This is a genomic window from Phytohabitans rumicis, from assembly GCF_011764445.1.
In the GTDB taxonomy this organism is placed as follows: Bacteria; Actinomycetota; Actinomycetes; order Mycobacteriales; family Micromonosporaceae; genus Phytohabitans; species Phytohabitans rumicis.
Genome location: NZ_BLPG01000001.1, coordinates 914,832 through 1,030,174, shown reverse-complemented (window position 1 = coordinate 1,030,174; position 115,343 = coordinate 914,832). Strand labels below are relative to the sequence as shown.

The 115,343-nt window shown below is 70.4% G+C and carries 100 protein-coding genes and 5 pseudogenes (2 of these 105 cut by a window edge); 60 read left to right on the top strand and 45 right to left on the bottom strand.

Going from position 1 to position 115,343, the window contains the following annotated elements; translation table 11 throughout:
* Both Prum_RS04350 and Prum_RS04345 read left to right on the top strand, forming a co-directional pair.
* Window positions 1-740, top strand: partial view of a helix-turn-helix transcriptional regulator gene (locus Prum_RS04350; RefSeq protein ID WP_173074174.1) — the 3' end only. Its footprint begins 2,092 nt before the window's first position; only the last 740 of its 2,832 coding nucleotides appear in the window; the start codon falls outside the window, past its left edge; its stop codon occupies window positions 738-740.
* A 96-nt stretch (window positions 741-836) separates the two neighbouring features.
* Complete coding sequence (locus Prum_RS04345) at window positions 837-2,441, top strand: discoidin domain-containing protein (protein ID WP_218577034.1); 1,605 nt, start codon at window positions 837-839, stop codon at window positions 2,439-2,441.
* A gap of 469 nt (window positions 2,442-2,910) precedes the next feature.
* On the opposite strand, the gene Prum_RS04340 is transcribed toward Prum_RS04345, so the two are convergent.
* Window positions 2,911-3,804: an alpha/beta hydrolase gene (locus tag Prum_RS04340; protein ID WP_173074170.1), complete on the bottom strand. Its 894-nt coding sequence runs from the start codon at window positions 3,802-3,804 to the stop codon at window positions 2,911-2,913.
* 467 nt (window positions 3,805-4,271) lie between these two features.
* Here Prum_RS04340 and Prum_RS04335 point away from each other — a divergent pair, with 467 nt between their 5' ends.
* From Prum_RS04335 to Prum_RS04310, 9 genes and pseudogenes are all read left to right on the top strand, one after another.
* A complete protein-coding gene (locus Prum_RS04335) occupies window positions 4,272-5,189 on the top strand; it encodes a HesA/MoeB/ThiF family protein (protein WP_218577031.1) in 918 nt (305 codons plus the stop codon).
* Window positions 5,190-5,369: 180 nt separating this feature from the next.
* Window positions 5,370-6,011, top strand: a complete 642-nt coding sequence (locus tag Prum_RS49235) for a hypothetical protein (protein ID WP_218577029.1) — start codon at window positions 5,370-5,372, stop codon at window positions 6,009-6,011.
* On the top strand, window positions 6,008-6,598 hold the full coding sequence (locus tag Prum_RS49230) for a hypothetical protein (RefSeq protein WP_218577027.1): 591 nt from the start codon (window positions 6,008-6,010) through the stop codon (window positions 6,596-6,598). The genes Prum_RS49235 and Prum_RS49230 overlap by 4 nt, the downstream gene beginning before the upstream one ends.
* A gap of 315 nt (window positions 6,599-6,913) precedes the next feature.
* A pseudogene (locus Prum_RS54885) lies at window positions 6,914-7,078 on the top strand (transcriptional regulator MoaR1); the annotation flags it as partial.
* A gap of 26 nt (window positions 7,079-7,104) precedes the next feature.
* Window positions 7,105-8,421, top strand: a complete 1,317-nt coding sequence (locus Prum_RS04325) for an AfsR/SARP family transcriptional regulator (RefSeq protein WP_246277632.1) — start codon at window positions 7,105-7,107, stop codon at window positions 8,419-8,421.
* Window positions 8,391-10,166: a tetratricopeptide repeat protein gene (locus Prum_RS04320; protein WP_173074167.1), complete on the top strand. Its 1,776-nt coding sequence runs from the start codon at window positions 8,391-8,393 to the stop codon at window positions 10,164-10,166. The genes Prum_RS04325 and Prum_RS04320 overlap by 31 nt, the downstream gene beginning before the upstream one ends.
* 50 nt (window positions 10,167-10,216) lie before the next feature.
* Window positions 10,217-10,807: a hypothetical protein gene (locus Prum_RS49225; protein WP_218577026.1), complete on the top strand. Its 591-nt coding sequence runs from the start codon at window positions 10,217-10,219 to the stop codon at window positions 10,805-10,807.
* 125 nt (window positions 10,808-10,932) lie between these two features.
* Entirely contained in the window at window positions 10,933-11,334 is a 402-nt protein-coding gene (locus tag Prum_RS04315) for a hypothetical protein (RefSeq protein ID WP_218577025.1), read from the top strand.
* 77 nt (window positions 11,335-11,411) lie between these two features.
* A complete protein-coding gene (locus tag Prum_RS04310; protein WP_173074165.1) occupies window positions 11,412-11,603 on the top strand; it encodes a hypothetical protein in 192 nt (63 codons plus the stop codon).
* 30 nt (window positions 11,604-11,633) lie between these two features.
* Here Prum_RS04310 and Prum_RS04305 read toward each other — a convergent pair whose 3' ends face one another.
* On the bottom strand, window positions 11,634-12,824 hold the full coding sequence (locus Prum_RS04305) for an NAD-dependent formate dehydrogenase (RefSeq protein ID WP_173074163.1): 1,191 nt from the start codon (window positions 12,822-12,824) through the stop codon (window positions 11,634-11,636).
* Window positions 12,825-13,149: 325 nt separating this feature from the next.
* Here Prum_RS04305 and Prum_RS54880 point away from each other — a divergent pair, with 325 nt between their 5' ends.
* From Prum_RS54880 to Prum_RS04280, 5 genes are all read left to right on the top strand, one after another.
* Window positions 13,150-13,437 carry an FmdB family zinc ribbon protein gene (locus Prum_RS54880; protein ID WP_173074161.1) on the top strand — a complete coding sequence of 96 codons (288 nt, stop codon included), beginning with the start codon at window positions 13,150-13,152 and terminating at the stop codon, window positions 13,435-13,437.
* 235 nt (window positions 13,438-13,672) lie between these two features.
* On the top strand, window positions 13,673-14,308 hold the full coding sequence (locus tag Prum_RS04295; protein ID WP_173074159.1) for an AmiS/UreI family transporter: 636 nt from the start codon (window positions 13,673-13,675) through the stop codon (window positions 14,306-14,308).
* An 89-nt stretch (window positions 14,309-14,397) separates the two neighbouring features.
* Window positions 14,398-15,660, top strand: coding sequence for a formamidase (gene fmdA / locus Prum_RS04290; RefSeq protein WP_173074157.1), 1,263 nt, complete (start codon window positions 14,398-14,400; stop codon window positions 15,658-15,660).
* A gap of 263 nt (window positions 15,661-15,923) precedes the next feature.
* Window positions 15,924-16,097, top strand: a complete 174-nt coding sequence (locus tag Prum_RS04285; protein WP_173074155.1) for a hypothetical protein — start codon at window positions 15,924-15,926, stop codon at window positions 16,095-16,097.
* A 109-nt stretch (window positions 16,098-16,206) separates the two neighbouring features.
* The gene (locus Prum_RS04280; RefSeq protein WP_173083383.1) at window positions 16,207-16,944 is read left to right on the top strand and encodes a VOC family protein; all 738 of its coding nucleotides are present in this window, start codon (window positions 16,207-16,209) and stop codon (window positions 16,942-16,944) included.
* A gap of 173 nt (window positions 16,945-17,117) precedes the next feature.
* On the opposite strand, the gene Prum_RS04275 is transcribed toward Prum_RS04280, so the two are convergent.
* From Prum_RS04275 to Prum_RS04240, 9 genes are read right to left on the bottom strand one after another with little or no spacing between them, the layout of a single operon-like run.
* Window positions 17,118-17,744: an alkaline phosphatase family protein gene (locus tag Prum_RS04275; protein WP_173074153.1), complete on the bottom strand. Its 627-nt coding sequence runs from the start codon at window positions 17,742-17,744 to the stop codon at window positions 17,118-17,120.
* Window positions 17,745-17,754: 10 nt separating this feature from the next.
* Window positions 17,755-17,982, bottom strand: a complete 228-nt coding sequence (locus tag Prum_RS49220) for a hypothetical protein (protein ID WP_218577024.1) — start codon at window positions 17,980-17,982, stop codon at window positions 17,755-17,757.
* A complete protein-coding gene (locus Prum_RS04270; RefSeq protein ID WP_218577022.1) occupies window positions 17,982-19,322 on the bottom strand; it encodes a sulfatase in 1,341 nt (446 codons plus the stop codon). The genes Prum_RS49220 and Prum_RS04270 overlap by 1 nt, the downstream gene beginning before the upstream one ends.
* Before the next feature lie 2 nt (window positions 19,323-19,324).
* Window positions 19,325-21,322: a dipeptide ABC transporter ATP-binding protein gene (locus Prum_RS50845; protein ID WP_173074151.1), complete on the bottom strand. Its 1,998-nt coding sequence runs from the start codon at window positions 21,320-21,322 to the stop codon at window positions 19,325-19,327.
* Window positions 21,319-22,170, bottom strand: coding sequence for an ABC transporter permease (locus tag Prum_RS04260; protein WP_173074148.1), 852 nt, complete (start codon window positions 22,168-22,170; stop codon window positions 21,319-21,321). The genes Prum_RS50845 and Prum_RS04260 overlap by 4 nt, the downstream gene beginning before the upstream one ends.
* The gene (locus tag Prum_RS04255) at window positions 22,167-23,111 is read right to left on the bottom strand and encodes an ABC transporter permease (protein ID WP_173074146.1); all 945 of its coding nucleotides are present in this window, start codon (window positions 23,109-23,111) and stop codon (window positions 22,167-22,169) included. Before Prum_RS04255 ends, Prum_RS04260 begins: the two co-directional genes overlap by 4 nt.
* Window positions 23,108-24,655, bottom strand: coding sequence for an ABC transporter substrate-binding protein (locus tag Prum_RS04250; protein ID WP_173074144.1), 1,548 nt, complete (start codon window positions 24,653-24,655; stop codon window positions 23,108-23,110). Before Prum_RS04250 ends, Prum_RS04255 begins: the two co-directional genes overlap by 4 nt.
* An 11-nt stretch (window positions 24,656-24,666) precedes the next feature.
* A complete protein-coding gene (locus tag Prum_RS04245) occupies window positions 24,667-27,090 on the bottom strand; it encodes a beta-glucosidase family protein (protein WP_218577021.1) in 2,424 nt (807 codons plus the stop codon).
* Window position 27,091: 1 nt separating this feature from the next.
* A complete protein-coding gene (locus tag Prum_RS04240; RefSeq protein ID WP_173074140.1) occupies window positions 27,092-27,691 on the bottom strand; it encodes a TetR/AcrR family transcriptional regulator in 600 nt (199 codons plus the stop codon).
* Between the two features lie 179 nt (window positions 27,692-27,870).
* Here Prum_RS04240 and Prum_RS04235 point away from each other — a divergent pair, with 179 nt between their 5' ends.
* Both Prum_RS04235 and Prum_RS04230 read left to right on the top strand, forming a co-directional pair.
* Complete coding sequence (locus Prum_RS04235) at window positions 27,871-28,188, top strand: hypothetical protein (protein ID WP_173074138.1); 318 nt, start codon at window positions 27,871-27,873, stop codon at window positions 28,186-28,188.
* Entirely contained in the window at window positions 28,185-29,132 is a 948-nt protein-coding gene (locus Prum_RS04230) for a nucleoside hydrolase (RefSeq protein ID WP_218577020.1), read from the top strand. The genes Prum_RS04235 and Prum_RS04230 overlap by 4 nt, the downstream gene beginning before the upstream one ends.
* A gap of 324 nt (window positions 29,133-29,456) precedes the next feature.
* Here the strand turns inward: Prum_RS04230 and Prum_RS04225 are convergent, their stop codons facing one another.
* The 6 genes from Prum_RS04225 to Prum_RS04200 form a co-directional block, all read right to left on the bottom strand.
* The gene (locus Prum_RS04225) at window positions 29,457-30,479 is read right to left on the bottom strand and encodes a calcium-binding protein (RefSeq protein WP_173074136.1); all 1,023 of its coding nucleotides are present in this window, start codon (window positions 30,477-30,479) and stop codon (window positions 29,457-29,459) included.
* Window positions 30,480-31,586: 1,107 nt separating this feature from the next.
* Complete coding sequence (locus Prum_RS04220; protein ID WP_173074134.1) at window positions 31,587-32,726, bottom strand: NAD(P)/FAD-dependent oxidoreductase; 1,140 nt, start codon at window positions 32,724-32,726, stop codon at window positions 31,587-31,589.
* Window positions 32,726-33,028, bottom strand: coding sequence for an NIPSNAP family protein (locus Prum_RS04215; protein ID WP_173074132.1), 303 nt, complete (start codon window positions 33,026-33,028; stop codon window positions 32,726-32,728). The genes Prum_RS04220 and Prum_RS04215 overlap by 1 nt, the downstream gene beginning before the upstream one ends.
* A gap of 136 nt (window positions 33,029-33,164) precedes the next feature.
* Window positions 33,165-34,688 carry a putative bifunctional diguanylate cyclase/phosphodiesterase gene (locus Prum_RS04210; RefSeq protein WP_173074130.1) on the bottom strand — a complete coding sequence of 508 codons (1,524 nt, stop codon included), beginning with the start codon at window positions 34,686-34,688 and terminating at the stop codon, window positions 33,165-33,167.
* 4 nt (window positions 34,689-34,692) lie between these two features.
* On the bottom strand, window positions 34,693-35,832 hold the full coding sequence (locus Prum_RS04205; RefSeq protein WP_173083379.1) for an FIST signal transduction protein: 1,140 nt from the start codon (window positions 35,830-35,832) through the stop codon (window positions 34,693-34,695).
* Window positions 35,833-36,076: 244 nt separating this feature from the next.
* Window positions 36,077-38,314: an Hsp70 family protein gene (locus Prum_RS04200; protein WP_173074128.1), complete on the bottom strand. Its 2,238-nt coding sequence runs from the start codon at window positions 38,312-38,314 to the stop codon at window positions 36,077-36,079.
* A gap of 276 nt (window positions 38,315-38,590) precedes the next feature.
* On the opposite strand from Prum_RS04200, the gene Prum_RS04195 reads away from it, so the two are divergent.
* Window positions 38,591-39,535: a DUF6777 domain-containing protein gene (locus tag Prum_RS04195; protein ID WP_173074126.1), complete on the top strand. Its 945-nt coding sequence runs from the start codon at window positions 38,591-38,593 to the stop codon at window positions 39,533-39,535.
* A 61-nt stretch (window positions 39,536-39,596) separates the two neighbouring features.
* On the opposite strand, the gene Prum_RS04190 is transcribed toward Prum_RS04195, so the two are convergent.
* Window positions 39,597-39,860, bottom strand: coding sequence for a hypothetical protein (locus tag Prum_RS04190; protein WP_173074125.1), 264 nt, complete (start codon window positions 39,858-39,860; stop codon window positions 39,597-39,599).
* 387 nt (window positions 39,861-40,247) lie between these two features.
* On the opposite strand from Prum_RS04190, the gene Prum_RS04185 reads away from it, so the two are divergent.
* From Prum_RS04185 to Prum_RS04125, 13 genes are all read left to right on the top strand, one after another.
* On the top strand, window positions 40,248-41,189 hold the full coding sequence (locus Prum_RS04185) for a hypothetical protein (protein ID WP_173074123.1): 942 nt from the start codon (window positions 40,248-40,250) through the stop codon (window positions 41,187-41,189).
* 303 nt (window positions 41,190-41,492) lie between these two features.
* Entirely contained in the window at window positions 41,493-42,860 is a 1,368-nt protein-coding gene (locus tag Prum_RS04180) for a sugar transferase (protein WP_173074121.1), read from the top strand.
* Window positions 42,857-44,188: an O-antigen ligase family protein gene (locus Prum_RS04175; protein ID WP_173074119.1), complete on the top strand. Its 1,332-nt coding sequence runs from the start codon at window positions 42,857-42,859 to the stop codon at window positions 44,186-44,188. The genes Prum_RS04180 and Prum_RS04175 overlap by 4 nt, the downstream gene beginning before the upstream one ends.
* Window positions 44,185-45,732 (top strand): lipid II flippase MurJ, encoded by a 1,548-nt coding sequence (locus Prum_RS04170; protein ID WP_173074117.1) that lies wholly within the window; start codon window positions 44,185-44,187, stop codon window positions 45,730-45,732. Before Prum_RS04175 ends, Prum_RS04170 begins: the two co-directional genes overlap by 4 nt.
* Entirely contained in the window at window positions 45,722-46,429 is a 708-nt protein-coding gene (locus Prum_RS04165) for a polysaccharide deacetylase family protein (protein WP_218577017.1), read from the top strand. Before Prum_RS04170 ends, Prum_RS04165 begins: the two co-directional genes overlap by 11 nt.
* Window positions 46,426-47,664: a glycosyltransferase gene (locus Prum_RS04160; protein WP_173074115.1), complete on the top strand. Its 1,239-nt coding sequence runs from the start codon at window positions 46,426-46,428 to the stop codon at window positions 47,662-47,664. The genes Prum_RS04165 and Prum_RS04160 overlap by 4 nt, the downstream gene beginning before the upstream one ends.
* Window positions 47,561-48,202, top strand: coding sequence for a YveK family protein (locus Prum_RS04155; protein WP_173074113.1), 642 nt, complete (start codon window positions 47,561-47,563; stop codon window positions 48,200-48,202). The genes Prum_RS04160 and Prum_RS04155 overlap by 104 nt, the downstream gene beginning before the upstream one ends.
* A complete protein-coding gene (locus Prum_RS04150) occupies window positions 48,199-49,389 on the top strand; it encodes a GNAT family N-acetyltransferase (protein WP_173074111.1) in 1,191 nt (396 codons plus the stop codon). Before Prum_RS04155 ends, Prum_RS04150 begins: the two co-directional genes overlap by 4 nt.
* Complete coding sequence (locus tag Prum_RS04145) at window positions 49,382-50,548, top strand: glycosyltransferase (protein WP_173074109.1); 1,167 nt, start codon at window positions 49,382-49,384, stop codon at window positions 50,546-50,548. Before Prum_RS04150 ends, Prum_RS04145 begins: the two co-directional genes overlap by 8 nt.
* Window positions 50,545-51,795, top strand: coding sequence for a cytochrome P450 (locus Prum_RS04140; RefSeq protein WP_173074107.1), 1,251 nt, complete (start codon window positions 50,545-50,547; stop codon window positions 51,793-51,795). The genes Prum_RS04145 and Prum_RS04140 overlap by 4 nt, the downstream gene beginning before the upstream one ends.
* Window positions 51,796-51,797: 2 nt before the next feature.
* Window positions 51,798-52,601 carry a glycoside hydrolase family 16 protein gene (locus Prum_RS04135; RefSeq protein ID WP_173074106.1) on the top strand — a complete coding sequence of 268 codons (804 nt, stop codon included), beginning with the start codon at window positions 51,798-51,800 and terminating at the stop codon, window positions 52,599-52,601.
* A 1,045-nt stretch (window positions 52,602-53,646) separates the two neighbouring features.
* Window positions 53,647-53,913 (top strand): hypothetical protein, encoded by a 267-nt coding sequence (locus tag Prum_RS04130; protein WP_173074104.1) that lies wholly within the window; start codon window positions 53,647-53,649, stop codon window positions 53,911-53,913.
* Between the two features lie 90 nt (window positions 53,914-54,003).
* On the top strand, window positions 54,004-55,005 hold the full coding sequence (locus Prum_RS04125; protein WP_173074102.1) for an NAD(P)H-dependent glycerol-3-phosphate dehydrogenase: 1,002 nt from the start codon (window positions 54,004-54,006) through the stop codon (window positions 55,003-55,005).
* A gap of 108 nt (window positions 55,006-55,113) precedes the next feature.
* Here the strand turns inward: Prum_RS04125 and Prum_RS04120 are convergent, their stop codons facing one another.
* Entirely contained in the window at window positions 55,114-55,917 is an 804-nt protein-coding gene (locus Prum_RS04120; RefSeq protein WP_173074100.1) for a helix-turn-helix domain-containing protein, read from the bottom strand.
* A gap of 85 nt (window positions 55,918-56,002) precedes the next feature.
* Between Prum_RS04120 and Prum_RS04115 the strand changes: the two genes are divergently transcribed.
* Entirely contained in the window at window positions 56,003-57,049 is a 1,047-nt protein-coding gene (locus tag Prum_RS04115) for a zinc-dependent alcohol dehydrogenase family protein (RefSeq protein ID WP_218577015.1), read from the top strand.
* A gap of 108 nt (window positions 57,050-57,157) precedes the next feature.
* On the top strand, window positions 57,158-59,917 hold the full coding sequence (locus Prum_RS04110) for a DUF7948 domain-containing protein (protein WP_173074099.1): 2,760 nt from the start codon (window positions 57,158-57,160) through the stop codon (window positions 59,915-59,917).
* Between the two features lie 473 nt (window positions 59,918-60,390).
* On the opposite strand, the pseudogene Prum_RS04105 reads toward Prum_RS04110, so the two are convergent.
* Window positions 60,391-60,741, bottom strand: a pseudogene (locus Prum_RS04105) (transposase); the annotation flags it as partial.
* 456 nt (window positions 60,742-61,197) lie between these two features.
* Between Prum_RS04105 and Prum_RS49210 the strand changes: the two are divergent.
* From Prum_RS49210 to Prum_RS04095, 3 genes are read left to right on the top strand one after another with little or no spacing between them, the layout of a single operon-like run.
* The gene (locus Prum_RS49210) at window positions 61,198-62,145 is read left to right on the top strand and encodes an HAD-IC family P-type ATPase (RefSeq protein WP_218577013.1); all 948 of its coding nucleotides are present in this window, start codon (window positions 61,198-61,200) and stop codon (window positions 62,143-62,145) included.
* Window positions 62,040-63,911, top strand: a complete 1,872-nt coding sequence (locus Prum_RS04100) for a cation-translocating P-type ATPase (protein WP_218577011.1) — start codon at window positions 62,040-62,042, stop codon at window positions 63,909-63,911. The genes Prum_RS49210 and Prum_RS04100 overlap by 106 nt, the downstream gene beginning before the upstream one ends.
* Window positions 63,911-64,906: a PPK2 family polyphosphate kinase gene (locus tag Prum_RS04095; RefSeq protein ID WP_173074097.1), complete on the top strand. Its 996-nt coding sequence runs from the start codon at window positions 63,911-63,913 to the stop codon at window positions 64,904-64,906. The genes Prum_RS04100 and Prum_RS04095 overlap by 1 nt, the downstream gene beginning before the upstream one ends.
* Before the next feature lie 13 nt (window positions 64,907-64,919).
* On the opposite strand, the gene Prum_RS04090 is transcribed toward Prum_RS04095, so the two are convergent.
* The 5 genes from Prum_RS04090 to Prum_RS04070 all read right to left on the bottom strand — a co-directional run bounded on the left by Prum_RS04090 (window position 64,920) and on the right by Prum_RS04070 (window position 67,358).
* Window positions 64,920-65,300: a PTS glucitol/sorbitol transporter subunit IIA gene (locus tag Prum_RS04090; RefSeq protein WP_246278523.1), complete on the bottom strand. Its 381-nt coding sequence runs from the start codon at window positions 65,298-65,300 to the stop codon at window positions 64,920-64,922.
* Window positions 65,301-65,302: 2 nt separating this feature from the next.
* Window positions 65,303-65,674, bottom strand: a complete 372-nt coding sequence (locus Prum_RS04085) for a PTS glucitol/sorbitol transporter subunit IIB (RefSeq protein ID WP_173074093.1) — start codon at window positions 65,672-65,674, stop codon at window positions 65,303-65,305.
* A 24-nt stretch (window positions 65,675-65,698) separates the two neighbouring features.
* Window positions 65,699-66,196 carry a PTS glucitol/sorbitol transporter subunit IIB gene (locus Prum_RS04080; protein ID WP_218577010.1) on the bottom strand — a complete coding sequence of 166 codons (498 nt, stop codon included), beginning with the start codon at window positions 66,194-66,196 and terminating at the stop codon, window positions 65,699-65,701.
* A 91-nt stretch (window positions 66,197-66,287) separates the two neighbouring features.
* Entirely contained in the window at window positions 66,288-66,917 is a 630-nt protein-coding gene (gene srlA, locus Prum_RS04075) for a PTS glucitol/sorbitol transporter subunit IIC (protein WP_218577008.1), read from the bottom strand.
* A 30-nt stretch (window positions 66,918-66,947) separates the two neighbouring features.
* On the bottom strand, window positions 66,948-67,358 hold the full coding sequence (locus Prum_RS04070) for a transcriptional regulator GutM (RefSeq protein WP_218577007.1): 411 nt from the start codon (window positions 67,356-67,358) through the stop codon (window positions 66,948-66,950).
* A gap of 151 nt (window positions 67,359-67,509) precedes the next feature.
* Between Prum_RS04070 and Prum_RS04065 the strand changes: the two genes are divergently transcribed.
* On the top strand, window positions 67,510-68,499 hold the full coding sequence (locus Prum_RS04065) for a sugar-binding transcriptional regulator (protein WP_218577006.1): 990 nt from the start codon (window positions 67,510-67,512) through the stop codon (window positions 68,497-68,499).
* 2 nt (window positions 68,500-68,501) lie between these two features.
* Here the strand turns inward: Prum_RS04065 and Prum_RS04060 are convergent, their stop codons facing one another.
* A complete protein-coding gene (locus Prum_RS04060) occupies window positions 68,502-68,780 on the bottom strand; it encodes an HPr family phosphocarrier protein (RefSeq protein WP_173074089.1) in 279 nt (92 codons plus the stop codon).
* A gap of 92 nt (window positions 68,781-68,872) precedes the next feature.
* On the opposite strand from Prum_RS04060, the gene ptsP reads away from it, so the two are divergent.
* The 8 genes from ptsP (at window position 68,873) to Prum_RS04020 (ending at window position 77,767) form a co-directional block, all read left to right on the top strand.
* On the top strand, window positions 68,873-70,537 hold the full coding sequence (gene ptsP, locus Prum_RS04055; protein WP_173074087.1) for a phosphoenolpyruvate--protein phosphotransferase: 1,665 nt from the start codon (window positions 68,873-68,875) through the stop codon (window positions 70,535-70,537).
* A 100-nt stretch (window positions 70,538-70,637) separates the two neighbouring features.
* Window positions 70,638-71,972 carry an NAD(P)H-dependent oxidoreductase gene (locus Prum_RS04050; protein WP_173074085.1) on the top strand — a complete coding sequence of 445 codons (1,335 nt, stop codon included), beginning with the start codon at window positions 70,638-70,640 and terminating at the stop codon, window positions 71,970-71,972.
* Window positions 71,969-72,937: a thiamine pyrophosphate-dependent dehydrogenase E1 component subunit alpha gene (locus Prum_RS04045; protein ID WP_173074083.1), complete on the top strand. Its 969-nt coding sequence runs from the start codon at window positions 71,969-71,971 to the stop codon at window positions 72,935-72,937. Before Prum_RS04050 ends, Prum_RS04045 begins: the two co-directional genes overlap by 4 nt.
* Window positions 72,927-73,913, top strand: coding sequence for an alpha-ketoacid dehydrogenase subunit beta (locus Prum_RS04040; protein WP_173074081.1), 987 nt, complete (start codon window positions 72,927-72,929; stop codon window positions 73,911-73,913). Before Prum_RS04045 ends, Prum_RS04040 begins: the two co-directional genes overlap by 11 nt.
* Window positions 73,913-75,037, top strand: a complete 1,125-nt coding sequence (locus tag Prum_RS04035; RefSeq protein WP_173074079.1) for a 2-oxo acid dehydrogenase subunit E2 — start codon at window positions 73,913-73,915, stop codon at window positions 75,035-75,037. Before Prum_RS04040 ends, Prum_RS04035 begins: the two co-directional genes overlap by 1 nt.
* A 1-nt stretch (window position 75,038) precedes the next feature.
* Complete coding sequence (locus Prum_RS04030) at window positions 75,039-75,770, top strand: IspD/TarI family cytidylyltransferase (RefSeq protein ID WP_173074077.1); 732 nt, start codon at window positions 75,039-75,041, stop codon at window positions 75,768-75,770.
* Window positions 75,771-75,780: 10 nt separating this feature from the next.
* Window positions 75,781-76,122 carry a hypothetical protein gene (locus tag Prum_RS04025; protein WP_173074075.1) on the top strand — a complete coding sequence of 114 codons (342 nt, stop codon included), beginning with the start codon at window positions 75,781-75,783 and terminating at the stop codon, window positions 76,120-76,122.
* A gap of 19 nt (window positions 76,123-76,141) precedes the next feature.
* Window positions 76,142-77,767 (top strand): DUF885 domain-containing protein, encoded by a 1,626-nt coding sequence (locus tag Prum_RS04020; protein WP_173074073.1) that lies wholly within the window; start codon window positions 76,142-76,144, stop codon window positions 77,765-77,767.
* Here the strand turns inward: Prum_RS04020 and Prum_RS04015 are convergent.
* Window positions 77,764-80,133 (bottom strand): ATP-binding protein, encoded by a 2,370-nt coding sequence (locus Prum_RS04015; protein ID WP_173074071.1) that lies wholly within the window; start codon window positions 80,131-80,133, stop codon window positions 77,764-77,766. The genes Prum_RS04020 and Prum_RS04015 overlap by 4 nt on opposite strands.
* Before the next feature lie 304 nt (window positions 80,134-80,437).
* Between Prum_RS04015 and Prum_RS04010 the strand changes: the two genes are divergently transcribed.
* On the top strand, window positions 80,438-81,091 hold the full coding sequence (locus Prum_RS04010) for a hypothetical protein (protein ID WP_173074069.1): 654 nt from the start codon (window positions 80,438-80,440) through the stop codon (window positions 81,089-81,091).
* Between the two features lie 310 nt (window positions 81,092-81,401).
* Here the strand turns inward: Prum_RS04010 and Prum_RS04005 are convergent, their stop codons facing one another.
* From Prum_RS04005 to Prum_RS03990, 4 genes and pseudogenes are all read right to left on the bottom strand, one after another.
* On the bottom strand, window positions 81,402-83,156 hold the full coding sequence (locus tag Prum_RS04005) for a glycosyltransferase family 2 protein (RefSeq protein WP_173074067.1): 1,755 nt from the start codon (window positions 83,154-83,156) through the stop codon (window positions 81,402-81,404).
* Window positions 83,153-83,806, bottom strand: coding sequence for a PIG-L deacetylase family protein (locus Prum_RS04000; RefSeq protein WP_173074065.1), 654 nt, complete (start codon window positions 83,804-83,806; stop codon window positions 83,153-83,155). The genes Prum_RS04005 and Prum_RS04000 overlap by 4 nt, the downstream gene beginning before the upstream one ends.
* Window positions 83,803-84,552 (bottom strand): NTP transferase domain-containing protein, encoded by a 750-nt coding sequence (locus Prum_RS03995; RefSeq protein ID WP_246277630.1) that lies wholly within the window; start codon window positions 84,550-84,552, stop codon window positions 83,803-83,805. Before Prum_RS03995 ends, Prum_RS04000 begins: the two co-directional genes overlap by 4 nt.
* Window positions 84,549-85,976, bottom strand: a pseudogene (locus Prum_RS03990) (FAD/NAD(P)-binding protein); the annotation flags it as partial. The pseudogene Prum_RS03990 and the gene Prum_RS03995, both read right to left, overlap by 4 nt.
* 320 nt (window positions 85,977-86,296) lie before the next feature.
* On the opposite strand from Prum_RS03990, the gene Prum_RS03985 reads away from it, so the two are divergent.
* Genes Prum_RS03985 through Prum_RS03960 form a run of 7 tightly spaced genes read left to right on the top strand, consistent with a single transcriptional unit; the run spans window position 86,297 to window position 92,012 of the window.
* On the top strand, window positions 86,297-87,055 hold the full coding sequence (locus Prum_RS03985; protein WP_218577005.1) for a cysteine hydrolase family protein: 759 nt from the start codon (window positions 86,297-86,299) through the stop codon (window positions 87,053-87,055).
* A complete protein-coding gene (locus tag Prum_RS03980; RefSeq protein WP_173074061.1) occupies window positions 87,055-87,507 on the top strand; it encodes a cupin domain-containing protein in 453 nt (150 codons plus the stop codon). The genes Prum_RS03985 and Prum_RS03980 overlap by 1 nt, the downstream gene beginning before the upstream one ends.
* Complete coding sequence (locus Prum_RS03975) at window positions 87,504-88,370, top strand: MBL fold metallo-hydrolase (protein ID WP_173074060.1); 867 nt, start codon at window positions 87,504-87,506, stop codon at window positions 88,368-88,370. Before Prum_RS03980 ends, Prum_RS03975 begins: the two co-directional genes overlap by 4 nt.
* A gap of 10 nt (window positions 88,371-88,380) precedes the next feature.
* Window positions 88,381-89,487, top strand: coding sequence for an amidase family protein (locus tag Prum_RS53550; RefSeq protein ID WP_218577684.1), 1,107 nt, complete (start codon window positions 88,381-88,383; stop codon window positions 89,485-89,487).
* A complete protein-coding gene (locus tag Prum_RS49200; protein WP_218577004.1) occupies window positions 89,484-90,053 on the top strand; it encodes a helix-turn-helix domain-containing protein in 570 nt (189 codons plus the stop codon). The genes Prum_RS53550 and Prum_RS49200 overlap by 4 nt, the downstream gene beginning before the upstream one ends.
* Window positions 90,054-90,084: 31 nt before the next feature.
* Window positions 90,085-91,239 (top strand): LLM class flavin-dependent oxidoreductase, encoded by a 1,155-nt coding sequence (locus Prum_RS03965; RefSeq protein ID WP_173074058.1) that lies wholly within the window; start codon window positions 90,085-90,087, stop codon window positions 91,237-91,239.
* Complete coding sequence (locus tag Prum_RS03960) at window positions 91,236-92,012, top strand: creatininase family protein (protein WP_173074056.1); 777 nt, start codon at window positions 91,236-91,238, stop codon at window positions 92,010-92,012. Before Prum_RS03965 ends, Prum_RS03960 begins: the two co-directional genes overlap by 4 nt.
* On the opposite strand, the gene Prum_RS03955 is transcribed toward Prum_RS03960, so the two are convergent.
* The 7 genes from Prum_RS03955 to Prum_RS03925 all read right to left on the bottom strand — a co-directional run bounded on the left by Prum_RS03955 (window position 92,009) and on the right by Prum_RS03925 (window position 98,025).
* A complete protein-coding gene (locus Prum_RS03955) occupies window positions 92,009-93,358 on the bottom strand; it encodes an FAD-binding oxidoreductase (RefSeq protein ID WP_173074054.1) in 1,350 nt (449 codons plus the stop codon). The two genes, Prum_RS03960 and Prum_RS03955, sit on opposite strands and share 4 nt — an antisense overlap.
* The gene (locus tag Prum_RS03950; protein ID WP_173074052.1) at window positions 93,358-94,530 is read right to left on the bottom strand and encodes a substrate-binding domain-containing protein; all 1,173 of its coding nucleotides are present in this window, start codon (window positions 94,528-94,530) and stop codon (window positions 93,358-93,360) included. Before Prum_RS03950 ends, Prum_RS03955 begins: the two co-directional genes overlap by 1 nt.
* A gap of 17 nt (window positions 94,531-94,547) precedes the next feature.
* Window positions 94,548-95,333, bottom strand: coding sequence for an ABC transporter permease (locus tag Prum_RS03945; protein ID WP_218577003.1), 786 nt, complete (start codon window positions 95,331-95,333; stop codon window positions 94,548-94,550).
* Complete coding sequence (locus tag Prum_RS03940; protein ID WP_173074048.1) at window positions 95,330-96,058, bottom strand: ABC transporter ATP-binding protein; 729 nt, start codon at window positions 96,056-96,058, stop codon at window positions 95,330-95,332. Before Prum_RS03940 ends, Prum_RS03945 begins: the two co-directional genes overlap by 4 nt.
* On the bottom strand, window positions 96,055-96,636 hold the full coding sequence (locus tag Prum_RS03935) for an amidohydrolase family protein (RefSeq protein WP_173074046.1): 582 nt from the start codon (window positions 96,634-96,636) through the stop codon (window positions 96,055-96,057). The genes Prum_RS03940 and Prum_RS03935 overlap by 4 nt, the downstream gene beginning before the upstream one ends.
* A complete protein-coding gene (locus Prum_RS03930; protein WP_173074044.1) occupies window positions 96,630-97,268 on the bottom strand; it encodes an amidohydrolase family protein in 639 nt (212 codons plus the stop codon). Before Prum_RS03930 ends, Prum_RS03935 begins: the two co-directional genes overlap by 7 nt.
* A 124-nt stretch (window positions 97,269-97,392) precedes the next feature.
* On the bottom strand, window positions 97,393-98,025 hold the full coding sequence (locus tag Prum_RS03925) for a helix-turn-helix domain-containing protein (protein WP_173074042.1): 633 nt from the start codon (window positions 98,023-98,025) through the stop codon (window positions 97,393-97,395).
* A gap of 131 nt (window positions 98,026-98,156) precedes the next feature.
* On the opposite strand from Prum_RS03925, the gene Prum_RS03920 reads away from it, so the two are divergent.
* From Prum_RS03920 to Prum_RS03905, 4 genes are read left to right on the top strand one after another with little or no spacing between them, the layout of a single operon-like run.
* A complete protein-coding gene (locus Prum_RS03920; protein ID WP_173074040.1) occupies window positions 98,157-99,179 on the top strand; it encodes a BMP family protein in 1,023 nt (340 codons plus the stop codon).
* A complete protein-coding gene (locus Prum_RS03915) occupies window positions 99,176-100,681 on the top strand; it encodes an ABC transporter ATP-binding protein (protein WP_173074038.1) in 1,506 nt (501 codons plus the stop codon). The genes Prum_RS03920 and Prum_RS03915 overlap by 4 nt, the downstream gene beginning before the upstream one ends.
* On the top strand, window positions 100,678-101,751 hold the full coding sequence (locus tag Prum_RS03910) for an ABC transporter permease (protein ID WP_173074036.1): 1,074 nt from the start codon (window positions 100,678-100,680) through the stop codon (window positions 101,749-101,751). Before Prum_RS03915 ends, Prum_RS03910 begins: the two co-directional genes overlap by 4 nt.
* A gap of 13 nt (window positions 101,752-101,764) precedes the next feature.
* On the top strand, window positions 101,765-102,637 hold the full coding sequence (locus tag Prum_RS03905) for an ABC transporter permease (protein WP_218577002.1): 873 nt from the start codon (window positions 101,765-101,767) through the stop codon (window positions 102,635-102,637).
* On the opposite strand, the pseudogene Prum_RS50830 reads toward Prum_RS03905, so the two are convergent.
* Together Prum_RS50830 and Prum_RS53545 are read right to left on the bottom strand one after the other, a co-directional pair.
* Window positions 102,634-103,356 (bottom strand): annotated as a pseudogene (locus Prum_RS50830) (amidohydrolase family protein); the annotation flags it as partial. The gene Prum_RS03905 and the pseudogene Prum_RS50830 overlap by 4 nt on opposite strands.
* Window positions 103,278-103,946: pseudogene (locus Prum_RS53545) on the bottom strand (amidohydrolase family protein); the annotation flags it as partial. The pseudogenes Prum_RS50830 and Prum_RS53545, both read right to left, overlap by 79 nt.
* Window positions 103,947-104,024: 78 nt before the next feature.
* Here Prum_RS53545 and Prum_RS03895 point away from each other — a divergent pair.
* The gene (locus tag Prum_RS03895; protein ID WP_173074034.1) at window positions 104,025-105,020 is read left to right on the top strand and encodes an isopenicillin N synthase family dioxygenase; all 996 of its coding nucleotides are present in this window, start codon (window positions 104,025-104,027) and stop codon (window positions 105,018-105,020) included.
* Here the strand turns inward: Prum_RS03895 and Prum_RS03890 are convergent.
* Both Prum_RS03890 and Prum_RS03885 read right to left on the bottom strand, forming a co-directional pair.
* The gene (locus tag Prum_RS03890) at window positions 105,010-106,017 is read right to left on the bottom strand and encodes an alpha/beta hydrolase (RefSeq protein ID WP_173074032.1); all 1,008 of its coding nucleotides are present in this window, start codon (window positions 106,015-106,017) and stop codon (window positions 105,010-105,012) included. The genes Prum_RS03895 and Prum_RS03890 overlap by 11 nt on opposite strands.
* 486 nt (window positions 106,018-106,503) lie before the next feature.
* Window positions 106,504-108,648 (bottom strand): sigma-70 family RNA polymerase sigma factor, encoded by a 2,145-nt coding sequence (locus tag Prum_RS03885; RefSeq protein ID WP_173074030.1) that lies wholly within the window; start codon window positions 108,646-108,648, stop codon window positions 106,504-106,506.
* A gap of 126 nt (window positions 108,649-108,774) precedes the next feature.
* Between Prum_RS03885 and Prum_RS50825 the strand changes: the two genes are divergently transcribed.
* Window positions 108,775-111,159: a pectinesterase family protein gene (locus Prum_RS50825; protein WP_246277629.1), complete on the top strand. Its 2,385-nt coding sequence runs from the start codon at window positions 108,775-108,777 to the stop codon at window positions 111,157-111,159.
* Between the two features lie 27 nt (window positions 111,160-111,186).
* On the opposite strand, the gene Prum_RS03875 is transcribed toward Prum_RS50825, so the two are convergent.
* From Prum_RS03875 to Prum_RS03865, 3 genes are all read right to left on the bottom strand, one after another.
* Window positions 111,187-112,227, bottom strand: a complete 1,041-nt coding sequence (locus Prum_RS03875; RefSeq protein ID WP_173074028.1) for a hypothetical protein — start codon at window positions 112,225-112,227, stop codon at window positions 111,187-111,189.
* A gap of 266 nt (window positions 112,228-112,493) precedes the next feature.
* Window positions 112,494-114,836: an FtsX-like permease family protein gene (locus Prum_RS03870; RefSeq protein ID WP_218577001.1), complete on the bottom strand. Its 2,343-nt coding sequence runs from the start codon at window positions 114,834-114,836 to the stop codon at window positions 112,494-112,496.
* Window positions 114,833-115,343, bottom strand: the 3' portion of a protein-coding gene (locus Prum_RS03865) for an ABC transporter ATP-binding protein (protein ID WP_173074027.1). It continues 215 nt past the right edge of the window; the window shows 511 of its 726 coding nt (coding positions 216-726); its start codon lies beyond the right edge, outside the window; it ends in the stop codon at window positions 114,833-114,835. Before Prum_RS03865 ends, Prum_RS03870 begins: the two co-directional genes overlap by 4 nt.

The window sequence follows — 115,343 nt, the reverse complement described above, 5'->3', positions numbered from 1 at the left end:
ACCTGGCCGCCGAGGACCCCACGCGCTGCCTGGCCGAGCTGTCTGAGCCGGACCCGGACCACGGTCCCTGGCGTGCCGAGGCCGCGGCCTACCGGTCGGCGTTGTGCGCGGTGGCCAATGCCGAGCTGGAACGCCCCGGGCCGGCGCGGGAGCTGGCGGACCGGGCGCTGGACCAGGCCCGCACCATCGGCCTGTCCCACCAGGTCGCCGCCGCCCGCGACGCCCGCGCACGGGTGCTGGCCCGCGCCGGACTGGTGGACGAGGCGGCCGGCGAGGCCGTGGCCGCCGCGGCCGGTTACGCGGACGCCGGCGCGCCGGCCGAGGAGGGCAGAGCCCGCCACCTGGCGGCCGAACTGCACGCCCAGGCCGGCCAGTCGGACCGCGCGCGCAGCGAGCTCGGCCAGGCCAAGAACCTGTTCGCGGCGTGCGACGCCGACTGGCTCAACGCGGCCCTCGCCCGCACCGAACGGCAGCTCGCCGCGATGGGGCCGCGACGCCCCGGCCCGGCCCGGCGGCAGCCCTCGACCGTCAGCGGCATCGACCTGCTCACCGGCCGGGAGCGCGAGGTGGTCCAGCTCGCCGCGGCCGGCATGACCAACCGGGAGATCGCCGCGCGGCTCTACCTGAGCCAGAAGACGGTCGAGGCGCACATCTCCCGGTCCTTCGCGAAGCTCGGCGTGCAGTCCAGGGTCGCGCTGGCACGCCGGGTGTTCGGCGCCGAGGCGGACGAGGCCGTTTAGCGGGTGGGCCTTGCGGGTGTCTCCCGATGCTGCCGCGCGGCCGGTCGGACATTCTGCTGGCGGCCCAAGCGCCTCATGATCCTGAAAGGACCGTCAGTGAGCCTTCTCCCCGGTTCCACACCCCCACCCCGTCGCGGTCGCCGACCGCGACCCATCTGGCGGATCGCCATGGCCCTGGTCGTCGGCGGGCCGCTGCTGGCCGTCGCGGTCAGCGGCCCGGCCGCGGCAGCCCCGGCCCCCGCGGCGGTACCGTCGCTGGAGTACGCGATCGAAAGCCGGCTCTACGAAATGCTGAACACCACGCTGCACGCCGGCGCGGACGCCAACCTGCGCTGGCTGGTCCGCAACGTGGCCGCACGCCAGGTCGACGGCGACACCGAGGCCCTGCTGTCGAGCGTCATCGCGGAGGCCGAGGCGAGCGGCATGGTCGACACGGGCGTGTGGTGGTGGCGGGACCTCAAGGACCAGGTGGCCAACTTCGTGGTCGACGGCTTCCAGTACGAGCCGCAGATCTACATCCCGAACCAGGACGACGGGGTGTACACCACGGACCGGGTCGAGATGGCTGTCCGGCCGGCCGACGAGTCGGCCGAGACCGCGCAGAGCTACTGGTTCGACACCGACCTCAGCGTCGCGCCGCTGAACATCATCGACGAGGCGTACGTGGAGACCTACGAGGTGTGGGTGCTGTCCGTCCATGAGCGGGCCGACTACGGGGGCGCCACCATGGTCGGGTCCGCCGATACCGCCGCCGGGCCGGCCGTGCAGGCCGGCCCGGTCTTCAATGCCCTCGCCTGCAATCCCACCGGCATCCGCAACAACCGGGGCGACGAGTACATGCACGTCTGGAAGACGGACTCCAGGAGCACCTTCGGCACCTTCCTGGGCGGCAAGAGGGAGATGAGGCTGGTCGTCATCAGCAGGTCGGGCCAGGTCGCCAACGTCTACTTCCCGAAGGTGAAGCGCAAGCACATCACCACGTGGCAGATCGTCGACCGGTTCCTGACCACCTGGGACAAGGCCGTGTGGGGCGACGCGCTGGGATTCCAGTGGTACGAGGTGAACGGTGGCAAGTCGACGTCCCACTCGGTCAGCTACACGGTGCCGAACGGCGGCCCCACGCTCACGACCACCGTCACGACCCAGGAGCGCGACTCCGACGGCGGGATGATGCACGTCCTGCACACCGATTCGACCTACAAGGAGTACAACACCGGGAAGGTGCAGTTCCAGATGTGCAGCGTGGGCGGCGACGGTGGTACCGGGATCGACAACCTGGCCTGCGGGGCGCTCGCGGCCGCGTCCAGCACCTACGCGTGGGAAGGCTACTCACCCGCGCGGGCGACCGACTGCGACGCGAACACGGCCCTCGGCGGCTCGCACAGTTGGGCGAACTCCTCCGGCGTGTTCCCGCCGACCAATCCGCAGTGGCTACAGGTCGACATGGGTGTCAACAAGACCTTCAGCCGCATGGTCCTGTACACGAGCCAGGGCTATCCGATCCGGGACTTCGACGTACAGGTGTGGAACGGCACCACGTTCCTGACGGTCGGTGGCACGCGGGGCAATACCAACACCTCGGTCGAGATTCGCTTCGGCAGCGCGCAGACGACCCGGCTCGTACGCGTCATCGGCATCCACGGACCCAACCACCAGCCCGGCTTCGTCCGGGTCAACGAGGTGGAGCTGTACGCGGCGTAACGCCCGTCTTCAGGTAGCTGGAGCGCGGCGGGTGGTCGACGGCCGGTCACCCGCCACGCACACCGTCCACATAGGCCCACAAACCAGGTTCATGGTTTCGAGCTTGATCCACAGTCTCGAAAGCGTTCGATCGTACGACTGGTCTTGCGACCGTCCCCTATGGAGCAGCTGGAACTGCCGGTGCAAGAACCGGCTTCCGGCCGCGTTCGACCAGGCGTTGCTGGGTTCGCTGAGCGTAAGGGTTCTCAGCACCCAGCGATCTCCGGGTTCCGCTGCGCTCGCTCAACCTCGGCAGGAAGCGCATGCCGTTCGAGGAAGCGGTCAGGCGCATCTACTGGCTCAGCGCGGACGACAAAGAGAAGATCTACACCGGGAACGCACGCCGCCTCTACGCCCGAGCCAAGCTATAGCCGAAAGGACCTACCCGGCCCGGAGGGCCCGCATCAGGAGCGGGAACGCCTTCTCGAGCTCACGTGCCCAATACGGCCACGAGTGCGAGCCGGGGTAGATCTCGAAGGTGAGGTCGAGTCCAAGGCGTGTGGCGCGCGCGAAGAACTCCCGGTTCTGCCGGGCCTGTGCGGCCTCGTACTGGACGCCGATGCTGGCGGGGATCGGTGCCAGGTGGATCCAACGGGCCGACCTGCCCATCGCCGCAGGACACGAACAGCTTCGTGCCACGCAGGTTTTGCAGGAGGTCTGCTGGGTTGTGCGCCTGCAGCAGCCACGTCGCGTACGGACCGGGGGAGATCGGTTCGACGGTCGGGTGCAGGGTGTCGAGCGTACCGCTGAAGGAGGCGACCGCGCGGAAGAAGCCCGGCCGGCGACCTGCATACGAGACCGCGCCGAAGCCACCCATCGAAAGACCGGCAATCGCGCGCCGGTCGGCGGCGTGGAGGCCGCGCTCCAGGATCTGCACCAGCTCCACCAGGTGGAACGTTTCCCAGCCCGGCTTGCGGCCGCCGCGCGCCCACCAGTCCGTGTAGAAGCCGAGGCTCCAGCCGTCCGGCATGACGACCAGCACGTCACGCTCACGGACGAGGCCCGCGATGTCGCTGTTCTTCGTCCAGTCCACGTAGCTGCCGTAACCGCCGTGCAGCAGATACAGAACCGGCCATGAGGCGCCGGCCTGCCGTCCAAATCGGTTCGGCAGGATGATGCGCGCCGATGCGGTGTGGCCCAGCGCCACCGAGTCGATCGTGATGTCCACTGTGCGTGTGTCGAGGAAGTTCTGTGCGACTACGCTCGCGCCGTTGTCGGACCACACCAGATTACGCTGGTCTGATGATCGGCACGGTTTTGAGCGTTGCACCGACGGCAATGTGCCCGAGCTGCGGCAACGCGTCCGGTCGGGCAGGTCGTGCACCGTGAGCTCGACGCGGCCCCAACAGCCACAGCGTAGACGCCGAGGAGTGGCTGGCCGGGGTTCAATACCGGGTTCGCCGCGATCGCGAGCCGGCTCGGTGGGTGGAGCCGCGCCGGCGGGCATGGTTGTTCCTGTTCGGGTTGCTGTCCGATGACCAGCCGCTGCTGATCATCACTCAACGCCAACTCAACGGATTCTCAACCCACCCTGGTTGCCTTCTCCCCGTGCCGGACGCGCGAAGGAGGTGACTCACATGGCCGAGAAGAAGATCGAGGTTCCGAAGGCGGCGAAGAAGATCGTCATCCGCAAGCTGGACCGGATCGAGACCACGAAGCTCTGTCACCAGGAACAGAGCTAGCGGTCCTGCTGCGCCTTGGGTACGGCGTGCCGTACCCAAGGCACGCGTCAAGGGTTCTGTGCGCTGGCAACCGCCCGCAAGGGGCCCGACCCTGGCGAGGAGGCAACTCATGTTCAAGCCGCGTTTCAAGCTCGAGCATCGGCCGTACCGCACCCGGGCGGGAACGGTCCGGATCGGCGGCGGCGTCTACGGCCTCGCCGCCGAGATCGAGGACCCGGACGGGTGGCTGTGGACCCTCATTCGGGCCACCGACGGAACGCGCGTCGAGCAGGACATCGTTGCCGAGGTCTGCCGCGCTCACCCAGCCGTTTCGGACGACGATGTCCGCGCTGGCCTGGAACAGCTGACCACCGCCGGCCACGTCGAGGACGCGGGTGCCGACCCGCCCGCGGACCTGACGTCGCGGGAGCAGGAACGCTACCGGCGGGGCAGCCGGTACTACAGCTGGGTCGATCTCACCCCCCGCAGCAGTCCCTGGGAGGTCCAGCAACGTCTCAAAAGAGCCAAGGTGGTCGTGCTCGGGGTCGGTGGGACCGGCGGCTCGGCCGCGCTCGCGCTCGCCGCGTCCGGCATCGGACACCTTCACTGCGTCGACGCTGACGTGGTCGAGCTGTCCAACCTCAATCGGCAGATCCTGTACACCGAGGACGATCTCGGCAAGGCCAAGGTCGAGGCCACCGTAGCCCGCCTGCGCCGCCTGAACTCCGACATCGAGGTCACCGGCGAGCAGCGGCGGATCGGTTCCCAGCAGGACATCGCGGACGTGATCGAGGGCTGCGATGTGCTCGCCCAGTGCGCGGACCAGCCAGCGGACATTCGCCGATGGGCCAACCTGGCCTGTTTGACCGCGGGCATCCCCTGGGCCGACGGCGGATACCGGGGCCCGATGCTCACCGCGGGCGGATACCAGCCCGGCGTCGGCGCCTGCTGGGAGTGCCTACGGGAGGCCGAGAGTACCTCGCCGCCGGACACAGAAGATCATGAGAGATCCTCCCCCGAGCTGCGGAAAACCCCGTCACGGCGGTAACGGCCGTCATATCAGGCCAGCTCGTCGCCCACTGGGTCATCGCCCTGCTGACCCGAATGTCGCTGGCAACCCGGGAATGGTGTTCGGCCTCAACCTTGCGGTGCCCGGGGAGCCCGTCGCGGTACGGCATCCGCGGCGGGCGGACTGCGTGGCCTGCCGGCCGGCGGCATGACGCCGACGATGGCTACCGTGCGCGGCACGTCCACTGTCCTCCTGCGCAGGCTGGCCGTCAGAACGGACGGCGCCGACACCATCGTCGGGCGGGTCGACTCCGGAGAGTTCATTGCCGTGCCGCCCGTTGGGGCGCGTGCCCTGGCTTTGCTCGCCGAAGGCGTCACCGTACAAGACGCCGAGCGCACAATCGCCGAAAACACTGGGGAACAGGTCGATCTGGCTGAGTTCGTCGAAGACCTGCTCGCGCTCGGCTTCATCGCCGAACTGGACGGTCATCCTCAACCTGGGCAGCCTGCCATGCGTGTCAGCCTGCCCTGGCTACGCCCGCGGCACGTCGGTTGGCTCCTGTCACGCACCTTCCTCGCCGCGTTCGCGAGCATCACCGTCGCCGGACTTGTCGTCGCTTTCCTGAGCCGTGCCCCGCTGCCCAGCTACCACGCTCTCCTGTGGAGCGGGCACGGATCCGTGGTGCTCGTCACTCATGCCGCCATCGGGTGGGTCCTGCTGTACCTGCACGAGCTGGCCCACCTGGCCGCGGCCCGCGCCGCGGGCGTCCCGGGTCGGATCCGGCTCGGCACTCGGCTGCAGTTCCTTGTCGCGGAGACAGACGTCAGCGGCGTATGGGCATCCCCCGGTGGCACCGCATGATCGTGTATGCGGCCGGCATCGCCTTGGACGCGCTTGTCTGCGCGACAGCGCTTGCGGTGTCGGCGGTCGCCGAGCCGGGCGTCATTCGCACCGCCGCCAGCGTGATCGCCACGTTGACCGCGGCCGCGCTCGCCGGCGAACTTCTGATCTTCATGCGCACGGACGCGTACTTCCTGCTCCAGGAGATGACCAGATGCCGGAACCTCTATGCGGACGGAACGGCCTACGCACGCTATCTGGGCAAAAGGCTCGTTCAACGGCTACGACGCCAGGCATCGCCTGCCACACCTGACCCGAGCCTCGGCCTACCCCTCAGAGAACGCCGCGTCGTCCGCGGGTACACGGCCATCGTCGTAGCCGGAACCATCACCTGCCTCGGTGCCGCGGTGACCATTACCATGCCGTTCACCGTGCACCTGCTCGGCCGGGCGGTGCATGGCCTCGGTACCGGCGACGTCGCGGACGCCTTGGACGGTGCCGCGGTCCTGTCCGTCACCGGACTCGTACAGGTCCTGTGGTGCAAGGCATGGTGGCGCAACCACGGGAACCAACTACGCCGAGTGATGGGTCGGAGCTTCAGCGCATGACGGCTCCTGAGAGGGTAGGCCCGTCGCCGGGGCCGTACCATCGTGCGGAGGACGCAGCGGACACCCGTGGAACCGGTATCAGTTGTGCCGAACCTGCGATCGCCGCGACGGCGGGACTGCCTTTTCAATGCCAGGTGCCGTCGGCCGCCTCGCCGGACAGGTCGATGGGGTCCCTGATTTCGACGTCGTGTCCTCGGTCGATTCGCTGTATCCCTTGATTCGTTGATCGGGCATCGGTGGCCGTGAGATCATGGGCGCCGACCTGCATACACCCGCCTGAATCGGGGAGTACGTCTGAACGAGACCGGTCACGGTGTGGAGTTTCGCCTGCTGGGCGCGGTGGAAATCTGGAAGGCGGGTCATCGACTGGGCCCATTGACGCCGCAGCAGCGGACCGTATTGGCCTTGTTGTTGCTGGATGCCGGCTTGGTGGTGTCTCTGGAGCGGTTCGTGACGGCCTTGTGGGACACGTCGCCGCCGCCGCGGGCTCGCAACGCCGTACAGGTATGCGCGTCCAGGATCCGTCGCGTGCTGGCTCTGGCCGGACTGTCCCCACCGACGCCGAACTGCTCACGTCGCAGGGTGGCTATCGCCTGGACGTCGATCTGTCTACAGTGGATCTCCATCGGTTCCGGCGCGCGGCGCGTGCGGCAGGCCAGAGCCAGCCGGCACAGGCCCATGCCCTGCTTCGGATCGGACTGGCGCTGTGGCGCGGCGTACCACTGGCCGACGTCTATGGATCGTGGCTGGCCGACAACGTGATCCCAGGGCTGGAGGGAGAACGGCTGGCAGCCCTGGAGCACCGCGTGGCGCTGGACCTTCTGCTCGGACGCCATCACGAGGTCGTCGCCGAGCTGTCGACGATGTCGACAGAGTTCCCCCTGCGGGAACGCTTGGCAGGCTTGCAACTGATCGCGCTGCATCGATGTGGACGTCGGGTGGACGCGTTGGCGACCTTTCGCCAGTTGAGGAGGCGATTCGTCGACGAGCTCGGCATCGAGCCCAGCGGCGAACTCGACCGGCTGCATCAGGCGATACTCGATGACCGGGAACCCTCATTCGACCTGGCCGTTGCCGGCGGTCCCCTCACGGTGGCAGCACCGCACCCGCGGTCGACCGCCCCGGAGACAGCACAGACGTCGCTCCCGCTGGTCGGACGCGAACGCGAACTGAGCCAGCTCGACGCGCTCCACAAGGCACGGGAGCGGCTGGTCCTCATCACCGGAAACGGCGGCGTAGGCAAGACCAGCCTGGCCGTGCAGTGGGCGCGCGGCAACAACTCCCGTTTCCCAGACGGTCAGCACCTTGTGGACATGCGTGGCTTCCATCCCGGGTCGCGCGTGACGCCCGACGAGGCGCTGCCACTGTTGCTGATCTCGCTGGGCGTAGCCGCCGAGAAGATCCCGATCGGCATCGACGCGCAGATCGCGCTCTACCAGTCACGCCTGGCCGGCCGCAAAGCCCTGATCATCCTGGACAACGTGGCCCAGGCGGACCAGGTACGGCCGCTGTTGTCGACCGATCCAGGCTGCATGACCCTGGTGACCAGCCGGGACCGGCTCAGCGGTCTGGTCGCCCTCGATGGCGCCCGCCGGCTCGCCGTCGACACTCTGCCCCCGCCGCCGCCGTGGAGGTGCTTGCCCAGATTGCCGGAGTGGAACGGATCGACGCCGACAGGGCGGCCGCGGCGCGGCTGGCTCAGCTGTGCGGACACCTTCCGTTGGCGCTACGGATCGCTGGCGCCAGGTTGGCGGACCGACCCGACCTCAGTGTGGACCGCTATGTCGACCAGTTGGCCGCGCACGACCCGGTCGCCCAATTGAGGGTGGATGGCGACGAGACAGCAAGCGTACGAAGCACGTTCGACCTGTCATACCAGGCGCTCGCCTCCGAGACGCAGCGGCTGTTCCGGCTGCTCGGACTTGTGCCCGCGCCCGGCGGCCTGGCGAGCGCCGCCGCTGCGGCATTGGCCGGGCTGCCCGTCGAAGCAGTAGAACCGTTGATCGACCAGCTGGCCCGGTACCACCTGGTCAAGGTTGCCGAAAACACCCGCCTGGCCTGCCACGACCTTTTGCTGCAACACGCTGCCAATCTCACCGCCGAGCAGGACCCACCGGCCGAACAGGATGCCGCCACCGACCGCCTGCTGCATTTCTACCTGCACAACACCGACAGGGCCGCGGCCCTGCTCCACGGACGCTCCAGCCTCAAGCTCTCCCGCGATCCACAACCGGACGGCGTGCCCATCGTGGAGTTCGCCGCAGAGGCGCACGCGCAACAGTGGCTGCACGACGAATGGGCGAACATCGTCGCGGGTCTGGACTTCGCCGCCGCGACCGGCCGGCACCGGATGGCCTGGCACCTCGCTGACGCCGTGCGCGACTTCATGCAGCTTCAAGCTCCGCCGCAGTACCGGTCTGTCGTCCTGACCGGGTTGCACGCGGCGCGGCAGGCCGGCGACCTGCAGGGGGAGGCTGCGATGCGACATAGCCTGGGCGTCCTGTGCTGGCGTGTCGCCGAGTTCCACGCGATGATCGACGAATGTCAGGCCGCGGCGGACCTCGCCGCCCGCGCCCGGTGGCCGCAGGGACAGTCCGCCGCCCTGTGTAACTCCGGCATCGCCCTGGCCCAACTCGGGCAGACGCGGCAGGCTATCCACCGGTTCACACAGTCTCTGGCCATCGACCGAAGAATTGGCGACCGGGCCGGCGAGGCCGCCCTCCTCATCAACCTGGCCGCCGCGCACGAACAGCTCGGCAACCTGCCCGCGGCGGCCCGATTCGGCGAGGCCGCCCTGCGGCCACTGCGGGAAACCGGCCAGCGCCAAGGCGAAGCCATCGCCCTGAGCTACCTCGCCACCGTACGCCGGGAGCAGGGCCACCTCGTTGAGGCACTCGACACCATCACCGCTTCCCTGGCCATCTGCCGCAGCGTCGGTGCCCGCCACGACGAGGCGGCCGGCCTGACCACCCTGGGACTCGTACACCGCGATGCCGAACGACACGACGCCGCGCTGGAAGCACTTACCGCCGCCTTCGAGATCGCCCAACGCCTACCCGACCGACGGCTGACCACCTTCGCCCTCGTCGGCTTGGCCAACGTACAGATCAGACGAGGCCACCTCGCCGACGCCGAAGACCGACTCGACGCTGCGACGAACCTCGCCCACCGCATCGAGCACGACCGTGCCATCGTCGAGGCGCTGCTCGCCACCTGCGAACTGCACCTGGCGAAGCAACAGCCACGCCGAGCACACGACCGCGCCACGCGCGCACTAGAGATCGCCCAGCGGTCGGGATACACCCTTCTGGCGGCCCAAGCCCACAGCCACCTGGCCACAGCAAGCCTCGAGATGCGCGACCCGGCCGGATGCCTGGAACACTGCGAGCAGGCGCTGACCCTGCAGCGACCCGCTGGCCAGCGCCTGGCACAGGCGCGCACTCTCCTCCTACGCGCTCGCGCCCACCAGAGCCAAGGCGACGTCACCCTGGCCAGATCCCACCGGGAACAAGCTCGGCGAGTTCTTGACCAGATCCTGCCCCCACCGTCGGCGATCACCAACGCATGACGCGGCCACCAGGTGCAACGGACCGATGCGTCGGGCTGGGCCCGCGTGAGGTGCTGGCCGAGTGCTTCGGGGTCGCGTTTCCGGAAGAGTTCTTCGTGATCGTCGAAGCAGACCCAGGCGACGCGCTCCCCGGATACGCGACCAACCTGCCGTGGGAGTTGGCGGTCCCGCTCGAGCGGGGTGGTCCCGTGGTACAGCCCTGGCGGATGCTGCGGCGGGCCGAGCGGCGGATCTTCGCCTGGGACGCCGATCTCGTCCCGCTCCTCGAACTGTACGGCGACTACCGGGCCAATCACGGTGCGAAAAAGCGGCAGCCCCGGGTACCACACGGCGACCTGATCCACTGTTACCGCCTCGGCGAGCTCGCCGCCGGCCGCAGCACCGTAGTCGGCGTCTCACGTCACGCGGCGGACGAAGGCGGCGAGCTGTCCGTCAGGCCCTGCGGCCCGTCCCTGCTCACGGTTCTGCACGAGTACGTCGACGCCCGGCACCGCTTGGACGAATGGGAGATCATGCAACCGTGGAACTGGGGCGCGGGCTCCATCGACGATGAGGAAGTGGAGCAGTCCCGCGAGCGCGTGGCGGAGATCGAAGCGCTCCAGCGCGAGCTCGCCAATCGTACGGGGGCGACCGAGAAATGACTACGGTCGACCACCCCGAGACTAACTCTCACCGGCTACTCTCGCGCGAATGACAAGACCTTCTTCCACATCCCCGAACTGCGGTGCAGCCTGGACGCGGTGCCGCATGTGGAGCCCTACCTACGTTGAGCGCCGAACTGAACCACGGTGCGGCGTACGATCCGGCCCTGGCGGGCCACCGGCTGCACAGTGTGCGGCAGGATGACGAATTCGCCTTCGGACGCCGGGGACACCATGCGCGGGTCGTGGAGTGCGAGCACAAGGTCCCGTGCGTCGGATACGCCTTCTCGCAGCGGGAGCGTGCGAACCGGTTCGGGCATACAGTCTGGAGCCAACTGCGACCCGTGATCCAGGCCCACCCGCAGACCCTGTTCGTCCTGACCCACTTCAGCCTGCGCCACTCGGACCGGGAGATCCTCGCATTCTTCCGACAGCAATGGGAGCAGGCAGGGACCTCGCGCCTCGACAACGTCCTGCTGTGGGTCCACCCCGCCAGCCGCCTGCCTGAGCAGCACCAGCAACGCTGACCCCGACACGTCTCAGCCCGCCCACGCGGGAGGCCCTCCGTGCGTCGTTCGTTGCCCGTCGTGGGTACAATGTGATGATGGCACCGGATTTCGATCCCCCTGAAAAGCATAAGGCGGCAGATAAGGCCGGCAAGACTCTGGGAAATATGGCCGGGTCAATCAATGCGGCAATAGGTGCGGGCGACACTCCTGTCGTACTGGACAGAAAAGGCCGACATGTGTCAATCAAGGACCTTGAGGATTTGATTGACAGCGCGTTGGAAGAATAGCCGGTCAGTTCCACCATTTCGTTGTCTGCACTACCTCCCAGCGGCCTCAGATCCGCGGGTTGCATCACCGGCGCTGTAGGAATGCGCGCCGCTGCCGGCCAAGCGACCGGCCTCGACGATCAGGTATTCATCCCGGATCGGGCGGTTCTCGAACCAGCATTCAAGGATTTCGCGCGTGCCCGCGGCGTACCGTGCCTGCGCTGCCAGCGACGATCCGGAAATGTGCGGCGTCATTCCGTGGTGCGGCATGCTCCGCCACGGATGTTCTTCCGGCGGAGGCTGCGGAAACCAGACGTCGCCGGCGTAGCCGGCGAGTTGTCCGCTCTGCAGGGCTCGCGCGATCGTGTCCTTGTCGCAGATCTTTCCGCGTGCCGTGTTCACTATGTAGGAGCCGCGCTTCATGGTCGAGATGAGCTGCTCGTCGAAGAGGTGCTCGGTCTGCGGGTAGAGCGGCACGTTGATCGTTACGACGTCACAGTGTGGCACCATCGCCGCGGCGCTCTCATGGAAGGTGAGCCCGAGTTCGCGCTCGACCTCGTCGGGCAGGCGGTGGCGTTCGGTGTAGCGGAGCGGTACGTCGAAGGCCCTCAAACGCCGGAGTACGGCGAGCCCGATGCGTCCGGCGCCGACCGTCCCTACGGTCATGCCTTCAAGGTCGTACGAGCGGGAGACACAGTCGGCGATATTCCAGCCGCCTTTGACGACCCACTGGTACGAGGGGATGTAGTTGCGGACGAGCGCGAGGATCATCATCACAACGTGCTCAGAGACGCTGATGCTGTTCGAGTAGCTGATCTCGGCAACCGTTAGACCGCGTTCGATCGCGGCCTGGAGGTTGACGTGGTCGGACCCGATGCCGGCAGTGATCACGAGCTGAAGGTTCTCCGCCTTGGCGATCCGCTCCGCGGTGAGGTACGCGGGCCAGAACGGTTGGCTGATGACGACCTCCGCCTCGGTGAGCTCGCGCTCGAATGTCGAGTCGGGTCCATCCTTGTCGCTGGTGACGACGAACGTGTGGCCCATGCCTTCGAGAAAGGGGCGTAGGCCCAGTTCGCCCGATACGCAGCCGAGCAACTGCCCGGGCACGAAGTCGATGGCGTGGGGGCCTGGAGTCGTCTGGCCTCCTGGGTAGGAACTGATCCGCGGGATCTCGTCCCGCGCGTACTCGGGTGGGTAGCCGTCGACGGGGTCGTCGTACAGCACGCACAAGACCGTGCTCATTGGGTGCTCCTCGCGTCGTAGACCTGCGCCCATCGGTTGAGTCGTGGGGTGGTCGCCCGCGCTCCGAGCCAGGCCGCCGCCTGGCGGCGGGCACCTCGTACGCCCTCTACAGGATCTAGCATCTTAGCCCATCCTGTAGTGATATGTGGGGATTGGACGGCGGGCTTGGCGGCCGCGTTTGCCTGCGCCGCAGCAGCCCAGACGATCTGGGGCTGAGGATTGGCATGGGGGATGTTCACGTTCGGTGCCCGGCCGGCCGCGTCTGTGTTACGGTTATGGGTTTGGGGGAACGCACACCGGCGATCTGGGTCGTTGGAGGGTGCGTATGGCGCTATACGAGTACGCGTGTATCCAATGTGGCCGATTCGACATTCGACTCGCGATGGGTGCCGCGCCAGAACGTTGCCGCTGCCCTCGTTGCGAGCAACCCGCTCGGCGGGTGTTCTCCCCGCCGATGCTGCGACAGGTGGCCAGCCGGCCACTCGGTGCCCTCCTGGAATTGGATGAAAAGAGTCGGGAGGTGCCGGGCGTCGTTTCGAAGGTGCCGCCGCGTAGCGTCCAGCGGCTCCGTCCGCCACAGAACCCGATGCTTGCCAAACTACCTCGGCCGTAATGCCGCCCGGCCTTGCTGGCCGTGACGGCATGAAGCGATGGGGCCGTATGGCCGTGAGGCTGTAAGACCCTCCGTGAACAGCCGCGCACCTTGGACGTGCGCTGCGCCGGCTGGTTTGCCCGCGCCCGATCCCAGCGGCGCGACGGCGGCGGGCACCCCGCGGGCGGTCGTCGCCAGGCCATCCTCGCGAATGGCCTGCCCGGTTCTCTGCCGCTGGATAGGAAGGTGTATAGCAGTGGGAGCCACGGGACTGCTCTACGTCGGCGCCGTTCTCTTCCTCAACGGTGTGATGATCCTCGGGAGGGTTGACCCGAAGGCGGCCGCGGTCTTCAACCTCTTCGTCGGTGCCCTACAGGTCGTCACCCCGACGTACCTGATCTTTACGGCGGGTGGCGACGCAGACGTGATCCTCAACGCCTCGGGCATCTATCTTTTCGGGTTCACGTACCTGTATGTCGGAATTACGCTCCTGGCCGGGCTGGACAGCACCGGTGTGGGCTGGTTCTCGCTCTTCGTCGCCGCGGCCGCGGTCGGCTACTCGTTCGCTAACTTCCGACTTCTGGACGACACTCCGTTCGGGGTCATCTGGCTCTACTGGGCGTTTCTTTGGTTCCTCTTCTTCCTGTTGCTCGGGCTGAAGCTGGACGGCCTGAACGCCTATGTGGGTTGGGTGACCGCCATCGAAGGCATCGTGACGGCCGCGATTCCGGCATTCCTAATCCTCAGCGGCTACTGGGCGGACTGGAACCAGACCGCGCTCGCATTGACTCTCGGGATCTTCGGCGTCGCGATGGCCGTGGTGCTGCTGCCGCTCACCCACCCGCACGCGCATGCCCCGGTTCCGGCCGCCGAACGGGGCAGGCCGGCATGATCTTGGATTTCAAGATGGAAAGGAAGGTGGTGCGGTGATCGATTGAAAACAACTCGGCATCGGAATGCGGTCTACTAAGGAGGAGTTCCATGCCAAACCTTGTGTTTAGCGTTGATCAGAGCAAGTCAATGCGCGATCAGGCGGTGCCCGGCCACAACAGGTGGCACCCGGACATTCCGGTAGCCACCATGGTGCGCCCGGGCGACGAGTTTCGGGTGGAGTGCCGGGAATGGACCGACGCTCAGCTCGGCAACAACGACTCCGCCAACGACGTACGTGACGTCGACCTGACGCACGCCCATATGCTCAGCGGTCCGATCGGGGTTGAGGGCGCCGAGCCCGGCGACCTGCTCGTCGTGGACATCCTCGACCTCGGACCGGTCCCGCAGACGACGCCCGAGGCGCGACCGGGCGAAGCACCCGGCGAGGGCTGGGGGTACACCGGCATCTTCGCCAAGGCGAACGGCGGTGGCTTCCTGACCGACTACTTCCCGGACGCCTACAAGGCGATCTGGGACTTCCACGGTCAGGTCGCCACATCTCGCCATCTGCCTGGCATCCGGTATACCGGCATCACCCACCCCGGGCTCTTCGGTACGGCACCGTCCGCCGAGCTGCTCGCCCGGTGGAACCGGCGGGAGCGGGCGCTGATCGCCAGCGACCCGCAGCGGGTGCCGCCGCTGGGCCTGCCGCCGCTGTCCGAGAACACCCTCGCCGGCCAGGCGAACGGCGGGGTCGCGCAACGCATCGCCGACGAAGGCGCCCGGACTGTGCCGGCACGGGAGAACGGCGGCAACCACGACATCAAGAACTTCACCCGTGGTTCCCGGGTCTTCTACCCCGTACACGTCGACGGCGCGAAGCTCTCGGGAGGGGACCTGCACTTCAGTCAGGGTGACGGTGAGATCACCTTCTGCGGCGCGATCGAGATGGGTGGCTTCATCGACTTCCATGTCGACCTGATCAAGGGCGGCATGGAAAAGTTCGGGATCACCACCAACCCGGTCTTCATGCCGGGCAACGTCGAGCCGCGGTACTCGGAGTTCCTGACCTTCATCGGGATCTCCGTCGATCACGACACCGACACCAACTACTACCTCGACGCGACGGTGGCATACCGCAGGGCCTGCCTCAACGCCGTCGAGTACCTCAAGAAGTGGGGCTACACCGGCGAGCAGGCGTACCTGCTCCTCGGCTCGGCCCCCATCGAAGGGCGCATCAGCGGCGTCGTGGACATCCCCAACGCCTGCTGCTCGCTCTACCTACCAACCGCCATCTTCGATTTCGACATCCGACCGACCGCAGAGGGGCCGAAGCGCGCTGACCGCGGCCAGTGCGCGATGACCTCCTAGGACTCCTCCGACAGGACCCGGTCGGGTCATCGACCGGGTCCGACGTCGGGCAGGCTAATGTGATGTTAGTCACATCATAGATGGTCATTTCAGATAGACGTTGATAATCGCCCCTATTAGGGGACATTTCTCCCTGTGGTCGATGCCTATCATTCTGCTCGAAAGGTCTCGCGCGTGAGCGGACGAGGGTAAGCTGCCCTCCCCCCCCGGAGTTAGGGTTCACGACCGAGAACCCGATCCGCATGCGTCACAAGGAGATCGAGATGAGCCTCGTCCAGGAACCGGCTCCTGGACCGTACGTTGTCGCGACCGCATGGCACTGCAGCGCATGCGACGTGCAGGGACGGACCCTGGAGGCCGGCGAGGCCACCTGCTGGAACTGCGACGGCCAGGTCACCGTCACCGCGCGACCCTCGCTAAAGATAGACGACCTTTAGCCTCGCCCACGGGTTGCTTGGGAAACGAACGATCGGTCGATCTTCAGCGTTCGCCGTCACGGTGGCGTCGTGCGGTTCCTCATCCACCCCCACGCATACGATCGGCCGCATGGCGCTGCGACTTGTTCAGGTGAATTTCAAGGCTCGGGATGACTCGGCGCTCGGCCGGTTCTGGGCGCAGGCGCTCGGCTGGGGCGTTTCCAGCGAAGGACCCGGTGTGACCAACGTTGAACCCATGGGCTTCGTCTACCCGGACCCCGTCGCCGTCTGCGTCGACGTCGTCGCCGTCCCGGACCCCGAAACGGTGAAGTACCGCGTGCACCTCGATCTCGCCACCACCTCCGCGGCCCATCAGACGGAGTTGATCGCGCGCCTGAAGGAGCTCGGTGCGACGCCCGCCGATATAGGCCAGGGCGACATCCCGTGGACGGTCCTGGCCGACCCGGAGGGCAACGTGTTCTGCGTGCTGGAGCCTCGGGAGATCTACCGGGACACCGGGCCGATCGCCGCGGTGGTCGTCGACTGCGCGGATCCACGGGCCATGGCCCGGTTCTGGGACGAGGCGATGGACTGGACACTGCACGAGGTGACCGATGATTATGCGCGACTGCGTTCGGCCGAGGGCGTCGGCCCGTATCTGGAATTCCTCCGCACGCCCGGCGTGAGGACCTGGTGGAACCGTGTCCATCTCGACGTGGCGCCGTACCTCGGTGACGATCAAGAGGCGGAGGTGGCCCGGCTACGGGCTCTGGGCGCCACCGCCACCGACGTCGGCCAGAGCGATGTTCCGTGGAAGGTCCTGGCTGACGCGGAGGGCAACGAGTTCTGCGTCCTCTCCTCGCGCTGACTCAGATTCCCGGGCTTGTCCGCGGCCAGGGGCGGCCGCTGGGGTACACAGGACAGCTTCCCGAGGTGGTCGGAGATCAGGCACAGGGCCCACTGCGGCACCACACCGATCGCGAACGCGGCGATCTCGACCCGGTGTCAGGTGGCCGGCGATCGAGCGCATCGGCTCGCGGGTCAGTCCGGGGGCGTGTTCGGCCAGTACAGCTTCGGCCTCCTCGGCGGCGAGCAGGTCGCGCAGCGGCGTGTGAGCGCTGATCGGGCCGCGGGGTAGTCGCCGGGCACGATCCTGGCCTGGCACTGCTCCACCTGCGCCCACTGCCGGCGGATCTGGAGGTGTTCGGCGGCGACCGGGCCGGTGTACGGCAGCCCGAGCCGCTCGTACTGGCTGGGCGGCGCGTCGTTGGCGCGCATCAGCTCCACGAGCAGCCCGATCATCCGTAGCTCCACCTCGTCGTCGGCGAGCGGCCGCTCCTGGCCCGGATCGTCGAGCAGGTCGTACAGGAGCGACGAGTTCGGCGCCGCGCAGCTCCTCGGGCAGGAATGGCGGTGCATGTGTGTCGGCATCAGCGTGTGTTCGAGCAGCGGTGTGTTGCCGGGTGCGGCCGGTGCTCGCATGTAGACGTACCGGCCGTCGGTGAGGCTGACGTGCCCGCCGAAGGAGCCGAACAATCCCGCGTCGCGGGCCGTGTCGCGCAAGGGCGTGCCCCGCATGTCGTCCGGGATGGGTAGGCCGAAGAAGTCGAGCAGGGTCGGTGCGAAGTCGATGGTCTGCACCAAGCTGTCGCGCCGCTCACCACGCACACGATGGCTTTCACGGTGCCTCCCCGGGTTTCACATTGAACCGGCGGGCCAGTGCCTCGTGGCGGCCCGGCGGCCACGGCTCGTCGGGAGCGTGCCAGGACACCCGTACCGCGCCCGGCACCGACGCCAGGCGCTGCTCGAGGTCGTCGGCCAGGTGCTCGCGGCCGGTGGCACGCAGATGCTCGACGTACCGGGCCGGGTCGTTGTAGTAGGTCGGTCCGATGTGGAGGGTGGTCATCATCGGGTCGGGCAGCGCCCCGGGTCCGCCGGTGTAGGTCCACGTCCATTCTGCCAGCAGCGAGCGCATCCGGGCACCGAGCTCGGGGAGTCGGGCAGCAGGTCGCGGGTCAGATGCGGGTCGTTGGTGACATCGAAGCACTGCTCCCACTCGGCGCGGAAGGCACCCGGGTGGAATGTGCGGATGTAGAGGTGGTCGCGGGTGCGCACCGCCCGCTGGTACGAGTGGGCGCCGTGGCCGAGCACCAGGTACTCGCGGGAGGCGATCTCCTCACCGCGGATGGCATCGGCGAACGACGTGCCCTGCCAACCCTCCGGTACCGGGATGTCGAGCAGGTCGCAGATCGTCGGGGCGAGGTCGATGTTGTAGAGCAGGCTGTTGTCGCGGCGAGCCGTCTGCGGCAACCGGTCGGTCAGACCGGGCCAGTGGATGACGAGCGGCACCCGCTGGATCGGCTCGCTGGCCAGCCCGTGCTCGGCGTACTGGCCGTTCTCGCCGAACGCCTCGCCGTGGTCGGCGCTGACGATGATGGCGGTCTGCTCCGCGATGCCCAGCTCGTCCAGGGTGCGCACCAGCTGACCGAAGTGCTCGTCCCAGTACAGGATGGCAGCGTCGAAGCCGTTGATGAGCTTCTCGAAGTCGGCGCGGTCGCGGATGGCGTCGGGCATGGTGTCCGGTGTGGACGAGTCACGCGGGCCGACGAAGTAGTGCAGGTCGAGCGCGCTGCGCGGGCCGTAGATCTCGGCGTGCGCCTCGATGGTCGCCTGGTCGGGCCAGGCCGGTGGCGGCCCCAGCGCGGCGGCCCGCTCGATGTACTCCGTGGGTACGAGGTAGGGGGTGTGCGGGTCCCAGTACGTCAGGTGCAGGTACCAGTCGTCCTCGCTGGCGTGGCGGCGGATCCAGTCGAGGGCGACGGCGTTGACCTCGTCGGCCCGCTCGTCGTTGAGCTGGTCGGTGGCGCGGATCGACTCCCGGAAGTTGCCCAGGAAGTGGTAGGCCCGGTGCCGCTCGGCGAACATCGACACCGCCGCCGTGTAGTAGCCGCCCTGCTGCAGCCGCTGGCCGAGCAGCGGTCGCTGCGGGTGCGGCCCGTGCCCGCTGTCGAGCCGAAACCGGGCGGCCTCCCCGAAGTGCCCGATGACCCCGTTGGTGATGCCGAACTGGCCGCTGGTCAGCGCCGTCCGCGAGGGCAGGCAGGGCGAGTCCGAGCAGTAGTAGCGATCGAACACGACCGACTTCTCCGCCAGGGCCGCCAGGTTTGGTGTGGTGTCGCGGTGATAGCCGTACGGGGTGGTGTGGTCGGCCCGGAGCGTGTCGACGTCGACATAGATGACCCGCACCGTCAAACCTCCCCTGGGAAGTGACAGGCGACGTGGGCGCCGTTCGGAGCGGGCTGGAGCGCCGGCCGCCGCTCGACGCAGATCGTCCGGTCACTGTGGACGATCGGGCCGATCGGGCAGCGGGTGCGGAACCGGCAGCCGCTCGGCGGGTTCTTCGGGCTGGGCAGGTCGCCGGTCAAGACGATGCGCTCGCGGTGTTTGGCCGCCGGGTCCGGCTGCGGCGACGAGGCGAGCAGGGCGGCCGTGTACGGGTGCTGCGGGTTGCCGTACACGGTGGCGACCTCGCCGGTCTCGACGATGCCGCCCAGGTACATCACGGCGATGCGGTCGCTGAGGTGCCGCACCACCGACAGGTCGTGCGCGATGAACAGGTACCCGAGGTCCAGCTCGTCGCGCAGCGACTCCAGCAGGTTGATGATCTGCGCCTGGATCGAGACGTCGAGCGCGGAGACCGGCTCGTCGAGCACGAGCAGCTCGGGCCTGGCCGCGAGAGCCCTGGCGATGCCGACCCGCTGGCGCTGGCCGCCGGAGAACGCGTACGGCAGCCGTTCGAGGTGCCGGGCGTTGAGGCCGACCCGTTCCAGCAGCCGCACCGACTCGTCGTACCGCTGCGCCGCCGGCACACCGATGGCTTCGAGGCCCTCGTCGATCGACTCGCGGATCGTCCGTCGCGGGTTGAGCGAGGCGCTCGGATCCTGGAAGACGTACTGCACGGCACCGCCGGTGCGCACGGCGATGGCGCCGGACGCGGGCTCGTTGATGCCGACGATCGCCCGCGCGAGCGTCGACTTGCCGCACCCTGACTCGCCGACCAGGCCCAGCGTTTCTCCAGGATGGACCTCCAGCGACACGCCGTCGACGGCGTAGACCGGATCCTGCCTGCCCCACAACCCTCGGCGGCCGTTCGCGACGTTGATCCGCAGGTCAGTGACCTCCAGGATCGGGCGGCGGTCGCCGTCCGTCTGGCGGCGCTCGTGCGCGGGCTGGGGGACCAGAGCGGGTATTGGCGCGCCGCCCGCCGTGACATGGCACGCGGCCACGTGGTCCACGGTGAACACTGTCGGGGAAGGCATCTTCTCGCTGCACGCGTCGACGGTGAGCCGGCACCGGGGCTCGAAGGGGCAGCCGGGCGGCAGGCGGGCCGGATCCGGGGGAGCGCCGGGGATCGACGGCAGTCGCCGCGTGGCACCGGTGCCGTCCGTGTCGTCGTCGAGGCGCGGCATGGCGGCGAGCAGGTCGTGCGTGTACGGCGACTTCGGCGCCTGGAAGACATCCTCCACCGTGCCGCGTTCGAGCACCCGGCCGCCGTACATGACGACGAGGCGGTCGCAGGTCTCGGCCACCACACCCATGTCGTGCGTGATCATGAGTACGGCGACGCCGAGCTCGCGGCGCAGGCGCCCGAGCAGGCGCAGAACCTGTGCCTGGATCGTCACGTCGAGCGCCGTCGTCGGCTCGTCGGCGATCAGCAGCGAAGGGTTGTTGGCCAGGGCGATCGCGATGACGACCCGCTGGCGCATGCCGCCGGAGAACTGGTGCGGGTAGTCGTCGGCCCGCCGCCGAGCGTCGGGAATGCCGACCTGTTCCAGCAGTTCGAGGGCGCGGTCGCGCGCCGCCGCACGGCCCATCCCGTGTACGGTCAGCGCCTCGCTGATCTGGTCGCGCACCGTCATGACGGGGTTGAGTGCCGACTGTGGATCCTGGAAGACCAGCCCGATCTCGCGGCCCCGGATCGCGCGCATCGCCTTGGGAGACAGGCTCCGCAGGTCGCGTCCCCGGTAGCTGATCTGCCCCGCGGCGACGCGACCGGGCTCGTGGACCATGCCAAGGATGGAGCGGGCCGTCACCGACTTGCCCGATCCGGACTCGCCGACGATCCCGAGGATCTCGCCGGGCGCGATGTCGAACGAGACGTCGTCGACGGCGCGGACGACGCCTTCGGCGGTGTGGAACTCGGTGCGCAGCCCGGCGACGCGCAGCAGGGGTGCCTCGGACGTCATCGCTTGATCGCCGCCTCGTTGAGAGCGTCCGACAGGAGCGTGAAGGACAGCGCCAGGAGCAGCAGCACTATGCCCGGCCCGAGCACGTAGCTGGGGTGCGTGGTGGCGTACCGGGCGCCGACGTTGAGCATCGCGCCCAGCGACGGCGCGGGTGGCTCGATGCCGAGCCCGACGATGCTCAGGCCCGCCTCGATGAAGATGGCGACCACCATGAAGATCGCCGTCTGTACGAGCAGCGGGTCGACGATGTTCGGCAGGATGTGCCGCCGGATCCGCCGGCCGGTGGAGACACCGAGCACACGGGCGGCGAGGACGTAGTCCCTGTCCTGTTCGGACAGCAGACCTGCCCGGGCCATCCGGCCGAAGCCGGGCAGCCCGGCGAGGACGAGCGCGAAGAACAGCGCCCACCAGCCCTGGCCGATGATCATCACGATGATCACGCCGAGGACCAGGCCGGGGAAGCCGAGGATGATGTCGAGGAGCCGCTGCGTGGCGGCGCCGAGCGCCTTCGAGACCGCACCGGACAGGCCCATGAGGGTACCGATGACGAGGCTGACCGGTACGGCGGTGAGGATGAGGCTCAGGTCGGTCCGCAGCCCGTACACGGTCCGGACGAGGATGTCGCGCCCCAGCTCGTCGGTGCCGAACAGGTGCTGGCCGCCCGCCCCGGCCAGGGTCTGCGACGTCTGCTGGTCGTACCCGCCGGGGCCGATCAGCGGCGCGGCCAGCGCGACCACGACGAGGGCGAGCAGCGTGCCGGCGCCGATGATGCCGCGTGGGCTGCGAAAGGCGCGGGCGTACCGGAGGAGGGTTTGGTTACGCCGCTTGGTGGTAGGAGTGGAAGTCATTCCAACCTCACTCGAGGGTCGAGACGCGCCAGCCCGATCTCGGTGAGCAGTTGGGCGGCGACGGCGATCAGCACGGCGCCGACGATCAGCACCTGCACGACCGGGTAGTCGGCGGTCTGCGCCGACGCGACGGCGAGTTGGCCCAGGCCGTTGCGCGCGAAGATCGCTTCGATCACCACGGCCCCGGCGAGCAGGTCGCCGAACCGGATGCCGATGGCGACCAGCGCGGGCCCGAGGCTGTTGCGCAGGACGTGGCGGGTGGCGATCCGCCGCGACGGCACGCCCTTGGCGATGGCCAGGTCCACGAAGTCCTGCTGGCGTACCGCCCGCATCGAGGTCTGCACGAGGCGGGCGATACCGGAGGCGGGGGCGAGCGCAAGCGCCAGGGCGGGCAGGATCAGGTACTGCACGCCGATCTCGGGGTTCTCGGACAGCGCCACCTCGCCGCTGGTCGGCAGGATCCGGAAGAAGATGCCGAACAGCAGGACCATCAGCAGGCCGACCAGGAAGCCGGGCATCGCCAGCAGCAGGGTGTTGACGCTGTCGATGGCCGAGCGGAGCCAGGCCGCGCGGGTGCTGCCGGCGATCAGCCCGATCCCCACCCCGATGATCACCATGAAGATCAGGGCCGCGATCGCCAGCTCGACGGTGCTTTCGAGCCGGGTACCGATGAGCTCGGCGACTGGCCTGCGGTACTGCAGGGACTGGCCCAGGTCGCCGGTGAACAGTCCCTTGATCCACAACACGTACTGCTCGACGACCGGCCGGTCCAGCCCCAGGTCGTGGCGGACCTGGGCGATCTGCTCCGGTGTCGCCTCCGGTCCTGCCACGGCCGCGGCCGGGTCGCCCGGCATCAGCCGTGGCAGGAGGAAGGCGATCATGCTCGCGGCGACGAGCACGAGCGCGATGACCGGCAGGCGCCGGACCAGGAAGCGAATCATGGCGTGGTGAGACAGGCGTTCCGGAAGAGGCTGCCGGTCAGGGTGCGCTCCACGCCGGTGACGTTCTTGGCCTGTACGGCGGTCGTGGGAGCGGCCACGATCAGCTGGACGTTCGCCTCGTCGAGCATGTACTCGGTGAGCTTGCGCAGCGCGTCGGCGCTGGTCGCGCTCGTCGCCGTGGTGACCGCGTCGGACAGCGCGGCGAACTGCGGGTCGTCGTACCCCAACGAGTTGTTCTTCAGGCGGATCTGCGGCAGCGTGGCGAGCAGGACCGGCGCCGACTGGCCGCCGCTCGCCGCGTTGTTCAGGTACGACATCGTGAAGCTGGCGGTGGCGACCCGCTGCTGGTAGTCGCCGATGGACAGCGCCTCGCCCTTGGGCTTGAGTCCGATCGCCTCGAGGTTGTTGGCGATGATGCTGTACATCGAGGCGAGGATCGGCTGTTGCGCGTAGGTGAGGTCCACCGTGGCCCCGGTGGCGCCGGCGCTGGCGATGAGCTGCTTGGCCTTCTCCGGGTCGTACGTGTACTTGTTCGCGAGGTTCGTCGGGTAGCCGGGGCTGGACTCCGGCCACATCAGGTTGCTGGTGGTGCCGAGGCTCACGAAGACCTGCTCGTTGATCCGCTCACGGTCGATGGCGTACGCGATGGCCTGCCGCACCTGCTTGTTGTTCAGCGGCGCCTTGGTGACGTCCATGCCGAGCAGGTAGAAGATGCCACCGCTCTTCTCCAGCGTGAACTTCGTGCCGTCGGCGGTGGTCGTCGCGTCCCGCACGGTGAGGCCGGATGCGAGCTGCACGCGCCCGGACTGCAACGCGGCGATCTGCGCGGTCGAGTCGGCGATGACCGGGATGTCGATCTTGTCGAGCTTGGGGAGTCCGGCCTGCCAGTAGTTCGGGTTCTTCTTCAGCGTCATCGCCGCGCCCGGCGTGTACGTGTCCAGAGTGAACGGTCCGGTACCGACGATCTGCTTGCCGGAGGCGATGTCGGCGTAGGTGTCCTTGTCGACGATCGGCGTGACGTCGAGGATGCTCGGCGCCGACTGGTCCAGCGCTGTCGGCGCGGTGATGGTGACCGTGTTCGGGGCGGTGGCCGCGATCTGCCAGGTGGAGACGATCGGGCCGAAGTTCGAGGGACTGCCCGCCTTGGTGACCTGGCTGAAGGTGTAGACCACGTCGTCGGCGGTGAACGCCCGACCACTGTGGAACTTCACGCCGTCCTGGAGGGTCAGCACGAGCGTCTTGTTGTCGTTCTCGTACTTCCAGGACTTGGCGAGCAGCGGCTTGGGCTCCGGCGAGTCCTTGGTGACATACCAGAGCGGCTCGACGATGTTGCGTACCCAGAAGATGTTGCCCGGGCGGCCGCTGAGGACCGCGCTGGGGTCGGCGGGGCTGGCCAGGGCGCCGGTGAGCGTGCCGCCGGGCTGGCAGGAGGCCGCGTTGGTGGCCGTCGACGCCTGGTTGGCCTGGTCGACCGCCGACGTGCAGGCGGTGGGGGCGAGCAGGGCGACGGAGAGGGCGACGGCGCCGGTGAGCTTTCTTCTCATGGGGGAGACTCCTAGTCGGGCTGGAGTGTGTTGGTTTTCTCGTGGACGGCGACGATCCGCCGGTGGTGGATGGCAGTCGCGGAGGTACCGACCTGGACCTCGAACTGGCCGGGCTCCAACTGCCAGCTCCGTGTCGTCTCCGACCAGTGCTGGAACGCGCGAGTTGGTAGCCGGATGTGGTGGGTGGCGGTCGCGCCGGCGTCCTGGTCGACCGCGGCGAATCCGGCCAGCCACCGCACGGGTCGGTCGTGTGCGGAGTCGGGACGGGCCAGGTAGACCTGGATGACGGTGCGACCGGGGCGGTCCCCGGTGTTGCGGGCCGTGACGAAGACGTTGGCGCCGGCATCGCCGGCGTGGCCGTTGGCGTCGACCTCGACGTCGCTCAGCTCCCACGTGGTGTAGCCGAGCCCGTGACCGAAGGCCCAGGCCGGTTCCCGGCCCTCCTTCAGCCATGCCCGGTAGCCGACGTGCAGTCCTTCGGCGTAGTCGAGGCGGCCATCGGTGGGGGCGACCTGGTGCACGGGGACGCCGTCGTCGGCGGGCCACGACATCGGCAGCCGGCCCCGGGGCTCGCGGTGGCCGACGATGACGTCGGCGAGAGCCGGGCCGACCGCCTGACCGCCGAACCAGGCGACCAGGATCGCGGAGACCTCGTCCCGCCAGGGCAGCGCCACCGGCGCGCCCGAGCAGACGACGGCCACAGTGGACGGCGCGTGACCGGCCACAAGGGACACCACGTCGTCCTGGTCGCCGGGGAGCGCGAGGGTGCCGCGGTCGACGCCCTCGGACTCGCTGGCCCGGTCGGTCGACACGACGACGATGGCCACGTCGCACGCCGCCGCTTCGCGCCGCAGCAGGTCGCGCTCCTCGCCGGCGTCCATCCGGGGCCGGCGTGCGCCGAGGGTCACCGACACGCCCAACTGTCCGAACGTGTGGTCCAGGCGCATGCGTACCGGCTCGCCGTCCCGGACCTCGCGCGTGACGGCCCGGCTCGGGCCGTTGAACAGCTCCGCGCCAGGCCCTTCGTGCGCGGCGGACGCCTGCTCCGCCAGCACCTGCGCGCCGTCGACGGACAGCTCGAAATAGCCGCAGCCGATGAAGCCGAGCTGCCACGCCCCCGGCTCGTCGGCGGTGAAGTCCCACTCGATGCGGCACGACGTGGCACCGGCCGGCACGTCCGGGCCGAGGTACACCAGCTTCGTCGACGAGCGGCGCTCGCGGTGCACCTCCGCGCCCGCCTGGTCGAGCCAGGTGAGCTCGATGCCGTCGGCCCCGCCGGCCAGGTCCAGCGGCAGCGGTTCGAGGTCGGTGTCCCCGTGCGTGCCGGGAACGTAGACCACCTCGCACACCTCCGGAAGAGCGGCGCGGATCGCGTCCACAGGCGACACGACGCCGGCCGGCATGACCTCGGCGCTGCCACCGCCCTGGAAGCGCGGCGCCGCGGCCGCCTCGCCCACGATGAGGACGCGGCGCAGCGCGGGAGCGGCCAGCGGCAGAGCGCCGTCGTTGGCGAGCAGGACGGTGCCGCTCACGGCGGCGTAGGCCGCGACGTCCGCGGCGTAGCCGGCCGGCGCCAGGTCCGCGAGTGGCTTGTCGGCAGCGGTACCGAGGGCGCCGACCCGCTCGGCCAGCTCCAGCAAGTGGGCGACCTTCCGGTCGATGGTGGCCTCGTCCACCTCGCCCCGCTCGACGGCCGCGACGAGCGCCGCACCCCACGGGCTGATCGGTCCCGGCATGGCCAGGTCGAGCCCGGCGCGGGCGGACTCGACTGTGGACCGGGTGGCGCGCCAGTCGCTCATGATGAGCCCGTCGAAGCCCCATTCGGTACGCAGCGGGGCGTCCAGCAGGGGGTGCTCGGTCAGCGTGATGCCGTCGACGGCGTTGTAGGCGGCCATCACCGCCCATGGACGGGCCTCGCGGACGACCGTCTCGAAGGGAGCGAGGTAAACCTCGCGCAGCGTGCGCTCGTCCATCCGGACGTCCACTGTGTACCGGTCGGTCTCGGAGTCGTTGGCCACGTAGTGCTTGACGGTGGCCGCCACTCCCAGCTCCTGCATGCCGGCGACCACGGCGGCGCCGATCGCGCCGATCAGCGTCGGATCCTCGGAGTAGCACTCGAACGCCCGGCCGCCGAACGGCGTACGGATGACGTTGAGGGTCGGTGCCAGCACCACGTGCACGCCTTTGCGCCGCGCCTCGGCGCCCAGTGCCCGGCCGTACGCGCGGGCCATCTCGACGTCCCAGCTCGCGCCCAGCGCGGTGGGCGAGGGGAAGCACACGGAGGGGTCCGCGGCGTCCCACCGGACCCCGCGCACGCCGGCGGGACCGTCGGCGAGCGCCATCGACCGCAGCCCGATCGGGACGCAGGCCGGTGTGGTCCAGAACGTCGCGCCGGTGAGCAGCCCTACCTTCTGGGCGAGGCTCAGGGTGTGCACGTTACTTGGCCTTTCCATAGAGTCGTGCGAAGTACGCCTTGACGGGCCTGGTCATGTCGACCGAGGGGTCGAGCAGCCACTGGAACTGGAGCCCGTCGAGGAGGGCGAGGATCTCGGCGGCGACCTCGTCGACGTCGAGGCTTTCGGGCAGCCTGCCGCGATCGCAGTCCTTGGTGAGACGCCCCGCCAGCCGTGCTCGTATGGTCCGGTACCGCTGGAGGTAGAAGTCGTGCGCCGGGTGACCGGCGTCGATGCTCTCCGCCGCGGTGACGGTGTAGAGCCGGAGCCGTTCGGGGTCGCGCTGGTTCATCTCCACGAGGGCCGTCATCGCCTGGCCCACGGTGCCCTCGGCGTCGGCGAACACCTCGTCGACGAGCTTGGTGTCCTCCGCGCTCTTCTGCTCCAGCACCGCCAGCAGCAGAGCGGCCTTGCTCGGGTAGTGATGCAGCAGGCCCGGCTGGGAGACGCCGACGCTCTCCGCGATCTCGGCCAGCGAGGCGCCGCGGAAGCCGGATGCGGCGATCTCGCGGGTGGCGACATCGAGGATCTGGCGGCGGCGTGCGCTGGGCTTGAGACGGCGACGGCCAGGGGTTTCGGTCATTGGCGGCCCTCCTTGGTTGCGGTAACTTACCGAGCACTCGGTAGGTTGTCGAGACCTCTCGGCAAGATTCCTGAAACGTGATCGACACAAAGGGCGGCTGTTCTTCAGAGCAGAACTCTGTGTTCGCGGCGGCGTGTCAGGAGCATGCTGTTCGCCTGCCGCGCGGAAGGACCGCACCGATGAAACTGGCCACCATCCGCACCGCCGATGGCGCCACCCGAGCGGTACGGGTCGAGGACGACCGGCTGGTCGATCTCGGCGCCGCCGACGTCGGGGAGCTGCCGCCCGAGACCGCCGCGTTCGACTGGGAGTGCGAGCTCGCCGCCATCGTCGGCACGCAGGTGCGTCGGGCCGGGGGAGCCGCGGCCGGGACCGTGCAGCGTGACAACACCGGGCACGCACGTAAGCCGCCGCGGTACCTGCGCGCGGGCCAGAGCCTCGTCACGGCCGTGGACGGGCTCGGGAGCTGCGTCAACCGGATCGTCGCCGGCGCGTGACTGCGGTGCGATTCAAGCCCTACGCCGGCCCACGCTGCCGCGTCATCACCGACAACGACTACTGCGGCGACCCGGACGGGCTCGCCCAACTGGTTCACCAACTGCTGTCGCCCGCCGCCGAACTGCGCGGTGTCATCGGCTCACACCTGCCCGCCGACCCGTCGAATGCGGCGCGGCGGTCGGCGGACGAGTCATACGAGCGGGCCGTCGAGGTGCTGTCCATCATGGAACGGGAGGTGCCGGCGTACGCGGGGTCCAATGTGGCCCACGCCGACACCGGCACGCCCCGGCCGTCCGCGGGCGCGGAGGCGATCGTCGCCGAGGCGATGCGCACCGACACCGACCTGCCGCTGTACGCGACGTTCGGCGCCGGGCTCACCGAGCTGGCCAGCGCCTACCTGATGGAGCCGCGCATCGCCGAGCGGCTGACCGCGATCTGGATCGGTGGCCCCGAGTACCCCGATCTCGCCTCGCCGCCACCGGGCCCGCCCGCCACCGAGTACAACCTGAGCATCGACCTCGCCGCCGCCCAGGTCGTCTTCGACTCGCCGATACCGCTGTGGCAGGTGCCGCGCGACGCGTACCGGCAGACCATCGCGGGCATGGCGGAGATAGAGGCGTACGTACGGCCGGCGGGCCGGATCGGTGAGCACCTGTACGACAGGCTGTGCGCGGTCGGCGAGTACATGGCCAGGACGGGGCGCAACCTCGGCGAGACGTACATCATGGGCGACAGCCCGCTCGTGCTCCTCTCGACCCTTCAGTCCAACTTCGACCCCGACACCTCGTCGAGCCGGCACGTGCTGCGTCCCGCGCCGCGGATCACCGACGACGGCGGCTACGAAGAGCGCCCGGACGGGCGCCTGATCCGCGTCTACACCCACCTCGACGTACGCCTCATGCTCCAAGACTTCTACGCGAAGCTGGCACTGCTCCGGAAGTAGGCGATCCAGCGACAATCGGCACGCCACCGAGCCCGCCGCATAGCATCTGCCCAGGCCAGCGCCGTCACCCTGACGTGGCGCCCCGACGCCTACCGTGGCGGCATGGGTTGGACGAGCGCCATCGACGGGTTCCGCCTGCGCTACGACCGCAGAGGGACTGGGGTAGCGGCGGTGTTGCTGCACGGATGGCCGGGCGATCGCAGTGAGTACCGCGCAGTCGTCGACCGTTCGCCGGGGATGGACAGCGCCGATGCGCAGGCCCGCAGTGTGGGGAAGGGTGGCGTAGGCCGGCTGGCGCCGCCAGGGCTGCCCCGACCGAGCCCGTCACCGTCTTTCGCAGCCGGTGGCCGTGTCGTTGGCGCCGACGTCGCAGTAGTCGCCGTTGGCGGTGGCGTGGGGCCCGCCGTCGAATCGGTCAGCACCGCCCTCGCCGATCAACGCGTCGTCACCGGCGCCGCCGGTGAGCGTGTCGTTGCCGGCGCCGCCGGTCAGTACGTCGTTGCCGGCGCCGCCGGAGATCCGGTCGTTGCCGTCTCCGCCGGTCAGGATCTCGACGTCGGCGGCGATCGAGTCGCGCTCGCCTGACGCCCCGTCGTCGCCGGTCGCGCCGTCCGCGTCGAGGTAGACCGCCTTACCACGGACGTAATACAGCGCGTCGGTGCCGGCGCCGCCGGAGATGTAGTCAGCGTCCGCGCCCATCCCCTCGATGCTCTGCCAGATGGTGTCGGCGCCACCGCCGGCCCAGATCCGGTCGTTGCCGACACCGTTGATGATTTGGTCCTCGCCGTCCCGGCCGAGGACCGTGTCGCTGCCCGTCCCGTCGTCGAGCAGGTCGTTGCCGAGGCCGCCGTCAAGCCCGTCATTGCCGTCGTTGCCGTCGATGTCATCGTTACCGCCGTGAGCGGTGATCGTGTCGTTGCCGGAGCCGCCAACGATGGAGTCGTTGCGAGGCCCGCCGATCAGCCGGTCGTTGCCCGCCTCACCGTAGATGGACATGGCGACGTCGGTCTTGTTGGTCAAATAGTCGTTGTACGCGCGCAGCCAGGCGCGTATCCGAGTCGGGTTGGCGGAAGTCGTGCAGCGCACCTTGGTGATGTCGGTGCCGACGCGCTTGCAACCCTTGCCGGGGTTGACCCGCACCTTGTCGTCAATGGTGATGACCCGCCCGGAACGGGTCACCGTCACCGAATTTGTCTTGGACGCCCCCGCCTTGAACTCCACGACCGTGGAGCTCACCACCGTCGCGACCCCCGTGGTCGCCGCCTGCGCCGGTGCCCCGATCGCCCCGGCGCTGACGGCCGCCGTGGCGACAACCGCGACGCGCACTGTCCACTGTCGAATATCCATGGTTCCCCCGTTGGTACCAGCCCGCGCGAGTGCGTGGTTGCCCGATCGTAGAAAGAACACCGCCGCGCCGCTACGGCTAATCGGTCGGTGCCGGGCCTGAAACGTCGTACCTGGGCATAGCAGCCACGGAGGACCGCCGTAGACGGGATCGAATACCTGGTCGGCCGGCGAACCGGGGCCGCGAGCATCCACGGATGGTGGGCTACGTCCGGCCGGCGTGGACGCGGCCGCCGCTACGTCGCCGCCAACGCCCGGCCGCCCGGCGCCACATCCGGCGCGCGACGTGGTCTGTTGACGGTGGCCGCCATGATAGGAGCAGGGCCTTCGGGAGGACATTGTGGACGACGGTGATGGACTTGGCTGTCTCGGCTTCATCGCGGGCCTGTCGGCGCTCGTTTTCCTTGCGGTGTCGTTTCCCACCTGGCGGCGCGGGCTGGTCAGCCTAGGTTTGAGTCAGACCGCGTCGTGGTGGCTGGGGATCATCGGCGCTCTGGTTTTCGCCGCGTTGACCATCGGCTTCATGCAGTTGGTGCACCTCCAGATCGCCGGCGATATCGGTGGCCCACGCATGCTGGCGGTGTGGCTGGGATACGGCTTGATCGCCCTCGGATACGGGCTCGTGTTCAGGGCCGGGCATCCCCCGGCTTGGCTGCTCGACCCGCCCTCGCTGCTGGAGTTGATCCTCGACCACCCGCCGCGCTGGGCGCTGATCACGGAGCGGGTGATCGAAGGCATCATCGCCTCGCTCCTCTGCCTCGGGCAGTTGGCCGCCGGCTACGGTAGCGGACCCGCTCTACGGCCCCCGAGCCGCAACGGGACAACATCTGTCGCCCGGCCAGCCCTCGGACGTGCCTCGGCTGTGTGTGGTGGCGGATGGTGTCAGAAGCCGGGGTCCGCGGCGGTGAGCTGCTGGTCCGGCAGCTCGGTGATCAGGAGGACGGGTTCGATCCGTAGTAGCCGGTGGGCCGGCAGATTGGCCAAGCGTGGTGTGACGCGAAGGTCCGCTTCCCGCACGGCGGTCGCGCGGACACGCTATCGCTTCGGACGCTCGACGCCTGTCGGAGACGTGTCTGTGCGTGCCAAAAGCGGGTGTAATGGTTCTGTGGGCTATTGGGTGCCGAACCAGCGCCGGCGGCGGATGCGGGTGAACTGTTCCTTCTCGGCGGCCAGTTCCCGTGACGGTCCGAGGAACGGCGCTGTGGGTGCAGGGCCGGAGAGGAAGTCGGCGTCGACTTTGCCGACGATGCCTTGGCCGAATTCGATGTAGCAGGATCCTTTGCCGTCGTAGGGAGCTATCGGTCCTGTGCCGCGGATTTTCGCGGTGATGTCGTCGGCGACGGCGCGGGCTGCGGTCTCGGCGAACACGCCCGCCCGGGGTACGGGGGCGTCGGCACAGTCTCCGAGTGCGTACACATCAGGAAAGCGGGTGGTGAGGTTGTGCGGGTCGACGGCCACCCAGCCGTCGGTTCCGCCTTCGGTCAGTCCTGACTGCTCGACGACGGCGGGTGCGCGGTGGATAGGGATGCCGATGAACAGGTCGTAGGGGAGGTCCCCGGTCTTGAGCCGGGCCACGTGTGCGGTCGGGTCCAGTTCGGTGACCCGGTGGCTGGGCGTGTAGTCGATGCCTCGCTCGTCGAGCGCTTGGACGATCGCTTCGGAGGTTTCCTTGGATACCGGGATGGGTGAGGGCATCGGGCTGATCACGTGGATGGTCGTGGCGTCTCTGACGCCGCGGGTGAGCAGGTAGTCGTGGAGCAGCAGGGCGCCCTCGTAGGGCGCTGGCGGGCACTTGAATGGGACGCCGAGGATGGCGATGAGGACCCTGCCGCCGTGGAACGAGGCCAGGACCTCGCTCAGGCGTTCGGCGGCGGCGACGGAGTAGTACTCGTGGCCGTCGGCTACGAAGCCGGGTGTGGCGGCAGGGTCGTAGTCGGCGCCGAGAGCGACGATGAGGATGTCGGGCTCGTAGGTGCCGGCGTTTGTGACGACGTGACGCGTTTGGGGGTCGATCGACGTGACGCGTTCCTGCCGGAATTCGATCCCGGGCCGGGTGATGTCGCGGTACGGGCAACGCACCTGTTCGCGGGTTTGACGGCCGAACGCGATCGCCAACTTGGAGAAGCCGAAGACGAACGAGTCGTTCTGATCGACGATGGTGACTCTTACCTCGTCGCGCAGTGACTCGGACAGCCGTGTGGCCAGCTCCAGCCCGCCGAAGCCGGCGCCCAGGATCAGTACCTGCCGCATCACCCCGAGCCCAACGGGATGCCGAGTTCGCGGCCGCGGTATAGAGATTCCCGCTCCTCGATGACGTACGGCGCCATCGCCTCACGCCGCCGCGCTTCTGCCTCGCTCGCGCGCCAGGCGTCACACGAGTCTCGGGAGTCCCAGAACGACACGCCAATGATCTCCAACCCGTCCTCCGACCAGAACGCGTAGGCACGGAGCATGCCGGACGGCGTGCTCGGTGGCCGCCAAGCCCGCTCGAAGTCCGCCAGCGTGCCCGGCCTGATCCTGCGGGTGGTCATCCAGACGAAGTGCTCATCCACGGCGACCTCCTCTAGCGCGGACGCACCTGTCAGCCCGCCCACGCGGGAGACCCTCCGTGCGTCGTTGGAATGAGCATAAGCCCGATAAAACGGACATGCTGCCGTAGGCAGACGAGCAGCGGTCGGACGTGTTTGGCTACCGTCGGGAGGCGCGCGGGCGACGGGCAGCCGGACGAATGGTCGTGGCGGGAAGGTAGCGCTCAAGCGCCGCGGCGGGTTGTGGGTGCGCGAAGAGATGCCCCTGCGCGGCGTCGCACCCGAGTGCGTGCAGCAGTTGTGCCTGGACGGCCCGTTCGACACCTTCGGCGACGATTCCCAGACCCAGCGCGTGTCCCATGTTGATGATCGCGCCCACGATCGCGGTGGTGGCGTCGTCGTCACCCAGTCGGGAGATGAACGATCGGTCGATCTTCAGTGTTTGAGCTGGAAGCTGGCGCAGGGAAGCGAAGGATGAATAGCCGGTGCCGAAGTCGTCGATGGCCAGTTGTATGCCCAGGGCGTGCAGCCGCGCGAGATTCGCTGCCACGGTGGCGTCGTCTGACACGAGTGTCGATTCGGTGATCTCCATGATGAGACGGCGTGCCGCCAGTCCGGTGTCTCGTAGTACATCGCTGATCTTGTCAGCTGTGTCGGGCTGTTGCAGGTCGCGGGCCGAGAGGTTCACCGCCATCGTGGCCTCCAGGTGGTCCCAGGCGACGGCTTGCCGGCAGGCGGTCTCGATGACCCATGCGTCGATGGTCTGAATCAGGCGGGTCTCCTCCGCTATCGGGATAAACGCGTCTGGTATCAAAAGGCCGTGACCCGGGCGCTCCCACCGCAACAGCGCCTCGGTGCCGAGCAGTCGCCGGTCAGTCAGCGCCACGATGGGCTGGTAGTGCAGCACCAGTTCCTCGTTGCTGACCGCGTTTCGCAGCGCGTGCTCGGTCGCCAGACGGCCGGCGACGCGCTGCTGCATGTCATCGTCGAAGATCACAAACTGGCTGCGGGCGCCCGTCTTCGCCTCGTACATGGCCATGTCGGCCCGCCGTAGCAGGTCGTCGGTGGTGTCGCCGGCTCCGGCGAAGGCGATGCCGATGCTGGCGCTGACCATGATCTCTTGTGTGTTCCCGCGAAAAGGTTGTTCGAGGTCGGCGGCGATCCGCCGGGCGATTCCCATGACCGTATCGATGTCATTGACGTCAACACAGATCACGACGAACTCGTCGCCCCCCAGGCGGGACACGATGTGGTGCTCGCCCACCGCGCCGCAGATCCGTTGAGCCGCATCCATGAGCAGCTCGTCGCCGGCTGAGTGCCCGAGGGTGTCGTTGACCAGCTTGAAGTTGTCCAGATCGACGAAGAGCACCGCGAGCTTCCCGTCGCGGCGGTGTGCCAGCGCCCCGGTGAGCAGGTCGCTGAGTGCCGAGCGGTTCAACAGCCCGGTCAACGCGTCCCGGCACGCCTGCCGCTTGAGCACCTCGTGCATGGCGCGCATCTCCTCGGAGGAGATCTCGATCGAGCGCTCCAGCATGTACCGGTCGGTGTCGGACTCCCGATAGGACGTACTCACCACGTCCAGGAGCTTCGACCATTGCGACGTGTCCGGTGATTTGTCTGGGGACAGCCCGAGGCGGCGCAGTTGGCGTTCGAGGATCCGGTGGTAGTCCGCAGCGGAAGCCATCGAACTATGCCGATTCCCAGATGGTGGTGATCGTCATGGTCTGGTTGTGCAGGTCGCAGATGCCCGGAGTGGTCGAGGAGATCTCTCCGTACGAGTAGAAGCCCACCAGGTCGGTCCCTGGCGGCAGGGCCGACCGCGCGGCGTCGATCTCGTCCTCGGTCCGCCTGCCAAGCAGTAGACGCCGACCGACACAGCTCACGGCGACCGCGAGCACGGGCTGGCCCGCCTCGGTAGCGGTCTCCACCGCGGCCTCATGTGCCCCGTCGACGAGCCGGTCCATGTTGGCGCACATGAGCTGAGTCAGTGAGCCCTCCGGGACGTCTCCGGCGAAGGTCATGCTCTGCTCCTGCTCATCCACCGCGAGGATGGTGCGCACGAGTGAGCGCTCGTCAGTGCCCGGCGCCCGCACCGCCAGCGGGAAGAGCAATCCGGTCGCCGGCAGCCCGCCAGCAAGATCACCAAGGTACCTCTTGTACAGCTCCAGGGCCGGTTGGCCGTCCAGCTCATAGAGCACGTTGCCCTTCGATCGGGTGACGCGACGTTCCGGCCCGAAGATCCCCCAGCCGCCGCGCGAGCCGTGCCCGACCCTCACATGCGGACCGGCGAAACCCAGCGCGCTGACATAACCGCTGCGCGGCTCCCCATCGACAAGGACCCAGGTGCGCTCGAAGCGTTCGCCGTCGCCGGCAAGACCACCCATGATGATCACTTTGTCGGCGGTGCCGTCGACCAGCCCGGACACGAGCCCGCTGCCGTTCACGCTAAGGCCGTCGGACAGGACGAAGATGGTGCTCAGGTCTGGCTCCCGGTTGAGCAGCTGCTTGCCGAGCGACCTGCCCACGTCGTACGACTGCTCCGCGTGCTCGACGCGCTCATTGACAACGCTGATGCGCGTGCTGCTGAATCTCGCCACCGCGACAGCCACGCTGTCTCGTACGACGGCGTCCGACATGATCTCGCCCGCGGTCGAGCACCCCATCACACACGATGTCGGGTACGCGGCGGCAAGGTCGCGGACAGCGGTCCGCCCCTCGGGCATCGGTGACGCGCAAAACGCCAACACCAGCGTCCCGGGGCCATCCCAGTCCGGCAGCGGGCGAGACCAGCCGGCGGACTGTTCCCATATGACGGTGAATGTCTCCATGATTTGCCTCGCGCGGACTCCCAACGCAGGCCGTGCGGGTCGGTGTCCACCCCGGCCGCGTCGATCCGGTCTGGCTCGGGAAACTCGGCGCCGACCTGCACAAACCCCTGCAGGCATCCGCGAGTCCAGCATACGGCGACATACCGTGCGGGTGATACGGCGTAGACCGTACACACGCAGCATGATCGAGGGTTGGAAGTTCCGCCAGAGGTTGTTGAGGCGCTCGGTGCAGGCGCGAAGAGGCTCAGCTGCCGCCGGTGGTGTCCCACAGCCGCACTTCGTTATCGCCGCCGCCGCTGGCAAGGGTGTTCCCATCCTTGCTGAACGCGACAGTGACGATGGGCTTCGTGCCGGTGAGTGACTCACCGACCTGTCGCCCGTCGGTGGTGTCCCACAGCCGTACGGTGTGGTCGTCACTGGCGCTCGCGAGGGTCCGGCCGTCGGGGCGGAACGCCACGCCCTTGACCGCGTCGGTGTGACCGGTGATGGGTTCGCCGATCGCACGCTGGCCGGCGACATCCCACAGCCGTACGGTGTGGTCGGCACTCGCGCTCGCGAGCACCGCCCCGTCGGCGCGGTACGCGACGCTTTCGACCGCGTCGCTGTGGCCGGTCATCGCTTCGCCGACCTGACGCCCGTTGACCATGTCCCACAGCCGTACGGTGTGGTCGGCGCCCGCGCTGGCCATGTACCCGCCCTCCGGCGCGAAGGCGACCGAGTTGACCGCGCCGCGATGGCCGGTCATCGGCTTGCCGACCTGCTCCTGGGTCGTCACGTTCCACAGCCGTACGGTCTGGTCGGCGCCCGCGCTGGCCAGGAACCTCCCGTCGGGGTCGAAGGCGACCGAGGTCACCGCGCCCCGGTGGCCGGTGAGAGCTTCGCCGATCTGCTTCTTGTCGGGCACGTTCCACAGCCGCACGGTCCCGTCCGCCCCGGCACTGGCGAGGATCTTTCCGTCCGGGCGGAACGCCACGCCCATGACCGCCTCGGTGTGGCCGGTCATGGACTCGCCGGCCTCGCCGCCGTCGGCGCCGCGCAGACTGTCCACATCCCACAGTTGAACGGTGCCGTCCTCCCCGCCGGCCGCGAGGGTCGTACCGTCCGGGCCGAACGCGACGGCGTTGATGCCCCCGGCATCCGGCCGGAAGATCGCGATGGCGGCCGGGATCGCGATGAGGAGCGGGATCAAGGCCAGGCCGGCGAGCACCGGAACCAACCATCGACGACGGTGCGGCCGCTTCGCCGGCGGTCCGCCCCGGCCGGCGCGGCCGGGTGGGGGTTCGGCCGCGGGCCGTGGAGCCACCGTCGCGCCGTCCGGCGCGGGCGGGGGCGGGACCAGGCTCCCGAGGGGTGCGGACGGCCACGGGTCGGCCGCGGGAGCCGCCGGCGCAGGCATCGGTGCCGTCGGCGGTACGGGGGCCGGCGCGGTCGGCGGCCCGGCGGCCATTGCCGGTGATGGCGGGACCGGCCGCGGCTGGACGCAGAGGCTGCCTTCGGCGACGACGAGCTCGGGTTGGTCGATCACGGTCGGCACGATGCCCAGGCTCCGGTGCAACAGGGTGGCGGCCAGCGGGATACGGCTGGCGCCGCCGACCAGGAACACCCCCGCGGTCGCCTCGCGGCTGACCCGCGCTCTGCGCATCGTGGACAGCGTGAGCTGCAACGTGCGCTCGAGGAGCGGCCGGGCCAGCTTCTCCAGCTCATCGCGGGTCAGGATCCGATCGACGTCTACCAAGGGCACGTGCAGCGTCGTCGAGGCGTGTCGCGACAGCTGTTCCTTGCACGCGCGGGCGTCCTCCCACAGCTCCAAGCGGGCCCGTACGTCCGCCGGGGTCTGTGGCCAATCCAGCCGGCCCCACGCGTCGGTCGCGTTGGCGGTCATGGACCGGACGTGGTCGATCACCGCGCAGTCGAGATCGAGCCCACCGACGTCGGCCAGCCCGTCGGCGGCGGCCACCTCGAGTCCACCGGCCGCCCGCCGTACGACGCTCACGTCGAACGTTCCGGCGCCGAGGTCGTACACCACCAGGGACCATCCGGGACGTATCTCCCTGTTCAGCACCTCTGCGAAGTATGCGGCGGCCGCGACCGGCTCCGAGACGAAGCTGACGGTGGGCCAGCCGACGCGCCGGGCGGCTTCGCCGAGGACCCCCATCCGCACCGCGCCCCACGCCGCGGGATGGGTCAGCGTCACCGCCGCGACCGGATGACCGGCCACCCGGCGGGCCTCCGCATCCACCCGGCCGAGCACGGCCGCGACGAGATCCACCATGGGGATCTCCTGCTCGCCCAGCCAGATGGTCGCCTCGTCGATATGCCGCTTAGGATGCGGCTCGTAGCCCTCCGGATGCCCGGCGGCCGCGCGTACGGCGTCCGCCCCGGTCAGCAGGTCCGGGCCGGGAGCGGCGAAGGTGCCGGAGGCCAGCAACGGCGTGGCGTCGAACAGCAGCGGGGCGGGCGAAGCGTCGCCACGTCGCAGCACCCCCACCGTGTTCGACGTCCCGAAATCGACGCCTAACCGCGCCGGCGACATATGTACTGCCTATCGCACGAGCCGGGCGCGTACCAGAAAAGGCCGGGAATCTCGCTCAATAGTGCCCGGCGCCATCCACCTTTCGGCCATCCGCGTTCCGCGACCCCGAAAGATCGGATACGGTTTGTCTAATCGGTGACGCGAGAGTTCTCGGCCCGAAAGTGGCTTGTGATGCGCACGAGCGTAGAAGTACGAAAGTTCAAAGCCACCCCTACTTCACTGGTCGTGGTTTCTGTCGTGCTGGGCGCTCTATTGGTGGGCTGCGGTCAGGACGAGCCGGCCACGGCCGAGTTCCAGCTCGAGCCGGTGGCGACCGCCAGCGTCAGCGAGTTCACCCCACCGGTGGGCACCGACGAGACGGACGTGACGGCGCCGCGCAACGCGGGCGGAGAGTTGTCCGGCGGTACGGCGGGCCTCTACGGCGGGACGCAGAAGAAGGAAAGTTGTGACGCCGAGGCGTTGGTCGGCTACCTGCAGCAGCACGGCGACAAGGCCGCCGCCTGGGCCGGGGTACTGGGGATCGACCAGGCCGACATCCCGCGGTACGTCGATGGGCTCACGTCGGTGGTCCTGCGCACGGATACGTACGTGACAAACCACGGCTACGAGGCCGGGCAGGCGACGGCCGCGCCCGCGGTGCTCCAAGCGGGCACCGCGGTGCTGGTCGACCAGTACGGCACTCCGGTGACGAAGTGCTACTGCGGCAACCCGTTGACCAAGCCGGCGGGGTACGAACGCCCGACGTACAAGGGCGATCCCTGGCCCGACTTCCAGCAGACGAGGGTCACGGTCGTCCAGTCGACCGTGATCGAGATCAACATCTACGTGCTGGCGAACCCCGAGACCGGGGTCCCGTTCGACCGCCCCACGGGCACGACCGGAAACCGGGACACGCCGTCCCAGGTCCAGTCCGAGATGCTGCCGCCCGGCGTGAGCACCGCATCCCCCGCCGCCACACCCTCGGAAACGCCGGCACCCACGCTGACCGAAACGCCGACGACGCCACCGCAGGAGGCGACGCCTACGCCGGGCGAGACGGACGCCGAGACACCGCCCGAAGTCGAGCCGACCGATGGCGGAGCGACACCCACGGCCGAAGGACCCGTGACCGATATTCCTCCGCCGCCCACCGAGCCGGTCGAGCCAGCCGTACCGGAGCCGACGAGCTGAACACGACGGATGCGTGGCCCTAGGGCCACGCATCCTTTGCCAGCGGTCAGTTGTTCAGTTGTCAGACGTCGTTCCTGATCGCTCCCGTCGCGTCGGCGAAGCGCTGCTCGGCCGCGTTGAGGAACTCTTCCACCCACTCGTCCACGTTCGTGCCACCGTCCTCCTTGCTGGTCGGCTCGTCCTTGCTGGTCGGCTCGTCCTTGCCGGTCGGGTCCTCCTTGCCGGCCGGGTCCTCGACCGGGTGTCCCGGCTCGCCCCAACCCTCGTGCTTCGGGATCTCAAAGCCGCCCCCGGGTCCTTGGGATCGGGGTCGTGCGGGTACCACGGCTTGTCGTGGCCGTACGGGTCCGACGGGAACTCGGGCTTCTGGTGCGGGAACTCCGGCTTCTCGTGGCTGTCCGGGACGCACGGCTCGGGCTCGGGCTCGCAGTGCGGCTCCGGGACGTAGTGCTGCTCCTGGTGGCAGTGGGATTCGACCACGTCGACGTCGACGATCACCACCACGTCCTCGCGGCGGTCGTAGTAGTGGTCTTCGCTGTCAAAGATCGGATCGCTCATCGCTTCTCTGTCTCCGGTTCTGTCCGGGCCACCTCGTGCAGCCCTTGTGCCATCAACAGTAGAAATCGGGACTTGTCGGGTAATCCCGATATCGTGCCACCCGGCGCCCCACGGCGCGAGACTGGCGAGAGAGCCGAGGACGAAGGGGGCTGACATGACCGAGATCCCGAGCCCCGACCCGGACGAGGCCGTTGCGGACATCGATCAGCCCGAGGTGGTCGAGCCGATGCCCGACCTCTCGTTGGACGCGGAGTGGTCGACCGGCGTTCTCGACGCCGACGCGGCGTCCGTACTGGACGACCTCGGTCTTGTTGATCTTTACGACAGCCTCCGCGACCTGCTCCAGGACGCGAGGGCCGCGATCGACCGGATCGACGCGGCGCAGGTGGTGGCCGAGGGATCGGACGTGCTCGACCCCGTCCATTGGCAGGTCGGTGAGGCTCTCCGGTCCGCCGTGATCTCCCTGGAGGAGGCCTCCGCGGCAGTGGTGGACGCCGGCGCTCCCGACTACGCCGCGGATGCGCCGCGCGATCCCACCGCGCCGGAGCCCGGCCAGCCGGCGCGGCCGGCTGAGCCGGCCGGCTCAGCCGGGGATGCCGCGAACGGTCCGGCGGATCTGACCAGAAGCATCGAGACGGTCGGCGGTCACGTCGTCAGGGAGATCCACCTGGCGGCGGAGACGTTCGACAGCGCGGTGCTGGCGGCCGGGCCCGGTGGCGCCGTCCCCGCACTGGACCAGATGGCGCACACCTTCGCGGACGCGGTGGAACGGTTCGGCGGCGAGCTGGGGCACGAGTTCGATTCGGTGATCGCGCAGGAACTCCGGAACGGCCGGCTCGGCGCCCCGGAGGCGGCCGCGGTCGTCGATCTGGTCTCCTCTAGCGTCGCGCAAGCCGTCGACACCGTCACCCGGGGGATCGCCTCCCTCCCGGCCGCGACCGCCGGGCTCACCGGCGATACGGCCGCGATCGGCGCCGCGGCGGTCAAGGATGTCGCGGACGCGCTTGTCGCCTCTTCGATAAAGATCATCAGCGCGTCGGTCAAGACCGCCGTGGAGATCGTCGAAACCGGCGCGGTGGCCCGGTCGTCCAACTAACCAGGCGCTATTCGACTTCGGCTCACGCTATTGCCCGGCCGGCCTTTCTGTGCCTCAATTCGATGTCGACGCACCGATGTCCTTATTTATCAATTCACCACTCTCAATGACGCGCACCTCTTTCTCGTAATTTCGTGCCACGTCCCGACCGGGTGTCGGCCACGCGGCGAAATCACGGCTTCTCCTGGTCTGGCGCATTCATCGGCGAAGCGCTCGACAAATCTACGCAGAGGGAGAACCGTGCTTGCTTCGGTGATGAGCCACGAACGATCGCGCGTTCGGGCAGACAGACATCGGCGGGACGTGGAGCCGCAGGCGGCCCGCCGTACCCGTGGCCCCCGAGCCGGCGAACCATGGCGACTGCTGGGCACGGACCTGGTGGTCGTCGCGGTGATCTGGACCGTCGCCGGTTCCGCGTGGTGGGCGACGCTCCTCGGCACCGGGCTGACCGTGCTCGCGGTGGCTGCCGCCGGCCTGTACCGCCAACGGCTGCACCTGTCCGCGCTGGACGACGTACCCCGGTTGCTGCTGTCCGCCGGCGCGGTGACCGCGTTGGCCGCGTGGCTGGCGCTTCCGGCGCTGATGGTGCCGCCCGCGCTCGCCGCCCTGCCCGCCCTGTTGCCGGCGCTCGTGGTGGCCGCGACCATGGCTGCCCGTGCCACTACGTACCGGCGGCTCTACCGCCGGCGACGGCGGGTCGCCGGCGAGCGGGCCATCATTCTCGGCTCCGGCGACCTCGCCATCGGGCTCGCCGAGGTCCTCGGCGCCGATCGCGCCTACGGCATCACGCCGATCGGGCTGGTCGGGCCGCCGACGCTGACCGCCACGGCGCTGCCGGTGCCGCTGCTCGGTCCCACCGGCGAGCTGGCCCGGATCGCCACCGACCACCGTCCGGACAGCGTCATCGTGGCGTTCCCCAGCGCGCCGGACGCCGAACTGGTCGGCCTCGTCCGGCGGTGGCGCCGCCACGGCATCGGCGTCTACGTCGTACCGCGCCTGTTCGAGCTGTCCGTTCCCGCCGGTCGGGCCGAACAGGTCCACGGAATCCCCTTGGAGCGGATCCGGCCCGAGCCGATGCGCCACGTACGCGCCGCCGCGAAGCGGACGATCGACGTGGTCGGCGCGGCGATCGGGCTCGCCCTGGCCAGTCCGGTGCTGGCCGCCTGCGCCCTCGCCGTGCGCCTGGAGTCCGGCCACGCGGGGGTGCTGTTCCGGCAACAGCGGGTCGGACGGGACGGAAAGCCGTTCACGATGCTCAAGTTCCGCTCGATGACCCCCTCGTCCGACCGCGAGTCGCAGGTGCGCTGGAGCATCGACCACGACGACCGGGTCGGCCCGGTCGGGCGGATCCTGCGCTCGACGTCGCTCGACGAGTTGCCGCAGCTGGTCAACGTGCTTCGGGGCGAGATGTCGTTGGTGGGGCCCCGGCCGGAACGGCCGTTCTTCGCCGAGCAGTTCGCGCGCACGTACGGCGGGTACGCCGACCGGCACCGCGTGCCCGTCGGCATGACCGGCTGGGCGCAGATCCACGGGCTGCGCGGGGACACCTCGATCGCGCACCGGGTCCGGCTCGACAACCACTACATCGAGAACTGGTCCATCGGCCTCGACATCAAGATCATGATTCGGACGGTCGGCTGGATGCTCGGTTTGTCGAGGCGATGGCGATGACCCTGACGCCAACGGCGCAGGTTTCCGCGGCACCGCAGCTCAAGGCTTCGGCGGACTGGCGGCGGCCGAGCCTGATGGTGGCCGCCGCACTGCTGCTGGTCTGCGTGCCGAGCTCGGCCCGGTTGACGCCGGCCGATCTCGCCGCCGGCATCGCGGTCGCCCTGGTCGTCCTGCGCTGGCTGGCCGACGGAACCACCCTGCGCGGCCGCGGTTGGCTGCCGTTCGCCGCGGTGGTCGCGTCGGTCGCCATCGCGGCCGTCGCCGCCCCCGACCTGAGCGAGGGCGTGGTCGGCTTCGTCCGCTACACCGAGGTATTCGTGCTGATCCCGGTCGCGGTGGCGATGTCGCTGCGCGACCGGGTGGACGCCCGCGTGGTGGCCGGCGCCTTCGTCGCCACCACCGTGTTCGAGGGCGCCGTCGGCGTCTGGCAGCGCCTCACGGGCACCGGCGCCTCGTACGCGGGGGAGTACGTCCGGGCCGTCGGCACCTTCGGGGCCGAACAGATCATGGCCCTCGGCTCGCTGATGGGCTACGGCATCGTGGTCACGCTCGCGCTGGGACTGGCGGCCCGGGGACGGGCCCGGTTCCTGCTCCTGGCCACCGCGGCGTTTCTCGTCCTACCGCTGGGTTTCACGCTCAGTCGTGGCGCCTGGATCGCCACGAGCTGCGCGGTCGTGGTGGTGCTCCTGGTCTTCAGCTGGCGGCTGGGCGTCGCCCTGCTGGGCACCTCCCTGTTCGCCGTCGTGGTGCTCGCCACCGGCGTCGGGCCCGCACCGTCCATAGTGGATGAGCGGGTCGCCAGCATCGCCGCGTCGGGCTCCGCGCCCGACCGTTCGGTACGCGACCGGTACGCGCTGTGGGGCACCGCCGTCGACATGTGGGCCGACCACCCGGTCACCGGCGTCGGACTCAAGCAGTTCGCGCGGTTCCGCGACACGTACGCGCCGATGTCGTTGTCGGCGGGCAGCGACGTCGACGACCCGCAGGCGGGGTTCCGCCGCCAGCCGCTGCTGTCGGCGCACAACCAGTACCTGATGGTGCTCAGCGAGCAAGGCACCATCGGCATCCTCGCCTTCGGTGCGCTGCTCGGCACGCTGACCGCCGGCGCGTTTCGCCGCACCAGGTCACGGGCACCCGGTGCGGCGCGGACCGACGCGCGGTGGCTCGACCTGGCCGCGCCCGGCCTCATCACCTGGACGCTGATCGACTTCGTGTACGGCGACATCGGCGCGGGCCCGACCGGCGTGACGCTGGGCGTGATGCTCGGGCTGGTCGCCCGCCGGGCCGTCATCGTGCCCCGGCCGATCGCACCGGAGGCCGGGCGATGACGGCGCCGACCACGCGGGGCACGGCGCCGCCGGCCGAGGGTGCGCGTCCGGCGCTGGCGACCGCGGCGATCCTCACCGTGGCGATCACCATCTCCGGATCGCTGCTCGGCCTCCTCCGCGACGTGCTGCTCGCCCGCTGGTTCGGCGCGGGCCCGGACACCGACGCGTTCCTGGTGTCGTGGACCGTACCGGAGACCGCGTTCTGCCTCGTCGTCGAGGGCGCGATGTCCTTGCTCATGGTGCCGCTGTTCAGCCAGGCGATCGCGCGGCAACGGTCGGTGCGGGACCTGGTGACGGCGACGATGCCACGGGTGGTGGTCACCCTGGCCGTAGCGTCGGCGGCCGTGGCGCTGGGCGCGCCGCTGCTGGTACGGCTCATCGCGCCCGGGCTCGACGACCCGGCGCTGGCCATCACGTGCACCCGGATCACGGCGTTCACCGTGCTGGCGTTCGGCATCGCCGGCTACCTCAGCGCCGGTCTGCGCGCACACCACGTCTTCGCGGCGCCGGCCGCGATCCACGTCGCCTACAACGCGGGCATCGTCGCTCTCATGTGGACAATGCGCGGCCGGCTGGGCGTCGTCAGCGCGGCCGCCGGGGTCGCGGCCGGCGGCCTGCTCATGGTGCTCGTCCAGGTGCCGGGCTTCCGGCGCCACGTCGGATTCCCGGCCCTGCGCCGGCACGGCCGGGCGACCGGCACCTCGGGGACGCTGGCGCTGGGCGTGCTGGCCCCCGTCGTCGCCTACACCGTGGCGCGCCAAGCGCAAGTATGGGTCGAGCGCTTCCTGGGCTCCGCGCTGCCGGCCGGGACCATCTCCCACCTCAACTACGCGCAGAAGCTGGCCCAGCTGCCCATGCTGGTCGCCCTGCTCGTGTGCACCGTGACGTTCCCGACCCTGGCCCGGGCCATCGCCGCCGGCGACCTGGCACACGCGCGCCGCCGGCTGGAGAGCGACGTGCGCGCGGCGACCCTCATCGTCATGCTCGGCGCGGCATACCTGTTCGTCTTCGCCCCCGCCGTCATCCAGACGCTGCTGCAGCACGGCGCGTTCGGCCCGGCGGACACCGCCGCGACAGCGGCCCTCGTCCGGGTGTACGCCGCCGGGCTGCTCGGGCACGCCCTGGTCGGCGTCCTGGTCCGTCCCTTCTTCGCCGGTGGCGGCCGGACCTGGTATCCGGCCCTGGCGATGGCGATCGGGCTCACCGTCAACCTGGTGGGCGCCACGCTCGCGGTGTCCACGTTCGGCGTCACGGCGATCACCGCCGCCAACGGCGCCGGAGTCACGACGACGGCCGTGCTGCTGCTCGTCGGACTGCGCCGGCGGGCCGCCGCCATCGGTATGGCCGCGGTTGCCGCGGTACTCGCCCGGGCCGCGGCGGCGGCACTGGCCGCTGCAGCAGCCGGTTGCCTAGCCGGTCGGCTCATGAGCGACCTCGACTCCACTGTGGTCAGTGTCGTCGGCGGGGTTGTGGTCTTGGCGACGTTCACCACGGTGGCGCGCCTGTTGGGAGTCGAAGAGATGAGGTTTCGCCGTGGGCGATGAGTTTGTGTTGATGTACCACTCGGTGGCCGCGTACGCCGCCGACCCGTACCAGGTGACCGTCCGGCCGGACCGGTTCGCCCGGCAGATGCGCTGGCTGCGCCGCAACGGGCTGCGCGGCGTGTCGATGCGCGAGCTGGTGCGCGCCCGGACGGAAGGCACCGCGGGACGCCTCGTCGGGCTCACGTTCGACGACGGGTACGCCGACTTCACCACGAACGTCATGCCGGTCCTGGCCCGGTTCGGTTTCACCGCGACGGTCTTCGTGGTCGCCGGCGCGCCCGGCGGGTACAACGCGTGGGACCAGCCGGGCCCGACCAAAAGCCTGATGACGGCCGAAGACGTGCGCCGGGCCGCCGACGCCGGGATGGAGGTCGCCTCCCACGGCCTGCTCCACCGGGCACTTCCGGACGTCGACGAGGCGACCCTCGCCAGCGAGGTCGACGGCAGCCGGGAGGCCGTCGCACGGCTCGCCGGCCGGGAGGTCGACGGTTTCTGCTACCCGTACGGCAAGGCCGGCCCACGCGAGGTCGAGGCGGTGCGGGCGGCCGGGTACTCGTACGCCTGCGCCGTGCGGCCGTCCACACTCGACAGCCGGCTCGCGATCGCGCGGACCTACGTCGGTGACCGTGACGGCACCGCCCGGCTGTACGCCAAGTGGCTCCGCCACCGGGCGCGGACCGCGCGGGGTGCGCGATGAGGGTCCTGCACGTCATCACCGGGCTCGGCGTCGGCGGCGCCGAGCATCAGTTGCGCCTGCTGCTGCGCCGGCTGGAGCACGACTGCGAGGTCGTCACGCTGGTCAACCCCGGGCCCGTCGCGGCGGCGATCCGCGCCGACGGCGTCACCGTCCACGAACTGGGCATGCGGGGAAACCGCGACCTGTCGGCGATTCCCCGACTGGCCGGCCTCATCCGCGACGGCCGCTTCGACGCGGTGCACACCCACCTGTTCCGGGCCGGCGTGTACGGGCGCGTCGCCGCCCGGCTGGCCGGCGTCCGCACCGTCGCGGCGACCGAGCACTCGCTCGGCGACGGCGTCATCGAGGGCAGGCCGACCACCGCTGGCGTCCGCGCGCTGTACCTGGCCACCGAGCGGCTCGGCGGCACCACCATCGCGGTCTCCGAGGCGGTCCGGCGGCGCCTGGTCGGCTGGGGCGTACCGGACCGGCGCATCGAGGTGATCCCCAACGGCATCGACGCGGGCGAACTGCGGTACGACTCCGCGCTTCGCCAGGCGACGCGCGCCCGGCTCGGGATCCCGGCGGACGCCCGCGTGGTCGGCGGCGTGGGCCGGCTCCAGCCGACCAAGCGGTTCGACGACCTGATCCGCGCCGTCGCCGCGCTGCCGGACGTCATCCTGCTGCTCGCCGGCGACGGGCCGGCCCGGGTCGCGCTCACCGGCCTGGCCCGCGAGCTAGGCATCGGCGACCGCGTGGTGTTCGCGGGCGCCGTCCCGCACGCCCGGGGCGCGCTGTGCGCGATGGACGTCTTCGCCTCGCCGTCCGCGCAGGAGACGTTCGGAATGGCGGTCATCGAGGCGCTCGCCTGTGGCCTGCCCGTGCTGTACGTGAGCTGCCCCCGCTGGAGGACGGCGGGGCCGAGTCCGGCGCGCGCCGGCTACCGCCCGGCCCGGCCACGCTGCGCGACGGGCTGCGCGCCGCGTTGCGCGACCTGTCCGGCGAGCGGCGGTCCATCCCGGCCGTCGTCGCCCGGCACGACATCGCCCACCTCGCCGGCGTGGTGGGCGACCTCTACAAGCGGCTGGGCGCAGGCCGTCACAGCTGGAAGGGAATGTCATGAACGGCAAAGCAACACTCCGACGTCTTGGCATGCTGGTACTCCTGGCCTTGCTCGGCGCCGCGGCCGGTGGCGTCTACTGCGCGGTGAAGGAGCCCAGCTACCGGGCCGAGTCGCATGTCGTGTTCACCGGTGAGCGCGGCGAGTCTTTGGCGGCGGTCAGCTTCGCCCAGGCGTACGGGCGGATCGCCGCCGGAGCGCAGGTGACGGACAAGGCGGCCAAGACGCTCGGGTCCCGGGACGGGCTCTCGGACGTGAAGGCGACCACCTCACCGGACGCGCCGGTCGTCGAGATCACCGCCACGGGCGCCGACGCCGAGCGCACCGCCGCCGTCGCCAACGCGGTCGCCGACGCCCTCGTCGACCATGCGAGCGCCCGCAAGAAGAAGACCCGGATCTCCGCCAGCGTCCTGGCCCAGGCCGCGACGCCACCCGCTCCGTCGTCGCCGCGGCCCGCGCTGGGCGCGACCCTCGGGGCGGTGGCCGGGCTTCTCATCGGCGGGCTCGCCGCACTGGCCGGCGTCGGCCGCGGCCGCAGCCAGCCGCAGGCGCCCCTCGGCGCCGGCACCACCCCACTCGACCCGATCCATCGTGGCGGCGTGTTGACCGCCATCCCGGCCGACCAGCAGCGAACCGTCGGCCGTGCCGTTGTCACCTACCGGGAGATGTCATGACCATATTGACCACTGTGGACACCAGGAAGACCTGGTCCGTGGAAGTACGCGGCGACGATGCCGCCCTGCACCGGCTGGGTGCCGAATGGGACGACCTGGTCGACCGCTGCGCCGCGGCCACCCCGTTCCAGTCGCACGCCTGGCTAGCGTCGTGGTGGCGCGCATACGGTACGCCGGGGCGGCTGCGACTCGTACTCGTGCGCCTCGACGGCCGGCTGGTCGCCGCGGCCGCCCTCCAACGGCGGCGCCGGCTGTCGTGCGACGTGCTGACGCCGGTCGGCGGCGCGCTGTCCGACTTCGTCGACGTCCTGGTGGACGACGCGGTCGCCGAACCGGCTACGCGACAGTTGGCCGACGCGCTGGCCAGCGTGCCCGGCTGGCACGTCCTGGACTTTCCGGAGACCCGACCGGACGCGGTGGCCGGCACATCGCTGCGGGACGTCTGGCCGGGACGTCACCACGCCGTTCCCGCGTCCCGGTGCTTCGAGCTGCCGGCCAGCGAGATGGAAGACCTCGTAGCGGCGCTGCCGACGCATACCCGCAAAACGGTGCGCCGCCGGATCAACCAGATCCGCAAGCTCGGCCTCGACGTGCGGACCGTGGCGGCCGAGGATTCCGACCGGGCCGTGGCCGACCTGCTGGCGCTGCACGCGAAGCAGTGGCAGGGGCGCGCGGTCAACCCGGAGCACGTGCACGACGACTTCGCCGGACACCTCACGGCGGCCGCCCGCCCGATGATCCGGGACGGCCGCGCCGAGATCGTCGAGTTCCGCCTCGCGGGCCGCCTCGTCGCGTCGTCGCTCGCGGTCATCGGCGGCGGCCTCATGGGCGGATACCTCTACGGCGCGGAGCCGGAGCTGCGCGACCGCGTCGACATCCTCACCCTCCTGCTGGGCGAGACGGTACCGTCCGCGCACCGGCGCGGCTGCACGACGTTCAGCATGCTGCGCGGCACCGAGCCGTACAAGCTGCGGTGGCGCCCGCGCGAATCCGCCAACCAGCGGGTCATGTTCTCCCGCACCGGCAGCCCGCGTGCGGTCGCCTACACCGGCGCGGTCCGGACCGGCCGCGCCGCGATCCGGGCCGCCAAGCGGCACCTGCCGTGGCTGCGCTCGCTCCGCGACCGGGCGCGCCGCGTGCCGGCCGCGATCACCGTCCGCCGCAAGGGGGGTAGCGGACATGGTTGAGTACGCCCGAGTGCTGCACGTCGTGCAACCGCGCGACGGCGGGGTGGCCGGCTACGTCGCCGCCGCCTGCGCCGACCAGCTGTCCCGCGACTGGGACGTGGCGGTCGCCTGCCCGCCGGACGGTCAGCTCGCCGCCGAGCTGGCCCGGCTCGGCGTGCCGCACCTGCCGTGGCGGGCCACCCGCACCCCCGGGCCGGCGACCGTCGGCGAGACGCGCGACCTGGCCCGGCTGGTCAGGAGGTATCGGCCCCAGGCCGTTCACCTGCACGCCGCCAAGGCGGGCCTGGCCGGGCGGCTCCTGCTGCGCGGGCGGGTCCCGACGCTGTTCCAGCCGCACGGCTGGTCGTGGCTCGCCGCCGAGGGGGTGCTGAGGCCGGCGAGTGTCGCCTGGGAACGCGCGGCGGCGCGCTGGGCCGACCGGCTCGTCTGCGTCGGCGAGCAGGAAGCCGAGCAGGGCCGGGCTTGCGGTGTCGACGGGGCGTACGTGGTCATCCGCAACGGCGTCGACCTGCGGCGGTTCCGCCCGGGCGACGAGGGCGCCCGCAGGGCCGCCCGGATCCGGCTCGGCGTTCCGGCGCAAGGCCCACTGGCGGTGTGCGTCGGGCGCGTCACCCGCCAGAAGGGCCAGGACGTCCTGCTGTCGGCGTGGGAGACGGTCGCCCGGCAGCTCCCGCTGGCACAGCTGGCCCTGGTCGGCGACGGTGACCTGCTGCCCGGGTTGCGCGAGCACGGCACGCCCGGCGTCCACTTCGCCGGTGCCGTCACCGACGTGCGTGACTGGCTTGTCGCCGCCGACCTCGTGGTGCTGCCGTCCCGCTGGGAGGGCCTACCCTTGACCGCGCTCGAAGCGTTCGCGACCGGGCGGTCCGTGGTGGCCAGCGACGTCCCCGGCCTCAGCGAGATCGTCGCTCCCTCGGTCGGCGCACTCGTACCACCGGAACGGGCCGAGCCACTGGCCGAGGCGCTCCTGCGGCGGCTCCGCGACCTGGATCTCGCCCGGACCGAGGGGGCCGCCGCCGTCCGCCACGCGGCCGGCTTCGACGTACGCCGCACGCTCGGCCGGCTCGCGTATCTGACGTCGACCGTGGCGGCGACCCGGGGCACGTCGTTGGTCCGGTCGCCGGGCGTGCCGGCCCTGTCACCTCGGGAGGTGCGATGAACAGCGTTGCCGACATCGATCTGGCCGATCCGCGGTTCTGGCGCCGCCCCGCCCGGCAGCGGCTGGACGCGTTCGCCCGGCTGCGACGGCTCGACGCACCGGTGTTCTACGCCGAGCGTGGACCGTCGGCGGGACCGTCCGGCGGCTTCCACGCGCTCGTCCGGCACGCCGACGTGGTGACGGCCAGCCGTACCCCGGAGGTCTTCGTCAGCCGGCACGGCGTGACCACACCGCGGCCGCCGCGGTGGGTGCGCGCGGTGTTCGGCGACTCGATGGTCAACCTCGACGACCCGCGGCACGCGCGGCTGCGCTCCGTCGTCTCGCGGGCCTTCACACCACGCGTGGTGGCCCGCATCTCCGCCGACATCGGCAAGCTGGCCACCCGCGTCGTCGACGACGTCGTCGCCACCGGCCCGGCCGACTTCGTGACCGCGGTGGCCGGCCCGCTGCCGTTCCACGTCATCTGCGACATGATGGGCATCCCGGCCGCGTACCGGGAGGAACTGCTCCGCCGGATCAACGCGACCACCGAGCGGGCGGGCGTCCAGGAAGGACGCCGCCGGCTCCGCGTCCCCGGGCGCGGCCTGGCCGCCCTGGCCCGGATGCACCGGGTCGTCGCCGGCGTGGGGCGTGACCGGCGCCGGCACCCGACCGACGACCTCATCTCCGCCCTCGTCACCGCGGAGGTCGCCGGCCGGCCCCTGACCGGGCGCGAGCTGGGTGCGTTCTTCTCGCTGCTGCTCGTGGCCGGCGTGGAGACCACCCGCAACACGATCGCGCACGCGCTCTGGCTGCTCACCGCGCACCCGGATCAGCGGGACCTGCTGCTGTCGGACTTCGACGGCCGGGTCGGCGGCTTCGTCGAGGAGGTGGTCCGGTACAGCTCCCCGATCGTCCAGTTCCGCCGCACCGTGGCCCGGGACTTCGCGCTCAACGGGCACCCGTTGCGGGCCGGCGACGAGGTGGTCATGTACTACGTCTCGGCCAACCGCGACGAGACCGTGTTCACCGAGCCGGACCGGTTCGACATCACCCGTACGCCCAACCCGCACGTCGGGTTCGGCGGCGGCGGACCGCACTTCTGCCTGGGCGCGTCGCTCGCCCGGCAGGAGATGACGGTGCTGTTCCGCGAGCTGCTCACCCGGTTGCCGGGGCTGCGCTCGGTCGGCGAGCCACACCTGATCGCGTCGAACTTCGACAACCGCATCGGGCGGCTCGACTTCACCTACTCCCGAAAGGAGTCGTAGTCATGCGCGCCGTACTCTCGGCCGCCGCCACGACGGCTCTGCTCGCCTGCATCGGCTACGTCATGGTCGCGTGCGGGCCGTCCGGCGCGCCGACCGGCGGCGGCCCGCCGCCGGTCGAGCAGCCCGCCGCCTGGGAACTGGCGTTCAGCGACGAGTTTGACGGGGAATCGTTGGACCGATCACGCTGGGACGACCGGTCCAGCGCCGAGTCCGACGAGGGTCGCGGGAACAAGCCGAACCAGCAGCTGGAGTGGAACCAGGCGGCCAACTGCCGGGTCGGCGGCGGTGAGCTGGTCATGACGGCCCGACGCGAGGCGCACGCCGCCGCCTCCGGCGAGCACTACGACTGGACGTCGTGTCTCATCTCCAGCGCGCCGTCGTACGCCTTCCAGTACGGCTACGTCGAGGAGCGCGCCAAGCTGCCCGCGGCCAACGGTTTCTGGCCGGCGTTCTGGACGTGGCAGGCACCGGGCATCGACCGGCCGGTGGAGACCGACGCTTACGAGATGTACTCGGCCGACAGCCGCGAACTGCACATGACGCAGCACTCGGGCGGCCGGCACGGCTGCCAGTGGCGGCCGCCGTTCGACCCGTCGGCCGACTGGCACACGTACGCGGTCGCGATAGAACCGTCCGGGACCACCTGGTACGTCGACGGCGAGCAGGTGTGCCACACGCGGTCCACCTCCGAGGCGCCGACGAACATCATCTCCAATCTCGCCGTGTACGCCGTACGCCCGCCGGACTCCACGACGGACAGCGCCGAGAAGCGGGTCGACCACATCCGGGCGTGGACCCGCCGATGAGGCCGCAGGCGTGGCTGCGCTGTCTGGGCTTCTATTGACCTTTCGGGGTCAGGTTCAGAGTCAGGATCGAGTTTTGGGCTGCCGCGGCGCTCGTCGCGGTCCAGGCCGTCGCTCCCGCGGCCGCACCCTGCGCGGTCCACAAACCAACCCCGACGGGTGATGCCTGCGCGGCGATGGGGTGTGAGCGCGTGACGCCGTCACAGGGCAGGTTGGTTTCTGGGCCCCATACCTCACAGTCATAAATATGCCTCTCAGGTATGGGGCCTAAAACTAGTCTCTAGAACGGAAGCGGAGCGAAGACGGCGGCGCATACCACCGTCTCCCGGGCGGGGCTCGGTCGTTGTCCTTGGGTCTTGTGCCGCGGGGCTGGCAGTGCTGGTCGGGGGTTTCGGCGAGCGCTTGCGAGCCGCCGACCTGCGCGGTGCCCGCGGGAGCGTGCGGTCCGCAGGTGGCGCGGGCCGGGGCATATCTGCCCGGACAAACCCCAGACGCCGCCTGACCCCAAACCCAAAACGTCTCTAGAGACCTTCCGGAGTGAGCGCTACCCCCGGGCGCCCATGCCATCCCCAGACCCACCGCGACCGTGATCGTGAGAAACACCCGTAACACCCGCACCAGAACCACCCCACCGGCAAGCTCGGCTGGATGACGCGGGACCGGCCGTGTTGTTTACCTGCGGCATAGCGTGACTACGGACCGTCTCGGGGTGTGTGGTCGTCTGCTCTTGCCAGCATGCCCGCAGAGGTGTAAAAGGGATATAAGGCACCCGCCGGTGAGGAGATGGGACCACGAACGCCGGATGAACGTGGTTGATCTGCGGATCGCGAAACCCGCCGTCGAGGAGACGGTAAGTAGCCGGAACTAGTGAAACCCACCAACACCCACGGCGGGTGTCTCGGTGTCGTTACCGAGCCAGCGCCGGCGTCGCCCGGGGGCGGGCGGGAGCATTACCCCGACATCGGCCGGCCATCACGGGATTCTTCAGCGGTTGTCGCTGGCGTGGCGTACCAGTCGCCGTCGTGGAGGATGGTGGTGACGGGACGTCGTGCTCAACCGGATGGACGGCGGCGTGGTGTTCCCGTTGTCGACGATGCCCGGCGAGCGGGTCGGCCACGTCTACGCCGGCCCGATGGCGGGGGAGACCGACCACTTCCTGGAGGGGGTCGCCCGTGGCACACCGGTGCTCGTGCCGGCCACCGAGGCCCGCGAGGTGATGCAGGTCTACCTGGCCGCCGACGAGTCCGCCGAGACCGGCCACCCCATCGACCTCGCCCCGTCCTGGCAGCCGTCGCAAACGGCGGCCACGCTATGAGAGTCTCAACTCGCACTTGGGGTGGCCCGTCCACCCGTGTGCCCGTGCCGATCGGGTCGGGCGAGTTGCGCGCCGGAGGAAAGGGGAACCATGCGGATCACCGTGCTGGGCGCGGGTTCGTGGGGTACCACGGTCGCGTCCGTTCTTACCCGCAGGGATCACGAATCGCTGATCTGGGCGCGCAGTCCGTCCACGGCGGACGAGATCAACGCCAAGCACAGCAACGAGCGTTATCTCGAAGGCTTCCATCTCCCGGTTCGGCTTCGCGCCACCGCGGACCTCGCTGAGGCGGCAGCCCACGCGGAATTGCTCGTCGTCGGCGTGCCGACCGGAGCGTTCCGCGCCACCCTGGAACAGGTCCGGCGGGACCTGCACCCATGGATCCCCGTGGTGAGCCTCAGCAAGGGCCTGGAACGCGACTCACTGTTGCGGATGACTGAAGTGATCAAGGAGGTGCTACCGGGACATCCGGCCGCCGCGCTCACCGGTCCCAACCTGGCCAAGGAGATCATGGCAGGCATGGCGGCGGCCACTGTGATCGCAACGGAGGACCTCACCGTCGCCACGGCGATACAACAAGTGTTCCGGCGGGGCATGCTGCGCGTGTACACCAACCACGACGTGATCGGCTGCGAGGTCGGTGGCGCGCTGAAGAACGTCGTAGCGATCGCCACGGGCATCGCCCAAGGTCTAGGCGTCGGTGACAACACCCGGGCCGGGGTGATCTCCCGCGGACTCGCCGAGCTGACCACGCTGGCGGTCGCGATGGGAGGCGAGCCGAGCACGCTCGCCGGGTTGGCCGGGATGGGTGACCTGGTGGCGACGTGCATCAGTCCGCAGAGCCGCAACCGGCACGTCGGCGAGCAGCTCGGCCGCGGGCGGAGACTGGACGACATCCTCGCCGAGATGGGGCAGGTCGCCGAGGGGGTCAAGACGGTTCACGCCGCCGTTCGACTGGCTGACCAGCACGGGTTGGCCATGCCCATCACTCGCACGATCCACCGCGTCGTCACCGGCGACATCACCGCCGAGCGGGCCTATGGCGGCCTGCTGCGTACCCACCCGGCCGGACACGAGTCCGAACCTGGGTGAGCGGTCAGCGCTGCGCCGAGGTGAGGTTCCAACGGTTCCTCGGCCTGGACGCCTCGCGAGCCCGACCGGAGTCGTCGATCCAGCCGTCGCGCGTTAAGCGGATGGTGTTCACCGCGTGACGAGTTCGGTTAGTGCGGCGCTGGTCGTTTCGTCGGCCGGTAGGAATGCTTCTAATCGCAGTTCGGCGATGGTGACGTTGGTGGCGGTACCGAAGTGGGTGAGTGTGGTGATGAGCCGCAGTTCCGGGTTGTCCGGGTCGCCCGTGCGAAGGCGCAGCGGCACCGCGAAGCCGAGATGATGTGACGAGAGTTGCCGTGGGCGCGGTGGTATCAGGCCGACGAGTTCGGCGGCGAGGCGCTGGAGCCGGTCGCTGGGGTTGCGGGCGTTCTCGGCTTGGATGCTGTCGATGATGTGCCAGGCCCACTCGTCGAGGTTGACGATGCGCGGCGCGAGCCCTCCGGGATGCAGCAGGATCCGGGGGACGCTTGCCGGCGGGGCGAGCAGGTGCGGGTCCACTGCGCGGGTGATCGCGTGGAACCCGGCGTTGGCCGAGACGAGGTCGCCGTGCCGGTCGACGATCACGGCCGGGTACGGCAGATGGCCGTGCAGGATGCGGTCGAGGGCGGCGCGGACCGGCGCCAGCTGAGGGTCGTTCAGATCGCTGTGTGGGTACGCGGGCGCGAATCCCGCGGCGAGGAGCAGTTCGTTGCGTTCGCGGATCGGCACCTCCAGCGACTCGGCCAGCCGTATGATCATCGACCGGCCGGGCGTCGACCGTCCGCTCTCGATGAAGCTGACGTGCCGTTGGGTGGTGCCGGCACGCACCGCCAGCTCGAGCTGGCTGACGCGCCGTCGGGTACGCCACTGGCGCAGTGCGTCGGCGAATCCGCCCCTGGTCGACCCGATGATCACTCCTCCTGTTTAGCCGCTGGGGATGCTGGTCGGCGATTCCCTGCAAGGAATTGTCGCGCCCTGTCCGGCGCAGCACAGTCGAGGGATGACCACGATGGCGACGACACTTCCGCCCTCCGTACGCAGCTATCACGTCAACAGCGGCGACGGCGTCGATGGCCTGTCGCTGCGGACCGATGAACCACGAACGCCAGGCATCGGCGAGGTGGCGGTCGCGGTCCACGCCGTCTCGCTCAGCTTCCGCGAATTGCTGGTGCTGCGCGGGCAGTACGTGCTGCCGGTCAAACCGGACGTCATCCCCGTCTCCGACGGTGCCGGGCAGGTCATCGCCGTGGGGCCAGGTGTCCAACGGGCGCGACCGGGCGACCGGGTCACCGCCACGCTGTTCCCGCTGTGGAGGGACGGCCCGCTGCAACCGGCATACCTGCCACAACTGGGAGGCTCCCTCGACGGCATGCTCACCGAACTCGCCATCCTGCCGGAGCATGCCCTCGTCCCGATCCCCGCACACCTCTCCTACGCCGAGGCCGCGACGCTGCCGTGCGCCGCGGTCACCGCGTGGAATGCGCTGACCGGTGACGGCTCCGGGATCCAGCCCGGACACACCGTGCTGACCACCGGCTCGGGCGGGGTGTCACTGTTCGCCGTACAACTGGCCAAGCTGCTCGGCGCGACAGTGATCGCCACCACCGGCCAGCCGGGAAAGGAACAGCGCCTTCGCGACCTGGGCGCCGACGACGTCGTCAACTACCGCGCCGTGCCCGATTGGCACACCGCGGTCCGCGACATCACCGGTGGGCGCGGGGTCGACCGGGTCGTCGACACCGCCGGAACACTGGAACAGTCAATAAAATCGCTCGCCATCAACGGCCACCTCGCGTTCGTGGGGTCCCTTTCCGGGCACTGGCGACCACTCGACCCTCGCCTGCTGTTCAGTGCCGCCGCGACGATCCGGGCGTTGGCCGTCGGAAGCCACGCCCAGTTCACCCACCTGAACGAGATCATCACCGCACACCAACTCCGGCCCGTCATCGACCGAGTGTTCCCCTTCGAGGAAGCCGGCGCGGCGTACCGGTACTACGAGTCAGCCAGCCCGTTCGGAAAAGTCATCATCAAGCGGACGGCGAGTTGATCGAGGTCGATGAACCTGTGCGTGAGGCTCTGCGTGCGTAGAGTCATGAGGCGTTTGTTGAGTGTTGAACGGGGTCGTCTGATCGTCGTTGTAGGCGCACTCGCGGCATTGCTGGGCGTATCGGTGCTGGTGCAGGTCGGTGCGCGGCTCGACGCAGGCAACACCGGGCGAGTCGAGTCGGAGCCGGTGGGTGACGCGTACGCCCGCCTGCCGCTGACGTTCGTCGAGAATCGGGGACAGGCCGACGGGCAGGTGCGGTACCTCGCCCAGGGCGGGCGGTACGGTTTCTTCTTCACACCCGATTCGCTCGCGATGTCATTGTTAGAGCAGGATAGTGCGACAGGTGTCAATCTCTTCCTGGATTTCATCGATGCAAATCCCAACGTTTCGGTAGGCGCGGCGCACGGGGCGCCTACCACGGTCAGTTACCTTCGGGCGGATTCGCCGGCCGGCTCCCGCCGGGGCCTGCCGACCTACGGCGAGGTCACCTACCGGCAGTTGTGGTCGGGCGTGGACATGGCCATCACGGGGCGCGACGGCGTGCTGAAGTACGAGTTCCGCCTGGCACCCGGCGCGCGGGTCGACGACATCCAGCTGGCCTATCGCGGCGCGGATCGGCTGACAACCGACGAGGCGGGCGGCCTCCTGGTCGACACCACGCTTGGGACGCTGCGGGACACACCGCCCGTGTCGTACCAGGTGATCGACGGCCAGCGGGTGCCGGTCGCGAGCCGCTACCTGCTCGCGGGCGGGTCCTACGGCTTCGCGGTTGGCGGCTACGACCCGGAGCACGAGCTCGTCATCGACCCGGGCCTGGAGTACTCGACCTTCCTCGGCGGCTTCGGCAACCAGACCGGTGCGGCGATCGCCGTCGACGCGGCGGGCAGTGCCTACGTCACCGGCTTCACCCAGTCGCCGACGTTTCCGACGACGGCCGGCGCTTTCGACCGGACCGGGTCGGCGAGCAACGATCTCGACGCGTTCGTGGCCAAGCTCAACCCGGCGGGCACAGGGCTGGCCTACTCCACCTTCCTCGGCGGCACCAACTTCGACTGGGGCCGGGACATAGCGGTGGACGCCGCCGGCAACGCCTACGTGGCCGGCCAGACGAAATCCTCCAGCTTCCCGACCACCAGCAACGCGTTCGACCGGACGTTCAATGTGGACAGCTGCCCGCGGTGCGGCATCGACCAGTACGACGCGTTCGTGGCCAAGCTGAATCCGAGCGGCTCCCAGCTGGTCTACTCGACGTTCCTCGGCGGGTTCGACTTCGACGACATCCTCTCGATCGCGCTGGACGGCACCGGCCAGGCATACGTGGCCGGGCAGACGGTGTCGAGCAACTTCCCGACGACCGCCGGCGCGTTCGACACCACGGCCAACGGGGAGTACGACGCTTTCGTGGCGAAGTTCAACGCATCCGGCTCCCAGCTGGTCTACTCAACGCGCCTCGGCGGTACGGACAACGAGCTTCCCAGCGCGATCGCGGTCGACGCGTCGGGCAACGCGGTGGTCGGTGGTTCGACCAGGTCTGCCGGCTTCCCGACGACTCCGGGAACGCTCCAGCCCGTGCACAGCGGCGGGGACTTCCTCGACCTGTTCGAGGGCTTCGTCACCAAGGTGAACGCCACGGGTTCGGCCCTGGTGTATTCGACGTTCCTCGGAGGGACGAAGCCGGACAGCGTCAGCGACGTCTCCCTCGACGCGCTCGGCAATGCCTACCTCCTCGGCGGGACGCAGTCCGCGGCGTTCCCGACCACACCCGGCACGTTCGACACCACGTTCGACGGCACCAGCCAGTCGTTCGCCGTGAAGCTGAACGCCACCGGCTCGGCGCTGCTCTACTCGACGTTCCTCGGTAGGGCCGGCGCGGGATCGGGTGCCCTCACCGGGGACGGCAGCATCTGGCTGGCCGGCGGTGGCGGACCCGACGCGTTCGTCAGCCCCGACGCGTGGGACCCGCAGTTCAGCGGGGGCTCGTCGGACGCCTACGTGGCCAAGCTGAACGCCACCGCCACCGCGCTCGACTACGCCACCTTCCTCGGCGGGACCGAGTCGGACGGCGCCTTCGACGTGGCGCTCGACCCAGCCGGCAACGTCTACGTCAGCGGTCGCACCACCTCAGCGGACTTCCCGACCACCGCCGGAGCCTTCGACCGGGTCTACAGTGGAGACCCGTTCATCCTCGGGGCCGAGGCGTGGATAGCCAAGCTCGCCGTCGGTCCGGGCACCCCGCCGCCACCCCCGCCGCCTCCGCCCGTGCCCACCGCGCCGGAGCTCGCCAGCCCCGCCGGCGGCGCCACGGTCGCCCAACCGGTGACATTCGCCTGGAACCCCGTGACCGAGGCCGCCTCGTACACGATCCAGGTGGACGAGATCTCCGCGTTCGGCGCGCCGTTGATCCTGACCGCGAACGTCACAGTCACCGAGGTCACCACCGGCACGCTTCCCGCCGGCACCTGGTTCTGGCGGGTACGGGCCGTGAACCCGGCCGGCACCCCGGGTCCGTGGTCGCAGTTCCGCACGATCACGGTGCAGGCGCCACCGACGCCGCCTCCGACACCTACGCCCACGCAGCCGCTCCCCGCCCCCGCACCGCTGAGCCCCGGCAGTGACGCCCGCATCCCACCGGGCACGACGATCACCTTCGACTGGGGTGACGTCTCGGGCGCCGCGAGCTACACCATCCAGATCGACGACAGCCAGAGCTTCCAGGCACCGTTCACGCTCGAAGCGACCGGCGCCGCCTCGCAGCACACCGCCAGCGGACTTCCCACCCAGCGGATGTGGTGGCGAGTACGCGCCAACGATGGCAACGGCGTCCCAGGGGCTTGGTCGCCGGCCCGGCGGTTCGAAATGAGGAACTGAGTGTGACGTTCACAGCTGTCGCCGCGGATGAGCAGTCGGCAGGAGGCGGCGGTCCCGGGCTACTGGGCCGGCCACCGCCCGGCGACGCCAAAGTCCGGCGATTTGAGGACTGATCAGGGTCGCGCTCGGTCGTGCCGAAGGCCCCGGCCCGCGTCACCTGCGGACCGCATGCTCCCGCGGGCACCGCGCAGGTCGGCGGCTCGCAAGCGCTCGCCGAAACCCCCGACCAGCACTGCCAGCCCCGTGGCACAAGACCCAAGGACAACGACCGAGCCCCGCCCGGGAGACGGCAGTGTGCGTCGCCGTCTTTGCACTGCTTCCGTTCTAGAGACTAGTTTTAGGCCCTATACCTGAGAGGCATATTTATGACTGTGAGGTATGGGGCCCAGAAACCAACCTGCCCTTTGACGGCGTCACGCGCTCACACCCCATCGCCGCGCAGGCATCGCCCGTCGGGGATGCTCCTATGGATGTCAAGTGGCGGGTTCAAGATTGTTTGTTGTGATGATTTGGTAGAGTTCGCGGGCGACGTACCGTTTGAGGCATCGGATGATCTCTTTCTTGGATAGGCCGTCTTTGGTGCGTCGCTGCATGTAGGCGCGGGTGTTGGGGTCCCAGCGCAGCCGGCTGAGTACGACGCGGTAGAGGGCGGCGTTGGCTTGTCGGTCGCCGCCGCGGTTGAGGCGGTGTCGGGTGGTTTTGCCGGATGAGGCGGGTAGTGGGGCGACGCCGCAGAGCATGGCGAACGCGGCCTCGGAGTGGAGTCGGTCGTGGTTTTCGCCGGCGGTGACTAGTAGTTGGCCGGCGGTGTCGGTGCCGACACCGTGGACGGCGGCCAGTCACAACGCCACGTCCGGTGAGTGCACGAGCACCTCCCGGCCGGAGGCCGACAAATCCCGGGCAAGACCCGAAGTCAGTTGGTTGTTGGGTCAAACCCCGGCGGGAGGTGCTCACAAACATCATCTCTGTTGGTTGTGGACCGCGCAGGGTGCGGCCGCGGGAGCGACGGCCCGGACCGCGACGAGCGCCGCGGCAGCTCAGAACTCGATCCTGATTTGAAGTACCGCCCCGCGTCGTGTCGGTGACAGGTGCAACGGCCGTGCCGACCTGTGGCTCCTTGCGAGCTCGCCGGCGCGGCCTGACGAGAGGTGAAGGCAGGTCTGGACGGTTGTCGGTCCGTCCGTTGGTGGGGGTTGGGCGGTACGGCCATCCCGGGAAGATGAGGCGCGCCGGATGGGATGGGCGGATCCTCGGCTCAGCGAGGATTCGGAGACGGGACTATGGCGGTCAAATCGGATGTTGAGGATCGGCCTGCACCTTTGGGTGGACGCTGGTACGCGCAGCCGCCCGATGCCGTCACCACAGCGTTCGGGGTCGACCCGGCCGCCGGGTTAACGGCTGGGCGGGTGGCGGAGCGGCTGGGCGCGGATGGCCCGAACGCACTGCCCGAGGAGAAGCCAAAGCCGGCCTGGCTCCGATTTCTTGATGAATATCGCACTTACATGCAAATCATCCTGATCGTCGCTGCGGTGGTGTCGCTGGTCGTCGGCGAATGGGGCACCGCGATCATGCTCGTTTTGCTGACGATCGTCAATGCCGTTGTGGGGCTACGGCAGCAGGGTAAAGCAGAGAGCGCCATGAATGCGCTCAAATCAATGATGAAGGCATCCGCCCGCGTACGGCGCGACGGTGCTGAGTCACAGATTCCGGCGGAGCGGCTGGTCGCCGGCGACATCGTGCTGATCGCCGCGGGGGATCAGGTGCCGGCGGACGGGCGGATCATCGCGGCGAGAGCGCTGCAGATCGACGAGTCGGCGCTGACGGGAGAGAGCACGCCGGCGGCCAAGGACGCGGGAACGTTGCCGGACGCCGAGGTCGGCCCGGGTGACCAGACGAACATGGCGTTCATGAACACTCCGGTGACGCACGGCAGCGGGACCATGATCGTCACCGGCACCGGTGCGCGTACCGAACTGGGCAAGATCTCCGGATTGCTGGCGGGCACGGCTATGGAGAAGTCCCCGCTGACCAAGGAGCTCAACCGGCTCACGCTGTGGATCGCATCGGCGGCCGGCTTCACGATGATCGTGATGTTCGTCCTGGGGCGCCAGCGTGGCGAGGCGTGGATGTACTGTTCGTCGCCGCCGTCTCGCTGGCGATCGCGGCGATCCCGGAGGCGCTACCCACGGTTTCCCAGACCATCCTGTCGATCGGTGGCGTCGATCTAGCCAATCGCAACGCGATCGTCAAAGACCTGCCCTCGGTCGAGACGCTGGGGTTTGTCTCGGCGATCAACTCCGACAAGACCGGCACGCTGACGATGAACCAGATGACCGCGGTGGAGGTGATCGATCCCGGCGACCGGTACACCATCTCCGGGATCGGCTACGGCCTGGCGGGCAGGGTTCATCATACGGCGGGAAGTGCTGCCACGCTCGACGACCAGATCTTGCCGTACTTGGTCGCGAACGACGCCGTACTCGTGGACGGCAAGGTCGTGGGCGACCCGACCGAGGGCGCGCTGCTCGTACTCGGGCACAAGGCCGGCCTGGACGTCGACGCCACCCGCGAGCGGCTGCCCCGGCTGGCGACCTTACCGTTCGATCCGAGCTACAAGCTGATGGCGACGTTCAACCAGACCAAGGATGCGGCAGGTAGGTCAGTTGTGCGGGCCTTCGTCAAGGGCGCGGCGCCGGCCGTCGTCGAGCGCAGCAGTTCCGGTGGCGAGTGGGCACACGCTCATCTGGAGCGCATGGAGAGCGGCGGCCAGCGGGTGATGGCCGCTGCCACCCGGGACATCGATGCTGCCGACTTCGACCCGGAGGCCGATCTGCTCGACTACGTCACCGAGTTGCGGCTGGCCAGCTTGGTCGGGATGGTGGATCCGCCGCGCGATGAGTCGAAGACCGCGGTGCGCAACGCTCAGCGAGCGCACATCCGGGTGCGAATGGTGACCGGAGACGACGTCATCACTGGCGCGGCGATCGCCAAGCAGATCGGCATCTCGGGGGAGGCCATCCTTGGTGCCGACTTCGCCGCCCTGCCCGAGGCAGAACGGCTCAGGCGGGTGGACAGTATCGGCGTGGTCGGCCGGGTCGCACCCGAGCACAAGGTGCTGCTCGCCGACACGTTGAAGAAGAACGGTGATGTCGTCGCCATGACCGGCGACGGGGTGAACGACGCCCCGGCCATCAAGTCCGCCGACATCGGTATCGCCATGGGGAACGGGACCGAGGTAGCCAAGAACGCGAGCCGGATGATCCTCTCGGACGACAACTTCGCGACGATCATCTTCGCCGTCGAGCAGGGTCGCAAGATCTACGACAACCTCACGAAGTACATCCGCTTCGTGCTCGTCCTGCTCGTCGTGTTCGTGCTGACCTTCCTGGGCGCCAGCCTGTTCAACATCGCCGCCGGAGAGCCGTTCACGCCAGCGCAGGTCTTGTGGATCCACTTCGTGGTCAACGCCGCGTTCGGCTTCGCGCTCGGTTTCGACCGGGAGACTCCAGGGCTGATGTCCTTGCGTCCCCGCCCGCGTGGCGAGTCGGTGCTTACCCGGCGCATGGTCATCACGGTCGGGCTGGTCGGGCTCGCCATCACCGTGGGCCTGCTCGGGCTGATCGAGCTTGGCGCGTCCCGCTACGACAGCGTCGAGGTCGGCCAATCCATCGCGTTCACGTCGTTCGCGCTGTGCCTGATCGTGGCCGCGGTCGAGTGCCGCAGCGAAACCGATACGGCACTGACGCCGGCGACATTCGACAGCAAGCAGTTGAACTGGGCAATCGTCGTGGAGTTTGCGTTGGCGGTGTTCGTCACCCAGATGGACGCCTTCCGGCGCATTCTCGGCACGGTGGAGATCAACGCGTTGCAGTTCGCCTGGGCGCTCGTCCCGCCCATCGCGCTGCTGATCCTGTGGGAGTTGGGCAAGCTGCTGGTCCGGCGATTCGCGGCGATGCCACCCGCGAGAAAAGAGGAACAGAAGGGATTCGTGTGATGGCCAAGCCAGCCGAAAAACGGATCGCCAAGTTCATCAAGCCGTTCCGGGTCAGGCCCGGGGCGAGCGTGCACCTGGCCAAGGACTTCGATCCGGGGTACAAGGCGAGCTTCCTGCACAAGAAGGAGAGCGTGGACCTGCTCCACCGGGTCAATGGCTTGCTGGTCGACTACCAGGCGCGGCTGGCCGCCGACGACCAGCACGGGGTACTGGTCGTCCTGCAGGCGCTCGACGCGGCCGGCAAAGACGGCACGATCCGTCATGTCATGAGTGGGGTCAACCCGCAGGGTGTTCACGTGTCCAGCTTCAAGGTGCCCTCGGCGGAGGAACTCAACCACGACTACCTATGGCGGTACGCCCAACGCCTCCCCGGCCGCGGGGAGATCGCCATCTTCAACCGTTCGCACTACGAGGAGGTCCTCGTCGTACGCGTGCATCGGGAACTGCTGGACCGACAGAAACTGCCCGACGAGTGCAAGGCTGGCAACATCTGGAAGCGACGCTACCGGGCCATCAACAACTTCGAACGCCACCTGGCCGACAACGGCTTTCGCATCGTGAAGCTGTTCCTCAACCTGTCCAGGGAGGAGCAGCGGATCCGCTTCCTGCGCCGCATCGACCTGGCCGACCACAACTGGAAGTTCTCGGCCGCCGACGTGCGGGAGCGCCAGCGCTGGGACGACTACCAGGCCGCGTTCTCCGAGATGCTCTCGCACACGAGCACGAAGTGGGCGCCGTGGTATGTGATCCCCGCCGACCACAAGTGGTTCGCCCGCATCTCCGCGGCCGCCATCATCGCGCACTCGTTGATCGAGATAAGCCCGCAGTACCCGCAGGTGAGCGCCGAGGTACGCGACGCGCTCCTCAAGACGCGCGTCGAACTCGAGGCCGAGGCACCCGAGGGCGCCGCCGCCGATCCTTACCAGGCGGAGCACCCGGAGGAGGTGTCGGTGCCGAAGACCGGGACGGCCGGCGGGCGGCCGTCCCGGGTATGACGGTTGCTGGCGCTTACGGGGGTGTGAGCGTTCCGGTGATCCACAGTTTGCTGCCGGGGCGGGGGATCGGCAGGGCGCGGGCCTCGACGCAGACGTCGCCTGGCAGCGGTGCCTGTGACGCGCCGTTGGCCTTGAGGTTGAGGTGCCCGAGGGCGAGGAGGTTCTGTTCGGCCAGGTCTCCGACGGACAGCACCCGCATGGTGGTGCCGTCGATGACGACCTCGTCGCCGGTAGTCAGTCCGCTCTTGGCCACGGTGGGGTGGTGCAGGACGGAGAAGTCGTGCAGTTCCTCCGGGGCGGCGTCGGAGAAGAAGACCAGGATCTGCTGCTCGACGAAGTCGGGTACGAGAGCGCCCACGGCGGTTACCTCGGTGGCGTACCGGGTCACTTCCATGGTCACGCCTCGGTGACGTTCTCCGGCTTGACGCCGGACACGAAGATGTCTTCCTTGATGAACATGGCTAGCGGCCCGGCCGGCGAGGTGGGGTGTACGTCCACGGTCGGCACCTTCTTCATGGGGTACACGCCGATGCGGGCGGTGCCGCCGCAGTCGATGACCGCGACCGCGATCCGGTCGAACGGCGCCGAGCTGCGGAAGCCGTCGAACGGCTCGCCGCCGGTGAGCTCGGCGATGCGTTGCGCGACAGGGTGGATGCCGCCGCCGGTCACCGAGTAGATGAGGTTGCGGGTGCTGTTCGGCTGGATCACGAGCGGTCCGCCCCAGCCACCGCGCCCTGCGGCGATCCGTACGCTCTTGTAGTCACCCATCGTTGCCGTCCTTCCTGGGTCCGGTCAGTCCGCGTTGCTGTAGAGGCCGAAGCTGGCGAAGTAGGCGAGCACCACGGCCAGCGGCCCGGTGACGACCCGGGAGAAGAGCACGGCGGGCACGCCGACTTCCACAGTTTCCTGTTCCGCCTCGCCGAGGGCCAGACCGACCGGTATGAAATCGCAGCCCACCTGGGGGTTGATCGCGAAGAGCGCGGGCAGTGCGAACTGTGGCGGGATCTTGCCCTCGCCGATCTGTACGCCGATCAGCGTGCCGATGATCTGCGCCATCACGGCGCCGGGGCCGAGCAGGGGGGAGAGCACCGGCAGCGCACAGATGATCGCCATGATCAGCAGGCCGATGAGGGAGCCGGCCAGCCCGCGTAGGCCCTTGGCGAGCGCCTCGCCGACGCCGGTCGTGGTGATGATGCCGATGATCAGGGATACGAAGGCCATGAACGGCAGCACGTTGCGCAGGATGGTGTCGATCGAGTCCCGGCCGGCCTGGTAGAGCGTGCCGACCACGGTGCCGACCCGCTTGCCGATGCCGACCAGGACGGCGTTGAACGTGTCGACCGGGCCGCGGCGGGGGCTTCGATCTTCTCGGTTGTGGCGGTCATGCCGTCGCCTCCTGGGTCTGGCGGGCGCGGCGGGACAGCAGCACCTTGGTGATGATCTCGGTGACGACGCCGCGGATGAAGATGACGAGCAGGCCGACCAGGAAGTAGCGCACCGCCAGGTCGCCGAGCAGGATCGCGCTGTTGTTGGCGGCGAGCGTGGTGATGCCGGCGGCGATGCCGCCGTATACGAAGTACTCGCCGGGGTTGGCGTGCGGGAAGATGCCGAGGATGGGGTGGACGAAGCTGACGGCCGAGTCGTAGAAGGCGGGCTTCTTCTCTTCCGGCAGGAACCGTCCGAGCGTGTACGCCATCGGGTTGGTGAGGAAGAAGACCGCGAGGAACGGCAGGACCAGGTAGCGCAGGGGGTAGTAGATCAGGCCCGGCCGTGCGGCGACCGCGCCGAGCCTGTCGATGCGCTCCGGCCCGATCATCCGGATCAGCGCGTTGACCGCGGTGAGCAGGATGATCAGCAGGGGGACGATGCCGACCAGCAGGGACACGAAGGTCTCTCCACCGGCTTTGAAGACGCCGATGAAGTCCTCGGCCCAGTGCGCGAGGGTGCCGAGTACGCCCTTGGGGGGTTCGGGCGTGCCCTCCTCAGCCAGGTATATCCAGTCAGTTAGCACGGGTGGCTCCTTGCGACAGTGACGGCGGGTTCAGTTCCCCGTGGCGGCGGGCTTGCTCTGGCGCGGCGTTCCGGCCAGGAATCCCGCCGCTTGGGTCGCGGCGGCGAGTAGGAGTGGTGACAGGGTCGACTCGACGCCCCCGCGCGCCAGGTCGCTGATGTGGACGCCGTCCAGTGCGGGCAGTGCCCGGGGGCGGGCAAAGACGGTGAGGCCGGTCATCGCCCGGGCGGCGACCACGCGGCCGGTGTCGTCGGCGGCGAGTGCCACGTACGCTCGCCGGAACATCCGGCGTCGGCCCATGCCGACCGCGACCCGCCCCGACCTGCGCAGGACGCGGGTCTCTCGCAGGAATGACCTCGCCTGGACCCATGCCATCGCGAACTGCCCGACCCATAGGACGCCGAGGCCGAGAAACAAGACGGTGATCGACTCCACGATCACCCTCCCTCCATGGCGGACGGCTATTTTCACATCCGTGCAATGGTGCGAACGAATGTGCAAAGTTTCTAGCATGTGATCGCAGCCACACGCAAGACCCTGACCTGCGCCGCGAACGGGGATGCCGGGAAGTGTGCGTGGGAAGTGCATAATCGTGACCGTTGGTGAAGACGACCGGACGGATGTGACGATGCCCGCGCCCCGCAACCGCGACGTGCTGGTCAAGGTGGCCCGGATGTACTACGAGGACAACCTGTCCCAGCAGCAGGTCGCCGAAGAGCTCGGCCTGAGCAGGGCCAACGTGTCCCGGATCCTGGCGTCCGCTCGTGAGCAGGGCATCGTCGATATCCGCATCCACGACCCCAGCGGCCGCGACACGACGCTCGAAGGCGAGATACAGAGCGCGTTCGGTCTCGCCGACTGCCGGGTGGTCAGCGGCCGGCCGTACGAGGCGGCCCTGCGTCAGGTCGGCCCGGTGGCGGCCGAGTGGCTGCTCGACTCGCTCCGGGCCGAGCAGCGGGTGTCGCTGTCCTGGGGCCGCACGCTCCAGGCGATGGTCGACGCCGTGGACACTGATCGGACGTTCCCGGTCGAGGTGCTACCCCTGGTCGGCGGCCTGTCCTCGGTGACGTCGGAGATCACCGGCGAGGAGCTCGTCCGCGAGTTGGCGACCCGCCTCGGCACCACGTTCCAGCGGCTGCACGCGCCCGCGCTGCTGGAGTCGGCGGCGGCCCGGACCACCTTGATGGCCGAGCCGGCGATCGCGTCGGTGTTGCAGGCCGCCGCCCATTCCTCGCTCTCGTTCGTCGGCCTGGGCGCGTACGGCGTGGGTTCGTCGGCGGCGGTGATCGACGCGTTGCGGCTCACGCCCACGCAGCGGGCCCGGTTCGTGCGCGCCAACCCGGTTGGCGACGTGTGCGCGCGGTTCTTTGACGCGGACGGTCAGGAGATCCACGGCGAGGTGCACGACCGCGTGCTCGCGGTGTCGATAGCGGATCTTCGCGCCATCGCGACCGTGGTCGGCCTGGCCGTCGGGGAGGAGAAGGCTCGCGGGGTCCTCGGCGCCCTCAGGGGCGGCTTCCTCAACGTGCTCATCTGCGACGACGCGCTGGCGAAGGCGCTACTGGCGCTGGCGGAGCGCTGAGCTCAACCCGCCGCGTCGGGATCCGTCTTCAGCATCGCGAGCAACTCGGCAAGCGCCTGCTCCGCGGCCGGTCCGTCGGTCTGCACCTGCACCTGTTCGCCGCACGCGATGGCGAGGCCGAGTACCGCCAGGATGCTCTTGGCGTCGACCTGCGCCTGGCCGACCCGGCCGATCCGTACGGTGCCGGGCATCCGTGCCGCGGCCTGCACCAGCAACGCCGCCGGTCGTGCGTGCAACCCGGCCCGGGCCGCCACATTTACCGTTCCCTGAGGCACTGTCATCTCCTCGTGTCGCACAGATGTGAGCTACCGTGCGCAGAAGTGTAAACGGGAGGAGCTGCTGTGCCCATACGAAATAAACGGGAGGAGCCACAGTGCCCATACGAAACCTGACCGGAATCGGAGTCAGCGCCGGACGTGCGGCGGGGCCGGTGGCCACCATGGGCGCGCGCCGGCCCGCCCCGCCCGAACCCACGCACGTCGAAGACCCCGGCGCCGAGCGGGATCGGCTCGTCCAGTCGACCGGCCGGGTGTGCGCCGAAATGCGGCGCCGCGCCGTGGCCGCCACCGGCCCCGCCGCCGAGATCCTGGAAGCCACCGCCATGATCGCCGAGGATCCGAGCTGGGCGGCCGCGGCAGCGGAACTGATCGAGCAAGAGCGGGTGGCGGCCCCGTACGCGGTATGGCGCTCGGCGGAGCAGTTCCGGGCCGCCCTGGCCGCCGCCGGCGGCTACTTCGCCGAGCGGGTGCGCGACCTGGACGACGTGCGGGATCGGGTGATCGCGGACCTTTCCGGCATCGCGCCGCCGGGCCTGCCCGATCCTGGAACGCCGTTCGTGCTGGTCGCCCGGGACCTGGCGCCGGCCGACACGGCCACCCTGCCAGCGGACCGGGTGCTGGCGCTGGTGACCGAGGAGGGCGGGCCGACCAGTCACACCGCGATCCTCGCCCGCGCGCTGGGCATCCCCGCCGTGGTGGCCTGCCCGGGCGTCACCGCGATCGCGGACGGCACCCGGGTCGGCGTCGACGGCGGCACGGGCGAGGTGGTGATCGAGCCGGAGGACGCCGATCTGTTCGCCGCGCCCCGCCGGGACCGGCCCGCGACCGTCGATTACCGCGGCCACCTCGCCGACGGGACCGCCGTGGCCCTGTTGGCCAACGTCGGTGAGCCCGCCGACGCAGGGCGGGCGCGCTCGCTCGGGGCGGCCGGGGTGGGGCTGCTACGGACGGAGTTCCTGTTCGGCGACCGGCTCACGCCACCCACGCTCGACGAGCAGGTGGCCGCGTACGCCGAGGTGTTCGCCGCCTTCCCGGGCGGGCGCGTGGTGGTACGCACGCTCGATGCCGGCTCGGACAAGCCGCTGCCGTACCTGACCGCCGGCGTGGAGACCAACCCGGCGCTCGGCGTGCGTGGCCTACGCGCGATGCGCACCGACCCGGAGTTGCTGGACACCCAGCTCTCGGCCGTCGCCGAGGCGGCGCGGCGGTCGCACACCGAGGTCTGGACGATGGCACCGATGATCGCCACCCCCGCGGAGGCCGCCGAGTTCGTGGCCCGGGCCCGGGCGCACGGTCTGGCCCGGGTCGGCGCGATGGTCGAGGTGCCGTCGGCCGCCCTCCTCGCCGACGACCTGCTGGCGGTCGTCGACTTCGTCAGCGTCGGCACGAACGACCTGACCCAGTACACGTACGCCGCCGACCGGCTGGTCGGTGCGCTCGCCGCCCTCAACGACCCGTGGCTGCCCGCGGTCCTGCGCCTGATCCAGATGACCGGGGACGCCGGCCGCCGGCTGGGCAAACCGGTCGGGGTCTGCGGCGAGGCCGCGGCCGACCCGTTGCTCGCGCTCGTGCTGGTGGGACTGGGCGTGACCAGCCTTTCCGCGACCGCCCGGATGCTGCCGGCGGTGGCGGCCGTACTCGGGTCCGCAGACCAGGCGCTGTGCGCGCGGCTGGCCGACATCGCGCTGCGGGCGGGCGACCCGGCCGCGGCGCGGCGCGGAGTCCGCGAGGCCGCGGCCGAGGCGATCGAGATCGTTTGAGCCTTGCCCGCCGGCATGTTTCGGGGCCATGATGTATCACATCGGTTCACCTTGCTGAGCATATGTGCAGACGGGAACCGGCTGGTGAGGGAGGAATCGCATGGCGTACCTGGAACGGCTCGTGGATCGGGAACGGCGGGTGGGCCGCCCCATCCGGGTCGGGCTCGTCGGTGCCGGACAGATGGGCACCGGATTCGTCGCGCAGGTGGGGCGGATGCCGGGCGTGGAGGTCGCGGCCGTCGCCGACGTCGCGCCGGAAAGGGCACTGTCGGCGTACCGGCGGGCAGGGCGCGCGGACCCGCTGCTCGCGTCCGACCCGGATCTGCTCGCCGCCGCGATCGAGGCCGGCCAGCCGGTCGCCATGGACGACGCCGAACTGCTGGCCCACCTGCCGGTCGACATCGTCGTGGAAGCCAGCGGCATTCCGGAGGTGGGCGCCCAGGTCGCGCTCAGCGCGCTGCTGGCCGGCAAGGACGTCGCGCTGCTGACCGTCGAGGCGGACGTCACCGTCGGCCTCGCACTGACCAACCTGGCCAAGCGGATGGGCCGGGTCTACACCGTCTGCCGCGGAGACGAGCCGGCCGAGGCCAAACGGCTCGTGGACTACGCCCGCGCGCTCGGCTTCGACGTGGTCTGCGCGGGCAAGGGCAAGAACAATCCGCTCGACCGGCATGCCACCCCGGACACCGTCGCCGCGACCGCCCATGCGCGTGGGATGAACCCCAAGATGCTCGCCAGCTTCGTCGACGGCTCCAAGACGATGATCGAGATGGCCGCGCTGGCCAACGCCACCGGCCTGAAGGTGAGCCGGCGGGGAATGCACGGCCCGGCGGCCACCGTGCAGCAGCTCGCCCAGGTCTTCCGCCCCGCCGCCGAGGGCGGCGTGCTGGAGCAGTGGGGCGTCGTCGACTACTGCACCGGCTCGGTCGCACCGGGCGTCTTCGCCGTGGCGCACTGCCCGGACGCGGTCGTCGCGGAGGAACTGGAATACCTCAGCATGGGGCCGGGCCCGTACTACACCTTCTACCGTCCCTACCATCTAGCCAGCCTGGAGGCCCCGCTCACGGTCGCCGAGGCGGTGCTCGACCGGGAGCCCAGCCTCGCCCCGACGACGTGGATGGCCGAGGTCGTCGCGGTCGCCAAGCGCGACCTCAAGGCCGGCGAGATCCTCGACGGCATCGGCGGGTACATGGTCCGCGGCCTGACCGAGGCCGCCGGCGTCGCGGCGGACGAGGGACTCGTGCCGCTCGGACTGGCCGGCGGGGCGACACTGCTCCACGACGTCCCCGTCGACCGGCCACTGACCCGCGACGACGTCGCCCTGCGCGACGACACCGTACTGGCCACCCTGCGCCGCCTGCAGGACCAGGCGGTCGGCGGGGCCAGCCTGAGCACGGCCAACTCCGCGCCGGTACTCGCCGGGACGAGGGCATGACCGGCGTATCGGCCGACCCGGACCTGGCCCGCCAGGTGCTCGGCACGATGTGGCGGATCCGCCGCTTCGAGGAGGCGGTCGACGAGCTGTTCGCCCGCGGGCTGATGCACGGCACCATGCACCTGTCGATCGGGCAGGAGGCGGTGCCCACCGCGACGTGCCTGGCCCTGCGGCCCACCGACAGCATCACCTCCACCCACCGCGGCCACGGCCACTGCATCGCCAAGGGCGCCGCGCTGGACCGGATGATGGCCGAACTGCTGGCCAAGCGCACCGGTTACTGCCGCGGCCGGGGCGGGTCGATGCACATCGCCGACGTCGCCACCGGCAACCTCGGCGCCAACGGCATCGTCGCCGGGGGAGTGCCGATCGCGGCCGGCGCCGGGCTCGCCGCCCGGCTGCGCGGCACCGACCAGGTGACGGTGAGCTTCTTCGGCGACGGCGCGGTCAACGAGGGCGCCTGGCACGAAGGGGTCAACCTCGCCGCAATCTGGTCACTGCCCGTCGTGTTCGTGTGCGAGAACAACCAGTACGGCATGTCCATGCCATCTACGAAGGCATCCAGGACCACGCTGGCCGAACGTGCTTCCGGGTACGGCATCCCAAGCACCACTGTGGACGGAAACGACGTGCAGCAGGTGTACGACGCGGTGACCGACGCCGTCGCGCGCGCCCGGTCCGGTGATGGGCCCTCCTTTGTGGAGGCCGTCACCTACCGATGGAAGGGACACTCCAAAAGCGACAAGAACCTGTACCGCACCCGCGACGAGATCGAGCAGTGGCGGGAGCGGGACCCGATCACCCTATTCGAGGCGGCGGCGAGCGAAATGGGCGCGCTCGCCGCCGCCGACATAGACCAGTGCCGGGAGCAGGCCAGGCAGGCCGTGCGCTCCGCCGTTCAAGCCGCCATGGCCGCACCCGACGCCGACCCCGCCGAGCTGGCGGACGCGGTCTATGCGAAGTGACCTGACGTACGCCGAGGCGGTCCGCGAGGCGCTGGCCGAGGCGCTGGCCGCCGATGAGCGGGTGTTCCTGCTGGGCGAGGACATCGGGGTGTACGGCGGCGCGTTCGGCGTGACCGGTGACCTCGTGCACCGCTTCGGGCCCGAACGGGTACGGGACACGCCGATCGCCGAACTCGGCATCGTGGGCGCGGCCGTCGGCGCGGCGCTGGCCGGCATGCGCCCGGTGGTGGAGATCCAGTTCTCCGACTTCACCGCGCAGGCGATGGACCAGATCGTCAACCAGGCCGCGAAAATCCACTTCATGCTCGGCGGGGAGGCGAGCGTGCCGCTGGTGCTGCGCGCGCCGACCGGCTCGGGCACCGGCGCGGCCGCCCAGCACTCGCAGAGCCTGGAGGCGTGGTTCGCGCACGTACCCGGGCTCAAGGTGGTCATGCCGACCACGCCCGCCGACGCCAAGGGCCTCCTGCTGGCCGCCATCGACGACCCCAACCCGGTCATCGTGCTGGAACACAAGCTCCTCTACCGCACCAACGGCCCGGTCCCGGCTGGCGCCGGACGGGTGCCGCTCGGCACGGCCGCGGTACGCCGGCGCGGCGCCGACCTCACCATCGTCGCCACCGGCGTGATGGTCAGCCGCGCCCTCGACGCCGCCGACCAGCTCGCCGCCGCGGGTGTGGCTGCCACCGTCATCGACCCGCGCACCCTCACACCGCTGGACGCCGACCCGATCCTGGCATCGGTCATCGAAACCGGCCGGCTGCTGCTCGTCCAGGAGGCACCGCGTACCTGCGGCTACGTCGCCGAACTGGCCGCGCTGGTCGCCGAGTCCCGGGCGTTCGGCTACCTGCGCGCGCCGATCCGGCGGCTGTGCGGGCTGGACGCCCCGATCCCGTACGCCCCCCAGCTCGAGACGGCCTGTGTGCCCCAGGTGCCGGAGATCGTGACTGCCGGCGGCGAACTGGTCAAGGAGTGGTGATGCGCGAAGTGCCCGTGCTGATGCCGAAGATGTCCATGACCATGCAGGAGGGCACGCTGCTGGTCTGGCACAAGGCCCCAGGAGACCCGATCCGCAAGGGTGAGCCAATCTGCGACGTGGCCACCGACAAGGTGGACATGGAGGTGGAAGCGCCGGCCGACGGCACGCTGACCCGCACCCTCGCCGCACCCGACGACACCGTCGAGGTCGGCCGGCCCATCGCCTACATCGCCAGCGCCGCCGACGACCTGCTCGACGGATTGCTCGACGAGCAAGCGCCGGCCCCGGCCGCCGCACCGGCTCCCACCCCGACGCCGGTGACCGTGCCCGCGGCGGGGCGGGCTCCCGCCGTACCCCTGGCTCGGATGCGCGCGGCGGCGCTCGCGATCGACCTCGCCACGGTGACCGGCAGCGGACCCGACGGCTGTGTGCTGGTCGCGGACGTGGAGCAGGTCGCGGCGGTGCGACCGTCCAAGATGGACATCCGTCGGCGGGCGGTCCGGGCGGCAACCGCGCGCCGGATGGCGCCCAGCGCCCAGGTGCCACAGTTCACCGTGTACGCGGACCTGGACCTCGACACGCTGGCGGCGGACCGCCGCGGATGCCGCTGGACCACGCTCATCGGGTGGGCCTGGGCCGCGGCCTTGCGCGGGCACGCCCTCAACGCGACCTGGGTGGACAGCGGCCCCGAGCTATATGATCATGTTGGTGTGGCGGTCGCCGTCGACACCCCGGTGGGTACCCTCGCCCCGGTCCTGCGTGACCCCGACCTCATGCCGGTCGGGCGGGCGGACACGCGCGTCCGCGACCTCGCCACCCAGGCGCGGGCCGGGAAACTCGATCTGGGCAGTCTGACCGGCGCCACCACCACCCTGCTCAACCTCGGCGGGCTCGGCGTCGTGACCGGGCAGACGCCGCTGACCCCGCCGCAGGGGACGGCGCTCACTGTGGGCACCATCGCCGCACAGCCCGTGGCCGCCGCGGACGGCGTCACGGTACACACCCGGGGCCGGGTCGGCCTGACCGTCGACCAGCGACTGGCCGACGCCGCGGACGCCGCCCGACTGCTCGGCCGCCTCCGTGGCCTGCTCGCGGACCCGCAAGCACTCCACGAGGCGAGGTGACATGCGCAATGGGCTAACCCGTGCGCGAGCGGCCGGAGTCGTGCTGGCCGGCGGCAGCGGGGCACGGTTCCGTGCCGAGCAGAACAAGGCATACCTCCCGCTCGCCGGGCGCAGCCTGGCCTCCTGGTCGCTGCGATCGCTCGCCGCGACACCGGACATCGGCGCGCTTGTCCTGGTCGCCCGCCAGGAAGACCACCGCACGGCCCGCTGGATCGTCGAGCGCGAAGTCGACGACCGCGAGGTCGAGGTGGTCTGGGGCGGCGCGACCCGGCAGGAGTCCGAACTCAACGCCCTGCGCCACCTCGCCGGCCGCATCGACGCCGGCGAGATAGACGTCGTCGTCATCCACGACGCGGCCCGGCCGCTGGCGTCGCCCACGCTCACCGCGGGCGTGATCCACCTGGCCAGGGAACACGGCGGGGCCATCCCGTGCGTCCCGGGCGAAGACCTCGTCGAGGTCGACGGCGACGGTGCCGTCACCGGCACCCACCTGCGGAGGCTGGTCCGCGCACAGACCCCCCAGGCATTCGCGGCCGAGCCGCTGCTCACGTCGTACGAGGCCGCGGCCCGCGCCGGATTTGTCGGCACCGACACCTCGTCCTGCCTGGAGCGGTTCAGCACCGTCAAGGTTCACTGGCTGATGGGCGAGGCGGTCAACCTGAAGATCACCTATCCGCAGGACCTGTTCCTGGCCGAGCAGATCCTGGCCACAGCCGAGTACGACCTGTTCTAAGGGGCGTCGCGTGACCGACCTACACCTCACCACGCTGACCTGCCTGCGCTGCACCACTGAAACCCCCCACGAGCTGCGCTACGCCGGCCGATTGCTCGTGGCGAGCCGGTGCAACGCCTGCGGCCACGAAATGACCACCGCAGACCCGCACCGCTACCTGCTCGACCTGGGCCATCGCGCGGCGTCCAAGCCGCGGCGGATGCTGCGCCGCCTCAGGCGCGACCCCGGCGCGTTCCTCTGGACGCTGCCCGCGGCGATCGCGGTCAAACCCGTGAAGCTGGCCCGCGAACTGGCCATCGTTGTCCGGGTCACCGAACAACGCCGCGGCGGGTGGCGGCCCGACCGGTCTTGACGATGGGAGTTGCACACCGATGGACACGCTCGGCCGGTTGGGTGAGGAGTACTTCCGCCTGCATTTTGCCGGCGATCCGTTCCAAGCCAGTGTGTTCGGCGTGCCCGGGTATGAGGCGGAGGTTCCCGACCCGAGCCGCGCCGCCGCCGCGCGGCAGCACGGCGAGCTGGCCCGGCTGGCTGCGGAGCTCGCGACCGTCGACCGTGACGCCCTCGACCGGGAGGGCCAGGTCAGCCATGCGATCCTGAGCCGGCTGCTGCGCGATGAGCAGCAGAGCTTGCGGGGTGGTGTCGCCGAGGTCGCGGTCACCGCCAGCATCGCCGGGCCGCTGGCACAGGTGGTGTCGACCGTGCCGGCGGGGACCGGTTCCAGCGAGGCGTACGCGGCCCGGCTGGAGAAGTTGGGCGGTTTCTTCGACCGGCATGTGGAGCGGTATCGGCAGGCGGCCGCCGATGGGCGGTTCCCCACCGAGCTCGGCGTGCGCCAGGCGATAGCCCAGGTCGACGCGTACCTCGCCACGCCTGTCGAACGGGACCCGTTGCTGCGGCCGGACGGCCAGGACTCTCGTGTCGCCGAGGTCATCGCTTCGGGGGTACGCCCGGCGCTGAGGCGGTTCCGGATGGCGCTCGCCGAGCATCTGCTGCCCGATGGCCGGCCCGGTGAGCGCGTCGGGCTGTGCCACGTGCCCGGGGGTACCGACGCCTACCTCGGCCTGGTCCGTGCCTACACCACGACCGAACTCGGGCCGGAGGAGATTCACCAGATCGGGCTGGACCTGGTGGCGGGATTGCGTGCGGAGTTCGCCGAGCGCGGCGGTCGGACGCTGGGGACCAGCGACGTCGACGAGGTTCTCGTGCGGCTCCGCGAGGATCCTGGGCTTCGGTTCGGCTCTGCGAAGGAGATCGTCGACACCGTCACGGGCGCCTTGCGGCGGGCCGAGGACGCGGTGCCGGACTGGTTCTCCAGCTATGACATCGCGCCGTGTGTGGTGCGCGAGATGGACCCGGCCGAGGCGGAGAACTCGGTGCTGGGCTACTACGTCGCTCCCGCCGCGGACGGCTCGCGGCCCGGCGCGCACGTGGTGAACACCTACCGGCCGGACCTGCGGCCGCGGTTCGAGTACGAGGTGCTGGCATTCCACGAGAGCGTTCCCGGGCATCACCTGCAGATCGCGGTCGCCCAGTCGCGCGATGACCTGCCGCGGTTCCGGCGCTTCGCGTTCTTCGACGCGCACGGCGAGGGCTGGGGGCTGTACACCGAGCGGCTCAGCGACGAGATGGGTCTGTTCACCAGCGACCTGAGCCGGCTGGGCATGGTGTCGTTCGACGCTTGGCGGGCGTGCCGCCTGGTGGTCGACACCGGCATGCACCACCTCGGTTGGTCCCGCGAACGGGCGATCGCCTACATGCGCGGCAACACCGCACTTTCGGAGACCAACATCGCCAACGAGGTCGACCGGTACATCGCGATGCCGGGGCAGGCGCTGGCGTACATGATCGGGCGGCTGCGCATCCAGCAGCTACGTGATCGCGCACGCGCGGCGCGTGGCCCGGCGTTCGACATCCGCGCGTTCCACCACGAGGTGCTCGCCCACGGGCCACTGCCGCTGGACACGCTGGAGGAGCTGATCGCCGCCGGCTACTAGCCTCGGTCGCACTGTCCATGGCGGACGGCCGGTTGCCGGCGGAGGCGGCTCCGCTCCGCCTCGGGGTGGTCCAGCTGAACGAGGATGGTCGTGGTCTCGCGCCATGCGCGCTCGGCCGGTTCCGGATGACCGGCGGCGTACAGCGCATCGCCGAGCCGGGTGAGGGTCATCGCCTCGTAGTAGCGCTCACCGCGGTTGCGGAACAGATCCAGCGCCCGCCGGTAGCACTCGATGGCCTCGCCATGCTCGCCCCGGTGGTGGCGGACGCAGCCGACGGTGTCCCACGTGTCGGCCTCGCCGTGCAGGTTTCCCGCCGTCCGGTACAGCGCCAGAGCCTGCCGCCCGACGGCGAGGGCTTCGTCGTACCTGCCGAGCTGAAGGTTCTTCCACGCGGTGTTGTTCAGCGTGAGTGCCTGGCCGGCCACGTCTCCGGTGGCCCGGTACAGCAGCATCGCGCGGCGGTCCTCGGCCAGTGCGTCCTCCACCCGGTCCAGGCGGACCAGCAGGCTCCCGAGCGTGCGGTGCGTGGCCGCGCGCCCGGACAGGTCGTCGAGTCGCGCGTACAGTTCCAGGGCCTGCGACAGGTGCCGGTGCGCCCGGTCGTGATCCCCCATCATGGAGCAGGCGTACCCGAGGTTGCGGTGCAACCGCGCCTGGGCGGCCCTGGCGCCGTCGCGTCGGGCGGCCGACAACCCGATCTCCAACGTGTCGTGCCAGTCGCGCCAGTGCCCGCGCCGTTGCAGGAAGTCCGCGGCTGTCCACGCGAGCTGCCACGCGTACGTGTCGAGATCGGCCCGCACGGCCATTCGGACCGCGGCCGTCAGAACGGCGTGTTCCCGGCTGAACCACGCCAGGCACCCGTCGACTCCCGGTGGCGGCTCGACCATGGCACCGGGACGGGGCGCGGGCAGCTGCACCCGGTCGCGGCCCGGGTACAGGGTGGCGGCGGCCGCGGACGCCGTATGCAGCAGGTGGTCCAGGAGGCGGCCCAGCGCGTCGGGGCGTTCGGCGTCGGTCACCAACCCGGTGGCGTACGCGCGCAAGAGGTCGTGCATGGCGAACCTGCCGGGCGCCACCTCGGCAAGCACGTTCGCGTCGCGCAGCGCCGCGAGCTCTCGCGCCGTCACGCGCACGGGCCGGTCGGCGAGGCTGGCCGCCGCGGCGACGCCGACCTCCGGACCGGGATGTAGCGCCAGCAGCCGGAACAGCCGAGCGGCCGCCGGGTCGAGGGCCCGGTACGACCAGGAGAACACGATCCACAGGTCCGAACGGGACTCCCCGCGGGCCAGAATGTCTGCGCGGGCGTGCTCCTGACCCAACTGCGTGGCGAGGTCGGCCAACGTCAGTTCCGGTCTGGTCGCCGCGTGCGCCGCCACCACGCACAGCGCGAGGGGGAGTGCCGCGCACGCGGCCACGATCCGGTCGACCACCGCCGGTTCAGCCACGAGGCGCTCGGCGCCGATCCGCTCAGCCAGCAGCGTCGACGCCTCCGTGTCCGACAGCGGGCCGAGCGTCAGCGGGTAGGCGTCGTCGACGGCGACCAGGCTGGCCAACCCGTTGCGGCTGGTGACCACGGTCAGGCATCCCGGGGCACCGGGCAGCAACGGCCGGACCTGCTCACCGTCGTGCGCGTTGTCCAGGATGACGAGCATCCGCCTGCCGGCCACCAGGCTACGGAACAACGACGCCTGACCGTCCACTGTGGTGGGAACCTCGTTCGGCGCGACGCCCAACGCCGACAGAAACCCGTCGAGCACCTCCGCCGGACGCAGCGCCGGTCCGGACGGGTCGAAGCCGCGGAGGTTGACGTACAGCTGCCCGTCCGGGAACCGATCGGCGACCCGGTGGGCCCACGCGACGGCCAGCGTGGTCTTGCCGATGCCCGCCATCCCGTCGATCACGGCGAGCGTGGCCGTCTCCACGAGGTCCGTGAGCACGGCGAGCTCGCCGGCGCGTCCCACGAAGGTGCGCACCGTCGGCGGTAGCTGACGCGGCGGCACCAACGCCGGGCGGCCGGGCACCCGCCCGGCCACCCGGCCGGCCACCGCGCGGGTGCGCCGGAACGCGTGCTCCACCACCGCGTACCGTCCGCGCCAGTACTCCTCCACGCCCGTGCCCGGAGGCAGGCCCGCCGCGGTGCCGCGCTGTTCGGCGTACTCGCAGAAGCCGCGTACCAGTGAGCGGATGACATCCCAATCGGGCGGGCGGCGCACCCGGCCACCGAGGATGGCACCGATCTGGCTCTTGCTGAGCAGCGCGCGGGCACCCAGCGCGCGCAGGCCCGGCCCACCCGCCTGCTGCCAGGCCGACCGCAGGTCGGCGCAGAACTCGCCGAGCAACTGGTCCGGCACGTCCACGGCAGTCACGTCGTGTGTCCGGTGCTGTCCGGTGCGCCGGACGCCACCGGCGCGGCCCAGCAGGCGGCACCTTCCCCGGTGTCCGGAGCTGTCCCGCGCGCGGCCCGTTCACCGGGCCACGAGCCGAGCCTGGGGACGCCCACCCCGAACCGAACCTGAGCCTTGGAGGTCTCGTGAAGCGAAGAATGTTGAGGACGGCCGCCGGCGCACTGCTGGCTGTCGTCATGGTGCTGCCCGGCGGAGCGCGGCCCGCGCAGGCGATCCCCCGGCGGCGATCGCGGCGGTCGTCTCGTTCGCCAGCTCGGCCTACTCGTTGATCCAGGGTGTCTTCCGGCCCGGTGCGTCCGCGGACGACCTCAGTGCCGGGGTGCGGCGGATCATCGCCGCGATCGAGACGTCGAAGACGGAGATCCTCGCGCGCATCGACGCCATCGCCACCGCCGAGGCATCGGCCTGCGCGCGCCAGGCGGTCATCGAGTTCGCCGACATCGAGTCGTTCACGCCGCAGACGATGCAACGGTGGGCGCAGGATGCCACCGGGTGCGTCACCCTGATCAGCAGCCTCATCGGTACTGTCAGCACCAAGTCGGAGACGGACGAGCTCGGGATCGCGCTCAACACGGCCGGACCGATCGCGATCGCGGCCCGGGCCCGGGCCGGCTTCAGCATCGACTCGCTCAAGACGATCGTGGTGCAGGGAAACCGGTCCCTCGTCACGCTCCTCGAACCGGCATGTTCGTTGACGCCATTGTGGGGCGACCAGCCACCGGGGTCGCGCGAGGTCGAAGTGAGCGTCCGGTGCACCGTGTACCCGGGAGTCGTTTCCGCCGGGCACATCATCGTTGAGGGCCAGCGGAACAAACCGTTGCGTGTGCCGTTCAGCGCCTACGAGCACATCTTCACCGCGGCATCGAACCAGACCAGCCGGGCGGTGGCACTCGCCGCCCTGCAGATCATGCCGAGCTGACGGGTTCGTGAACCATGGGCGGATCCGGTCGATCGACCGGATCCGCCCACGCCGTTCGGTGCGGTGCCACACACACATTGTTCGTCCCCCGGCGGTCGCCGGATGACGTTCCGGTGAGGGTGAGGAAATCAAAAGATGGTGAGCTGCCGCGACGCCCGTCGCGGTCCAGGCCGTTGCTCCCGCGGCCGCACCCTCCGCGTCCCACAACCGCCAGGGGCGGCCATCGCCGAAGCCGACCTTGCAAGGAAGGGCACCTTGCTATGCAAAAAGCGATAACAAGGGGCCCTTCCTTGCAGCCAGGCACGTCCGCTCAGGTGGCGGTTGCCGTCTCGGGTTCGAGGCTTCCTGGCTTGCCTGGCTCGTAGGTGAATACGCGGGTCTGTACCCAGCCGGGCCGGCGGCCGGGGCGGATGCGGGAGGTTTTCACGGGCCGGTCGACCATGATGCCTGAGGGCATGACGTACCGGCCGTCGTAGAAGCGCATGACGTAGCGGTATCTGTCCTCACCGGTGAGTGTGTGGTACTCGGGTGGTGGCGCGTGCCGTCCGCGGTGCTCGTAGCGGATGAGCGGGATCAGGAACCACAGGAGGAAGAACTCGTTCATGGCGATGAAGACGGTGGCCAGCAGCACGGCGGTGGACCGGTTGCCGGCGAGGATGAGTGCGAGGCCGTAGCTGCCGGTGACGAGCATCGCTGTCGCGAGCAGCCACAGGTACCAGCGGACCCAGGTGCGTTCGGTGCGTTTGCCGGTCTTGCGGGAGGACACGAACTCGCGTCGTACCTTGAACAGGCCGGCCATGCCCATGGTCATGCCGGGGTGGTTGGCGTACAGGTATGCCTCGTTGTGGATGAAGTGCATGGCGCCGCGGCTGTAGATCCAGCCCAGTGCGGCGGAGTAGGCGGAGAAGCCCAGTGAGACCACGATGAACCAGGCGACGTTGATGTGGATCGGCACGGCGAAGGTGAGCAGGCACAGCATGGGGGCGAAGGTGAACGCGGCGCGCAGCGGGCCCTGGGCGTGGGTGATGATCGAGTTGAAGTAGTTGATCCGCTGCATGAGTGTCAGGCCGGGGATCCGCAGTGGCGAGTCGGGGGAGCGGAAGCCGATGGTCGCGGCTCCTGCGGCCCAGCGGCGGCGCTGGGTGTAGAACTCCTTGAAGCTGGGTGCTTCCATCCCGTAGGCGACGGGCTCGTTGGTGTAGACGCTGCTCCAGCCCTTGGCGTGGATGCGCAGTGAGGTGTGGATGTCCTCGGTGACGGTGCCGGTGGCGAACCCGCCGATGCTGTCGAGCGCCGCGCGGCGCATGACCGCGCAGCTGCCGACGAAGCACGCCGCGTTCCAGCGGTTCTTGCTCGGCTGGATCACCTGGTAGAACATCGTCTGCTCGCTCCAGCCGGCGCGGATGTGCCGGAAGGTGCGGAACACGAACGATTCGTGGTTGTAGTAGGTCTGCGGGCCTTGCACGAACGCCACGGTCGGGTCGTCGAACCAGCCCATGACCCGTTGCAGGATCTCCGGCCGGACGATGTAGTCGGCGTCCAGGTGCAGCAGGAACGGTGCGTCGCTGTAAGCCAGTCCGGTGTTGAGGTTGCCGGCCTTGGCGTGCTCGTTGGAGCCGCGGGGCAGGTAGCGTACGCGCAGGCGTTCGCAGACGGCGCGTACCTCCGGTCGCTCGAAGTTGGCCAGCACGATCACCTCACGGATGCCGTGCACCTTGAGCGCGGCGATCACCGTGCATTCGATGACGTCAGGCGGTTCGAGGTGGGTCGGGATGAGGCAGTCGACGACCCATCTGGTCAGGTTGGTCGGCCGGTGGATCGGCATGTGGATCTGCTGGGCGGTGCCCAGGAACAACGCAGCGAGCATGATCGCGAACAGCTCGGATGCCAGCAGCAGCGGACCGGACCAGTTGGCCCAGTTGGTGGCGTAGATGCGCCACGGCACGTAGGGGACGGCGATAGCGACCCATGCCCAGAACAGCCAGGGCATCCACCACGGCTCGGGCAGCCGCTCATACTCGACCCGGTACGACGCCTCGCTCTCGGCGGTAGCCATGGCGGTCATCGCTGGACCTCCGCGTGCCGCGACGACAGGCGCAGGACGGCCTTGTCGCAGGTGTATGCCTCGGCGTAGCGGGTGCGGCACTCCATGCCGCGCAGCCGGGCCAGGCCCAGGAACACCTCGTCGTCGAACCTTTGCTTCTGGGACGGGAAGGCGTGGTTGAGCAGTTCGACCTTGCGCCGGGCGGTGGACTCGTCCATCGGCAGGTAGAGGTTGCGGCGGCTGAGGTCGCCGTCGTACTTCGGGATCTCGTAGTGGAGGATGAGCGCGTCGCGAAAACAGGTCGGGGCCAGTTCGGCGATCAGCCGGTGGTCCTGATGCGCGTCGTCGCGTGCCGGTGCCAGCACCAGCACCGCCCCGTCCAGGCCACGTGCCGCGTCCTCGAGGATCTGCTTGACCTGCGAGGTGTGCGCGGGCAGGTGCCCGTCCGGCAGGTCGTGCAGCCAGTGGCTCACGGCGGCGTGTGCGAGGAAGCCTTCCGCGGCGACCTGCGCCTCGGCGTGCCGCTGCGGCGTTCCCGTACACACCACATACCGCACGGGCACGCCCGCGGGCAGGTTCAGCAGCAGGCCACCGGCGCCGATCTCGATGTCGTCGGGGTGCGCGCCGATCGCCACGACATGGCTGGCCTGCGCGAGCTCGAACGGTGTCATCGGGCCACCGCCGCGGGCTCGAGCTGCGACTCCCACACCATCCACGGACGTCGGCCCTGCCGGTAGGCGTGGTCGAGTTCGATGCGGTCCTTGGCCGTGTCGACGCCGCGGAAGAACCCGTGGTGCCGGTGGGCGAGCACCCTGCCGTGGGCCGCGAGCCGGTTGAGCGCGTGCGGCACCAGGTCCTGCCCGGGCCGCAACTCGTCGAAGATCTGCTGCCGCATGATGAAGTACCCTCCGTTCTCCCAGTGATGCAGTACCCCGGCGTCGTCGACGCGCGAGACCATGCCGTCTGGACCCATCTGGATGACGTGATGCGACGACGAGGGCCGGACCGCCAGCAGGCCGACCGCCGCGTCGCTGCGGCGAAAGCCCTCCACCATGGCCGAAAGCGGTGCGTCGGTGAGCGTGTCGGCGTAGTTGGCCAGGAACACGTCCTCGCCGCGGACGTGCTCGGCTACCTGCATCAGGCGCTCGCCGATGCTGGCCTGCAGCCCGGTGTCGACCATGGTGATGTGCCAGCTTCGCCCGCCTGCGCGGCCGAAGTAGTCGGTGAGCTCGTCGGCTCCGTGGCCGAGGCACAGAATGAAATCGGTATGCCCGTAGTGCGCGTAGTAGCGCATCACATGCCATAGCAGCGGCCTGCCGCCGATCGTCACCATGGGCTTGGGCACGACCATGCCGTCGCCGCGCATGCGCAGACCTTGGCCGCCGCAGAAGAGCACCACTTTCATCGAGCCGCTCACCGGCGCTCCCCGATGCCGACCGTGTCCCGCGTGAGCAGGTCGGACAGGCGAGCCGCCACGCGCGCGGCGAGCACGTGGATGCGTGCCACGTTCTTCAACGACCAGATGTGGTCGTCGCCCTGGCTGGTGCCGGCCAGCAGCGGCCCCATGACGAACAGGCCCGGCGCGGCCTGCAGGTGCTCGTCGACGACGAGCCCTCGCCCGCTGCGGTTCGGCCGAGCCAGGCCGCCCGCCACCATGTCACGCACCAGCGGGTTGATGGTCTGCCCCACGTCGGCGAACCCGCGGCAGTCGAACACCGCCGCCGCCGTCAGCCTGGCCCCGTCGGACAGGCGCACGGCCAGCTCACCGGAGGGCGCCGGGTCGATGCCCGCCACCCGAGCGCGGACGAGCCTCAGCCGCCCCGACGCGGCCAGCCGGGCGGCCGCGGACGCGTACGGTGGGGACGTGTGGCGCATCAAGCGTTGGTAGTCCGCGTAGTCGACGTCGACGAAGCGGCGTTTCTGCGCCGGGGTCAGGAGCCGGAACGAGGCGGTGAACTCGGCGGCCACGGCGCGTTCGACGTCGACGATCGCGTATTCCTGTGTCCGGCTACGTTCCACGTCGGCCCGCAGTGCGCCGACCAGCCGCGCCGACGTGAGCTCACCAGCACCGTCACGCCGAAGCCGCACCAGCGACCGGCAGGTGAACGGGGCGTCCGGGCCGGTGGGCTGCCCGTCGGGCAGGCGACCGGTCGTCGACACCACCATCACCTCGTCCAGCACTTGCGCCACCGCCGGACTTGCCGCGACAACAGCGATCACCTCAGACGCCGCCGCCGCCGAACCGAGCACCACCACCCGGCGGCAGCCGACCGGGCGCCCGGCCAGCAACCGCGCCATGTCCACATCACTGTCGGGCAGGCCGCAGGCGCGTCCGTGCGTGTAGTAGCCCGGATGGGCGGCCACCCCTGGCGGTGCCGCGGTGTCCAGACAACCCGGCGCCAACACGATGAGGTCAGCTGTCAGGGGCTCGGCGATGCCCGACACGGCCACCCGGAAACCGTGCCCGGCGGTAGGTAGCACGGACCGTGCCTCGCCCTTCACGACGTGCACCACTACCCCGCAGGCGGCCAGCCGGCGCGCGGTGCGCGCGAACCGGTCCCGCATGAAGTCGCCGAACACCCGACGCGGCAGGAAGAGGTGCCCGAACCGACCGAGGTCCAGGTCCGTACGGTGCTCGTGCAACCAGGCGGTGAACCCGATCCCCGTGGCGTCGATCGTGGCGACGCTGTCGTTGAGCAGCAACGTCTGCGCAATCCCGGTCCCGAACGCGTCGCCGCCCCCGGTCTCGCCCATCCGGTCGACCAAGGTCACCTCGACGGCCGTGGTACGCCCAGGCGGCGCGGCGGCCAGCTGCTCGGCGAGGTGTGCCAGAACAGAAACCCCGACGGCCCCCCGCCGATGATGACCAGACGCGTCCGGAGCCGATGGCGCTCGTAGCCCGACTCCCCAGGCACCGTCGACCCGTGCGCCATTCTGACGCCGCCACCATTCCGATCACGTTGTGGAAACGCTCCCAGCGAGCCACCACGCTAATATAGATCGCTCTCCCTGTATCGATGGTCTCAACCAGTGGGCGACCTCTTCGACCCCTTTCCGGGAGCCCTCTACGTCCAGGCCACACCCAGCCGGCGTGCCATGATCACTGCGGACGGCAATCAGGCAGAAACTCGGCGGAAAAGCTTCGACCCCAGGATTTTGGTGTGGTCAACATCCGTCTCGGTCCGCCGGCGAACTCGTGGGCGGTCTCGACCAACCACGTCGACCTGCGCCGACCGGTGCCACCGTCGCGCGTCGTCACCCTGGTCGCGCGCCCGCAGCGAATCACCGTGGACCTGGCCCGGTGTGCGCTGGTCGTGGTCGACATGCAGAACGACTTCTGCCATCCGGACGGCTGGCTCGCCGCGATCGGCGTGGACATCGCGCCGGCCCGCCGCCCGATCGCCCCGCTGCGCCGGCTGCTTTCCTGGTGGCGCTCCGGCGGGTCGGCGGTCATCTGGTTGAACTGGGGCAACCGCCCGGACCGGGCCAACCTGCCGCCCGGCGTGCTGCACGTCTACGACCCCGACGGCTCCGGCGGCGGCATCGGCGACGTGGTGCGGCCCGGCGGCAGCCCGACGCTCCAGGCGGGGAGCTGGTCGGCCGCCGTCGTCGACGAACTCAAGCCCGAGCCGAGCGACGTGTACGTGGACAAGTACCGGATGAGCGGGTTCTTCGACACACCGCTGGATTCGGTGCTGCGCAACCTCGCGGTCACGACGATCTTCTTTGCCGGGGTCAACTCGGACCAGTGCGTGCTCGCGACGCTGACCGACGCCGCCTGCATCGGGTACGACGTGGTGCTCCTGGACGACTGCGCGGCGACCACCTCGCCGGCCTACTGCCACGACGCGACGGTCTACAACGTGGCGCAGTGCTTCGGCTTCGTGTCCACATCGGACGCGTTGATGGGAGGTGCGTGATGGAGCCGGTGGTGATCGATGCCGCGGCGCTGGAGTTCCACCACATTACGCCCGGCGACACCGTACGGCTGGCCGTGCTCGCCGGGCCGGAGGTGTCGCCGGTGACGGTGATCCTTGAGGCGTGGGACCCGGGTGGCGCGCAACCACCCAACAGCCATCCACAGTCGACGGAGGTGTTCGTCTTCCTGCGCGGGCAGGGTCTGGCGGTCTGCGACGACGTCGAGGTGGGTGTGCGCGCGGGCGACACCATTGTGCTGCCGGCCGGGTCGGTGCACCACATACGCAACGTGGGCACCGGGCGGATGTACTCCCTCACGCTGATGTGCCCGGACGACGGCTTCGCGGCGCTGGTCCGCCGCGGGCCGGTCGCACCGGTCGACGAGGAGGACCGGGCGGTGCTCGCGAACATGCCGCCGAGCCTGCCGGTGTCCGTGGAGCCGCGCGCCGCATGACGGACTGGTTCGCGGTCGAACCGATCGCCCCGCGCACCTGGCTGATCGCCGAGCCGGGGCACGTCAACTGCTTCCTCGTCGAGGGCGACGACCGCGCGGTACTGGTGGACACGGGGCTGGGGATCGGCGACATCGGTTCGGCCGTCGCCGCGGTCACGGACCGGCCGGTGCTCGCGGTCAACACACACAGCCACTCCGATCACCGGGGCGGCAACAGGTTCTTCACCGACGTTGCGGCGCATCCGTCCGCTTTGGACACGCTGGCGCAGGAGGTGCCACCGGCTCAGCTGCGCGACTACCTCGCCGTCGCGCGGGAGCAGTTGCGCGCGTACGACCGGATGCGCGCCGACGACCGCCGGTTCTTCCACCTCTTCACGCGTACGACCGAGCCCCGGCCGCTGCCGCCGGACGCCGACGAGTGGCGGGTACCCGGTGGGCCGGCCGCGCGTCCGCTGGCCGACCGGGAGCGGATCGACCTCGGCGGCCGGGAGCTGACCGTCCTGTACACGCCCGGGCACTCCCCGGACTCGGTGTGCCTGCTCGACGAGGGCAGCGGCCTGTTCTTCGCCGGTGACACGCTCATCACCGGCGACTTCTGGGCGCACACGCCGGACACCGACCTGGCCGCGTTCGCCGGCACCCTGCGCTGGCTGGCCGACGACGTGGCCGGGGCGGTGTCGCACGTCTTTCCCGCGCACACGCTGCGGTACCGGGTCGGGCCGGACTTCCTGCGCCGCGCCGCGGACGGGTTCGCCGACGTGGTGTCCGGGCGTTCCGTCGGAGAGCCCGGCGCCGACCTGCTCGGGCGGTCGGTGTTGCGTCACGAGTTCGGCGACTTCACCGTGCTACGACCTGTGTCATGAGTGATTCCGTCTGGCGCCTCCATGGCGCCCCCTCGCCCCGCCCACCGGCACCGGGCCGCTCGACGGCCTGCGCCTGGCCGTCAAGGACCTCTTCGCCGTGGCCGGGCACGCGGTCGGAGCCGGCAATCCCACCTGGCTCGCATCGGCGCCGCCGTCCGAAGTGGACGCCACCGCCGTGGCCCGGCTGCGGGCCGCCGGTGCGAGCGTCGTCGGCCTGGCGCAGACCGACGAGCTGGCCTTCTCGCTCTCCGGCACGAACATTCACTATGGAACGCCACCGAACCCGGCCGCTCCCGACCGGGTGACGGGCGGCTCCAGCAGCGGCCCGGCCGCCGCGGTGGCGCTCGGCGAGGCCGACGTCGGCCTGGGCACGGACACTGGCGGGTCGATCCGGGTGCCGGCCTCGTGCTGCGGACTCTTCGGCATCCGGCCCACGCACGGGGCGGTGCCGTCGGACGGCGTACTCGGTCTGGCTCCGTCCTTCGACACGGTCGGCTGGCTGACGCGGGATGCCGCGACGCTGCGTACCGTGGGATCGGTTTTGTTGCCGGCGAAGCCGGTGGTCCCGGCGCGGCGGGTGGTGGCGGTGCCGGAGGTGGCGCCGGACGCGCGCCGCGCCGCGGCCACCTGGGGCGCGGAGGTCGAGGTCGCCGAGCTTGGCTGGGAGGAGCGGCTGCCGGCGTTGCTGGCGGCGTTCCGGCAGGTGCAGGCCGCGGAGGCGTGGCGGCTGCACGGTGCGTGGATCCGGGCCCACCCCGGCGCGCTCGCCGACGACGTCGAGGCCCGTTTCCGGTACGGCGACAGCGTCACCGCGGCCGACGAGCTGCGTGCCCGGGCGCTGCTGCGGGACTGGCGTGCCGAGGTGGGCGAGTGGCTGTCCGGGGCGTGGCTGGCGCTCCCCGCGGCCGGCGGTCCGGGGCACCCACGCGCGGTGACCGTGGCGGACAAGGACGCCTGGCGGGTGGCGACGCTGCGCCGCACCGTGCTGGCCAGCGCGTGCGGCCTGCCCAGCGCTGTGCTGCCGCTCAGGACCGCGCAGGGCCCGCAGGGCCTCGCCGTCGTCGGTGCGGCCGGCGACGATCATGGTCTGCTCGAGGCGTTGGCGAGGGCGGCGTGAGCGTGGAGCGGCTCGGCGCGACGATCCGGCGGCGGCGCCGCGACCTCGGCCTCACCCTGGTCGACGTCGCCGCCCGCGCCGGCCTCAGCCACCCGTTCCTGAGTCAGGTGGAGCGCGGGCTGGCCCAGCCGAGCATGCGCTCGCTGACCGCGCTCGCCGCGGCCCTGGAGACGACCGCGCAGGCGCTGCTCGCGCTGTCCGGGACCGCGCCGGTGAGCCTGGTGCGCGGCGGCACCCCACTGCCCAAGCTGGACATCGCCGGCGGCAAGGTCCGCTCGCTGGTCCAGGGCGAACGGGCGATGCTGCCGCTGGAGTTCACCGGTGCGCCGGCCGAGTTCGAGGAGTACTACGTGCACGACGGCGAGGAGTTCCTCTACGTCGTGGACGGCACGATCGAGGTGGACGTCGAAGGGGAGCTGAGCCACCTGTCCGGCGGCGACAGCCTGTACTACGCGGGTGGGCTGCGGCACCGCTGGCGTCAGGTGGACACCGGCCCGGTGAAGGTGGTTCTGGTACAGCACAACGTGCTACGCGACCGAAACGCGGGCGACACCGCGGCGGGGTAGATGTTGATGAGGTCAACATCGAGGTGGTGCCATGCGGGTAGGAATCTTCTTGTTCGGCGGGGTCGAGATGCCCGACGCGGGGCTCGGCGGCCCGCATCCCCTGGACCGCCGCTACGACCAACAGGCCATCCTGCACGCCCACCGCGAGCTGCTGGAGTGCGGCGTGCTCGCCGAGCAGCTCGGGTACGACAGCTTCTGGCTCACCGAGCACCACTTCCAGTACGAGGGGTACGAGGTGGTGCCCAACGGCCTGATGTTCTCGGCGTTCCTGGCGGCGCGGACCAGACGCCTGCGCATCGGCACGATGTTCAATGTGGTCGGTCAGTGGCATCCGCTGCGGCTGGCCGAAGACTTCGCGCTGCTGCACAACCTGAGTGGTGGCCGGGGAATTCTCGGCGTGGGCCGCGGCACGGTGCCGCGCGAGATGTTGCCGCTCACCAGCGGGCGGGTCTCGGTGGGCAGCCACGACAACCCGGACGCCGCGGCCGCTGATCGGCAAAACCGGCAGCTCACCGCCGAGTGCCTCGACGTGCTGGAGTTGGCGCTCGGGCAGGAGACGTTCAGCTACCGGGGCGAGCATTTCCAGCTGCCACCGCCGGGCATCCCGGACCGCGGCACCGACGTCAGCGAGCTGACGCTCGTCCCCCGGCCGGTCTACCCGTACGAGACGTGGCAGGCGGTCACCAGCCCGCCGACGCTGCGCGAGGTGCCCCGGCGCGGGCTGGGCGGCGTGTTCTGGCTCAAGGAGCGCGACCGGCTCCGCGCGGACTGGGAGGAGTTCGGGGCCCAGTTCGCCGCGCACCACGGCCGGTCCCTGGCGCCGGGGCAGAAGCGGATGCTCGTGCTCAACGTTTCCGTCGGCGATACCAGGGCGGAGGCGGTCGCGGCCGCTCGCGACGGGCACGACGAGTTCTGGAAGTTTCTCGGCCCGTACGGCTGGGGCCGCGGCTACGCCGGCCCGGACGGCGCACCGGCGCCGGCCGGCTTCGTGCCCACCCTGGAGGAGTCGATGGCGCAGGGCGTCTGGGCGGTGGGCACCCCGCAGGACGTCGCCACCGAGATCGACCGGTACCGTGCCGAGCTCGGCCTCACCGACCTGGTGCTCTTTCCGGCGCTGCCCGGGGACTCGTTCGCCCGTACCCGGGAGCAGATGACCCGCCTGGCGCAGGAGGTGCTGAAGCTGTGAGCGCCCGGGCGTTCGTGGAGCTCAGCGCGCCCGCCGTCCAGGGGCTCTCGCCGGACGCGGTCGCGGTACTGCCGGTCGGGTCGATCGAGCAGCACGGGCCGCACCTGCCACTGGTCACCGACCTGGTGATCGCGCAGACGCTGGCCCGCGACGCGGTGGCGGCGTACGGCGACCGGTACGACCTGTGGCTGCTGCCGCCGCTGGCGTACTCGAAGTCCAACGAGCACGCCGGCACGCCGGGCACCCTGTGGCTGTCCGCCGCCACACTCACCGCCGTCCTCGACGACCTGGGCCGCAGCCTCGCCGCCACCCCGGTACGCCGCCTGGTGTTCCTCAATGGACACGGCGGCAACAGCGCGCTGCTCCAGGTATGCGCGCGCGACCTGCGGCTGGCGTACGGACTGCGAACGTTCGTCATGCACCCGTCGGTCCCGCCGGACCAGGGGGGCGCGTCCACCGCCGAGGAACTGGGGATGGGCATCCACGGTGGGATCGGCGAGACCTCCGTGCTGCTGCACCTGCGGCCGGACCTCGTCGACATGGCCAAGGCCCGGCGCAACGTGCCGGAGCACCTGGCCGGGTTCCGGCACGTGCGGTTCGGCGGGCCGGTGGCGTTCGGGTGGCTCAGCGGCGACTTCGGCACGGACGGCACCATCGGCGACCCCACGCTGGCCACGGCCGAGCACGGCAGGCGCCACTACGAGGCGATGCTCGCCACCGCGGGCGAGGCCCTGGGCGAGATCGCCCGCTTCGACCCCAGCCCGCCGGCCTAGCTCGCCGGGTCGGGGCGGGGGAGCTTGCCCGGGTTCAGTAGGCCGTCGGGGTCGAACACCGCGGCGGCCCTGCGCACCTGGTCCAGCCGGTTGTGGTGCAGCACCCAGGTGTGCGGGTCGTTCACCGCGACGTCGACCGTGGCGAGCCGGGCCATCGTGTCGTACAGGGCGTCGGTGCCCTCGAAGCGGCAGAAGAGCATGCCCGCCCAGTCCGGCCCGTGTGCGGTGCGGAAGCCCTCCAGGTGCACCAGCGACGACGGCGCCACCCGGGCCACGTCGCCGCGGCGCCGAGTCAACCCGTCGCCCATGCACTGCAGGTGGGTCAGCTCCGGGCGGAGCTTGCGAACCCGGTGCGTCACGTGGTTGAACGACAGCGATGTGAGCAGCGCGGGGCCCTTCGGGCGTACCGCGGTGACCGTGCCGCCGTGGCGCGCGACGACCGCCTCGACGTGCGGGACGCTCGGCTCGGCGACGATGCCGCGCAGGCTGAAGTTGAAGGCCGGCATGGCCGGGTCGGCGGGGCGGTACGTGGCGACGACGCCCGGCTCGTCGAGGGAGAGCAGGCGCGGGGTCGGCGCCAATACGAAGAGCTCCTCGCCGGCGCCGACCGCGTCGTCGAGGCGGCCGAACGCGGCGAACACGGCCGTCCACGGCTGGGCCGGACGCAGCGCCACGGTCGCGACCGCGATGACTCCGCTGGTGCCGAACGCGTGCGCCATCGCCGTGTTCTCCGGGTACGGCACCGGCAGCAGGCGTGGCTCGTCGGCGCAGGCCGCCACCATGAGCTGGAGCAGGTAGCCGTCCCAGATCGCGCCGTTGGCCAGCGAGCCGGTGCCACCGGCCCCACCGGCGATGAAGCCACCGATCGTGCTGCCCACAGTGGACGGCATGATGGCCAGTTCCTGGCCGGTGGCGCGGGCGGCCTTCTCCATCGCGACGAACGTGGCGCCGGCCTCGGCGGTGATGGCCCCGTCCGCGACGGACAGGATCCGGTCCGCCCGGCTGGTGTCCAGCACCAGGCCGCCGTACAAGGGGATGCCCTGCCCGTAGTTGCCGGTGCCCTGGCCGCGCGGGGTGACGGGCACCCGGTGCCGGTGGGCGATCGCGACGGCCAGCGCGATCCCGTCCGCGTCCGGTGGACGTACCACGATGTCCGCGACGCCGGCGGGCAGCAGCGGCGACAGGACCGGGCTCATGTGGGCCCAGTCGGTGGAGGCGGTCAGGCGGGTGGTCTCGTCCCGCCAGACCGCCGCGGCGCCGAACGCGGACGTCAGGTCGGCGGCCAGGGTGTCCAGGACCGCCGGCTCGATGGGCCGGCGGTCCGTCGGAAGAGCCGATCGCGCCACTACTTCAGCCCGATGGACGGGTCGATGAACTCGTTGGTGACGATGTCGGACGGTTTGAGGCCGGCCTTCATCTCCTTGTTCTGCGCGGTGAAGATCGGCCCGGTGATCTCGATCAGGTGTTGCACCCGGGCGTCGTCGAAGTTGCCGATGGCGCTGTCCTTGCCGTTGCCGACGATGCCGAGCTCCTTCATCGTCCGCACCGAGTAGTCGGCCACCCCCTTGGTGTACGTCCAGCCGTTGTTGTACTCCTCGACCAGCTTCAGGATCAACGCGTTGGTCTCGTCCGGCGCGCCGAGAAAGTCGACATAGGACTGTTGCAGGATGGGCACGAGCTTCTTCAGGCAGGGCGTCAGCTTCTGCAGATCGCCGGCCCGTACGCCGAGCATGTTCTGGTAGAAGTCGAAGCCGGCGTCGGCGATGAGCTGGTAGGTCACCTTCTTCTTCCAGGCGGTGACCTCGTTCTCGTAGATGTACGGCTCGGCGGTGGCGAAGCCCTGCTGGGCGAACTCGCCGCCGGAGGCCACGAAGTTCGCCGGGGCGCCGTCGTAGGAGCCGTCGACCTGGCTCTTCTTGAGCGTGCCGTTGCCGGTCAGGTAGTCCATGTAGACCGCGCCCTGGAAGTAGAGCACCTTGGTGTCGGTCTTGCCGATGTCGGCGATGCTCCTCCAGTCCGGGTGCTTGTCCGGCGACCACATGATGATCTGCGGGCTCTTCTCGAGGCCGGCGAAGACGCCGATCGTCGGCTGCGTCTTGGACAGGGCGATCGCCTCGTCGCTGGCGTTGTAGCCGAGCGTGATGGAGGGGTCGGCGTACATCTGGGCGCTGACCTGCTGGAAGCCGATCGCCGGGCCGCCCGCTCGGATCTCGATCCGCACGCCGGTGTCGACGCCGCCGTGCGCGACCAGAGTCCCGGTAACACGCTTCTTGTCAGCGTCGATGCTCGGGTTGGGCCCCACGAGTTCGTACGTGCCGCCGTGCTCGCTCTCCGGGTTCCAGTCGGTCTGTACGACCACCGTGGACGGACACACGTCGGCCAGGTAGGTGGCGCTGCCGGGCGCCGCGGCGGAGGCCAGCGGGGCGGACGCGTCGGCCTCCTCGTCGTCCCCGCCGCAGCCGGCGAGGACGAGGGCGACCGCCAAGCCGGCCACGCCGGCGGTAAGACGATAGGACATATATACCTCCAGTGACGTCAGTGACCGCGGCCGGCGTGGTACCAGCGGCCGACAACCCGCCGGCCCAGCCAGCCGAAGAACAGAAACACCGCGATGCCCAGCAGGCTGGACAGGATGATGGCGGCGAACATCCGCTCGGACTGCAGCCGCGAGCGGTACAGGTCGATGAGGATGCCGAGGCCGGGGTCCCCTTGTTTGAAGAAGAAGTCGCCGACGATCGCGCCGATGACCGACAGCCCGGCCGAGATCCGGAAGCCGGCGAACATGGCCGGCAGGCTGGCCGGGATCAGCAGCTTGCGCAGCCGGGTCAGCCGGTTCGCCCCGTGCAGGGTGAACAGGTCGTGCAGTCCCGCCTCGGCGGCCTGCAGGCCGAAGAGGGTGTTGGCGATGATGGGGAACAGCGCGATGAGCACGCACACCACCACCCGGCCGTCCATGCCGAAGCCCATCCAGAAGCCGATGAGCGGCACCAGCGCGAGGATCGGGATGGTCTGCAGCACCACCGCCCAGGGGTACAGCGACAGTTCCAGCCAGCGCGCCTGGCTCATCAGGAGCGCGACGGCGACCCCCAGCGCCATCGCGATGCCCAGGCCCAGCAGCGCGACCTCGGTGGTCAGGCGTAGCCCGCCGAGCAGGTCGGTCAGGTTGCGCTCGTCCAGGAAGCCGACCTTGACCACCTCGTGCGGCGCCGGCAGCAGGAACCGGCGGGTGGGGTCGAGGACGGCGTACGTGATGACGTACCAGAAGCCGATGAAGAGCGCGAACACCCCGACCGGGGGAAGGATCCGGGTGGACGCGGTCACGACGCATCTCGCAGGTGGGCGGAGACCTCGCCACACAGCGCCGCGAACTCCGCGGTGAACCGCAGCGACGGCCGCCTCGGGTAGTCGAACGGCACCGCCACCTCCGCCTGTACCCGCCCCGGGCGGCCGGTCATCACCAGCACCCGGGAGGACAGGAAGACGGCCTCCAGCACCGAGTGTGTGATGAACAGGGCGGCGAAGCCCCGGGCCGTGAACAGCTGCAGCAGCTCGTCGTTGAGCCGTTCCCGGGTGATCTCGTCGAGCGCGCCGAACGGCTCGTCGAAGAGGAAGACGTCCGGCTGGAGCGTGAGCGAGCGGGCCAGCGACGCCCGCATCCGCATGCCGCCGGACAACTCGTGCGGCAGGTGCTTCTCGAAGCCGACCAGGCCGACCAGCTCGATAGCCTCGGTGGCCCGCCGGCGCCGCTCCGCCTTGTCGATGCCGTGCAGCTCGGCGAGAAGCTCCACGTTGGACCGTACCGAGCGCCACGGCAGTAGGGTCGGATCCTGGAAGACGTACCCGAGGTTGGTGGCGCGGACCTCGACCGCGCCGCAGGTGGCCTGGTCGAGGCCGCTGGCGATGCGCAGGAGCGTGCTCTTTCCGCAGCCGGACGGGCCGACCACGGAGACGAACTCGCCCGCGGCGACCGCGAAGCGGGCGTCGGTGAGCGCCTGCGTGCCATCCGCGAACGTCTTGCCGACGTCGTCGAACACGAGTGCGGTCATGTGTCCTCCGAAAGGGACAGTTCGCGGCTGACCGTGGTCCGGGCGACGAGTCGCCCGGCACGCCATACCCGCCGCTGCTGGTCGGCAGCGGCCAGCGCGTCCAGGAGGTTGGCGCCGCGCAGCGCCACGAGGTCGGCCGGCATACCCGGGGCGATCGCCACCGCCGGCAGCCGCAGCGCCGTACGGGCCTCGGCGGTGACCGTCGCCAAGGCGTCCACTGTGTCCAGATGGCCGGCGGTCACCATGAGCGCGGCGACCTCCAGCGGATCGCCACGGCCCATCGGATGGAACGGGTCGCGCAGGTTGTCGCCGCCGGCCGCCACGGTGGCCCTGGCCCGGCGCAGCGCGTGCACCGCGGTCAGGCCGCGCGGCGTCGCCACCGGTTGCCGGCGGCCCTGCAGGAAGAGGTTCGTCTGGGGCAGGGCCACCACCGCGACGCCCGCCTCGGAGACCTTGTCGGCGACCGCGCGCTGCACTTCGTCCGGCTGCACGCCGAGGCTCACGCAGTGGCTGGCCGTCACGCCGTGCGGGAAACCGGTGCGCAGCACCAGATCCGCGAGCACCGGCAGGGTCAGCATGGCCGGGTCGAGCGTCTCGTCGGTGTGCAGGTCGAGCGGCGCCCCCGCGGCACCGGCGATGTCCAGGCAGATGCCGACCGCGCGGTCCGGATCCGGGTCCAGGTGCGGGCAGCCGCCGGCGACGTCCGCCCCCTCGCGCAGCGCCTGGCGCAGGTCGGCGCCGCCCGGCCCGTCCAGGGCCGGCCGACCAGGGCCACCACCTGCACGTCGACGGTGCCGGCCCAGCGTTCGCGCACGTCGGCGAGTGCGGCCACCGCCCGCATGCCGGTCGAGGTGCCCACGTCCACGTGGGTGCGCACGGCCGTCGTACCGTGCGCGAGCATGACCCGCAGCGCGGCGTCCGCGCGGGCGGCGATGTCCGCGGTGCTGAAGGACCCGGCCGCCGCGGCCATCGCCTCGATGGCGCCGCGCAGGTCGCCGGCGGGATTGGGTACGCGGGCCGCGGTGAGCGCCTTGTCGAGGTGCGCGTGCGGCTCCACGAAGGACGGTAGCAGGACATAGCCGTCAAGATCACCGGTCGTGGTCGCGGGTGGGTCGCGCACCACGTCGGTGATCCGGCCGGCCTCGATGTGGACGTCCGCCGGCGTGCCGTCCGCCAGTCGGGCACCGCGTAGCCAGGTCCCGATGTTCACCACACCAACAATGTGGTTGGCGCACGTGCTCGCCGGGGTTTCGCCCGGGTGACGCGTCCGTTTCGGTGGTCCCGCCGCGCTGGGTTGTGCGGTCGCCCGGCTGGAATTGGTAGGAGCTATCGGCTCAGCCGTGTGCGCGCGGAGCCGGCTCCGGTGCGCGGGCGGTGACCAGCAGCAGGTGCGCGCCGCGGCCGCGCCCGGCCCGCCAGCGGTGCGGCACCGTGCCGGTGTGCCAGAGCGAGTCGCCCGCCTGCAACCGCTCGGACCGGCCCGAAGCGAACTCGACGGTCAGCGCGCCCTCGGTCAGGTGCACGAAGTCCTCGCCCGGATGCTCGAACCAGCCGCCGGTGGGCTGGCCCGGCGCGATGACGAACCGGCGCACCTCCAGCAGCCGCCCGGGCGCGCCGGCCAGCAGCCAGTTGGGCGCGACACCGGGCGATTCGTCGACCGCGCTCGGGACGCCGCCGCCGGCCCGGGTCACGGTGATGTCGCCGTCGTCAGCGGGCGGCAGCAGCTCCGACGGCGCCAGGCCGAGGGCGCCGGCCAGCTTGTACAGTGTCGCCACGCTCGGCATCGACCGTCCATTCTCGATGTTCGACAGGAACGGCTGGGACAGGTCGGCCTTGGCGGCGAGCACCCGCATCGACAGGCCGGCCCGGCGCCGGGCCTGCTGCACGGACCGGCCGACGGCGACGGCGACGTCAGTACCGAGGCGAACCCCGCCCTGCCCGTCGATGTGCTCCTGAGCGTCTTCCACCGGTCCATCTTGGCGGCCGGCGTCGATAGCTGCCAGCAATCGCGATTTTCCCGGCCGAAACAAGCCGCACACGCTCACGTGACCGGCCACTCCTACCGTCTCGGCTCAACACCGATCGAGGAGCCGCGCCGATGACCCGTACCCGCATAGCCTTTGCCGCGTCGCTCGCCGCCGCCCTCCTCGCGACGGCGGCCTGCGGCGACGCAGGCAAGAAGGAGACGGCGTCCGCGGACGCCACCGCCGCCGCGAAACCCAAGCTGGCCATTGTCTACAGCCCGCAGTTCAAGGACGGCTCGTGGGGTGAGGCCGCCCTGACCGGCGCGCAGAAGCTGAAGGCCGACGGGGTCATCTCCGACTTCGTGGCGCAGGAGAACGTGCCGCCGGGGGCGGACGCCGAGCGGGCGCTGCGCGACCTCGCGGAGAAGGGCTACAACCCGATCATCGCGCACTCGTTCAACTACGGCGACGACGTCAAGAAGGTGGCCAAGGACTTCCCGAAGACGATTTTCGCGTACGCCGGCGGCTTCGGCGACGTGAAGGACAACGTCGCCGACTACTCCCAGCCGTTCTGGGAGGCGACCTACCTGGAGGGCATCCTCGGCGCGGGCGCGACCGGCAGCGGCAAGGTGGCCGGCGCGGGCGGCTTCGACATCCCGGTGTGCCGCGCGATGTACAACGCCTACCTGGCCGGCGCCAAGCTGGTCCGGCCGGCGACGACGGGCTCCTTCGTGGCGGTCGGCGACTGGGTCGACGTGCAGAAGGCGAAGGAGGCCGCGCTGTCCCAGGCCGACCAGGGTGCCACGATGTTCGTCGGGTGCGGGCAGGGCCCGACCTTCGGGCAGATCGAGGCGGCGAAGGAGCGCAAGGCGGTCGCCGCGGGCTACGTCGGCGACATGTCCGGGCTCGCCGACTCGGTGCTGGTGTCGTTCACCTGGAACCTGGACAAGACGTTCGGGCAGATGGTCGCGGACGTCGCCGCCGGCAAGGTGAACCCCACGCGGTACTACGAGGTGGGCATGAAGGACGGCGGGATGGATGTCGTCATCAACCCGGCCTGGCAGAGCAAGATTCCGGCGGCGGTGATGACGACGTACGAGCAGAAGCTGGCCGACGTCAAGAGCGGGGCGTTCACCGTGCCGTTCGCCGGGAAGTGAGCCCGCCCGCCGCCGTCTCGATGACCGGCGTCGCCCGTGCCTTCGGCTCGACCGTGGCGCTGTCCTCAGTGGACTTCGAGGTGGCGCCGGGCGAGGTGCATGCGCTGCTCGGCGAGAACGGCGCCGGCAAGACCACGCTGGTGCGCATCCTGGCCGGTCTCGACCGCCCGGACGCCGGCTCGGTGAGCGTGTACGGCCAGCCGGTACGGCGGTTCGCGGCGCGTGACCTGCGCGGCGCCGGCGTCGCCATGGTGCAGCAGCACTTCACGCTGGTGCCGACGCTGACCGCGGGGGAGAACCTGGCGCTGGCCCGGCCCGAGGGGCGGATCCGGCCGCGGGCCAAAGCCGCCCGGGAGCGCGTCGAGCGGCTGGCGGACCGGTACGGCCTCGCCATCCGCGCCGACGTGCCGGCCGGGCAGCTGTCGGTCGGTGAGCAGCAGCGCCTGGAGCTGATCCGCGCCCTCGACGCCGACGCCCGCCTGCTCATCCTCGACGAGCCCACCGCGGTCCTCGTCGACGCCGAAGCCGAACGGCTGCTGTCGGTCTGCCGCCGGTTGGCCGAGGAGGGCCGTGCGGTCGTCATCATCACGCACCGGCTCGGCGAGGTCTTCACCGGCTGCGACCGGGTCACCGTGCTGCGCCGGGGCCAGGTGGCGCTCGGCGGCACGCCGGTACGCGACCACGACCGCGCCGGCCTGGCCCGGTTGATGGTGGGCGCGTCGCCGGCCGACGCGCCACCGGCACCGCCCGCGACGCAACCGCCGATCCCGGCGCCGACCCGGGCGCGATCGCTGGAGCGGCTGCGCGTCGACGGGGTGTCGCGGGGGCGGCTGGACGGCTTCGACCTCGCGGTCGCGGGCGGCGAGATCGTCGGGATGGCCGGTGTCGACGGCAATGGCCAGGCCGACCTGGAGGCTCTGCTGGCCGGTCTCGCGGCAGCCACCGCGGGCACCCTCACCCTGGACGGCGAGCCGCTGCCGGTCGGCGACCCCCGGCGCCGGGTGCGGGCCGGCGTCGCGTACATCCCGTCCGACCGGTACCGGCACGCGCTCGCCGGCCCGATGTCGCTCGCGGACAACCTCGAACTCGGCCGTGGACACCGCGTTCGCCCCGCTCGCCGGCGCCGCGACCGCCTCCTCGCGCCCGTCCTGCGGCGCTGGGACGTGCGCACCGCCGGCCCGGCCGCACGGGCGTCCACATTGTCCGGCGGCAACGCGCAGAAGCTGGTCCTCGCGCGCGAGTTGGCCGGGGAGCCGCGGCTGGTCGTCGCGGCGTATCCGACTCGCGGGCTGGACCCGGACGCGGCGCGGATGATTTCGGAGCGGATCGTCAAGGCCGCCGCGGCGGGCGCCGCCGTGGTGTGGTTCGGCGCCGAACTGGACGAGCTGTTCGCGGTCGCCGACCGCATCGTGGTCCTGGCCACCGGGCACGCGGCGGGACCGTTCGAGCCGCCGTACGACCGGGCCGCCATCGGCCTCGCGATGGCCGGCGGGCATCGATGACCACGCTGTCCGTCGACCGCACGGTCGGGCGCCTGGTGGGCGCTGCGCGTCTGCGGCAGCGCCTCGCGGTGACGGTCGGCGTGCCCGCGCTCGCGGTACTGGCCGCGCTTTCGGTCGGCGCCGCGCTGATGGCGGTCGAGGGCGTGGCCGCCATGTCGGTGTACGGCGAGGTGCTGCGTGGCGTGTTCGTCCTCGACCATGGCCTCACCGACACCGCCGTCGCGGCCACCCCGCTGCTGCTGATCGGGTTGGGCCTGGCCGTGGCGTACCGGGCGAAGGTCTTCACGATCGGCGCCGAGGGCCAGTATCTGGTCGGCGCGGTCGCGGCCACCGCGTGGGCGACCGCGGCCGGGGTACGCGACTGGCCCGGCGCGCCGCTCGTCGTCACCTCGCTGCTCGTGGCGGTTCTGGCCGGCGGCGCCTGGGCGGCGGTGACCGCCGGGCTGAACTCCCGCTTCGGCGCCAGCGTGGTCATCACCAGCCTGCTGCTGAACTACGTCGCGACCGCGCTGCTCGCCTGGGCGGTGCGGGTCGGCATCCGCGATCCGGGCTCGTTCACCCCGCAGAGCCGCGAGATCGGTGCGGCCGCCCTGCCGGTGCTGCCCGGCCTCGACGTACACCTGGGGTTCCTACTGGCGGTGGCCACCGTGCCGCTGCTCGGCGCCGTGCTCGCGCGCACCCGTTTCGGTTTCCGGGTCGACGTGATGGGCGCGAACGCAGAGGTGCTCGGCGCCAACGAGGCGCGCCCGGCGCGGGTGACGCTCGCCGTGCTGCTGGTGTGCGGCGCGTTCGCCGGCGCGGCCGGCTACATCCAGGTGGCCGGCGTATCCGGGCGGCTGACGCCCGGGTTCGCTACCGGGTACGGCTTCACCGCGATCGTCGTGGCGCTGCTCGGCCGGCTGCGCCCGGTGGGCGTGCTCGTCGCCGCGCTGACCCTCTCCGCGCTCACCATCGGCTTCGACGTGGCCGAGCGCAGCTACGAGATCCGATCGTCCACCGTGGGCGTGATCCAGGCGCTCGTGGTGGTGTTCTTCGTGGCCGGTGACGCGCTCGCGCGGCGCTCGACGTGACAGGAGCCCTGCGGTGGACACGCTGCTGACGTTCGCCACGCTCGCCGCGGCCATCCGGCTGGCGGTGCCCGTGGCGATGGCCGCCCTCGGCGAGGTCATCACCGAGAAGGCGGGCGTGCTGAACCTCGGGCTGGAAGGCACGATGCTCTGCGGCGCGCTGGCCGGCTACCTGGCGACCCGGTCGTCCGGCTCGCCCTGGCTCGGGCTCGCCGCCGGCCTCGCGGTGGGCGCCGGCTGCGGCGCGCTGCTGGCGGTGCTGATGGTCGCCGTACGCGCCAACCAGATCGTCACGGGGCTCGCGTTCACCCTGCTGGCGTCGTCGGCGACGACGTACCTCTACGAGCGCTCCTACACCCTCGGTCAGTCGCCGCCGCGCATCGAGCGCCTCGGCATGCCGCCACTCGTGGCGCTGGTCATCGCCGTCCTGGCCGCCGTCTGGTTCCTGCTGAACCGGACCACGGCGGGCCTGGTCATCACCGCCACCGGCGAGGCACCCGAGGCCGCCGACGCGCTGGGCTACCGGGTGGCCCGCATCCGCACGGCCGCCACCGTCGCCGGCAGCGCCCTCGGCGGCCTGGCCGGCGCGATGCTCGTGTGTGGACCGCTCGGGCTGTTCATCCAGAACGTCACCGCCGGGCGGGGCTGGGTGGCGCTGGCACTCGTCGTGTTCGCTCGATGGCGACCGGAGCTGTGCGTGCTGGGCGCGCTGCTGTTCGGCGTGTGTGACGCGGCGCAACTGCGGTTGCAGGGCACCGCGGCGGCCGTGCCGTACGAGGCGTTCCTCGCCCTGCCGTACCTGGTCACGCTGGCGGCGCTGATGCTGCGGGCGCGCGACAGCCGCACACCGCAGGCGCTGGCCGTGCCATACGTGCGCGGCGCCCGCTAAGGAAGGCCGGCGCGGGCCCGTACGGCGGCTGCCCGGCCCGCCGCCTCGTCCAGCACGGCGGCCTCGTCGACGCGGGTCAGCCGCCGCTCGCGCATCAGCCACTCGCCGTCGCAGAGCACCGACTCCACGTTCTCGCTCTTCATCGCGGTGACCAGTGCGGACACCGGGTCGGCCGCGGTCGCCAGGTTCGGCGTTCGCGGGTCGATCAGCACCAGGTCGGCCCGCTTGCCCACCTCGATCGAGCCCACCAGGTCGGCCATGCCGAGCGCCCGCGCCCCGTCGATCGTGGCCATCTCCAGTACCTTCCGCGCCGGCAGCACCGTCGGGTCGCGGCGCAGTCCCTTCTGGACGATCGACGCCAGCCACATCTCGTCGATGACGCTCATCCGGTTGTTCGACGGCGCGCCGTCGGTGCCGAGGCCCACCACGACGCCGGCGTCGAGCATGTCCGCCACCCGCGGCGTACCGAGGATCTTCAGGTTGGACGCGGCGTTGTGCGACACCGGGCAGCCGCGCTCGGCCAGCAGCCCGATCTCCTCGTCGTCGAGCCACACCGCGTGTACGGCCAGCAGGTGCGGCCCGAGCGCGCCGAGCCGCTCCAGGTGGCGCACCGTTGTCGTGCCCGGGTCCGCCGGACGTGCTCGTTCTCCTCCGGAATCTCGGCGACGTGCATCTGCGCCACGGTGCCGAGCGCCCGGGCCCGCTCGATCGTGGCGACGATAAGCTCGTCGGAGTTGTTGAAGATGGTGCGCAGCGTGTACGAGAAGCGCAGCCGGCCAACACCGTGCCAGCGGGCGGCCAGTTCGTCCTGCCGACCCAGCACCTCCACTGTGGACTCCTGGTCGGCGGCTGGCCGGCCTTCGCCCGAGTCCATGGTGCTGCGGCCCAGCAGCGCCCGGATGCCGGCGGCGGCGAGCCCGCGGGCCATCCCGTCGACGTGCCGCCCGCCCGGGTCGGCGATGAGCGTGCAGCCGTTGCGGATCTGCTCCACCGCGCAGGCCAGCGCGGAGATCTCGCTGTCGGCCTCGGTGAGCGCCACCTCGTACGGCCAGATCCGCTCGTGCAGCCAGGTCAGCAGGTCGACGTCGTCGGCGACGCCCCGCCCGAGCTGCTGGCTGGTGTGGCAGTGCGTATTGACGAAGGCCGGGATGACGATCCGCCCCGCCGCGTCGTACTCCTCCCGGGCAGGCGCGCCCGACGGCTCGGGTCCCACGTGCGTGATCTCGCCGCCCGTCGCCTCGACCCAGCCGGTGAACGGCGCGGCGGTCACCGGTACGACCAGCGCCGGACCCACGCGGAGATCAACCATGCTCACCCGGCGGACCCTATGACCTGTGTGTTACGCGCAAGCAACGGGGTCGAAAAGGACCGTCGATAGCTTCCAGTTATGGACACTGGGCTCCCAGTTATCAACGTCAGCGCGTTCGCCACCGGCGCCGCACCGGGTCCCGAGCGGGACGAGGTGGCCGCGCTCCTGGACAGCACGTGCCGCGAGACGGGCTTCTTCCTCATCGACGGCCACGGCGTCGACCCCGCGACGCGGGCGGCGATGTTCGAGGCGATGCGCGCCTTCTTCGCCATGCCGCTGGCCGACAAGGAGGCCATCGCGATCGGCAAGTCGCCGTGCCACCGGGGGTACGTCGGCATCGCGACCGAGATCCTCGACGACAAGGACACCCTCGCCGGTGACCTCAAGGAGACCCTCGACACCGGCGGCGAGCACGGGCCGGACCATCCGGAGGTCGTCGCCGGCGTGCCGCTGTTCGGGCCGAACCAGTTTCCGGACCTGCCCGGCTTCCGCGAGGCGTGGGAGGACTACCGCGCCCAGGTGATCGAGGCGGCGGGGCGGGTGCAGCGGGCGATGGCCCGCGCGCTCAGCCTGCCCGATGACTTCCTCCTCGACCTGCCGGGCGGCGAGACCATGTATCACCTGCGGCTCATCCACTACCCCGCACAGCGGACGTTCACCCCGGTCGAAGGGCAGCTCGGCTGCGGCGTGCACACCGACTACGGCACGGTCACCCTGCTCGCCGACGACGGCAACGGCGGCCTGCAGGTGATGCGGCGCGACGGCGCGTGGATCGACGTACGCATCCCGGACGGCCTGTTGGTGGTCAACCTCGGCGACCTGATGGCGATCTGGACCAACGATCGCTGGGTGTCCAACCCGCACCGCGTGATCAACCCGCCGGACACGGACCGCTACTCGATGCCGCTGTTCGTCACGCCGCCGTACCACGCGGAGATCGCGTGCCTGGAGAGCTGCCTCGCGCCGGGACAGCAGCCGGCGTACGGCCCGCAGTTCGCCGGCGAATACCTGATGTCCCGCCTCGACGCGACGCACAGCTACCGCAACCCGCTGCTGGCCGAACTCAACGGCTGATGGCGGCCTCGCCTGCCCGTGCAGGCTCGTCGAAGCTGCGGGTCCACGCGGCGATCCGGTCCCATAGCTCGAACCGGGTGGGTGCGAAGTTGCTGCAATGTCCGGCCCGGGGCAGAAGGTAGAGCGTGATGTCGCTGCTGCCGGGGTAGTGGACCGGTTCGGTACGGGGCTCGGCCGCCACGTCGACGGCGCTGAAGCCGACGAAGACGGGCGAGCTCACCCGTGCCGCGAGTGGCGCGCTGTACCCGTCGAGCAGAGCCTGCACGTAGGGCCGGCGCGACCACCGCGCGGAAACGCTCGCGTCGGCGGCAGTCAGTTCTGGGTCGTCCTCGGGGCCGTAGAGCCAACCGCTGTGCTCCGCCTTGCTGGGAAGTCCGTACAGGTCCGCCCAGGTGTCCTTGAAGAACGCCTTCGCCTGGTCCTTGGCGACCAGCCAGGGGTCGACCGCCTCGCGACCCATCGACTCGTCGACGACCACCTTGGCGCTGTGGGTCACGCCCAGGCAGCAAATTCGCTCGTAGCTGCCGTGCGTGGCCTGCTGCGCGACGACCGTGAAGCCACCGAGCGAGTGACCGACGCCGACCATCGTGATCCGCTCCAGCGCGGGGAGGCCGGGATGCAGCGTGCCGTCGCGCAACCGGGCGCGTAGCAGCCTGACGAAGCTGTCGGCGGCCGCGCCCATGACCTCCAGCGACACGGCGTCCCCGTCCACCACCGGCTGGCTGCTCTCGCCGACACCGAGCTGATCGGCGGCGACGACGACGAATCCTTGCTCAGCCCAGTACTTGGCCGCGCTGTAACCGGTGCGGCCGCCGTAGTCGATGTCCCAGTACTTGCGGTCGTAGGAGCCACCGGGCCAGCAGACCAGGACGGTCGCTGGGTCGCCGGGCCGGATGTTCGGCGGCGGGTAGACGGTGGCCGCGATCGCGAGCGGCTGGTCGTCGGGTACTTCGGCGACACGGACTGGGAAGTCCGTCCGCGTTGCTGTGTCAGTCATGTGATCGTCCCTGACTATGGAGATTTTGAGGTTAGGTTCAGGTTCAGATCGAGTTCTGAGCTGCCGCGATGCCCGTCGTGGTCCGGGCCGTTGCTCCCGCGGCCTCACCCTGCGCGGTCCACAATCGACAGAGCCGGCAGGTGGTGCTGGTGGGTTCGCGGCGGCGTAGAGCAAAGGCTTGTTCGCGGTAGCACTCCACATCTGCCCTGCCCGCCGTAGTTGCCGGCCCAGCGGGCCGGGGCTGTGGGTTGTGGGACGCGGAGGGTGCGGCCGCGGGAGCGACGGCTTGGACCGCGACGGGCGTCGCGGCAGCTCAACATCTTTTGACTTTCCTCACCCTCACCGCGAGACGTCTCTAGACGGGATGGCGGCGCCCGAGCAGCGCAACGGCCGGTCGATGGCTTCGATCTGACCTGAATTCACTTTGGCACCTCGTACTATCCGCCCAGATCAACCACGTGTCAACCCGGTGACGATGAGGTGGACTCACCTGGTCATGGAGGCGCCCAGTCCGGCGTTCGTGGTGAGGAAGGTGGTCGTGGGCAGGCCGCCGTCCGGCCGGCGCGGGCCCCGGGCGGTCGTGGGGTCGGTGCTGCCGAACATCGCCGCGGTCCGGCCCTCGCCGTTCCAGCTGTTGCCCGCCGCTTGGACGCCGGCACCGAGCTTGGCGTCCGCGTCGTTCGCGAGCCCGATGTTGTCGCGCAGCGTGGCCGGCGCATCGGCGATGAAGTATCCGGCGGCGCCGTTGTGGTACGAGGTGTTGCGGGTCAGTTGGAGCCGGCCCGGGTTGGTGCCGTCGGTGAAACCGTGGTGGGTGTTGTCCCAGGCGGCGTTGTCGCGGACCACGTGCGCCGCGGAGGCGACGGGATTGCCGCCGCCGAGGACGAAGCCGTCCCCGTTGCCGTACGCCCAGTTGCTCTGCACCGTTACCGGGCTGGCGAACGCACCCAGGTCGATGCCGTCGTCGCCGTTCTGGTACGCCCGGCACCCGCGGATCACGTTGTCCGCACCGGAACCAAACTTGATGCCGAGGCCGATGCCCTGGTTGTCGAAGAAGTCACTGTCGAGCACCTGATTGCCGATCGTGTTGGCGCCGCGCACGGTCAGACCCGACTCGACATTGTCGTGAATGGACAGACGCCGGAAGGTGACGTACTGGCAGGACAGGCACGCGTACGCGTGACTCTTGGAGTTTTTGATTTCCAGGCCCTGGACCGTCCAGTGGCTGGCCTGCTGGGTGATCATCCACTTGTCGGCGGGTACGCGGCTGGCGTCGATGACCGGCGTCTCGTCCCGGTAGTTGCTGAGCGTGATGCGGGCGTCCGGCGTTCCGCTGATGGTGATCGTGACCGGTTCGGCCGGTCGGTAGGTGCCGCCGCGCAGCGCGATGGTCAGCCCCGGTCGCGCGACGGCCACGGCCTTGCCGAGGGTGGCATACGGGCGGGCCAGCGTCCCGTCGGCGCCGTCGGAACCGTTCGGTGCCACGTAGATGTCGGCTTCGAGTACGCCGGACACCGCGGGCGGGGCGGCCGCGGCCGTGGGTGACGCGATGGTGCGGGCGGGCGCGGGCGCCGCGGTGGGGGTGGGGGCGAGGGCGCGCTGCGCGGCGGTGGGGCTGACCGCCGGTGGGCGCGCCTGCGGGGTGGGCGTCTCCAGCACGGTGTACGTCAGGCCGCCCGCCGCGATGACCGTCACCGTGGCGGCGGCCGCGACCGGCTTGGCCGACAGGCTCGGCAGGAGGTTGCGGAGCTGGTCGAGGAGGCTGAGCTTGCCCAGCAGCAGGTGACCGCCCGCGGCCGCCGCCGACGCGACCGCGGGCACGGCCGCCTCGAGTACCGGCCGGAGGCTGTCCTGCAGGGCGGCGGGCATCGCCACGAGCCCGATCCCGGCCAGCAGCTTCTCCGGCGGGATCAGGCCGTTCTGCTGCCCGCGACACTGGTCGCAGCCGCGTACGTGGCGGTTCAGCCGCTTCCGCCAGAGCGGGCGGGGCCGGCCGTCCCACCCCCTGACGGCCGTGGCGAGCTGCCCACACATCGGGACCTCGCGCAGGGCGCGCACGATCATCCGGGCGACGTCGAGCTGCGCCTTCATCCGCTGGAGCCGGACCGCCGCGTGCTGCGGGTTGACGTCCAGCGCCGTGGCCAGCTCCGCCCGGGTCAGCTGGCCGGCGGCCTCCTGCCACCACAGCGAGAGCAGGTCGCGGTCGGCGGGCTCGAGCCACCGCGCCGCCTCGGCCACCTCGCGCCGCTGGCCGGTCAGCATCAGCTCGGTGACGGTCCGGTCGGCGAAGTCGGCGCCCGGGTCGGCGACCTCCGCCGGGTCGTGCCGGCCCAGGAGGGTCCGCTTCTGCCTGCGGTGGTGGTGCTGGACCTGCCGGTACGCGATGGTCACCACCCAGGACCGGAACCGTTCGGGCTCCTGGAGCTTCGGCAGCGCGCGGAACACCTGCAGCATCGTTTCCTGGACCACGTCGTCGACGTCGGCGTGCCCGTTCAGGCCACGGCCAATCACGTTGTAGAGGACGGGGAGGTGGCCGGCGATGAGGTCGTCCAGCGCCCGCCGGTCGCCGGCTTGCGCCCGCGCCACCAGCTCGGCAATGTCGCGCGCGGCTTCGGTCTGGCTCTCCGTCACGGGGTACAAGGTGGCATGGTGCCGTTTTCCCTGTAAAGGAGCAATTTCGAGTTTCGGTTATGCCCGGACCGGCGGTGGCATCTACGAGGGTGACGCACAACCCGCACTCCTGAAGGGTCCACACCGTTGTCCGAGTCGAAGCACCGGCGCCCGAAACTCCGCCGATCCACGCGGTGGCAGGCGGCGATCGCGCTGGCCGTGGCCGTTCCCGGCACCGTCATCGGGATTTCCATGCTGTCCTCGCAGGCGGCCACCGCCCCGGCCGCGGGCGCCGTGTACCAGCTCGCCGTCACCAAGAGTGGCCTGTGTGTCGACGTGGTGTCCGGCGCCAAGACCAGCGGGGCCAAGCTCCAGCAGTGGGGCTGCGCGTCCGGGGCCACCTGGCAGCAGTTCAGGCTGGTCACCGCGGGCGCGAACCGCTACCGACTGGTCAACCTCAACAGCGGGATGTGCGTCGACGTGCCGGGCGGCTCGACAGCGAGCGGTGTCCAGCTCCAGCAGTGGGGCTGCGGCGACGGCCAGGCCAACCAGACGTGGACGCTGACACCGAGCGGCAGCGGGACCTTCCAGATCGTGAACGTGGGCAGCGGCCTCTGCGTCAGTGACAAGGGCGCCTCCGTCACCTCCGGGACCGCCATCATCCAGGAGACCTGCACCGCGAACACCAACAAGCAGTGGGCTTTCAAGCCGGTCGCCGGGTCGACCACCGTCGCCGCGGACGGGACGGGCCGGTACAAGACGGTGCAGGCCGCGATCGACGCCGTGCCCGCGAACAACGCCAGCCGGGTCACCATCACCATCAAGCCGGGCACGTACCGGGAGATCGTGACGGTGCCGGCGAACAAGCCGTACATCACGCTCCAGGGCACCGGTGACTCCGCCGACGACGTCGTGATCGTCAACAACCACCACGCGGGCGCGTACGGCACATCGAACAGCGCGACCGCGTTCGTGCACGGCCATGACTTCGTGGCGGCGAACCTGAGCATCTCCAACGACTTCGACGAGGCGTCGGTCGACAGCGGACACCAGGCCGTGGCCCTGCACCTCAGCGCGGACCGGGCCACCCTGTCCAACGTGCGCCTCCTGGGCGACCAGGACACGTTCCTGGTCAACGACGGCGCCCGGGCGTACATCGTGAACTCCTACGTCGAGGGCACGGTGGACTTCGTGTTCGGCGGCGGCACCGCGGTGTTCGACAACTCCGAGATCCACGAGAAGGCCCGCGGCGGCAGCCTGACCGCGGCCAGCACCGCGGCGACCAAGACGTACGGCTTCCTGTTCTACAAGTCGCGAATCACCGCGGACGCGGCCAACGGCTCCAGCTACCTCGGCCGGCCGTGGCGGGCCGACGCCCAGGTCGTCTACCGCGAGTCGAGCCTCAGCGCCGCCATCAGGACCGGCCAGCCGTGGACCGACATGTCGAGCAACACCTGGCAGGCCGCCCGGTTCTCCGAATACAAGAACACCGGCGCCGGCGCAGGGGTCAACGGCAACCGTCCACAGTTGACCGACGCGCAGGCCGCGAACCACACGCCGCAGAAGTACCTGGCCGGCGCCGACGGCTGGAACCCGGTCGGCTCCACCGTCGGCAGCGCGCCCACCACGAGCGCACGGACCTGGTCCAGCACCGCGGACGGGTTCGCGTCCACCGACGGCGGCACGACGGGCGGCGCGTCCGGCCAGACCGTCACCGTCACCACCCAGGCCGACCTGGTGAAGTACGCCACGGCCAGCGCCGCCTACGTCATCAAGGTCGGGGCGGCGATCACCATCAGCCCGAAAGGCACCGAGATCCGCGTCGCGTCGAACAAGACGATCATCGGGGTCGGCACCAAGGGCGAGATCGTCGGCGGTGGCTTCTTCCTCGGTTCCGGGGTCAACAACGTCATCATCCGAAACCTCACCATCCGCGACACCCGGATGGCGGACGACGACCCGGACGACAAGGAATACGACTACGACGGCATCCAGATGGACGGCGCGCACCACGTCTGGATCGACCACAACACCATCACCCGGATGAACGACGGCCTGATCGACAGCCGCAAGGACACCAGCTACCTGACCGTGTCGTGGAACATCCTGTCGGAGAACAACAAGGCGTTCGGCATCGGCTGGACAGACAACGTCACCGCCCGGATGACCATCCACCACAACTGGATCCACGACAACAAGCAGCGCAACCCCAGCACCGACAACGTGGCGTACGCACACCTCTACAACAACTACCTGCAGAACCTGACCTCGTACGGCAACTACGCGCGGGGCGCCACCAAGATGGTGATCGAGAACAGCTACTACGAGAACGTGGCCAACCCCTTCTACCCCGACAGCGCCGCCCAGTTGAAGCAGTCCGGCAGCGTCGTCATCAACTGCACCGGCAAGCAGCAGACCAACGGCTCCGCGTTCGATCCCGCCGCCTTCTACTCGTTCGCCGTGGACCCCGCCAAGGACGTCCCCACCCTCCTGAAGACATACGCCGGCCCCCAGCCGAACATCGGCGCGTAGGGCCACGCGTTGCCGATCAAGGACTCCTCAGCTGTCGACGTACTGGCCGATCGCGTCTACGTACTGCTGGGCGCTGGGTTCTGTGTAGACGCTGCTCGCGGTGATCGGCAGCTTCTCGGGGCACTCGGTGACCTCGCCGGAGATGTGCGCCTGGTGGATCTGGCGGCCGGTGCGCGTCTCGTACAGGGTGACGGTGAACTCGCCGCGGTACATCGGCAGCGGGACCGGGGGTTGGGCGAACCCCACCCGCCGTGGGTCGGTGTAGTTACAGGTGTCGATGGTGTTCTGTTGGGTCTGGTCGACCTCGATGCACGCCACCGCCTGCACCTCGCCGGGGTCGTTGGATCTCCACGCGTTCGAGAAGAGCGCGTTGTTCTTCTCGTCGAGGATCGCCGGCGGCCGGCCCCACGCGCCGCCGAGGCGCAGGTTGTAGTCGGTGGCGAACACGACGGTGGGATGCGGAGCCGCGCCTGCGTACGCCGGGGCGTCCGGAAACACCGTTCCTTCGCACGCCGCCGAGAGCTCGCTCACGGTCGACGGCAGGTCGCTCTCGGGCGGGCCGAGTGAGCGGACCGCCAGCCAGACCATGAGCGCGACCGGGATCAGGGCGGCGGCTGCGACGATCACCGCCTGGCGTACGTGCGGGGATCGGGGCGGCGCGGGCCTGCGCTCCGTCGCGCCGAACAGCGGGTGCGGTGCCGCCTGCTCGCGGGCGGTGGCCTGGGCGTACACCGCCTGCGCCAGCGGGTCCAGCGTCGCCGGCTCGACGCCCGTCACCAGCTCCGCGAGCGGTGGCGGCAACTCGCCGCCGGAGGCGAGCCGGCGGTCGATCAGCCCGGTCCAGTCCAGGGCGGCCGCGGCCAGGTTTCGGTCGGTGCGGGCCAGCCGGCGCAGCACGTCCCGGAACTCGTCGAACTCGTCCGCGCCGACGTCGCCGAGGTACGCCTGCGCTGCGGCGACCAGGGCGCCGTCCGGCGTGCCGTCGCCCGGCCTGGCACCCCGCCCCAGAGCTTCGACGAGCCGGCAGGCGATCGTGGCGGCCCACGCCAACCGGACAGCCGGCTCCATATGGAAACTCCCCAGGGCGAACGCACATCGACCCCCGTGAGACTATCGCCCCACCGCTACCCGCCCGCGGCGCGTCGCCCTTCCACGCGCCCGCCCGCCGCGCCGCGTCGCGTCGCGTCGATCAAGGGATTTCGCGTCGATCAAGGGCATATGGTCGCACTTTGATCTCCGATCCACGACCATATGCCCTTGATCGACGGACGGGTCGGTGTCGGCGGACGGGTCCGTGGGCCGGGCCAGGCGAGGCCAGGCCGGGCCCGGCCCCGTCACTCCAGCCGTACTCGGATCAGGGATCGCGGCTCCCGGCCGGCGAGCAGCCAGCCAAGAGCCACGGCGACCAACGGCACGCCCACAGCGATCACGAGCAGCTCCACGACCGGCACCCGCGCCAGCTCGCCGAGCTGGTTGCGGGATGAACCCGCCACTATCACGGTGTACGCGGCGCCGATGCCCAGGATCCCGCCCAGCAGCGCGAGCCCGCCGGCCGTTGCCGAGGTGAGCGTGCGCCGGATGCGACGCGTCGCGCCCGTCGCGGTCAGCGTGCGCAGGTCGCCCGCCGCCTCGGCCCGGATCAGCCCGACGGTCATGGCAAGGATCGCGAGCGCGAGTACTGCTCCGGCCGCTGTCGCGATCGCGCGCAGTGCCAGCAGCCCGCCGCGCTTGTCGCGGTCCTCGACGACCAGCCCCGCGTCGAGCGCGAGTTCCCGCGCCCCGGTGAGCTGCTCCTCGGTCAACGGCCGGGGGGCCTCGACCAGCCAGCCGGCCCGCACCGGCTGCCAGTTGTGGCGGCGCAGCGCCGCCGGGGTGAGGAACGTCTTCGGAAGCGACTCGAACCGCGGCCGCGTGGTCAGCACGTCCGTTGTCTGGCCGACGCCGGCGGGGTCGACGCCGTAGTAGCCCAACAGCTCGGGCGTGGCGACGAACGACGGGCCGGCACCGGCCGGCAGCCGCCCGATCCGTCCGCCACCGGCATCCGCCTGCGGTGCCTCGGCCGGATCTATCGCGATGTCAAGCGGGATGACGGTCGGGTTGGCGAGCGTGGCCGTGTACCGCCGCACCTGGGCCTCGATCGCCGCGAGCTGGGCCGGTGTGCGGTCGGGAACGCGCAGGCCGGGGGAGTCGATCCAGACGAGGAGCTGGCGGTCGGAAAGGTTGCTCTCGACGGCGGTCTGCGCGAGGACGCCCGCCGCGACCACGATCGCGGTCGGGATCGCGAGCGCCACGCTGATCGCGGCCAGCGCGGCGCTCGACCGTGCCTGGTGGCGGGCGAGGTCACGTAAGGCCAGCCGGGAAGCGACCGGAAGCCGGCCGCCGATGGCGGCAAGCACCCGGATCGCCAGCGGGCCCACGAACAGCAGGGCGAACCCGATCGCCAGCGTGCCGGCGACGATCAGCGCCACCTCGGCGACCTCCAGCGCGTTGCCGGATGCCGCGTTGTTCCGTTGCGCGAGCCGCAGCGACACGATGCCCAACACGTAGAGCACGGCCGCGGCCACCGCCGACCGGCGCACCCGCTTGGGCCGTGGCGGGCGCGAGGACAGGGCGAGCGTTATCGGTACCCGGGCAGCGACGCGCGCCGGCCGCCACGCCGCCGCGGTCGCGGTCAGGATCGTCAGCAGTACGGCGGCGGCGATCTGCCACCACGGCAGGTCGAGCCGGTCGATGCGATGCCCCGCCGCCGTCTCGAACCGTGGCGTCACGGCGAACCACACCAGGACACCCGCGACCGCGCCGACCACCGACGCGGCGACACCGACCGCGGCGCCGTCGGCCAGCAGTACGAGACGAAGGTGTCGTGGAGTCGCCCCGATCGCGGCGAGCAGGCCGAGCTGGCGCAGCCGGCGGTGCGCGATGACGGCGAAGCCGGCCGCCGCGATGAGGCAGATGAGCAGCATGCTCACCGCGAAGACGCTGAACACGCCGGCGGCCGCCTCGACCCACTCGTCCGAGGGACGCACCTCGTACGGCGGCTGGCCGTGCTGCGCGCGGTACTCCGCGAACCGGGCCGGATCGGCGGCGGTGAGCACGGTGACCGACTCCGGCGGTAGGGGCCGTGCCGGCGCTACGAGGATGAACTCCGCGCGAAGATCGCCGGGGTTCTCGACCAGGCCGACCACGCTCCAGGTGCGGCCATCGAGGGTCAGCGCGCCGCCGACGCGTACCCGCAGCTCCGCCGCCACCTCGTCGGTGAGCGCCGCCTCGCCGGGCGCGGTCGGGTAGCGACCCGTCACCAGCCCCAGCATCGGCCCGCTGTACGGACCGCGTGGATCCTGCGCCCGCAGCTCGACGGTCTCCACCGAACCCGGGACCGGCAGGTACCAGTGCCCGACCACGTCGATCGTGCCGAACCACTCGCGCGCCTGCGCGATCCGGGGATCCAGCGGCCGCTGTTCGTCGGCGTACAACGTGAACCGCTGGCTGGCGGCGCCGAACCTGGCGCTGCCCGGCGGCGTCGCGTGGTAGCCGGCCGACACGCCCACGACGGCCGCCGTGACGGCGACGGTCAGGAGCGTCAGCACCACGACCTGCTGGCGCCACTCGCGGCGGAACAGCCGCCACGCCCAGCGGACCACCGCACGCCGGGCCGGCAGGCCGCCGTTACGGCTCACTTGTTGGTCCCGGGGGCCAGGAGGGATTCCGGGCCAGGGCTCGGTGCCGTCTGGTCGACCACCCGGCCGTCACGCAGGAACACCACGCGGTCGGCCCAGGAAGCCATCTGGGCGTCGTGGGTCACCACCACACAGGCCACGCCATCGTGGCTGGCCACGCGGAGCATCCGCATCACCGTCTCGCCGCTCAACGAGTCGAGCGCGCCGGTGGGCTCGTCGGCCAGCAGCAACCGCCGTTCACCGACGACGGCCCGCGCGATCGCCACCCGTTGGCGCTCGCCGCCGGACAGCTCGTCCGGGTCGCGGGTGGCCCGCTCAGTCAGGCCAAGCTTGGCGAGTACCTCCATCGCGGCTGCCCGAGCAACCTTGACCTTCACGCCGTCCAGCTCCAGCGGAAGCGCCACGTTCTCGACGGCGGTCAGCCCGGCGAGGAGGTTGAAGTCCTGGAAGACGTACCCGATCGACCGCCGCCGCAGCCGTGCGCGGTCGTTGCTGGACAGGCACGCC

Excerpts from the sequence above, each read along its gene's own strand:
- Prum_RS04335 (WP_218577031.1), top strand. The coding sequence starts at position 4,272 with ATGTTCAAGCCGCGTTTCAAGCTCGAGCATCGGCCGTACCGCACCCGG.
- Prum_RS49235 (WP_218577029.1), top strand. The coding sequence starts at position 5,370 with ATGGCTACCGTGCGCGGCACGTCCACTGTCCTCCTGCGCAGGCTGGCC.
- Prum_RS49230 (WP_218577027.1), top strand. The coding sequence starts at position 6,008 with ATGATCGTGTATGCGGCCGGCATCGCCTTGGACGCGCTTGTCTGCGCG.
- Prum_RS04325 (WP_246277632.1), top strand. The coding sequence starts at position 7,105 with ATGCGCGTCCAGGATCCGTCGCGTGCTGGCTCTGGCCGGACTGTCCCC.
- Prum_RS04310 (WP_173074165.1), top strand. The coding sequence starts at position 11,412 with ATGGCACCGGATTTCGATCCCCCTGAAAAGCATAAGGCGGCAGATAAG.
- Prum_RS04305 (WP_173074163.1), bottom strand. The coding sequence starts at position 12,824 with ATGAGCACGGTCTTGTGCGTGCTGTACGACGACCCCGTCGACGGCTAC.
- Prum_RS54880 (WP_173074161.1), top strand. The coding sequence starts at position 13,150 with ATGGCGCTATACGAGTACGCGTGTATCCAATGTGGCCGATTCGACATT.
- fmdA (WP_173074157.1), top strand. The coding sequence starts at position 14,398 with ATGCCAAACCTTGTGTTTAGCGTTGATCAGAGCAAGTCAATGCGCGAT.
- Prum_RS04285 (WP_173074155.1), top strand. The coding sequence starts at position 15,924 with ATGAGCCTCGTCCAGGAACCGGCTCCTGGACCGTACGTTGTCGCGACC.
- Prum_RS04280 (WP_173083383.1), top strand. The coding sequence starts at position 16,207 with ATGGCGCTGCGACTTGTTCAGGTGAATTTCAAGGCTCGGGATGACTCG.
- Prum_RS49220 (WP_218577024.1), bottom strand. The coding sequence starts at position 17,982 with ATGACCACCCTCCACATCGGACCGACCTACTACAACGACCCGGCCCGG.
- Prum_RS50845 (WP_173074151.1), bottom strand. The coding sequence starts at position 21,322 with ATGACGTCCGAGGCACCCCTGCTGCGCGTCGCCGGGCTGCGCACCGAG.
- Prum_RS04260 (WP_173074148.1), bottom strand. The coding sequence starts at position 22,170 with ATGACTTCCACTCCTACCACCAAGCGGCGTAACCAAACCCTCCTCCGG.
- Prum_RS04255 (WP_173074146.1), bottom strand. The coding sequence starts at position 23,111 with ATGATTCGCTTCCTGGTCCGGCGCCTGCCGGTCATCGCGCTCGTGCTC.
- Prum_RS04250 (WP_173074144.1), bottom strand. The coding sequence starts at position 24,655 with ATGAGAAGAAAGCTCACCGGCGCCGTCGCCCTCTCCGTCGCCCTGCTC.
- Prum_RS04240 (WP_173074140.1), bottom strand. The coding sequence starts at position 27,691 with ATGACCGAAACCCCTGGCCGTCGCCGTCTCAAGCCCAGCGCACGCCGC.
- Prum_RS04235 (WP_173074138.1), top strand. The coding sequence starts at position 27,871 with ATGAAACTGGCCACCATCCGCACCGCCGATGGCGCCACCCGAGCGGTA.
- Prum_RS04225 (WP_173074136.1), bottom strand. The coding sequence starts at position 30,479 with ATGGATATTCGACAGTGGACAGTGCGCGTCGCGGTTGTCGCCACGGCG.
- Prum_RS04220 (WP_173074134.1), bottom strand. The coding sequence starts at position 32,726 with ATGCGGCAGGTACTGATCCTGGGCGCCGGCTTCGGCGGGCTGGAGCTG.
- Prum_RS04210 (WP_173074130.1), bottom strand. The coding sequence starts at position 34,688 with ATGGCTTCCGCTGCGGACTACCACCGGATCCTCGAACGCCAACTGCGC.
- Prum_RS04205 (WP_173083379.1), bottom strand. The coding sequence starts at position 35,832 with ATGGAGACATTCACCGTCATATGGGAACAGTCCGCCGGCTGGTCTCGC.
- Prum_RS04185 (WP_173074123.1), top strand. The coding sequence starts at position 40,248 with ATGACCGAGATCCCGAGCCCCGACCCGGACGAGGCCGTTGCGGACATC.
- Prum_RS04175 (WP_173074119.1), top strand. The coding sequence starts at position 42,857 with ATGACCCTGACGCCAACGGCGCAGGTTTCCGCGGCACCGCAGCTCAAG.
- Prum_RS04170 (WP_173074117.1), top strand. The coding sequence starts at position 44,185 with ATGACGGCGCCGACCACGCGGGGCACGGCGCCGCCGGCCGAGGGTGCG.
- Prum_RS04160 (WP_173074115.1), top strand. The coding sequence starts at position 46,426 with ATGAGGGTCCTGCACGTCATCACCGGGCTCGGCGTCGGCGGCGCCGAG.
- Prum_RS04155 (WP_173074113.1), top strand. The coding sequence starts at position 47,561 with ATGCTGGTACTCCTGGCCTTGCTCGGCGCCGCGGCCGGTGGCGTCTAC.
- Prum_RS04150 (WP_173074111.1), top strand. The coding sequence starts at position 48,199 with ATGACCATATTGACCACTGTGGACACCAGGAAGACCTGGTCCGTGGAA.
- Prum_RS04145 (WP_173074109.1), top strand. The coding sequence starts at position 49,382 with ATGGTTGAGTACGCCCGAGTGCTGCACGTCGTGCAACCGCGCGACGGC.
- Prum_RS04140 (WP_173074107.1), top strand. The coding sequence starts at position 50,545 with ATGAACAGCGTTGCCGACATCGATCTGGCCGATCCGCGGTTCTGGCGC.
- Prum_RS04135 (WP_173074106.1), top strand. The coding sequence starts at position 51,798 with ATGCGCGCCGTACTCTCGGCCGCCGCCACGACGGCTCTGCTCGCCTGC.
- Prum_RS04125 (WP_173074102.1), top strand. The coding sequence starts at position 54,004 with ATGCGGATCACCGTGCTGGGCGCGGGTTCGTGGGGTACCACGGTCGCG.
- Prum_RS04115 (WP_218577015.1), top strand. The coding sequence starts at position 56,003 with ATGACCACGATGGCGACGACACTTCCGCCCTCCGTACGCAGCTATCAC.
- Prum_RS49210 (WP_218577013.1), top strand. The coding sequence starts at position 61,198 with ATGGCGGTCAAATCGGATGTTGAGGATCGGCCTGCACCTTTGGGTGGA.
- Prum_RS04095 (WP_173074097.1), top strand. The coding sequence starts at position 63,911 with ATGGCCAAGCCAGCCGAAAAACGGATCGCCAAGTTCATCAAGCCGTTC.
- Prum_RS04090 (WP_246278523.1), bottom strand. The coding sequence starts at position 65,300 with ATGGAAGTGACCCGGTACGCCACCGAGGTAACCGCCGTGGGCGCTCTC.
- Prum_RS04085 (WP_173074093.1), bottom strand. The coding sequence starts at position 65,674 with ATGGGTGACTACAAGAGCGTACGGATCGCCGCAGGGCGCGGTGGCTGG.
- Prum_RS04060 (WP_173074089.1), bottom strand. The coding sequence starts at position 68,780 with ATGACAGTGCCTCAGGGAACGGTAAATGTGGCGGCCCGGGCCGGGTTG.
- Prum_RS04050 (WP_173074085.1), top strand. The coding sequence starts at position 70,638 with ATGGCGTACCTGGAACGGCTCGTGGATCGGGAACGGCGGGTGGGCCGC.
- Prum_RS04045 (WP_173074083.1), top strand. The coding sequence starts at position 71,969 with ATGACCGGCGTATCGGCCGACCCGGACCTGGCCCGCCAGGTGCTCGGC.
- Prum_RS04040 (WP_173074081.1), top strand. The coding sequence starts at position 72,927 with ATGCGAAGTGACCTGACGTACGCCGAGGCGGTCCGCGAGGCGCTGGCC.
- Prum_RS04035 (WP_173074079.1), top strand. The coding sequence starts at position 73,913 with ATGCGCGAAGTGCCCGTGCTGATGCCGAAGATGTCCATGACCATGCAG.
- Prum_RS04030 (WP_173074077.1), top strand. The coding sequence starts at position 75,039 with ATGCGCAATGGGCTAACCCGTGCGCGAGCGGCCGGAGTCGTGCTGGCC.
- Prum_RS04020 (WP_173074073.1), top strand. The coding sequence starts at position 76,142 with ATGGACACGCTCGGCCGGTTGGGTGAGGAGTACTTCCGCCTGCATTTT.
- Prum_RS04005 (WP_173074067.1), bottom strand. The coding sequence starts at position 83,156 with ATGACCGCCATGGCTACCGCCGAGAGCGAGGCGTCGTACCGGGTCGAG.
- Prum_RS04000 (WP_173074065.1), bottom strand. The coding sequence starts at position 83,806 with ATGACACCGTTCGAGCTCGCGCAGGCCAGCCATGTCGTGGCGATCGGC.
- Prum_RS03980 (WP_173074061.1), top strand. The coding sequence starts at position 87,055 with ATGGAGCCGGTGGTGATCGATGCCGCGGCGCTGGAGTTCCACCACATT.
- Prum_RS03975 (WP_173074060.1), top strand. The coding sequence starts at position 87,504 with ATGACGGACTGGTTCGCGGTCGAACCGATCGCCCCGCGCACCTGGCTG.
- Prum_RS03965 (WP_173074058.1), top strand. The coding sequence starts at position 90,085 with ATGCGGGTAGGAATCTTCTTGTTCGGCGGGGTCGAGATGCCCGACGCG.
- Prum_RS03950 (WP_173074052.1), bottom strand. The coding sequence starts at position 94,530 with ATGTCCTATCGTCTTACCGCCGGCGTGGCCGGCTTGGCGGTCGCCCTC.
- Prum_RS03940 (WP_173074048.1), bottom strand. The coding sequence starts at position 96,058 with ATGACCGCACTCGTGTTCGACGACGTCGGCAAGACGTTCGCGGATGGC.
- Prum_RS03935 (WP_173074046.1), bottom strand. The coding sequence starts at position 96,636 with ATGCTGACCCTGCCGGTGCTCGCGGATCTGGTGCTGCGCACCGGTTTC.
- Prum_RS03920 (WP_173074040.1), top strand. The coding sequence starts at position 98,157 with ATGACCCGTACCCGCATAGCCTTTGCCGCGTCGCTCGCCGCCGCCCTC.
- Prum_RS03910 (WP_173074036.1), top strand. The coding sequence starts at position 100,678 with ATGACCACGCTGTCCGTCGACCGCACGGTCGGGCGCCTGGTGGGCGCT.
- Prum_RS03895 (WP_173074034.1), top strand. The coding sequence starts at position 104,025 with ATGGACACTGGGCTCCCAGTTATCAACGTCAGCGCGTTCGCCACCGGC.
- Prum_RS03890 (WP_173074032.1), bottom strand. The coding sequence starts at position 106,017 with ATGACTGACACAGCAACGCGGACGGACTTCCCAGTCCGTGTCGCCGAA.
- Prum_RS03875 (WP_173074028.1), bottom strand. The coding sequence starts at position 112,227 with ATGGAGCCGGCTGTCCGGTTGGCGTGGGCCGCCACGATCGCCTGCCGG.